Raw genomic sequence first — 113138 nt, 5'->3', positions numbered from 1 at the left:
ATGCTGGCGGGCCAGCTGATCAATGACGACACCGTCTGCAAGCAGCGCTATGTGCACGCCGTGCCCCGCTTTGCCATCGAAAGCGAAGATTTGCAGTACCGCAACCTGAGTTCGGACGGCAATTCCGTGAACGTGCCGATCCGCTGCAAGAAGTGAGCGCCCACAAAAAAGCCCGCACGATCGCTCGTGCGGGCTTTAGCGCAAGGATTCCAAGCGCCCGGCTGATCTAGATCAACCGACTACGCCTGCGCATGTAGCTGCGGCTTAACGCACCTTCCAGTTCCTGCTCCGTTTTATGCTGGTTCACCGTGTACAGGGCCCACAGGGCCGCCGGCGCCCAGCCGATCACAGTGCACTGCAAGATCAAGGCGGCGACACCGGCCAGCGGGCGCCCCAGCATGAAAAACGTGAGACACGGAAGTAGCAAGGCTATCAGCAATCGCATCACGACATACTCTCCTTCAATATAGAGCAGCGGACAAGGGCCGGTATCCGGTCCGTCCCCCGCCCGCTGCGTACTGCTCCTTAATAAAGTCTGGCAAAATCGTCGCGAGCGAATGCGAGTTGCAGCCGAGAAGCGCAGCTGTGCGAATGCACAGTGAGCATCACAGGCCGCAAATCGCGGCGCGCAGCAGATTTGGCCATACCTTTATAGATGCACGGAAATCTGGGGCATTAAGTCGTCAAACGTGCGACCGTTGCCGTTTTCTCCGATGGCGTGCATCTTCCATTCGCCGTTATGGCGGTACAGCTTGGCCATGATCTGCGCCGTGTGGGAACCTTGCACAGACAGGTTGAAACGCGCGACTTCCTGGTTATTGCTGGCATTCAAGATGCGGCAATAGGCGTTTTCCACCTGCGAGAAGTTCTGGCCAGTAAAGCTGTTGACGGTGAAGACCAGGCTTTTCACGTTCGCCGGCACTTTCGACAGATCGACATTGATCTGTTCGTCGTCGCCATCGCCCGCGCCCGTGCGGTTGTCGCCCGTGTGGACGATGCTGCCGTCCTTGCTTTTCAGCTGGCGGAACCAGACGATGTCGGACGTGCTCTTGTTCTCATCGAACATGACGCACGACGCGTCCAGGTCGACGGCTTCCGTCTTCGAACCGAAACCGAGGAAACCCTTGGTCTTGGCCGCATCCCAGCCCAGGCCCATGGTGATACGGGTCAGGGTGGTACCAGCTTCTTTATCCAGAGAAATCTTCTGGCCTTTGCTCAAATTGACAGACATACGCATTGCTCCTGTTTGGTTGGTTGCATCAACTGCTCTTACGCCGGCTTGCTTTGGGTCCAGGCGAGGAAGGCCGCGCGGTTGCGCGAGCACACGAGTATTTTTCCCGTGCCTGAAAACTTCAGTACCATGCCCTCGCCGCTGGTCTGGCTATTGATCAGGTTACCCAGAAAGCCGCCGCTGCTGCCGGTCGTCATGGAAATTTCGTATTGCAGGCGGTTGTCCCAGCACACGACGTGCGAGTTATCGATCACCACGTCCTTGCCAGGCGTCACTTCCAGTATCGACATCGCGCCAAAACCGGATACCGCCAACTGGCCGCTGCCTGCCGTCTCGGTGATGAAAAAACCACCGCTCTGGGCAAACAGCGCATTGCCAAGGCTTTGCGTGCGCACCTTCAATTCCACGCCAGACGTGGCCGCCACGAAAGCGCCGTCGCTGATCATGTATTGTTGGGCGCCAACCTCGAGCACCCGCATCGCGCCAGGCAAGGTGGGCGACAGCAAGCAATCGCCGTCGCCCCGCATAGCCTCGATATGCTGCTGAAAGAACGATTCCCCGTTGGCAAAGGTGCGCATCAGCGCGGCGCCTATGCCGCCGGTCATCTTGCCTTTCAGCTCAAGATTGGTTTCCATCATCACCATCGCGTTGGATTCGCAATAAATCTTCTCGCCCTTGGCAAGCGACACATGCAGGAACGGATCGACGTCCCCGGTAATACTAAAAACTGGCATCTGACTGTTCCTTCCTCAACGATGATGATGGTGTCGGGCTAAACCGCCCTTACTACAGAATAACGGTGCCGCACAAAACCGTAGCGAGCGGATGTGATTTGTGGCCGAGAAGCGCAACCGTACTTTAGTACGGGGGCGCCGAGCCGGTGAGCATCGCCGGCCGCAAAGCGCACCGCGCAGTAGGTTTGGTGTGGTTACCTTACACGCCGACGCCGAACGATGCTGCGAGTGGACCCAGACCGCCCTTGTAGCCCTGGCCGATGGCCTTGAATTTCCAATCGGCGCCATTACGGTAGATTTCACCGAAGACCATGGCCGTTTCCGCCGAACCGTCTTCCGACAGGTCGAAGCGGGCGATTTCCGTGTTGCCATTGGCATTCACGCAGCGTACATACGCCTTCGATACCATACCAAAGTTTTGCTTGCGCGCTTCGGCATCGTGAATCGTGACGCAGACGGCGATCTTGTCGATCTCGGCTGGCACCGTGGCCAGGTCGACGATGACGGTTTCATCATCGCCATCGCCGGCGCCGGTGGTGTTGTCGCCCGAGTGGGTGACGGAACCGTCGCTCGATTTCAGGTTGTTGTAGAAAATCATGTCGACGTCGGCGCGAACCTTGCCGTCGGCCTTCAACAGGAACACGGAACCGTCGATGTCGAACGCGGCGCCATCGGTGGCGCGGGCATCCCAGCCCAGGCCGATGATCATCTTCGAAATGCCAGGGGCTTCCTTGCTCAGGTTGACGTTGCCGCCTTTTTGCAGACTGATTGCCATGATGTATTTCTCCTATGTGGGTTGTATATGACCAAACACCTGGCGTCCTCCACCGGCCTGACTCCCCAGGCCGGCGGCGACGCTTGCTACAACTTGCCGACAAACCGGTGTAGTCGTTTGCCGCGCATTCTTTACACTGCTGCTGCCTTGGCCGGCTCCAGCGCTTCCGCCTGGCCTTCTTCGAGCGCCATCCTGCGCTTGTAGCGGATCGACGACCACAGCGAGGCGAGAATGAAGGCCACACCGATCAGACCCGTGAAGATCTCGGGAATGTGGAACTTCATGCTGACCAACATGATCACGGCCAGGATACCGATCGCATAGTGCGCGCCATGCTCCAGATAAACGAACTCGTCGAGCGTGCCCTTGCGGACCAGGAACACCGTCATCGAGCGCACGAACATCGCGCCAATCGCCAGGCCCAGCATGATGATCACGACATCCTTGGTGATGGCAAACGCGCCGATCACGCCGTCAAAGCTGAACGAAGCATCGAGCACTTCCAGGTACAGGAAGCCGCCAATACCGCCGCGCTTGACGATGTCGCCCACGTTGCCGTCACCGTTATCGCCTTCCAGCAAGCCGCTGACCACATCGACGCCCACGTAGGTCAAGATACCCCACAGGCCGGCCGTCAGCACCACCAGTTTCTGGCCTTCTTCGATCATCGACAGGCTGGCCATCAGGGTGCCCAGCGCGATCATCACGGAAATCGAGGAGATCTTGCCCAGCGCGCCCAGTTTTTCTTCAATACGGCCCAGCCAGTGCGTTTCTTTTTCCGAGTCCAGCAGGAAGTTCAGGAACACCAGCAGCAGGAAGATGCCGCCAAAGGCCGCCACTTCCGCATGGTGATTCGTCAGGTGCATCGAATACTGTTCAGGATTGCTCAGTGCCAGATTCCATACTTCCATCAAACCCAGGTCGGCCGCTTGCGCCACGATGACCAGCGGGAATACCAGACGCATGCCGAAGACGGCGATGATGATGCCGACGCCCAGAAACAGGCCCTGCCAGAACTTGTCCCAATTCTTCAGCACCGAAGCATTGACCACCGCGTTGTCGAACGACAGCGAGACTTCCATCACGCCCAGGATCACCGCGATACCGAGCGCCGCCAGCATCGTCTGCACGCCACCGTGCGTGTAACCCCACCAGGCGGAAATGCCCAGACAGATAAATGTCACTAGAAATGACACTCTGAAATGTTTCATCGATAGTTCCCCTTTATCCAAATTCAATGGAACGTAGTATAGGGACGTGTGACACATTTAAAAATAGAAGATAATAGAAGCATTACTTCGTAAAAACAGAAGATAGGACCACGCGATGAAAACCACGGGCTTCAATTACCGCCATTTGTACTTCTTTTGGGTGGTCGCCAAGGAAGGCGGCGTGACGCGCGCGGCCGAGCGGCTGGGACTGGCCGTGCAAACCATCAGCACGCAGCTGGCCTTGCTGGAAAAGGAACTGGGCAAGTCGCTGCTGCAGCCGCAGGGACGGCGCCTGGTGCCGACGGAAGCGGGCCGCCTGGCGCTCGGCTACGCGGACCAGATTTTCCTGCTGGGCGAACAGATGCAGGAAGCGCTGGCCGACACCGACGCGGAAAAGATGCGCCTGACGGTAGGCATTTCCGACTCGCTGCCGAAACTGATGGCGTATCGCATGCTCGATGCCACGCGCAGCCTGGACAAGCCCGTCAAGCTCGTGTGCCTGGAAGATGAATTCGAATCCCTGCTGGCCGACCTGGCCCTGCACAAGCTGGACTTGGTCTTGACGGATCGTGCCGTACCGGCCGGCGCCAGCCTGCGCGTGTCCAGCCACCTGTGGGGAGAGAGCGCCATGAAGCTGTTCGCCATCCCCGCGCTGGCCGAGCGCTACCGCGAAGACTTCCCGCACCGCCTGAGCGGCGCCCCCTTCCTGCTGCCGGCGCGCAATAACGCCCTGCGCGGGCGCATCGAAGAATGGATGGTGCAGCAGGGCGTGCGCCCCGATGTGGTCGGCGAATTCGAGGATAACGCCATGCTCAACGCGTTTGGCCGCAAGGGCCTGGGCCTGTTCTTCGCGTCCGCCAGCCTGGCCGCCGACATCGAGGAGCAATTTGGCGCCGTGCTGGTCGGCGACGCCTCGTCCCTGCGCGAGCAGTTTTACGTCATCTCGAACGAGCGCAAGATCATGCACCCGGCACTCGATGTCATTTTGGCAGCCGTGCCGAGCCGGCACTGATCAGTCGCCCAGATCGGCAGCGATGGCCGCCAGCCAGGCCGCCTGGTCCGGCTCGCAACTGTCCACATTCGCCAGCTGGATCACGGACAGGCCCGCCTCGGGCACGCGCAGCAGCAAGGCCCGGAAACCCCACAGTCCGCCATCGTGGTACACCACCGTGCGTCCGCCATGCTCAATTTGCTCCAGCCCGTAGCGGTAGGACCAGCTCAGGCCATCGGGGCCCGGCGTTTCCGCCAGTTGCGCGCGCACCAGGCTGGACGGATCGCGGTACTGGCGCTGCCAGTCGCGCTCCCACAGGGCCAGGTCGTGCAGCGAGGCATACACGCCGCCGTCACCGACCGTATTCGCATTGCCCAGGTGCTGGCGATAACCGCCCGCCTGCGCGGGATCAACGCTATAGCTGCGCACGCGCTGGGGCATGACAGCTTGCCGGTCGACATCGAAGGCCGTGGCGTGCATGCCCAGCGGCGCGAACAGGCGTTCGCGCGCCTGCGCCGCCAGCGGCTGGCCGGCGAGCGCTTCCACCAGCTTGGCCAGCAAGATGTAATTGCAATTGCTGTAGGCATGCGCGCTACCGGGCGGAAATGTCAGATCCTCCATCCGCGCGATCAGGCGCAGCAGCAGCGCATTGTCAAAATAATCGCTGTCGTGGCGGCCCAGCTGGCATGCCAGATAGTCGAAATAATCGGGAATGCCGCTGGTGTGATTCAACAATTGACGCACCGTGATGACGGCGCCGAACTGGCGCACTTCGGGCAGATGGGGCGCCACGTCGTCGTCGAGGCCGATGGCGCCCTGGCGCACCAGGTCGAGCACGCAGGCGGCCGTGAATTGCTTCGATTCCGACGCCAGGTAGTAGCGCGACTGCGCCGTCAGGGGCACGCCCAGTTCCAGACACGCCAGGCCATGATGCAGTTCCAATAAGGTCTCGCCGTCGCGCTGGATCAGCGCGCTGAAACCGGGACCGTGCGCCGGCAGGCTGGCTTGCAAGGCAAGAAAGTGGCTGAGCAGATTTTTCATGGCGCGATCTTAGCATGCAGGCAAGATTACTTTTGCGCCACATTCATTAGCTAATCCGATAAATCCATTCGAAAATAACGTTTGAATAATCAATCAAAAGCGATTGTAATAAAGCCTGAGACAAACACGCGCCCGTCCCTCGCCGGCAGGGCGCGATCACCATAAAAACAGGAGCGACACCATGTCCACGGCAGGCACGACGATCGATATTCCCGATCTCATCAATAACAACAAGATCGGCTCCTTCCAGATCGGCATGCTGATCCTGTGCGGGCTATGCGTCATCATGGATGGCTTCGACGTGCAGGCCATGGGCTATGTGGCGCCCGCCATCATTGCCGACTGGCATGTGAGCAAGGCCAACCTGGGCCCCGTGTTCGGCGCGGGTCTCCTGGGCATGCTGGTCGGCTCGCTCGTCTTCAGCATCACGGCCGACAAGTTCGGCCGCCGCCCCGTGCTGATCGGCTCGACCATCTTCTTTTCGCTGTGCATGCTGGTCACGCCGCTGGCCACCACCATCGAGCAATTGCAGCTGATCCGTTTCATCACGGGCCTGGGCCTGGGCGCCGTGATGCCGAACGCCATGGCGCTGGCCGGCGAATACAGCCCCCTGCGCAAGAAAGTCACCCTGATGATGCTGGTCTCGTGCGGCTTTACCCTGGGCGCCGTGCTGGGCGGTTTATTGTCCGCCGCGCTGATTCCCGCCTTCGGCTGGCAATCCGTGTTTTACGTGGGCGGCGTGGTGCCGCTCGCCATCGGCGTGCTGATGTTCTTCCTGCTGCCGGAATCGATGCAATTCCTGGTGCTCAAGAAACGCAAGCTGGATAAAGTCGCCAAGTGGCTGAAACGCATCGACCCGACGGTCACCATCACGGCCGACACGCAATACCTCGTGCACGAGAAAGAGCACAAGGGTGCGCCCGTGCTGCAATTGTTTACGGGCGGCCGCGCAAAGATGACGATCCTGCTGTGGGTCATCAATTTCATGAACTTGCTCAACTTGTATTTCCTGTCCAACTGGTTGCCGACGATTGCCAAGGAAGCGGGCTTGTCCACGGCCAACGCCGTGCTGGCCGGCACGGCCCTGCAAGTGGGCGGCACCATCGGCACCCTGGTCATGGGCCAGCTGATCGACCGCTCCAGCTTCCGCCGCATCCTGCTGCCATGCTTCCTCGTCGCCGCCGTGGCGATTGCCCTGATCGGCCGTCCGGACGTCTCGCTCGCTTTCCTGTTCATCACGATCTTCATCGCCGGTTTTTGCGTGGTGGGCGGCCAGCCGGCCGTCAATGCCCTGGCGGCCAGCTACTACCCGACCACCCTGCGTTCGACGGGCATCGGCTGGAGCCTGGGCATCGGGCGCATCGGCTCCATCATCGGCCCCGTGCTCGGTGGCGAGCTGATCCGCCTGAACTGGCCCAACAGCACGATTTTCCTCGTCGTCGCCATTCCCGCCATCGTCTCGGCCGTCATGGTGTTTGCCATGCGCGGCGGGCCGCAAACGGCGGCCAAAGGCTGAACAAGCGTGAAAAACCTGCCGCGCCCGCACGCCTGCACGGGCGGCGAGCGCGGCTAAATTAGGCTATGGCGCCCTTCGTCGTTTAAGATGTCGTTTTTACAGCCCATCTTCAGCGCCCCCATGCACAATGTCTTGCTAGTCCTGCTCGCCCTCTTCCTGGTCGCGCTGAACGGTTTTTTTGTTGCCGCCGAATTTGGCATCGTCACCTTGCGGCGCACACGCATCCGCGCCATCGCCAAGACACAGGGATTGCGAGGCCGCATCCTGGCCAAGGTGCATGGCCAGCTGGACGCCTACCTGTCCGCCTGCCAGCTGGGCATCACCCTCGCTTCTCTGGGCCTGGGCTGGGTCGGCGAACCGGCGTTTGCCGGCTTGCTCGAACCGCTGTTCGGCGCCATCGGCGTCACCTCGCAAGAGCTGATCCACGGCGTCTCGTTTGTCGTTGCCTTCAGCGTGATTTCCTTCCTGCATATCGTCGTGGGCGAACTGGCGCCCAAATCGATGGCCATCCGCAACCCGGAAGCCGTCGGCCTGTGGAGCGCGATTCCCCTGTACGGTTTTTACTGGGCCATGTATCCGGCCATCTACCTGCTCAACGCCAGCGCCAACTGGGTGCTGCGCATGGCGGGCCTGTCCGGCAAGGGCGGCCACGACGCCCATTATTCGTCCGAAGAGCTGAAACTGATCCTGCGCACCAGCCAGCCGGGCGAGAAATTCACGCGCGACGAGCGCAACATCCTGGCGCAATCGCTTGATTTCGAACAGATGACGGTGTCGGACCTGATGCGCCCGATCAATGAAGTGATCGCCCTGCACGCTTCAAACACCCTGGAAGAAAACCTCGACACGGTGCTGCGCAACCGCTTCAGCCGCTACCCGTATTTCGACATGAATGAAGACGACGTGCTGGGCGTGGTGCACTTGAAAGACCTGTTCTTCGCGCAGCAGGCGGGCAAACCAATCACCTCGCTCACGCCGTTTCTGCGTCCCGTCGACATCATTTCCGCGCGCACGCCGGCGCTGGAACTGTTCCGCCGCTTCCGCGACGGCGCGCCCCACTTCGCCCTGATCGGCGAAAAGGGCAAGCGCCCGCTGGGTTTCATCACCCTGGATAACTTGCTCGGCGCCATGGTCGGCGAAATCCGCGATGAATTCCGCCGCAATGAAAACGACTGGCTCAAGCAAAGCGACGGTACCCTGATCGGCAAGGCCAGCCTGCCCATCTTCTCGCTCGAACGCATCCTCGGCATCGATATCGAAAACGAGGAACTGGGGCTGGACGACGTGGAATCGGTGGGCGGCTTGATCATGGTCAAGCTGGGCGACATTCCGAAGCAGGGCCAGCGCATCACCTTTGTCGACTTCGACATCGTCGTCAAGAAGATGAACGGACCCCGCATCGTGCTGATCAAGGTGATCCCGAAGCAGGAACGGGACCTCGACGCGGACTTGCGCGACTGATTACTTCTTGCTCGTCAGGGTATCTTTTCCCTGCGGCACGGTGGTCTCGCCCACCGTCCACGTTTGCAGCAAGCTGTACAGTACCGCCAGCAGGGTCGGCCCGATGAAAATGCCGACGAAGCCGAAGGCCAGCACGCCGCCCAGCACGCCGAGCAGCACCAGCAGGAACGGCAGGCTGCTGCCGCGGCTGATCAGCATGGGCTTGACCACATTGTCCACGCCGCTGATCAGCAAACCGCCCCACACCAGCATGAAGATGCCCCAGCCCGTCTGGCCGTCATTGAACAGCCAGATGGCGGCGCCGCCCCAGATCAAGGGCGGGCCCACGGGAATCAGCGAAAAGATGAAGGTGGCCACGCCCAGCAGCGCCACGGCCGGCACGCCGGCGATCAGGAAACCCACCACGGCCACCAGGGCTTGCGCCAGCGCCGTGCCCAGCAAGCCGTACATGACGCCGCGCACGGTGCGGCTGATGGTCAGGCCCACGCCCGGCGCGCTGTCGCCGATGATGCGGCCGGCGCCCGTCATCAGGGCACGGCTCAGCTGCTGGCCATCGCGGTAGAGGAAGAAGCTGACGAACACGGCCAGGCTGGTCTGCGCCAGGCCCGTGCCCAGCAGGATGCCGCCGGAAGCGAGGAAATGGCGCGCCGGTTCCAGCATCGTCTTGCCCAAGTTCAGTAATTCCTCGCGGTCGGCGAGCAGGCGCTCCACGTAGCCAGCGATGGTTTCACCCACCACCGGAATGCTGGCCAGCCAGGCCGGCGGATGCAGGCCGCCCGACTCCAGCGCCGTGCGCAACTGTTCATAGATGCGCGACACATTGTCGGCCAGGTTGTAGGTGACGAGGGCCAGCGGCAGCACGATGACCAGGATCAAGGACAGGGTCATGATGGCGGCCGCCCAGTTGCGCCGGCCTTTCAGGCGCTCCAGCAGCAGCAGATACAGGGGCCAGCTGGAAATGCCCACGCAGGCGGCAAACAGCATGGCCGCGAGGAAGGGCCGCAAGACGAAAAAGCAGCCGATCAACAGGAAGATGATGGCTGCCAGGCGGGCGTGCGGCTCGAAACGTTTATCCATGTACTGCGTATCCTGAAGATGGCGCCCGGGGGGCGCGATCAGGTCAGGATAGCAGAAGTTTAAGATCGTGCGCGATGGCGGCAGGCTTTTCGCCGTGGCGCACGAACAGGCGGATCTTGCCTTCTCGGTCGAAGACATAGGTGCCGGCCGTGTGGTCGACCGTGTAGCTCTCGTCCGTCTCGCCCTCGACCTTGGCGTAATACACCTTGAATTCCTTGGCTACCTTGGCCGTCGCGGCTGCATCGCCATGCAGTCCCACGAAGCGCTTGTCGAAGGCCGGCACGTATTCGGCCAGCAAGGCTTGCGTGTCGCGCTCGGGGTCGACGGTGACGAACAGCACTTGCACCTGGTCCGCCTGTGGGCCCATTTCCTGCATCACCTGCGCCATGTCGGCCATGGTGGTGGGACATACGTCCGGGCATTGCGTGTAGCCGAAGAACATCAGCACCAGCTTGCCCTTGTAGTCGGCCAGGGTGCGCGGGTGGCCCGTGTGGTCCGTCAGCGCGAACTCGCGCGCATAGCCGAGGCCCGTCACGTCCGTGTTCTTGAAGGCCAGCTTCGGCGCGGCAGGCTTGCCGCAGCCGGCCAGGACGGCGACCAGCGCGGCCGCCAGCAACAGAGTCAGGTATTTTTTCATGTGCCGAGAGGAATGTAGTGGTCGACCAGCAAAGCCGCGAACAGCAAGGCCAGGTAGATGATGGAAAACGTAAAGGCCTTGCGCGCGATCAAGTCCGTGTAGTGGCGGTACATCTTCCACGCGTAGTACAGGAAGCCGGCGTTCAGCACCACGGCCGAAGCCAGGTAGATCAGGCCGCTCATGCGCACGGCATACGGCAGCAAGGTGGTGGCGGCCAGCGCGATCGAGTACAGCCAGACGTGGAATTGCGTAAACTTCAAGCCGTGCGTGACGGGCAGCATGGGCAAGCCCGAGCGCGCGTAATCGTCGCGGCGGTACATGGCCAGGGCCCAGAAATGCGGCGGCGTCCAGACAAAGATGATCAGGACCAGCAGCCACGCCTGCATCGGCACGTCGTTGGCGACGGCGGCCCAGCCCAGCGCGGGCGGCATGGCGCCGGACAGGCCGCCGATGACGATGTTTTGCGGCGTGGCCGGTTTCAGCACCATCGTATAGATCAGGGCGTAGCCGACAAAGGTGACAAAGGTCAGCCACATGGTCAGCGGATTGACGAGGTGATACAGGATCGCCATGCCCAGGCCGCCGATCACCAGCGCGAATACCACCGTCTGTTTCACCGTGATGTCGCCCATGGCCATCGGGCGGCGCGCCGTGCGGGCCATGCGCGCGTCGATTTCGCGCTCGGCCAGGCAGTTGACGGCAAACGCGGCGCCGGCCAGCAGCCAGATGCCGATGGTGCCGAACACCACCGCATGCCAGTCAGGCAACTCCTCGCTGGCCAGGAACATGCCGATGACGGCGCAAAATACGGCCAGTTGCGTCACGCGGGGCTTGGTCAGCGCCCAATACTGGGCGATGCGGGGGGATGGTTTACGGCTGATGGTCTGAGTAGTCATTTATGCGATACGGGAAGGACTGGCTGGTGCCGAGGGCACTGGCGCGGCGGCGGAAGCAGATTTCCGCGCTACATCGAGTTGGAATTTAGCCTTGTAGTTTAACATGGTCAGCAATAACACGAGCAGCGCCGCCCCGCCGTTATGCATGACGGCAATCGACAATGGCCAGCTCAGGTAGATGGTCGCCAGGCCCGTGGCCGCCTGCAGTGCCAGCACCAGCGCCACCCAGCGGGCCGTGCCGCGCAAGGACGGCAGCTTCCACGCGCGAAACACCGTGTAGCCGATGCCAGCGAGCACGATGAAGGCGAAATTGCGGTGCACCCAGTGGATGGCCGTCAGCGCGGAAAACGGCAAATAATGGCCGGCGGCCGTCTTGCCCAGTTCGCGCCACAGATGAAAACCATGCTCGAAATCCATTTCCGGAATCACCTTGCCGCCGCACAGGGGGAAATCCGTGCAGGCCAGCGTGGCGTAGTTGGTGCTCACCCAGCCGCCCAGCGCGATCTGCACGGTCAACAGCACCAGCGAGAAGATCGCCAGCGCGCGCACGGGGCGCAGCACGGCAGCGTCCGCATCGGCGCGCTTGATTGGCGCCACGGCATGGTCCTGACGTCCGCCCAGCCACGTCAGCATGGCCAGCAAGCCCATGCCCAACAGCAAGTGGATGGTGACGATCACCGGCTGCAGCTTCAGGGTGACGGTCCAGGCGCCGAACGCGCCCTGCAGGCAGACGAACAAAAACAGCGCCGTCGGCAGCGCGGGAGCGAATTCCTCGCGTTTGCTTTTCTTCCACTGGCGCCACGCCTGCACCATCATCGCCACGATCAAGACGCCGATGGCCATGGCCAGGTAGCGGTGCGTCATTTCAATCCAGGCCTTCACCACCGTGACGGGCCCCGTCGGCATCAGGGTTTCCGCCGCCACGATGTGCTCATGCGCGAGGAAAGGATTGGCCGAGCCATAGCAGCCTGGCCAGTCCGGGCAGCCCAGGCCGGAATCGGACAGGCGCGTAAAGCCGCCAAACATGATCAGGTCGACCGTCAGGAAGACGGCGATCCACACGAGCTTGCGGTATTTATTGGCGTCCGCGGACACCCAGACCATGGTCAGCGGCAGCAGCGCCACCAGCAGACCCGTCAAGCCCAGCTGGGCCAGCGCGGAGAGATGCATCGTCGGCATGCAGACTCCTCAACCGATCGCCGAAGCTTTGAGCAGCTTGGCGATGTCTTTCTTGATCTTGTTCGGGTCCGCGTCTTTCGGGAAGCGCATCATCAGATTGCCCAGCGGATCGATCAAATAAAAATGGTCGCTGGTCTTGCCGCCCGGCTCCACGGGCAGCCACGCTTTCAAGGCGTCGTTATTGACGCGCAGCATGCTGGTGCCGTCGAATTCGCGCATCACCAGGGTGTCGAGCGGCTGGGCATCCGTCACCAGCCAGACCCGTTCCAGGCGTTCGCGTTCCTTGCCCTGCATGAGGCGCAGTTGTTGCATGTCAAACAATTGCTTCTTGCATGCTTCCTGGCAATCGGATGGCCCCGTTTGCAGCAGCACCCACTTGCCCTTGAATTGCGCCAACGGTGCCGCCTTGCCGTCCAGTTCCGTCACCTGCAATTGCGCTTCCGGTATCGGGTGCAAGCGCGGGTCGATCAGGGCGCCGTAATTGTTGCGGCCCGTGGGCTTGATGATGTAATACGTGAAATACGAGGCGATGATGGGAAACGCGCACACGGCCACGACGGCCAGCAATTTCCACCGTCCCGTATTTTGTGCCTGTTTATTGCTGCTGTCTTGCGTTGTGTCAGGGCTGTTTGTTTGCACGTCGAAATCCTGTAAAGACAAAAAATAGAAAGGCCATCAGTGCCAGTGCATACCACTGGAATGCATAGCCGCGGTGCTTGTCGGCGCCCAGGTCGGGCGCCGGCCAGTCGCGCACGGGAAGCTGGCCTGATGCTGGCGCCATCGCTGAAGGATCCACTGAATCAGCCGTTTGTTCGAGAATAAATGGCTGCAAGGCCAGGCCGCTCGCCTGGGCCAGCTGGGCGATATCGGCATTTTGCACGATGGCGTGCGGCGCCAGGGCCGGTGCCGTGCCCAGTTCCATCACATGGCCCGCGTTCAGCCGCGCGATGCCGGAAATCGTCACCGTGCCGGCCGGCGTGGCGTAATCGGGAATGCGCGTGCGCTCGGCATTGTTGCGCGGCAACCAGCCCTGCGCCACCAGCACGTGCATGGCAGAACCGTCGATCTGGAATGGCTTGAGCACGTGAAAACCGGCCTGGCCCTTGTAGGGGCGGTTGTCCAGGTACACGGTCCAGGCGGGCACGAAATGGCCGGTGACGGTGATCCGGCGATATTCGATCGCTTGCGCATCGGCCGGCAGCATGGGCGCGGCCGTCAATGCCAGCGGTGCGGCCAGATTGCCCGCCTCGAGCCGGGCGGCGCGGGCGACTTTCTCGTCGCCACGGCGCTGCTGCCATTGCGCCAAAGAGCACCCCAGGGCCACCAGTAGCAGCATTACAACAAATGGAATCCATCTAAAATGGAAGCGGATACGCATTACAATGAAACCTCCTCAAGCCAGGCGCTACCATCCATGAAAATCCTCGTTGCCATTGCCTTCATCCTGATTCTGGGCAGCCTGGGCTCGGCCCTGTTCTTCCTCATGCGCGACAAGGGCAAGAGCAACCGCACCGTGCAAGCGCTGGCCCTGCGCGTGGGCTTGTCGATCACCCTGTTTTTGCTGATCCTGCTGGCGCACAAGCTCGGCTATATCCAGCCGACGGGCATACACTAAGCTTCTTGCCTGATTGGCAAATTCTTCAGACTAAGAAAAAAGCCGTACCCAGGATGTCCCGGTACGGCTTTTTTTATGGTGCCGGCGCGCCCTTCAACAACGCGCGCCCTGCCCCGCCATTATAACCAATACACGACCACGTACAGGCCCAGCCAGACGACGTCGACAAAGTGCCAGTACCAGGCGGCACCTTCGAAGCCGAAGTGGTGCTCGGGCGTAAAGTGGCCTTTCAGCACGCGGTACAGGATGACGGACAGCATGATGGCGCCCAGGGTCACGTGGAAGCCGTGGAAACCCGTCAGCATGAAGAAGGTGGCGCCGTAGATGCCCGACGTCAATTTCAAGTTCAGTTCGCTGTAAGCGTGGATGTATTCATACACCTGGAAGCCCATGAAGATGGCGCCCAGCAAGATCGTGGCGAACAGGAACAGGGCCGTCATGCCGCGGTGGCCGGCGCGCAGCGCATGGTGCGAAATGGTCAGGGTCACGCCCGACAGCAGCAGCAAGGCGGTGTTGATGGTCGGAATCCAGAACGGCGTCATGGTGGTGAATTCCTGCACCGTGCCAGCCGGGCCCGTATTGCCCCAGTGGGCGGCGAAATCGGGCCAGATCACCTTGTGGTCAAGGTCGGCCAGCCACGGCATGGAGATGCTGCGCGCGTAGAACAGGGCGCCGAAGAAGGCGGCGAAGAACATGACTTCCGAAAAGATGAACCAGCTCATGCTCCAGCGGAAGGAGTGGTCTATGCGCTCGCTGTACAGGCCCTGTTCCGATTCGCTGATGGCGTCGCCGAACCAGAAATACAGCACCAGCAGGATGCCGGCCAGGCCCAGGTAATTCAGGTACGGGCCCCAGGAAACGTCGTTGACCCAGGCCGAGGCGCCGATCATGGTCAGCAGCAGGCTGGCGCCGCCCAGCATGGGCCAGCGCGACGGGCCGGGCACGAAATAATAAGGTACGGCGGCGTGGTTGGAACTCATCATCATCTCCTCAAAAACTTATAGGGTGGTTTTTTATAATTTATAAAACGACGAATTTGACAATCGAAATCAATATGCCGATCAGGCAAGCCACCACCAGGAAACCGGCGATGACGATGTGCACGGGGTTGAGCTTGGCCGAATCCGTGTCGAAATCGCTCTTGCGGCGCAGTCCCGTGAATGACCACACGACGGCCCGCAGCGAATACAGGAACGACGCTTTTTCAGGCTGCTTGGATTCGCCCATGCCACTCTCCTATTGGACGGCCGGCGTCTGAGCCTGGCTCAGACCGGCTATCTCGAAAAACGTGTACGACAGGGTGATGGTTTTCACCTCTTTCGGCAGGGCCGGATCGAGGAAGAACACCACCGGCATCTGCCGCGCTTCCTTCGGTTTCAAGGTCTGCTGCTTGAAACAGAAGCACTCGACCTTCTTGAAATGCGGCGTGGCGCTCTGCGGCGCGTAGCTGGGGATGGCTTGCGCGTTGACGACGCGGTTTTGCGTGTTGACCACTTCATACATGACGGTCACCAGTTCGCCCGGATGCACCTGCATGCTCGACACGGTCGGGCGGAAGCGCCATGGCCCCTGTGCATTGCCGTCGAACTCGACGGTGATGCTGCGCGTCGTGTCGACCTGCGTATTGTTGTCATAGGCCACCGTGCCATCTTTTTGCGTCAGCACGTTGATGCCCATCACTTCGCAAATCTGCTTGTAGACGGGAATCAGGGCATAGCCAAAGCCGAACATCAGCACGGCAATGACGAGCAGCTTGCCCAGCATCTTGCGGTTCAGGCCGCGTGTTTCCTGTTGGTCGGGCGTCGTCACGTCAGAGCCACATGCGCTTGACGAATACGGACAGGAAGAAGAAGGCCGCCAGAGCCCCCAGTATCAGCCCGGTACGCAGGTTGTTCGGTTTTTTACGTTCGGTCATGACAGGCACTTTATTCAAGACGGGCCGCGGAACACGCCGGCCCGGGATACCTTATTTCACTGTCGGCGGCGTTTCAAACGTGTGGAAAGGCGCCGGGCTCGGCACGGTCCATTCCAGGCCTTCCGCGCCTTCCCATGGTTTCGCTGGCGCAGCCTTGCCGCCGCGGATGGTCGGCAAGACCACGAAGAACAGGAAGTACACCTGCATCAGGCCAAAACCGAAGCCGCCGATCGAGGCGATCATGTTGAAGTCGGTGAACTGCGCCGGATAGTCGGCGTAGCGGCGCGGCATGCCGGCCAGGCCCAGGAAGTGCATCGGGAAGAAGGTCACGTTGAACGTGATCAGGGACAGCCAGAAGTGGATCTTGCCGCGCGTCTCGTTGTACATGTGGCCCGTCCATTTCGGCGACCAGTAGTAGAAGCCGGCGAACAGGGCAAACAGCGAACCGGCCACCAGCACGTAGTGGAAATGCGCCACCACATAATAGGTATCCTGCAGCTGGATGTCGATCGGCGTGACGGCCAGGATCAGGCCCGTGAAGCCGCCCATGGTAAACACGAAGATGAAGCCGACCGAGAACAGCATCGGCGTTTCGAACGTCATGGAACCTTTCCACATCGTGGCGATCCAGTTGAACACTTTCACGCCCGTCGGCACGGCGATCAGCATGGTCGCGTACATGAAGAACAGCTGGCTGGTCACCGGCATGCCGGTGGTAAACATGTGGTGCGCCCAGACGATGAAGGACAGGATCGCGATGGAAGCGGTAGCGTAGACCATCGACGCGTAGCCGAACAGGGGCTTGCGGGCAAACGCCGGCAGGATCTGCGAGACGATGCCGAAGGCCGGCAGAATCATGATGTAGACCTCGGGATGGCCGAAGAACCAGAAGATGTGCTGGTACATGACGGGGTCGCCGCCGCCTGCCGCGTTAAAGAAGGAGGTGCCGAAATGGCGGTCCGTCAGGGTCATGGTGATGGCGCCGGCCAGCACGGGCATGACGGCGATCAACAGATAGGCGGTAATCAGCCAGGTCCAGCAGAACATCGGCATTTTCATCAGGGTCATGCCCGGTGCGCGCATGTTCAGGATGGTGACGATGATGTTGATCGAACCCATGATGGACGAGGCGCCCATCAGGTGCATGGCAAAAATGGCCATGTCCATGCCGGGGCCCATCTGCGTCGACAGCGGCGCATACAGGGTCCAGCCGGCAGCCGTGGCGCCGCCCGGCACGAGGAAGGACGTGGCCAGCAGGATGGCGGCCGGTGGCAGCAGCCAGAACGAGAAGTTGTTCATGCGGGCAAAGGCCATGTCGGACGCGCCCACTTGCAGCGGGATCATCCAGTTGGCGTAGCCGACGAAGGCTGGCATGATGGCGCCAAACACCATCACCAGGCCGTGCATGGTGGTCAGTTGATTGAAAAATTCCGGGTGAAAGAATTGCAAGCCTGGGTGAAACAGTTCCGTCCTGATCATCAGGGCCAGCACGCCGCCCGACAGCAGCATGATGAACGAGAACCACAGGTACAAAGTACCGATATCCTTGTGGTTGGTGGCAAACAGCCAGCGACGGTAGCCAGTGGGATGATCGTGGGCATGGTCGTGATCGTGACCGGCGTGGTCCAAGGTGCTAGTGCTCGTGCTAGTACTCATATGCGACTCCTAATTACTTGCGTGCAGCCACGATTTCGGCTGGTTGAACGATGTTCTCTTCGGCCTTGTTCGACCAGGTATTGCGCGTGTAAGTGATCACTGCGGCAATTTCCGTGTCGGACAGCTGTTTCCAGGCTGGCATTTCCGCCGGATACTTGCCGCTCTTTTGCCCGTTCAGCAAGACATGGATCTGTTCCGCTTTCGGACCGTTCACCACGGCCGAGCCGTCCAGCGGCGCGAATGCACCTGGCACGCCCTTGCCTGTCGCCTGGTGGCAGACCACGCAGTTGGCCGCATACACTTTCTCGCCCTTGACCTTCAATTCGTCGATGGTCCACACCTTGCTTGGATCATCAGCCAATGCCGCCATTTCCTTTTGTTTTACATCAACCCAGGCCTTGTAGTCGTCGGCGGAGACCACCTTGACGACGATGGGCATGAACGCGTGTTCCTTGCCGCACAGCTCGGCGCAATTGCCGCGGAAGGTGCCGATATGGTCGGCCTTGAACCAGGTGTCGCGCACGAAGCCGGGAATCGCATCCTGCTTGACGCCGAAGGCGGGCACGGACCAGGCGTGGATGACGTCGTTGGCCGTCAGCACCACGCGGATCTTCTTGTTGACCGGCACGACAACTTCGTTATCGACCTCGATCAGGTAGTTTTCGCCCCGCTTTTCCGTCGGCGGCACGCCTGGCGCGCCTACTTGCGAGCGCGGCGTGGCCAGGTTGGAGAGGAAGGAAATGCCTTCGCCCTCGCCTTTCAGGTAGTCATAGCCCCATTTCCACTGCATCCCGGTGGCCTTGATGGTGATGTCGGCGTTCGAAGTGTCCTTCATGCCGACGACGGTGCGCGTGGCAGGCAGGGCCATGCCGATGACGATCAGGAAAGGCACGACGGTCCAGGCGATCTCGACGGTGGTGCTTTCGTGGAAAGTGGCCGGCTTGTGGCCCAGGGACTTGCGGTGCTTGAAGATGGAATAAAACATGACGCCGAACACGGCCACGAAGATCACCAGGCAGATGATCATCATCAGGGTGTGCAAATCGTAGATTTCATGGGCGATCTGTGTCGCCGGCGGTTGCAGATTCATTTCGAACGGCACGGGACCGCCGGTGCCGGGATAGGTGCCGGCAGCCGGTGCCGCCGTGGCCCATCGCCCGATGCCAAACGCTGTCAAAGACAGCCCGAGCAGCAACGATTGAAGTCGCTTTGCATGTGTCATGTTTTCCCCAACCACCCAAAAATAATGATATTTTAAACGGCTGCGGACTTCTCCGTACTGGACCGCTGCCGCTCCTCCATGAAAGCAACACGGCCAGAATACGGCCATGTGCGTCAAGCACCAGCGAATTCCATGCTGGCTGCCGCAGCAAAAACGGCGGCGCACAACCATGCTGGAACCCTGTTTTTCTTCCCCACACTGAAATGGCCTTGTGTGGAAGATGGTTACTATACTAATGCAGTAACTTCGAATTAGTCTTGCTTTGTTTTTTTTATTTTGTATGCAGCCCTTGTTTTTTCTACTTAGCAAGCTGACAAACAATCAACGATTATAATCAAGTAAACTTGAATCCATCAAGCAATAATCGGCTTTGTGCGCGCCCTTCTCCTGGCCGCCGCGCGCTTTGCAACGCTTGCTGCTGCATCCATGCGCGAATGCGACCAAGTGTCGGTTTCTTTAGCCTTTTATTTGGGCTTTCTCGGCAAATCAAAGCGGATGATCGCCTCGCCATTGCGCGTCACGCGCGGCGCGGGACGGAAGGCGTGGCCATAGATCACCTCGAAACTCAGGCCCAGCTTGCCGTCGGGACGGCGCATCTTTTCCAGCGCGGCCAGCATGCGCTGCCAGGCCGCCTTGCCCATCAGGCCGCGCCGGCGCGTGGTCAGCGGATTGCCGCCGAAGGCGCGCACGTCCGCCAGCAGTTTTTCCGCCGTATCGTAGGTGACGGTGATGATTTCCATATCCAGCACGGGCGTGGAAAAACCCGTCTCGACCAGCATGTCGCCAAAGTCGTGCATGTCGACAAAGGGCAAGGCGTGCGGATATAAATCGGCCTCGGCAAAGGCGTCGCGCACTTCGCGGAAGGTGTCGGGACCGAAACAGGAAAACATCAGCAAGCCATCGAGGCGCAGCGCGCGCCGCCATTCGGCAAACACGCGGTCGGGCTGGGCATGCCAGTGCAGCGCCAGGTTCGACCACACGAGGTCGATGCTGCCCTGCGCCAGCGGCAGGTCGCCGAGGTCGCCGCACAGCAGATCCACGCCCGCCTTGGCCGGCAGCAGTTTGCTGAGGAACTGGTTCAGGCTGGCCAGTTTCGACGCGGGCGCGCGCGCCGCCTGCATCATCGCTTGCGCTGCATCGAGACCGATAATCTGCGCGGCGGGATAATCCTTTTGCAGCTGCGCCAGGTCCGCACCGGGGCCGCAGCCGGCGTCAAGCACACGGTGCGGCGTGATTTTCACCAACTCCAGGCGCTCGTGCATGCGTGCCGACACTTCGCGGCGCAGAAAGTCCGACGGCGCGATGCGCGCCGGACGGGAAAAGAAATCGCGTACTTGCACCGCATCGATGGGCGCACTCATTTTGGGCGGACTGGTGGGAACTGGCATGTTGAATCGGGTGAGGTGAGATAATGTCGGCAGTGTACATGGAACGACGCCATCGCGATGCGGACCGCCACCCAGCACCGCCTTGATGCCGCGTGGCAGGCGCTGCGCCTGTGGCTGGGCGCCACGGTGCTGCCGGCCCAGTGCGCGCTGTGCGGCATGGGCTGCCCGGACGTGCTGTGTTCGCCCTGCCGCGCCCAATATCTGACGCAAGGACGTCCCCGCTGCCGCCAGTGCGCCAATCCGCTCGACGATGTGGCAACGCTGTGCGGACGCTGCTTGCGCCTGCGGCCCGCGTATGACGCCACCGTCACGGCGTTTGATTATGCGGCGCCCGTCGACCAGTTGCTGCTGCAGCTGAAATTCGGCGCGCGCCTGGCGCTGGCGCCCCTGTTGGCAGAATTGCTGCATGTTGCCATTCAGCAACAACCAGATTGGGAGGCGCCGCAGTTGCTGTGCCCGGTACCGCTGGGCCCGGCCCGGCTGGCCGAACGGGGCTTTAACCAGGCGCTGGAAATTGCCCGCCCGCTGGCGCGCCTGCTGCACGTGCATTTACAGCCCCGCCTGGCGCTGCGGGTGCGCGAAACCCGGGCGCAAAGCGGCGTGGCGCCGCAGGAACGGCAAGCCAACCTGGCGCACGCGTTCGCCATCGCGCCGGAACACGCGCCATTATTGCAAGGATGCCATGTCGGCATCGTCGACGACGTGATGAGCAGCGGCCACACCGTCAACGCGCTGGCCGCCGCCTGCAAGAGCGAAGGCGCGGCCAGGGTCAGCATACTGGTGGTGGCGCGCACGCCGCCGCATTGAATTCGCTATATATTAGATACAGACAGACCCAAGGAGAGCATTTTGTTTCACGTTGTTTTGGTAGAACCTGAAATCCCGCCCAATACGGGCAACGTCATCCGCCTGTGCGCCAACACGGGCGCGCAGCTGCACTTGGTCGAACCGCTGGGTTTTCCGCTCGACGATGCCAAGATGAAGCGCGCCGGCCTCGATTACCACGATTACGCCAAGATGAAGGTGCACAAGAACTGGGCAGCATTCCTGGCCGACACCCAGCCCGACCCGGCCCGCATGTTCGCCATGACGACGCGCGGCTCGCGCCCGTTCGGCGACGTGGCCTTCCTGCCGGGCGACGTGTTCGTGTTCGGCTCGGAAACAAAAGGCCTGGATCCGGCCCTGCGCGACGGCTTTCCGGCCGAACAACGCATCCGCCTGCCGATGCGCCCGGACAACCGCAGCTTGAATCTGTCGAATACGGTGGCCGTCGTCGTCTACGAAGCCTGGCGCCAGCATGGCTACCAGGGCGGTGCGTAGGTCGGATCAGGCCCAAGGGGCCGTAATCCGACAACATTGTTGGCGTTAGTGGCGTTGTCGGACTACGCGGGGCTTTACCCCGCTAATCCGACCTACGCGTTTGCATACGGCAATCAGCGCAGCGCCAGCTGCGCGTCAACGCCCGTATCCACGTCCAGCATCACCAGCTGCGTGCGCAGGTCGCGCGTGGCGGCCAGCTTGCCGTTCACGTACAGATTCGTCTTGACGCCATACACGCCCTGCGACACGCCGGCCGGCAAGGTCAGCTCGAACGAGTTTTCAAAGCGCCCGCCCGACTTGTTGTTGCTGGCCAGGGCTTTCGAGCCGGACTTGAATGGCTGGCCTTGCGGGTCGAGCACCACCAGCTCTTCGCGCACGTCGTTGACGCTTTGCGCGCTGCCGTTGACCAGCTCCACCACCGAATTAACCTTGAACGGCTGGCCGCGCTTGACGGTCGATGCGCTCAGCTGCGGCGTGTACGACACCACCTGCGGTTCGCGCGGCAGCGCGCCGCGTGTGCGGATGTAGTCGCGGTCCGCCTGCGCCGCCGTCTTGGTCTGGCGCGAATTGACATTGATGGCCAGGCAACCGGCCGCCGCCAGGCCGCCGCCGATGGCCGCGCCCTTCAGCGCGCTATTCTTGCCGCCCGCCAGCGCACCCAGCAGCGCACCCACGGCCGCGCCGGCAGCCGCCGTCGCGCCCATGCTGCACGGGTCCTCATCCGTGGCCGCCTGGCTTCCACCCTGCGGATAGGAACTGTCCTGGCGCACGCCGTTCGGGTTCATCGGCGCCGTGGCGCAGCCGGCCAGCATGGCCGCAATGGTCAGCGCAGCGGCTGCGCGCAAGGTGGTGTGGTTCAGCATGGTGATTCCCCAGATAGCTAATTGATCGTTGTTTCCGTCTGCAGCACTTGCCGTTCGCGCTCGCGGATGCGGCGCGACAGATTGTCGATGCGCGCATTGCCCGGATCGACGCGGCGCGCGCTTTCCAGATACGTCTTGGCCGCATCGAACTTCCCTTCCAGCAAAGAACGCTCGGCATCGCGCAAGAACGATTGCGCCATCTCGTTGCGCATGGCTGCGCCGCTATCGACGGGCGACGTTTCCGGCGGACGGCGTTCGGCCACCGCTGAACGTTCGACCGCGCGCGCGGGCGCAGGTTCCTGCGCTGCTGGCATCGGCGCTGGCACCGGGACTGAAACGGGCGCCGGGGCAGGCTCCGCGGCCGCCGACAGCGCCTGCACGTCGGCCTTCAACTGCGGCAATTCCAGCACTTCGCGGTCGATCGCTTCCAGCCTGGCGATGCCATTCCTTGCCGCCGTCGCATCCTTGCCGTCCAGCGCCTGGCGCACTCCCACCAGCACGGACGCGGCTGCCGCCTGCTGGCGCGCCAGCTGTTTGCGCAGGGAATCCACGCTGGCAGCGCCCGCGCAATCGGCGTCGAGCGCGGCAATGCCCTTGGCTGCGCTTTGCAATTGACGGCCATCAATGTTGCGCTCGATGCCGCGCACGCCCCGCTGGCAACTGCCCGATGCGGCGCCCGCCTTGCCGATGGCCGCCTGCAAGTCGTCCGCCTTGGCGCTGGACTTGCCCGTACACACACTCTTCGCCGTCGCCAGCTTTTGGCGGGCGCCGTCCAGGCTGCCATTCGCCACCAGTTGCAAGCCACTGTCGATGGCGTCATTGCAGGCCGACTCATTCTTTCCGCCCGGCTTGCCATTCATGTAGACGATGACGGCTGCCAGCACGGCAATACCGCCCAGCCAGCGCAGCCACTTGCGTGGCGGTGGCGGTGCTTCGGTTGATGCAGGTGGAGCTGCCGGCACGGGCTTCGGCACGGCTTTCGGCTGGGCCGGCTTCGGCGGCGCTGGCGGCGGCACGGCAGCCGGCGCGGACACCGGCACCGGCGGCGGTTTCGGCGTCGGCACAGGCGCCACAGGCACGGGCACGGGCGGCGGCTTGGGCACTACCGGCGGGGGCGCTGGTACCGGCGCTGGCCCAGGCAGCGGCGGCGGCACGGCCGCAGTTGCCCGGACAGCGCCAGCCACCGCGTGACCACAGTACGGGCAATGGCTGACAACGGTCCACAGGCCCGTCTTGCATTTGTTGCAGATATCCAAAACTAATCCTTCATTCCAACGTCATTCCAGCGTTCACAGAGGCGGCGGCATCAACGGTGGCGGCGCGCCGAGGAACAAAGGCGCCAGTTCGGGGAACTGGGCCAGGTCGGCCCAGGCCGGCAAGCCGGCGCGCCACACCTTGGTGGTGCTTGGTGCGACTTGCCCTGCCTGCACGTACTGCACGATCTGCTGGGCCGTGAACGGTCCCTGCTGCTGGCCGTTGATACCCAGGAAATACTGGTATTCCACCAGCGGCGGCGGCATGCCGCCCAGCGGTGGTGGCATGCCGAACGCGGTTGCCGCAGGGGCAGCGGCCGCACCTGCCGGGCGCAGCAATTGCTCGAGGCGCCCCGCTTCCAGCATTTCCCCCTTGATCGCATATTTCAGGCGGGGCTGGCCGTCCGCTTCCGGCTCGCGCACTTCCCAGTCGTAGGCATCGCTGTCGGAGTCGCCGATGACGTTCGCCCACTCCTTCAGCCGTCCCAGCAAGGCTTGCACCGTGTGGTCGAGCTCGTCGCTGGCCATGCCCTTGCGGCGCGCCGACTCGCGCAGGCGCGCGCCCACTTCGGCGGAAATGGCGCTGCCAAAACCGATGTACGGCAGCTGCGAGCCATCGGCTTGCGCCACCAGCTTGGGCGCATACACGCCCCGCTCGTAGTATTTTGCCAGCGCGGCCATGGCCGCCGTCTGCACGGCATCAAGCGCCGTCAATTTTTCTTCGATGCGCAGGGCGATATTTTTCTCGTACGAGGCAGGCATGCCATTCTGGCGGATGGCCCGTTCATTGCCGATGCGGCGCAAGTCGCCCGGTTCGACGGCAAACTGGTACTGGCCCGGCGGCACGACCCGGCCCGTGTGGCGTGTCAGCACGCCCAGCATGATCGCTTGCAGGAATTCGCCGAAGTCTTCCGCCAGACGCTTCATCTCGTCCGTGTTCGGCGCGATCGGGTGCGTGAATTGCGTCGGATCGATGTGCGTATGGGTCGGCGCCTTGTCGTTGTCGCCTTCCTTGCGGTAACTGGTGCGCCAGCCTTCCAGGCCGCGCAGCACCGTCATCGGCACGCCGGCCAGTTCGCAATAGCAGACAGCACGCCCGCGGATGCCCGTCTCGACGATTTCCAGCTGGCTCACCGTGATGCCCACCTGGGTCGGCACGCACGATTCGAGCTCGGCGCCGAACTTCGCCTTGAAGGCGGCCGCGTTGGCCACGCCGATCACGCACTTGAACTGGTCCGACACGACCGTGAAATCGCCCGCCATGTTGGCGTCGATCCACGGCATGGAGCAGGCCAGCAGCTTGCGGAAACGGTCCAGGCGTTCGGACACATCCATCTGTTCCAGCGCTTCGAACAGCGGGTCGGGCGTGCTCGTCGCCCCTTCGGCCAGGCCAGCCGTGGCGATCATGTTTTCCGCCATGCGCGTGACCTTGGCCAGGATCAAGCCCCGCTGCGCCGGTTCGCCCAGCATGGGGAACAGCGCTTTCGAGCCGCCCATGTCCTTGAACGCTTCATCGGCCCACTGGCGCAAGGTGGCCGCCGATGGCAGCGCAATGTCTTTTTCCGTGACGGGAATGACGATCAGGGTCGCGTGTTCCTTGTCCAGGTCCTTTTGCAGGATGGTATTGGCCGTCTTCAATTCCGCCAGCATGGCCAGCACGCCTTCGCGGCCCGTTTGCAGCTCGCCCACGAGGCCATTCCACTGCGCGCGGCCTTGTGCGTCGACGCCGATACGGTTGCCCAGCCAGCGCGACAGTTCGCCCAGCAGCAGCACGGACTCGTCCGCCGCCTTGGCGCGCAAATGGAATTTCAGGGCATTCGCCATTTCCGTGCGCAGATGGTCCATCACCACGCCCGCCTGCTTTTCGCCATTGCTGAGGAAGCCGAAGGCGCTGCGCGTCTGCTCCAGGTTGTTCAGCAGGCGCTCGTATTCGCGCGAGCGCACGGCTTCCTTGATTTCACGGTAACGCTCGGCATTGTTGCCGATCTGCGCCGTCAAGCCGCTGCCCGGCGCCTCGATACGGTCCTTGATCTGTTCCACCAGCGACAGCACGTATTCGAGGCCGCCGAATTCCTTGTTGTCCAGGTAGCCATACAGCTGGTCGCGCACGACCTTCTTGACGTCTTCCAGCACTTCGCGGCGGCGCTTGCTGATGCGGTCTTCCGTCGTGTCGGCCGTGGAATCCTGGTCGCGCACGGCGTCGCGTTCCAGGTGCTTCATGGCGTCGCGCACCTGCGCCGGCCATTCGCTGCGGTCAAAGCCCGTGCGGATATCGTTGATGCGCGTATTGACGCGGTTTTCCACGCCGGCCAGCAAGTGGCCATGGCGGTCTTCCAGCAATTCGTCGACGACGCGGAAATCGATGAAGTCGCCGCTGGAACGCTTCAGTTCAATGCTCTTGTCGGAAAACTCGGGGAAATCGCTGAACGGCGTGCCCTTCAGGAACATATTGGCAGCGAGGAAATTATCGCGCTGCGTATCCGTGGCACGGTTGGCGCCCGCATCCGTGCCGCCCACGCCAAAGAATGCTTGCAGCATGGCGCCGGCCCAGCGGTGGGCCCGCTCGTCGCGCGCCGCTTCCTGGCGCGTATCGAGCACGGCCATGCCGAACGAGGAAAAGCGCTTCGAGAAATACAGCCGCATGTCGCCGAAGCGGTCTTGCGGCACGGGCGCGTTGTACAGCGAGTTCTTGTGCTGCGCCTGGTTGACGGCGATCGAACGCTTGGCGCGCGCGAAGTCGGCCGAGGCGAAATCCTCGAACAGCGAATCGGCCACCATATGGTAGACGTCGCTGACATCCTTGGTGTGCTGCTGGGCAAGGTTGCCCGAATCGATCAGGTAAACCTCGCTGTATGGCTCGCGCGTCAGTTCCGGGCGGTCATACGCATCCCAGCGGCCCACATAGCCCTTGTTGCCCATCATGGCCGATTCCAGTTCCATCAGCGCCGCGTAGCCGTTGGCTTCGACCCGGTCCTTGTTGGCCTTGGTGTAGCCGGTCGGCAAGAACAGCATCAGCTCGACGTCGGCCGCGCCCACTTCGCTGCGCGCCAGCCAGCGCGCCAGCAAGCCCATGTCCAGGAAGGAACCGGAACCCGTGCCGCCCGCCACGGAACCGACGATGACGATGCGGAAACGGTTCGTTTCCATGCGCAAACCCAGTTCGGCCAGCTGGCGCTCGTGCGACAGGCCCGCTTTCAGGGCTTTCAGTTTCAAGCGGATCTTGTCGCGGATCTTGGCATACTTGTCGAAGAAATACAGGCGCGAGACGGCGCGGATCTGGCCGGCGCCGCTGCTCATGTCGAAGCGCAGTTCGCGGATGCGCTGCGGCGTCAGCGGCAGCCATTCCTTAATGTGCGGATACTTCTCCAGGGAATCTTCATCGCGGCTGTACTTGTCCATGTCGAACGATTCGACCACCTTGTCGTCGTCCGTGAACTTCACCTGGTCGAACTGCAAGTCCTTCGCCTGCGACTCGCCGCTTTCGATCACGGCGCCATTGTCGAGGTCGAAATGGATGAATTGCGCGATGGGAAAGTCGGCCAGGCCCTCGATGCGCGTGCGGTTGCCCGCGCCGCCCCACAAGGTGTTGAGGATGCGCCGGCGCACGCGCATCAGCACCTGCATGCCCGTGCCGCCGATGCCGATGAACAGGGTCGGGCGCAGTTCGATGATCTTGTCCTGCTTGCGCTCGCTGGCGCCGCCGGTGATGGTTTGGTTCAGGTTCTCTGCCATGGTGATTCCTTCGATGATGCGTGCAACGGCGTGTTCTTAGCGGCGGCTGGAGGTAAATGTCAGCAACAGGGCAACCAGGCCCACCAGCACCAGCGGTCCCATGAACAGTGGCGCAAGGAATTTATGCGCGTTCACGGCGGCCAGCACGACACCGGTCGCCAGGCTGGCCAGGAAGATGAACAGCCACCAGCCCGAGGCATTGGCCTTGTTCGGCGGCACGCGCTTGGCCACCAGGCCATTCGCGTAGGCATTCTTGGCAAAGAAAAAGGCGATAAACAGCAGCAACAGCACCACGCCGCCGACCAGGGTGTCGCGCGACGAGGTATCGGTCGTCCCGGCCGCATCGAACGCGGGCGCCGGTTCCGTGGTGGCAGTGGCGGTGGCGGCGCTGGCCGCGGATGCGTCGGCGGCCGGTGGTGCGGATGCCGGAGCCGTTACCGGGGCCGGCAAGGTAAAACCTGCGTTGTCTTTTGGAGTGTCTTGCGCCATGGTATGCCTCTATTAAATGGAAGGAATTTTTAAGGAATCTGTGTTCAGGCCAGGGTCAAGGTATGGCCTTCGGCCACGCGCACGACGGCCGGCTTGCCCAGGCCACGCTTGAGTTCGCCAATGTCGCGGCCGTCATCGTCGCGGATCTGCACGCTTTTAAATGGTTTTAATAACACTTGCCGCTGCACGCCGTCGGTCATCACCTTGTAGCGCGTGGCGCGCGTGCCGACCAGGCCCAGCGCCAGCAAGCCCAGCACGAGCGCCAGCACGCCGCCCAGTATCACCAGCACGGGCAGCAGCGGATACTGTATGCGCACCAGCAACGGTATCGTTGCCTGCGAGGCGCGCACGCTGTCGGGCGGCGTAAACATGCTGGATATCGGGTCGCCAGGGAACAATTCCTGCAAATCCTTGCCAAAGCTGGACGCCAGCGCCAGCCGCTGTTCCGACAGGCCCACCTGGGCCTGCATGGGCAGCATCACCTGCTTGCCCATGGCGGCGATCGCCTGCGCCGACCACGGCGACGGAATTTGCGCCATCGGCAGCGCAAACTGTACCTGCACGGACTGGCTGGCGCCCGGCTGCAGCTGGCGGATTTGATCTGGCGCAACGTGCAAGGGCGCGTTCTGCCCGGCCAGGCTGGCGTGCACCCTGGCGCTGTCGATCACGTACGGGAAAAACATGTTTTGCAAGGACGCCTGCAGCACCACTTGCGGCACCAGGTTCGCCGCATCGACGTCGAGCACGATGGTGCGGCCGTCGCGGCCCAGGCTGGCGTGCACGTTGGCGCTGTTCTTGACGGACTGGGGCACGATGCGCACGGCATCCTGGTCCACCGGTTTCAGGCGCGCGGGCGGGCGCGTCAACACTTGCGACAGCCGCCCTTCGGCCAGGATGCGGGTCAACGCCTCGGACGCCGGCTGGCCATACGCCAGTGCATACACCATCAAGCCCCTGGCGCTGTACAGCTTGCCCTGCACGGGCATGCGCAGTGGAAACACCACCGTCTTGGTGATCGACGGCTCCAGATGCAGCAAGCGGTAAAAGTCGCGGTTGCGCTCGGCCGTCTGGCTGTCGTTGTTCGGGCTGTTCTTGTTATTCGTAAAGATCCACACGATGCCGGACGCGGACTGGAACGGCCCCGTGATGGTCTTCGTGACGGCTTCCTGGAAATCCGTGTCGGCCAGCGCGCCGCCGGCGCTCTTGCGCGCCAGGCCGAGATTGGCCAGCTGTCCCGCCACGCCCGCGCCGCCCTGCCCTTGCCCCAGCAGCGACGGCGACACGTGCGCGCCGCTGCTCTGGCTGAAGGCCAGCGTATAGACCTTGTCGGACGGGCTCGTCGCGGCCTGCGCCACGGCGCCCACCAGGGCTTTCAGTTGCGAATGTTCATCCGTGTAAAACGGCTCCATCCAGCCCGAGTTTTGCACGAGGAACGCTTGCTGGATGCCGGCCGCCTGCACGCTGGCGCTGGCGAAGGAGAGGAAGGCGGCGCCGGCCGCGATCAGGACGCGCGCCTTCATGCCTGCAAGGCCCAGCCATCGATGCGCGACAGCAGCGGGTGATACGCCCACAAGGTGCCTTCATGGACAAACAGGCGCACGCGCCACGGCTCGCTGACGGCAAAGGTATGAAACACGGTTTCGCGCAACTCATCGTCCTGTACCAGCTGGGCCGCCAGGCGCTCGTTCGAACGCAGCACGCTCGACAAGCCGGCGCTGGTGGCAAACTTCACGCCAAAGACGCTGCTGCCGGCACCCGATTCCAGCAAGGGCATGACAGCCTGGTTCTTGCCGCCATCGTCGCCATGTTCCGGCTCTTCCCACGGCGCTGTTTTCAGCTTGGTGGCGAAGCGGTAATTGAAGCTGCCCGAACACAGGCGCGGCGCCAGCGCGTCGGCCCGTTCGGACTGCGCGCCCAGTTTCACGTAGACATAGGTGCCGCGGCCACGCTCGAAGCACAGCTGCCACAGGCCGCCATCGCGCGACACGTACGGGCTGCCGAATTCGAAATGCGGCACCAGCCCTTCGGGCCAAGGCGTAAACGAAGCGGCCACGTTGCCGTCCGGCTGCAATTGCAGGCGCAGCTGACCATTGGCGCAGGGCCACACGGCCATGCGGTTGTAGGCCACGGGCGCGCTGACGGTACCCAGCTCAACCATGCTGTCGAGCAGCACATCGCTGCCCGGCTTCTGTTGCGCGTCAAGGTTGACGAAGCGGATGCGGCCATCGTCGTCGCGCAGCGGCGCCCACAAACGGTTCTGGAACCAGACGGGCGCGGCCGCGCACGGCGCGCCGCCCACATGCTCGACCACGTAGGTGAGCGAAGGCACGTCGGGGCGGATGCAGGCGAGGCCATGGCTGGTCGGCAAGACCAGCACGCTGTTGAACTCCGGCACCAGCTCGGCGCGCCAGGCGCCGTGGGCCAGGTCCGATTCGGCCAGCAAGCTACCATAGTCGGGGTCCAGCGCCAGCCAGCGTTTCGAGGCGGGCAGCCAGGCGTGCAGGACGGCCTTGCGCGGGTCGAGCGCCAGCAGCGCAGGTGCGCTGGTGCCGAACTGCGCGGAAAAGAATTCGTATTCGCCGGGCGGCGGCATGGGCAGCGAAGCATCGGCTTGCGCATGCTCTTCGCGGGCGCGCTGGTCGGCCAGTTTCAGGGGCACGCTGGCCTGGCGCAAGCCGGCCGGGCCCGCTGGCGGCACGTCGCTGACGGGATATGCGCCGTAGGGCGGCACCCAGGGCGGCGTGGCGGCCGTGTCGGGCGGCACTTGCAAGGCCGCGCCCGAGGCGGGGTCGAACGAAAATTCGGGCGGAAATTGCCGCACGGGCGCGCCGGCGGCTGCGGGCAGGCGCCGCGCGAGCATCAGCTTGCCGATATCGGCATGGCTCACCAAGGGCGAGACGTTCTGGCCGTCCGCGCTGCGCTGCATGCTCCACGCGCCATCGTCATCCACGTGCCAGGCGCCGGAGGGCAGTGGCCAATCCCCAGAAGTTTTATGATCCATTTATTTTCTATGACAAGCAATGCATTCAGACGGTGGAACGTGCTGGGGCTGACGAAACGAGGTCGCAGCCCTGGCAGTTCTCATAGTAACGTCTTTTTATCTGTATGGAAACATTGACGAGCTTCCTCAGCCCTGCTGCGTCCGCACTTTCGTCAACAGCTTGGTGGTCGAACGGTCGTGCTCGAAATCGATGGCCACGGCCTGGCCGCCATACGCCAGCACGGCCTTGCCTTCCGGAATGGCCGCCATGTCGTAGTCGCCGCCCTTGGCATAGATTTCCGGTTCGACCTCCTGCACCACTTCCAGGGCGCTGTCTTCCGAGAACGGCACGACCAGGCTCACCGCTTCCAGCGCAGCCAGCACGGCCATGCGGTCTTCGCAGCTGTTCAGGGGGCGGTCATCGCCCTTCCCCAGGCGTTTCACTGAAGCATCGGTATTCACGGCAACGATCAGCGAGGCGCCCAGCGCGCGCGCCTGCGCCAGATACGTTACGTGGCCACGGTGCAAAATGTCGAACACGCCGTTCGTCACCACCATCGGTTTCGGCAGGGCCGCGGCGCGGGCGCGCAATTCGTCACGGCCGCACAGTTTGTTTTCAAAATCAGGCATGGATATCTCTTGTTGGGTTAAATAGGGTGACGTACGGTCACGCTCAGGCGTGACTATCGCCTTGGATGCCGCCGGCATCCCGGCGCCAGGCATCGATCAAGGCCACGACTGCCGGGTCCAGCCCTTCTTCGGCGATGCGATCTTGCCGGTAGTAAATCATCAGCGCATACACGCCGGCCAGGCGGCTGACGGACGGCGACAGCGCATATTCATTGCCGCGCGCCGGTTGCCTGGCACGCCAGTAATTAATTGCCGCTTCCAGCGCCTGCAGGTGCAATTCCATCGCCATCTCCCTTCGCTGCCCGGTCCCGCATTATAGGGGGCGATCCGCTACAATACGCCATCGGCGCCACAGTTTCACGTTTGCGCCACCTTTCATTCATTGCAAGTAAGCACTTCCTGTGTTTCAATCAACCTATGACACTGACTGAACTGAAATATATCGTTGCAGTCGCGCGAGCGAAGCACTTCGGCCATGCCGCCGAAGCTTGCTTCGTTGCCCAGCCCACCCTGTCAGTGGCCATCAAGAAACTCGAAGACGAATTGGGCGTGGTCCTGTTCGAACGGGGCGGCGCGGAAATCTCCGTCACGCCACTGGGCGCGCAGATCATTGCGCAAGCCGAGCGCGTGCTGGAACAGACGGCCGCCATCAAGGAACTCGCCAAGCAAAACAAGGATCCGCTGGCCGGCCCCCTGCGCCTGGGCGTGATCTACACGATCGGCCCCTACCTGCTGCCGCCGCTGGTCAAGGCCATGATAGACCAGGTACCGCAGATGCCCTTGATCTTGCAGGAAAACTTCACGGTTCGCCTGCTCGAATTGCTGCGCCAGGGCGAACTGGACGTGGCCATCATGGCCCTGCCCCTGCCCGACCACGGCATGGCCATGCAGGAACTGTATGACGAACCGTTCGTTGTCGCCATGCCGCGCCAGCATCCATGGACGGCGCGCGAGAAAATCGCCGCGCAAGACTTGAAATCGGAAACCATGCTGCTGCTGGGCAATGGCCACTGTTTCCGCGACCAGGTACTGGAAGTGTGCCCCGAAATGGCGCGTTTTTCCTCGCCCGGCAATGGCATGCAGCGCACGTTTGAGGGTTCCTCGCTGGAAACCATCCGCCACATGGTGGCCAGCGGCATCGGCCTGACGGTCTTGCCGCGCGCCTCCGTTGCGAATATGCACGCCACCGACGGCATGCTCGAATACCGGCCCTTCGCCGCCCCCGTGCCATCGCGCCGCGTGGTGATGCTGTGGCGCAAGAGCTTTACGCGCAAGGCCGCCATCGACGCCCTGTGCGCAGCCATCGCCAGCTGCAACTTGCCGGGCATTACGCCGCTCTGCGAGGACGAAGACTAGCGCCCCAGGCGCAAAATAGTACATTTACATACTATTTGCGATAATCGACCTTTCTCTTCAACAAGATCGAGTCTTCCATGAACAAGCTGGCGCTGTATTTCCGCCTGATACGGCTGGACAAGCCTATCGGTACCGTATTGCTGCTGTGGCCTACCCTGTGTGCGCTGTGGCTGGCGCAGCAGGGCGTGCCGGACTGGCGGCTGCTGCTCATCTTTACTCTTGGCACTTTCCTGATGCGCTCGGCAGGCTGCGCCATCAATGACTACGCCGACCAGGATATCGACAAATTCGTCAAGCGCACGGCCGAGCGTCCCATCACCAGCGGACGCATCAGCGGCAAGGAAGCGCTGGCCGTGGCTGGCGTGCTCACCGTCTTGGCCTTTTGCCTGATCCTGCCCCTCAACGCGCTGACCAAGCAGTTGTCGGTGGCCGCCGTCATCATCGCCGGCACCTATCCCTATTTCAAGCGTTTCTTTGCCATCCCGCAAGCGTATCTGGGCATCGCCTTCGGCTTCGGCATCCCCATGGGCTTTGCCGCCATCACGGATGCCGTGCCCGCCGTCGCCTGGTTGCTGCTGCTGGGCAATGTCTTCTGGGCCGTGGCCTACGATACGGAATACGCGATGGTCGACCGCGACGACGATCTGAAGATCGGCATCAAGACCTCAGCCATCACCTTTGGCCGCTACGACGTGGCCATCGTCATGGCCTGCTATGCCGTTTTCCTGCTGCTGTGGCTGGCATGCGGCTGGTACCTGGGCTTGCGTTACTGGTTCGTGGCGGGCTTGCTGGTGGCGGCCGGCTGCGCCGTTTACCACTACACCCTGATACGCGCACGCGAGCGTATGCCGTGTTTTGCGGCATTCCGGCATAATAACTGGCTAGGAGCGGCGGTGTTTGCGGGCGTGGTACTGGACTTTGCTTTCCGCTAAGCAAAAACCCTTGCGCCGCGGCAGCCCTTGAGGCGGCGCAAGACAGGCTTGGCCGCAGCTGCCTACACTGGTATTTCACTGTGCAGTTTCACTTCCATGAGGTAATACATGAGCTCGATACATACCGGAAAATCCAGCAGCGACAGCATCCTCGCCGACGCCGACAAGGCCCGCGACAAACTGGTCGGCGACCTGAAAACCGTCATCAATGAAGCGGAAGGCTGGCTCGATGGCGCCAAGGATCAGACGGGCGAGAACGTCAAAGCCGTCAAGGACAAGTTCATCGCCACCCTGGAAACGGCCAAGAAAGACTTGATCAAGCTGGAAGAAGATTTGCTCGAACGTACCAAGCAGGCGGCCAAGGCCACCGATGAATACGTGCAGGACAATCCATGGAAAGCCGTGGGCGCGGGCGCCGTCATCGGCGTGCTGTTCGGCCTGCTGCTTTCCTCGTCACGCCGCTAGATAGTAACGGCGCAGTACCGACGCAGCACCGACGGCGCAGGCCGTCTCCTGACGCGAAAGGCAGCATATGGCTATCTTGCACCATGTCGCCCAAGTCGCAGCGACCCTCGCCGCCATCGTCCAGACTCGTCTGGCCCTGGCGGCCGTGGAAATGGAAGAAGAGTCGCTGCGCTTCCTGTCCTATCTGGCGCTGGCCATGCTGGCACTGCTGTGCCTGTTTGTCGGCCTGGTCTTGATCGTGTTCCTCGTCATCGTGCTGTTCTGGGATACGCACCGCATCGCCGCCATCGCCATCACGGCCGCCGTCTTCATCGGCGCCGCCATCGCCACCCTGCTGGGCGTGCGCGCCAGTTTCCGCAGCAAGCCGAAACTGCTGTCCTTCACACTTTCCGAACTGAACAAAGACCTGGACGAGCTGCAACTGCTGGCGCGCCGGGGATCGGAGCGGCCATGACCACGCATCCCACCAAGTTATCGCATGTGCACACGGCCGCCAGCCTGGCGCAGCGACGCGACGCGCTGCTGGCCGAATGTGCGCTGCAGCGCCTGGCCCTGGGCGTGCAGACGCGCCAATTGCTGGAGCCTTTAACGGGCGGCAATCTGCGCCACACCCTGGCCACGCGCTTTAAAATTCCCCTGATGATAGGGGGCGCCGTGCTGGGTTTGCTGCTCGTGCGCCCGCGCCGTTTCCTGCCGCTGCTGCGGGCCAGCGGCGCGCTGCTCAAGCACGCCACCACCGCCATGCCCGTCGTGCTGGCCCTGGCGCGGCGTTTCAGCAAGAAAGAAACGCCGCCTTAGAATATTTTTCTCTGGCTGCATCCAAATGGCCAGCCCATGCGTAGTAATGGTATCAACCAGCCGGTTGAGCCAACTACCAGGAGTTCGCCATGCTTGCCACCATCGCCCCACGCCATACCGCCCCTTCGCTCACCGTGCTGTGCGCCGCCCTGCTCGTGGCCGCCTGTGCCCCCATGAGTGCCCGCTATTCGCAGGAACAATTACCGAATGCCGTCAAGGTGCCCGATGGCCACCAGGTAGCCATGCAAACGGTGGGCGTGGGCAAGATCGCCTACGAATGCAAGGCCAAGAAAGACATGACGGGCCATGAATGGGTCTTCGTGGGCCCGGACGCGGCCCTGAACGACCGCAGCGGGATGCAGGTCGGCACGTATGTCGGCCCACCCGCCACCTGGGCCAACCTGGATGGCTCGAAAGTGACGGCGACGCAAGTGGCCGTGGCGCCGGCCGGCGCCGGCAACATCCCGTATCAGCTGGTGAAAGCCAACCCGGCCACGGGCAGCGGCGCCATGCAGGGCGTCAGCTACATCCAGCGCGTGGCCACCAGCGGTGGCGTGGCGCCAAGCAGCCCCTGCGGCATGGAATCCGTCGGCACCAAGCAATGGGTGCCCTATCAAGCCGACTACATTTTCTGGAAGGCCGCATAAATCAGTGAAAGCGACGGTTGGCAAGCGGGTTTCTGGCCTATACTCGGCCTTGAAAACTTGCTAACCGTTTACTCTTGACGATTGCGCCAACCTTGCCAACGCTAGCCGCCCCTTACGATTACGATGCCGCCCTGCGCGCCTGCGCCCGGGGCGAGCAGCAGGCATTGCACGGTCTGTACCAGCAGGAAAGCCGCTACCTTCTGGGCGTGGCTCTGCGCATCGTGCGCCAGCGGGCCCTGGCCGAAGACGTGCTGCACGACGCCTTCCTGAATATCTGGCGCCGCGCCGGCAGCTTCGACGCCACGCGCGGCAGCGGCAAGGGCTGGATCTATGTGGTGGTGCGGCACCAGGCGCTGGACATGGCGCGCGCCCGCGCCCATGAACTGTCAGCCGACGAGGATACCGTGGAAACCCTGCTGCACCAACGCCAAGGCCACGACGCGGGCGAGGCCTATGCCGACCAGGCTGACCTGGGCAAGCTGCACGATTGCCTCGGCCACCTGGATGAAGCCAAGCGCAATAGCATCCTGTACGCCTACGTCGATGGCTGTTCCCACAGCGAAATCGCGCAGCGCCTGCAAGCGCCGCTGGGGACCGTCAAAGCCTGGGTCAAGCGGGGCCTGGCAGCCTTGCGGGAGTGCATGGGATGATCAACAGCGACGAGGAATTGCACAGGCTGGCCAGCGAATATGTGCTGGGCACATTGGCGCTGGCCGAACGCGCGGAAGTGGAACAGCGCTTGCCGCGCGATGCCGCCTTGCGCGACGCCGTCGATGCCTGGGAACAGCGCTTGCTGCCATTGACCAACCTGGCGCCGCCCGAAACGCCCTCGGCGCAACTGTGGCCGCGCATCAGCGCCAGCCTGTTCACGCCGAAAGCCGTGCAGCAGGCAGGCGGCTGGCAAGCGTGGTGGAACAGCCTGGCCTTCTGGAGACTGCTGGCCGGCGGCGGCCTGGTGGCGACAGCTGTGCTGGCCGTGCTGGTCAGCGTGCAACTGCAAGCGCCGGGAGGACCCGGTTATCTGGTGGTGCTGGTGGCGCCGCAGGATAAATCGCCGGGCTGGATCGTGCAGGCTGGCGGACGCGGCGGCAAGAACCGCGACCTGAGCCTGATCCCGCTGGGCCCGACAAACGTGCCGCAGCAAAAAGCCCTGCAATTCTGGACCAAGGGCAAGGATTGGGGCGCGCCTGTCTCGCTGGGCCTCGTCAAGCCGGGGCAAAGCCTCAAGTTGACCCTGGATAAGCTGCCGCCGCTGCAATCCGATCAACTGTTTGAAATCACCCTGGAGCCGGAAGCGGGCTCGCCAACGGGGCGGCCGACAGGACCGATTTTATACATAGGCCGCGCCGTCAAGGTGATCTAATTACTTCGACAGCTCGTCACCCATCTCGCGCCCCCGTTGCGCGGCCGCCTTGATGCCCTTGACGATGGCCGCTTTCACGCCGCTCTCTTCCATGCTGGTGAGTGCCGCATACGTCGTGCCGCCTTTCGACGTGACCCGCTCGCGCAGCAAGGACACGGGTTCGCTGGAATTGGCCGCCAGTTGCGCGGCGCCCGTAAAGGTGGCAATCGCCAGCTGCGTGCCCTGCTCGGGCGTCAAGCCCAGTTCGGCGGCTGCCTGCTGCATCGCCTCGATAAAGTAAAACACATAGGCGGGACCGCTGCCCGACACGGCCGTGACGGGGTCGATCTTGGCTTCGTCATCGAGCCAGACGGTCTGGCCGACGGCGCGCAGGATGGCGTCCGCCATCTTCTTCTGTTCCTCGCTCACGCCACTGCTGGCCACCATGCCCGTGATGCCCATGCCGATCAGGGCCGGCGTATTCGGCATGCAGCGCACGATGGCGGGGTAGTCGCCGAGCCAGCGCGACAGGTCTTGCGCGCGGATGCCGGCCGCGATCGACAGGATCAATGGCGCCCTATCCCCGTCGAGGAAAGGCAGCAACTGGGCCGCCACTTCGCGCATGCTTTGCGGTTTCACGGCCAGCACGATCACATCCACGCCCCGCAATGCCTCGCCCGCGGAAGCCGCCGTCGTGACGCCGAATTGCGCCTGCAGTTTTTCCAGCGCCGGCGCGTGCGGGTCGATCACGTGGATATTGCCGCCCAGGGTCAATTTGCCCGCCAGGCCCGCGATCAGGGCCGCCGCCATGTTGCCGCCGCCTACAAAGGCGATATTCAATTCTGTCGTCATGGTTATGCTTTCTGTCAATCAGTTAGGAATAGTTGCGGGAGCCGAAGATGGCGCTGCCCACGCGCACGATGGTGGCGCCCTCGAGCACGGCGGCGCGCAAGTCGGCCGACATGCCCATCGACAAGGTATCGAGCGCCAGCCCTTCGGCATTCAATTGTTCGTACAGCGCGCGCAATTGCGCAAAGGCAGCGCGCTGAAGCTGGAGCTCCGTTTCCGGCTCGGGGATGGCCATCAGGCCGCGCAAACGCAAGCGCGGCAGCTGCGCCACGGCGCGCGCCAGGGCCGGCAATTCGGCCGGCGTCACGCCGCTCTTGCTGGCCTCGCCGCTGATATTAACTTGCAGGCAGATATTCAGGTCCGGCAAGCCGGCCGGGCGCTGTTCGGACAGGCGCGCGGCGATCTTTTCCCGTTCCACCGTGTGCACCCAGTCGAAATGCTCGGCGATGGGGCGCGTCTTGTTGCTCTGGATGGGGCCGATGAAATGCCAGGCCGGGGCTTGCTGCGGTGCGGCTTCCTTCACAAAGGCAATCTTGACGAGCGCTTCCTGCAGATAGTTTTCGCCAAACGCCGCCTGGCCCGCGCGCATGGCTGCCAGCACGGCATCCGCGCCGAAGGTCTTCGAGACGGCCAGCAGGGTCACGTCGGCCGGCGCGCGCTGCGCGTCAGCGGCGGCCTGCGCAATACTGTCGCGCACGGCTTGCAAGTTCTGTTCGATTGTGGACATAATCATTTTCTAGTGTATAGGGGCGGCGGCACAGTGCGCCAGCCCATCAATGCAGGCACAGGGATTATAAATGGACATCTCCGAACTACTCGCTTTCTCCGTCAGCAACAAGGCTTCCGACTTGCACCTGTCTTCCGGCCTGCCGCCGATGATACGGGTCAACGGCGACGTGCGCCGCCTGAACGTGGCGCCGCTCGAGCACAAGGAAGTGCACAGCATGATCTACGACATCATGAACGACAGCCAGCGCAAGGCGTATGAAGAAGCGCTGGAATGCGATTTCTCGTTCGAGATTCCCGGCCTGGCCCGCTTCCGCGTCAACGCCTACAACCAGGAACGGGGTGCCTCGGCCGTGCTGCGCACGATTCCGTCGAAGGTGCTGACCCTGGAAGAACTCAACGCCCCGCGCATCTTCGGCGAACTGGCCATGCGTCCGCGGGGCCTCGTGCTGGTGACGGGACCGACGGGCTCCGGCAAGTCGACCACCCTGGCGGCCATGGTGAACCACGTCAACGAGCGCCTGAACCACCATATATTGACCATCGAAGACCCGATCGAATTCGTGCATGAACCGAAGAAATGCCTGATCAACCAGCGCGAAGTGGGCTCGCACACGCATTCGTTCAGCAATGCGCTGCGCTCGGCCCTGCGCGAAGACCCCGACGTGATTTTGGTGGGCGAATTGCGCGACCTGGAAACCATCCGCCTGGCGCTGACGGCGGCCGAGACGGGCCACCTCGTGTTCGGCACCCTGCATACCTCGTCGGCGGCGAAATCCATCGACCGCATCATCGACGTCTTCCCCGCCGAGGAAAAGGAAATGGTGCGCGCCATGCTGTCCGAATCCTTGCAAGCCGTCATTTCGCAGAACTTGCTGAAAACCAAGGATGGCGCGGGCCGCGTGGCCGCGCATGAAATCATGCTGGCCACGCCGGCCGTGCGCAACCTGATCCGCGAAGCGAAAGTAGCGCAAATGTATTCGGCCATCCAGACGGGCAGCAATGTGGGCATGCAGACCCTGGACCAGTGCCTCACCGACCTGGTGCGGCGCGGCACGATCTCGGCGGAAACGGCCCGCTCGGCCGCCAAGGCGCCTGAAAACTTCCCCGGATAAGCCATGCAGACGACGCACGAACACTATGGCGCCATGCACGCGCTGCTGGCGCAGATGCGCGCACGGGGCGGCTCGGACCTGTTCATCACGGCCGGCTTTCCGCCCGCCATCAAGCTCGACGGCAAGCTGACGCCGCTGGCTGGCGGCGCGCTCGACGCGCAGCAATCGGCCGGCTACGTGCGCGCCGTCATGAACGAACGCCAGGCGGCCGAATTCGCGTCCAGCCGCGAAGCCAATTTCGCCATCAGCCCGGAGGGGCTCGGACGTTTCCGCGTATCCGCCTTCGTGCAGATGGGCCAGGCAGGCATGGTCTTGCGCTTGATCAATACCGCCATCCCCACGCTCGATGGACTGGGTTTGCCCCCCATCCTGCAAGACATCGTGATGAGCAAGCGGGGCCTCGTCATCATGGTGGGCGCCACGGGCTGCGGCAAGTCGACCACACTGGCGGCCATGGTGGGCCACCGCAACGCGCACAGCCACGGCCACATCATCACCATCGAAGACCCCGTGGAATTCATCCATCCGCACGGCAACTGCATCGTCACCCAGCGCGAAGTGGGCGTCGATACGGACGACTGGGCCATAGCCCTGAAAAACACCCTGCGCCAGGCGCCCGACGTGATACAGATCGGCGAAATACGCGACCGCGACACCATGGACCACGCCATCGCGTTTGCCGAAACGGGCCATCTGTGCCTGGCGACCTTGCACGCGAACAACGCCAACCAGGCGCTGGACCGCATCATCAATTTCTTCCCCGAAGAGCGGCGCCAGCAATTGCTGATGGACCTGTCGCTGAATTTGAAGGGCATGATTTCGCAGCGATTGATTCCCAGCAAGGATGGCGGCGGACGCAAGGCGGCGCTGGAAATCCTGCTCAATTCGCCGCTGATGAGCGACCTGATCTTCAAGGGCCAGGTGCACGAGATCAAGGAACTGATGAAAAAATCGCGCGAGCATGGCATGCAAACCTTCGACCAGGCCCTGTTCGACCTGCACGAAGGGGGCGCCATCAGCTATGAAGACGCGCTGCGCAATGCGGACTCCGTCAACGACCTGCGCCTGACGATCAAACTCAAGGGCGCAACGGCGCCGGAACCGCCCCCGCAAACGGGCGCCACCAAACTGGGACTCCTCTGACATGACCAGCATCCACGATTTCCAGGCCGAGGCGCTCGACGGCACGCCGATCGACCTGGCGCAATACAAGGGCAAGGTGCTGCTGATCGTCAATACGGCCAGCGCCTGCGGCTTCACGCCGCAGTACCAGGGGCTCGAAGCGCTGTACCGCGAATTTCACGACCAGGGCCTGGTCGTGCTGGGTTTTCCCTGCAATCAATTCCGCCAGCAGGAACCGGGCTCGAATGCGGAGATCGGCGCCTTTTGCGAGAAAAACTTCGGCGTCACCTTCCCCCTGTTTGGCAAGGTCGACGTGAATGGCCCGCATACCCATCCCCTGTTTGCGCAATTAAAACAGGCGGCGCCCGGCATATTGGGCACGCAGTCGATCAAATGGAATTTCACCAAGTTTTTGGTGCGCAAGGATGGCAGCGTCTTTCGCCGCTATGCGACGGCCAGCAAACCGGCCAGTCTGGCAGCCGACATAAGGCAATTGCTACAGGAGTGAAAAATGCAATACTTTGATTTAAGACAACAATCATGCGAAATCTATAAAACTGCATTTATTTCATGCCTGATATCAATATTGTGTTTCAAATAGCAAATATCGGTGATAATGTTTACATAATTATTCGCAGATATCGATCATAAAACGATGCCAGTCTTTGGGAAAATATTATCTTCATGGATGCGGATGGGTAGTTATTCCCGCCTCTTCATCCCTATTACCTTCCTGATACTCGCCGTTTCCGCTGTTCGCTATCACGCCCTGCTGGGTACGGAAACGGCGCTGGCCAATGCGCGCTACCAGAGCGACGCCCGGCAACTCGACCTGTTCCTGGCCAATAGCGTGCTGCCGCTGGCCGTGCATACGGACCGGCATGCGATGCACGACAGCGTGCAGCAAGCGCTGCGCAGCGCCCTGCCACTGAACCGCAGCCTCGCCTCCGTGCGCTGGGATACGGCTGGCGCGCATGTCGAAGTGCTGGCTGACAACAAGCTGAGCGATACGCTGGCCGACGGCGTGCCGGCGTGGTTTGCGCGCCTGGCGGGCATGGCGGCCATCCGCAGCCGCCTGACGGTGGCGCTGCCGGACGGCGGCGACGGCATCCTCGACCTGCACTACACGCCCGGCCGGCCCCTGGCCCAGGTGTGGCAAAGGGTGCGCGAGCAGGCCGTACTCAGCACCATCAATATCGTCCTCGTCTTCCTCCTGCTGGGCTTGATCCTGGCCTCGCACCGCAAGCTGCTGGCGCGGCTCGTGCAAGCGACGGACCGCTTTCGCGATGGCAACTTCGCCGTGCGCCTGGCGGCTGGCGCCACACCCGAGGCGCAAGCCGTGTCGCAGTCGTTCAACGGCATGGCCGGCGATATCGAAGAACTGCTGACTTCGCTGAAAACCAGCCAGCGCCAGCTGGGCGAACAGCTGAACGAAACCGTGCACATGCAGCAGGCGCTGCAAAAGCTGTCCTGGCAAAACTACAATGACGTGCTGACGGGTCTACCCAACCGTGCCGCGCTGGCCGCCCGCTTCGAGCAGGAACTGTTCCTGGCGCGCGAACGCCAGCGCCTGCTGGCCGTCTGCCTGTTCGACCTCGACCATTTCCAGGCCATCAACGACCGCTACGGCGCAGAAGCGGGCGATGAAATCCTCAAGCAGGTGGCCGGCCGCCTGCACGCCTTTACGGGCCAGATCCATTACGCGGCGCGCCTGGGCGGCGATGAATTCGTCCTGCTGCTGTGCGGCCAGGCCAGCATCGCCAGCATCGAACAGAACATCACCCAATTGATGCAGGAACTGAGCCGCCCCTATCATTGCGACCAGCAGGCGCTGCACATGACGGCCAGCGTCGGCATCGCCGTCTACGCGGGCAAGGACCTGAATACGGAAAGCCTGCTGCGCCACGCCGACCACGCCGTCTACCAGGCCAAGCTGACGGGGCGCAACCAGTATCACTTCTTCGATACCAATCTCGATGAGGAAGTGCGCACCCACCACAACCAGCGCACGGAAGTGCGCCAGGCCCTGATCAATGGCGAACTGCGGCTGTACTACCAGCCCAAGGTGAATATGCGCGCCGGCACGGTGGTGGGCATGGAAGCGCTGCTGCGCTGGCAGCATCCACGCCGCGGCTTGCTGGCACCCGCGCAATTCCTGCCGCTGGTGGAACAGACGGATCTGATCATCGACATCGGCGAATGGGTGCTGCGCCAGGCCCTGTGGCAGATGCAGCGCTGGGTCGCTTGCGGCAAGCACTGGGTGGTCAGCGTGAATATCGCGGCGCGCCACTTCCAGCAACCGGACTTCGTCTCGCGCCTGGAAACCATCCTCGGCGAATTTCCCGGCGTGCGCGCCAGCATGCTGGAACTGGAAATCCTCGAATCGTCGGCCCTGCACGACATCGAAGACGTGCGCCGCATCATCCGCGCCTGCCAGGCGCTGGGCATCACGTTCGCGCTCGACGATTTTGGCACCGGCTACTCGTCGATGTCATACCTGAAACGCCTGCCGGCGAATATCGTCAAGATCGACCAGAGCTTCGTGCGCAACATGCTCAACGACCGCGACGACCTGCATCTGGTGCGCGCCGTCATCGGCCTGGCCCGGTCATTCAGCTTGACGGTGATCGCCGAAGGCGTGGAAAGCGTCGAGCATGGCGCGCGCCTGATCCAGCTGGGCTGCGACCTGGCCCAAGGCTACGGCATCGCCCGCCCCATGCCGGCCGACGCCGTGCTGGAGTGGGCCAACAATTTCATCCCTGCGCCGCAATGGCGCATCGCGCAATACAACGAAGTGCCTATTTGACCGGGGTCAAGGCGGAGTCGATCAATTCGATCCAGTGCCGCACGGGGGTCTCCGTGCCCGACTGCAGGTGGCTCAGGCAGCCGATATTCGCCGACACGATCATCTCCGGCTCGCACGCTTCCAGGTTCGCCACCTTGTTGTCGCGCAGCTGCTGCGACAGTGCCGGCTGCAGGATCGAATACGTGCCAGCCGAACCGCAGCACAGATGGCTGTCCGCGCACAGGCGCACGTCGACGCCGACGGCGCGCAAGACCTGCTCCACCTTGCCGCGCACCTGCTGGCCATGCTGCAGGGTGCATGGCGGGTGGTACGCCACTTTTTTGCCGATGCGCCCTTTCAGCAGCGCCGCCAGTTCCGCTTCGAAGGCGGGCATGATCTCGGACAAATCGCGCGTCAGTGCGGCGATGCGCCGCGCCTTCTCCGCATACTGCGCATCGTGCGCCAGCAGGTGGCCATATTCCTTCACCGTGGCGCCGCAGCCGGACGCCGTCATGACGATGGCTTCCGCGCTGTCCACGCAGTCTACGTAGGGCCACCAGGCGTCGATATTGCGGCGCATGTCGTCCAGCGCCGCTTCCTGGTCGTTCAGGTGATGGCGCAGCGCACCGCAGCAGCCCGCCTTCGGCGCGACGATCAGCTGCACGCCGAGCGCGTCGAGCACGCGCGCCGTGGCCGCGTTGATGTTCGGCGACATGGCCGGCTGCACGCAGCCGTCGAGCAGCAGCATGGTGCGCGCGTGCCGGCGCGCCGGCCATGCGCCAGCGGCGGCGCCGGGTCGCAATTTATCCTGCAAGCTTTTCGACAGCAGCGGCCGCAGCGCCTGCCCCGCCTTGTACACGGGCGTAAACAGCCAGCGGCGCGGCAAGGCTTCCTTCAGGGCGAAGCGCAAGGCCCGTTCGCGCAAGGGGCGCTGCACGCGCTGCTCGACGACGCTGCGCCCGATGTCGACCAGGCGACCGTACTGCACCCCGGACGGACAGGTGGACTCGCAGTTGCGGCAGGTCAGGCAGCGGTCCAGGTGCGTCTGCGTCTTGGCGGTGACGGGCGCGCCTTCGAGCACTTGCTTGATCAGATAGATGCGCCCGCGCGGGCCATCGAGTTCGTCGCCCAGCAGCTGGTAGGTGGGACAGGTGGCCGTGCAAAAGCCGCAATGCACGCAGGCGCGCAAAATGGCTTCGGCTTCGTCGCCTGCCGGCGTATTCTTGATGAAATCGGCGAGATTGGTTTGCATGCGCGCTCAATACATTCTGTGCGGGTTGAAGATGCCGGCCGGGTCGAAAGCCTGCCGCAGGCGCTGGTGGATGGTGGCCACGGCCGGCGCCAGCGGGTGGAACACGCCCACGGCCTTGTCGCCGCCGCGGAACAGGGTGGCGTGGCCGCCGGCGGCCGCTACGGCCTGGCGGATGTGCCGTGCGCCATCGGCATCGGCGCCGCCATCGAGCTTCAGCCAGCGCTGCGCCCCGCCCCACTCGATCAGCTGGCGCCCCTTCAAAATCATGGCGCTGGCGTGCGGCGGCAACGACAAGCGCCACAGGCTGCCCGCGCCAGTAAAGAAATCGTGCGTTTGCTCGCGCACGGACAGCCAGAAGGCGGCCGCGTCATCGGCTGCCAGCAGCTCGCCTTTCAAGGATTGCAGGGCCGCCGACACGGCCGCCTCGGCGCCGGACAGGCGCACCGTCAACACGCCGTCATGCCAGCAGCTAGCCGATATCGGCAGCGGCTTGCCAGCCCATTCATTGAGCATGCGCAAGGCGGCGATTTCCGCACAGGCCACGCGAAACGTCGCTTCGCGCAGCGGCAAGGGCAGCACTTTCAGCGACACTTCCAGGATCAGGCCCAGGGTGCCCAAGGACCCCGCCAGCAGGCGCGAGACATCGTAGCCGGCCACGTTCTTCATGACTTGCCCGCCAAACGCCAGGCGCTCGCCATGGCCATCCATCAGCACGGCGCCCAGCACAAAGTCACGCAAGGCTCCTGCGCTGGCCCGGCGCGGGCCGGACAAGGCGCTGGCGACGACGCCGCCCACCGTGGCGCCCTGGCCGAAGTGCGGCGGCTCGAATGCCAGCATCTGGTTGCGCGCGGCCAGCGCCGCCTCGATTTCCGCCAGCGGCGTGCCGCAGCGGGCCGTGATCACCAGCTCCGTCGGTTCATAGTCGATGATGCCCGCATACGCGCGCGTATCGAGCACCTCGCCTTCGAGCTGCTGGCCATACCAGTCTTTCGTGCCGCCGCCACGCAGGCGCAAGGGACTGCCCGCCGCGCTGGCCGCCAGGATCCGCTGCCTGAATTGTTCCGCTATCGCTTGCAAAGGAGTCTCCGGAAAATTAAAAACGGGGCAGGTTGGCGAACGGCAGCCGCCCCGCCGTCACATGCATCTTGCCGAATTCGGCGCAGCGGTTCAAGGTGGGAATCGCCTTGTCCGGGTTCAGCAAGGTATGGGGATCGAAGGCGCGCTTGACGGCAAAGAAGGCATCGAGTTCGGCGCGCGTAAACTGCACGCACATGGAATTGATCTTTTCCATGCCCACGCCATGTTCGCCCGTGATGGTGCCGCCCACGGCCACGCACAGGGCCAGGATGTCCGCGCCAAACGCTTCGGCGCGTTCGAATTCGCCGGGCATGTTGGCGTCGAACAGGATCAGGGGATGCAGATTGCCGTCGCCCGCGTGGAACACGTTCGCGCAGCGCAAGCCATGCGTCGTTTCCATGCCGGCGATACCCGTCAGCACTTCCGCCAGGCGCTTGCGCGGAATGGTGCCGTCCATGCAATAGTAGTCGGGCGAGATGCGCCCGGCGGCGGGAAAGGCGTTCTTGCGGCCGGACCAGAATTTCATGCGCTCCGCTTCCGACTGCGAGACGGCGATGGCGCTGGCGCCCGCCCCTTCCAGCACGGCCGTCATGCGGGCGATTTCCTCTTCCACTTCCTCGTGCGTGCCATCCGCTTCGCACAGCAAAATGGCGGCCGCGTCGATGTCGTAGCCGGCCTTGACGAATGGTTCGACCATGCGCGAGGAAGTCCGGTCCATCATTTCCAGCCCGGCCGGGATAATGCCGGCCGCGATCACGTTGGCAACCGCGTTGCCGCCCGTGACGACGTCGTCGAACGATGCCATGATGACCCTGGCCGTGGCCGGTTTCGGTATCAGTTTCACGGTCACTTCCGTGACGATGCCCAGCATGCCTTCGGAGCCGATGAAGACGGCCAGCAGGTCGAGGCCGGGAGCGTCCAGGCATTCGCCGCCCAGTTCCAGCACGTCGCCATCGATGGTGACGATGCGTACGCGCAGCACATTGTGCACGGTCAAGCCGTATTTGAGGCAATGCACGCCGCCCGAGTTTTCCGCCACGTTGCCGCCGATGCTGCAGGCGATCTGCGAGGAAGGATCGGGCGCGTAATACAGCGCGTGGGGCGCCGCCGCTTCGGAAATGGCCAGGTTGCGCACCCCCGGCTGCACCACGGCCGTGCGCGCATACGCATCGACGCGCACGATGCGGTTCAAACGCGCCGTCGACAGCACCACGCCATCGGCGATCGGCAAGGCACCGCCCGACAAACCCGTGCCGGCGCCGCGCGGCACGATCGGCACTTTCAATGCACGGCAGACGCCGAGGATGGCGATGACCTGTTCTTCCGTGTCCGGCAAGGTGACCACCATCGGCAGCTGGCGGTAGGCGGCCAGGCCATCGCATTCATACGGGCGCGTATCTTCCGCGTCGGACAGCACGCAGCGGGCCGGCAGCACGGCCAGCAGGGCCGCGACGACGGCTTGCTGGCGCGCGGCGGTCAATCCGGATTCAGGGGCAGCATTGAGCATAAGATGGAGGGCAAATGGGCATGGGCGTGCAACGATTGTAAGCACAAAAGTGGCGCGCGCCGCATTTTTTGTCCGATTTGCCCGCAAATCCGGGGCCAGGCGGCGCGCGGTGTCGTATGCTGCCCCCATTCTTCTTTACAGGATCGACATCATGGGCAACCGACTTTCGAAAATCGCCACGCGCACGGGCGACAATGGCAGCACCGGCCTGGGCGACGGCAGCCGCACCAGCAAGGACAGCGCCCGCATCCACGCCATGGGCGACGTGGACGAACTCAATTCGAACCTGGGACTGCTGCTGTGCGAAGCCATGCCCGACGCCTTGCGCGACGAGCTGGTGGCCATCCAGCACGATCTGTTCGACCTGGGCGGAGAAATCTGCATCCCCGGCTACCAGCTGATCAAGGAAGAGCACGTGCTGCGCCTCGACGACCTGCTGGCGAAATACAACGCGGACTTGCCGGCCCTCTCCGAATTCATCCTGCCGGCCGGCTCGCGCGCCGCTTCGCTGGCGCATGTGTGCCGCACCGTGTGCCGCCGCGCCGAACGCAGCATCGTCGCGCTGGCCAATGCGGAACCCCTCCACGAACATCCGCGCCAGTACGTGAACCGTCTGTCGGACCTGCTGTTCGTGCTGTCGCGCGTACTCAACCGCTTTGCCGGCGGCAGCGACGTGCTGTGGCGGCATGACCGCACGCGGGGATGACATAAAAAACGGCGATGCCTGTCAAACCGCATCGCCGTGCTTTACCAGCTGGCAGGGTGTTACTCAGCCGCAGGCCTGAAGACACACTTTATTGGCGCGGACGCATGAAGGAACACTGAACTCCATGACACAGGCATCGAGCGCCATATAGCACTCGGACTGGCATTCGGAAATGTCGGCGGTACTACTGGCCATCGCATACGAGGCGCTCACGCCCATGGCAAACAAAAAGAAACCCAGTTTTTTAAACATTGGTACTCCTTTGTGGAAATATCAGACGATGAGCAACATCCATGGCGCGCCGTCCCTTACGCGTCATCCATAAGTGCCTCCGCGCGTCAGTTATGCGGCGGACGCAGGCATTCCTTCTGGCAAGCCTGATAATTTTCCATGCAGGCCGGCTGGCCGAATTCCACGCAATCGAGCAGGTTGCGTTCGCAGACAAAGGTGCAGTCAGGGCCACCGGCATGGACACTGAAGGACAGCGCAGCGCCGGCGGCAAACAGGAAAGCGGCAATCTTTTTGAACATGGTGAGCCTTTCAAGTTGACAAGTTGAAACGTCAGATTTTCTTCAGCGCCGCTTCCAGCGCGCCGGTATTGAAACCCTGGATCTTGCGGTTGCCGATCAAGACCACGGGTACGCCGCCGCCGCCGAGTTCTTCATGGGCTTTTCTCGCTTCCGGTGATTTCTCGATATCGAGATCGACGAATTCGATCTTGTTTTCCTTGAAATACGCGCGCGTCTTGGCGCAATAGCCGCACCAATCCGTACCGTACAACACCACCTTCGCCTGGGCATTCGGGAAATATGCGGCGTAATTACCCTCGGTGTAATTCGGCTTGAGCAAACCGGGCAACAAGGACAGGCCATACCCGCTGCCCAGGCCGGCGGCCAGGATCAAGCCATACATGGCGATGGTTTTAATTTTTTTCTGCATCATAAGTATTGTCAGAGGCGTCAATGATCGAGGGCGGCCGGCCTAGCGTGCGCTTGCCGGCCGCCTCGCAATGCAACATGGATATCAGGCGCCGATTTGGCAGACTTTCAGGCAGGCTTTGTAACTGCCTATGCAAAAGGGGGATCTGTCGCCATTCATCATCGTGCATTCCCGCAATTCCTCTTCGCAGCTGGAGCAGCCGATATCCGAAGCAATGGCATAGGAAGCACTCAATCCCACGGTAAAAATAAATGCGGCAATCTTTTTCATTTACTACTCTCCATGTGAGCTATTGCACCAGGCAATCGCGTCAGACCAGTCGTAAGAAATTTCATCTTTGCTTGCTACAAAATCGAATATAGACCGCACTTATTTTAGAGTCAACGTTTCCTTTCGATAAATTTCCAGTTTGGGAAATATATCGGGACAGCCCATGAAATGTGGAATTTGGAGAGATTGGGAGGCGCCAAACGTCTATACAATATCGGCGCCGCAATCAGTAAAGGCCGGTTGCGGGCGCAGCCGGCCGAGCGGCTACACGACGCCGAAAAAACGCGTCAGCACGATGACGTCACCGCGCGCCGCCAGCCAGCGCCTGCACATGCTCGCGCAGCAAGCCGCGCAGCAGCTGCACCTGGGCCACGGCATCGGCCTGCAGGGCCGTCAATCCCTCGGCAATGCACGGAGCAGGCGCGCCGGCATCGGCTTCACCACGCAGCAAGGCATCGATTTCCCCGCTGACGGCGGCAATCCACCGTTGCAATTCGGGCGGCGCCGGCTCGGCCTGGGGACTCAGACTGATGCGCGCCGTGCTGCCCGCCACGCGGCGCAGCAGCGGCAGGGTGCGCAGCGCCGCCAGACCCACGCCGCTGCTGCGGTCCAGGCGGCGCTCGATGCGCAAGCGCTGCAAGACCTGTTCCGCGTTATTGCTGGCCAGTCCCGCCTCGCGGCGCAGGCGCGCGATGGCGCTATCCCAGCGCCCACCCGCCGCCAGCACGGCCAGCAGGTATTTCAGGTTGGCCGACACGGCTTTCGCCAGGCGCTGGTCCAGGTCGTCCGCCTCGCGGTCCGGCCACAGGAAAAACGTGGCCAGCAGGGCCAGCACGCAGCCCAGCACATTGTTGCCCAGGCGGCTCATCGCATACACCATCTCGCTGGCGGGCGCCGCATAATCGGCCACCAGCACGAAGGCCGGCGTCATGAACAGCACGTGCAGGCTGTAGCTGACACGGCGCAAGGCCATGGTGGCGACGATCAGGGGGAACACCACCAGCGAAATACCCAGCGGCGTGTAAATGACCAGACCGATCAGCACGGCCAGCACGGCGCCCAGCACGCTGCCCGCGACCCGCTCGATGCCGCGCGGCCAGGTGGTCGACACGGACGGCTGCAGTATCAGCAAGGTCGCCATGGTGGCCCAGTAGCCGAACGGAATATGCAAGGCCTCGACCAGCAGGAAGCCGGCCGTCGTCGCCAGCGACACGCGCGCCGCATGGCGCCAGCTCAGCGACTGCGGCGTGGCGTTGACTTTTGCCGTCTGCCACGCCTGCCCCAGCGCTAGGAAGGCCGCCTCGCGCCACGGCAGCTGCGCCGCGCGCGGCAAGCCCAGCTCCATGAAGTCCACGTTCAGGCGCAGCGGCAGCAAGGCGCCCAGCGCCGCTTCCAGGCGCCGTCCGCAGCCGGCCAGGCGGCGCTGCAAGGCCAGCGGCGGCGTTTCCGGCTGGCGCTGCACGGCTTGCCCCAGGCGGCGCAGCAGCACGGCCATCACTTCCAGGCTGCGCCGCGCGCGCGGGTCCTGGCGCAGGCGCTGCTGCTCGCGCTCGCACGTATGCGTGACGGCGATCAGATAGGCGAAGATGCGCTCGGCGTCGCTGAGCGCCAGCAGCAGGTTGTCGTACAGGGCGCTGCGGCCCGCGCGCGCGGGCGGCACGGCAGCCAGCGCCACCCGCGCCGCTTCCAGCGCGGCGCGCGCCTGCGAACGGTAGCTGGCGCCATGCGCGGCCGCGTCCGCCTGCGCGGCATCATGTGCGAGAAAGCGCGCATTGTCGCGCGCGATGCCGGCCAGGCGCGAATACGCGGCGCGAATGGCGCGCCTGGCAGGGCTGAACGGGTGGATGCGCCAGATGGTAAAACTGAGCACGGTGGCGAACAGGCAGCCGAACATGTACAGGCCCAGGAAAGGCGCCGTCTGCGTCATCGATTCCAGCGGATGCGTGACCATCACCACGCACGCCGTGGCGGCCAGGATGGCCACCTGCGCCGTGGCCGCGCCCCAGATGCGCGCCAGCGCGCCGGCCCAGGAAAACAGCAGCACGGCAACGGCCGCCGCCGCCACGCCATGGCCGGCCGCCAGCGCCGTCAGGCCGCCGGCCACGGTCGACAGCAAGCCGAAGCCCACCATCGAGACGAAGCGCATGCGCCGCGTGCCCGCCGCATCGGCCAGGCAAGTCCAGAAGGCGCCGATGGCGGCCCAGGAAAAATCGGGGTGGTCGAACAGCAGGCCCAGCAGCAGCATGGCGCTCGAAGCGCAGGCGGCCCGCAAGCCCTCGGACAGGTTCGTTTCGTCGATGGCCAGGCTGACCATCCACAGGGGGCGGCGCTGCGCCAGGGTATCGGTATAGGCGTGCATACCCGTCAGCCAGCGGCTGGCCAGCGCGCGCGAACGGCGGTGAAGTTTCCTGAAATGCAAGATCGGCTTTGAAAGGTATCAAAGCGTCATCGTAGCATTCCCAAGCGAAAAATGTTGCAGTGCAGCGTAAATGGACTGCAGACGAAGCGACACCGCGATGTCGCTTTTCCGTATGCAAGCCAGCTTAGCTGACAGCTGCCAGGCGCGGCGGCTGCGTGCCGCCAAAGCGCTGCTCGATCGAGGCGGCGATGCCGACAGCGTCCAGGCCCACGCTTTTCAGCAGCTGCACGGGGTCGCCATGGTCGATGAAGGTGTCGGGCAAGCCCAGCATCAGGATCGGCTTGACGATGCCCTCGGCGGCCAGCGCCTCGGCCACGGCCGAACCGGCGCCGCCCATGATGCAGCCCTCTTCCACCGTCACCAGGTAATCGTGCTCGGCGGCAAGCTGTTTCACCAATGCCACGTCGAGCGGCTTGACGAAGCGCATGTTCGCCACCGTCGCGTCGAGCTTCTCGCCCGCCGCCACGCTAGGCGCCACCATGGAACCGAAGGCCAGGATGGCGATGCGCTTGCCCTGGCGCTTGATCTCGCCCTTGCCAATTTCAATGCTCGTCAGTTCCGGCACGATGGCCACGCCAGCACCGGCGCCGCGCGGATAGCGGATCGCGGCCGGGCCCGGATAATGGTAGCCCGTCGTCAGCATTTTCCGGCATTCGTTTTCATCGGACGCGGCCATGATGACCATGTTCGGGATGCAGCGCAGGAATGCCATGTCGTAATTGCCCGCGTGCGTGGCGCCATCGGCGCCCACCAGGCCGGCGCGGTCCAGCGCGAACGTCACGTCCAGGTTTTGCAGGGCCACGTCGTGGATCAGCTGGTCGTAGGCGCGCTGCAGGAAGGTCGAATAGATGGCCACGACGGGTTTGAGGCCTTCGCAGGCCAGGCCCGCGCCAAACGTCACGGAATGCTGCTCGGCAATGCCGACGTCAAAGTAACGGTTCGGATATTGCTGTTCGAACTTGACCATGCCCGAGCCTTCGCGCATGGCTGGCGTGATGCCCACCAGGCGCTTGTCGTGGGCGGCCATGTCGCACAGCCAGTTGCCGAACACTTCCGTGTACGTCATCTTGCCCGGCGCCGTAGCCGGCTTGATGCCTTCCAGCGGATTGAACTTCGGCGTGCCGTGATACAGGATCGGCTCCGCCTCGGCCAGCTTGTAGCCTTGCCCCTTCTTGGTGACCACGTGCAGGAATTGCGGGCCCTTCAATTGCTTGATATTTTGCAAGGTCGGGATCAGCGAATCGAGGTCGTGGCCGTCGATGGGACCGATATAGTTAAAACCAAACTCTTCGAACATGGTGGCGGGCACGACCATGCCTTTGGCGTGCTCTTCAAAGCGCTTCGCCAGTTCCAGCACAGGGCCGGGCAAGACGGACTTGCCGACATTTTTCGCTGCCGCATAGAACTGGCCCGACATCAGGCGCGCCAGGTGGCGGTTCAGGGCGCCCACGGGCGGCGAGATCGACATGTCGTTGTCGTTCAGGATCACCAGCAAGTTGACGTCTTCCTGCACGCCCGCATTGTTCATCGCCTCGAAAGCCATGCCGGCCGTCATCGAGCCGTCGCCGATCACGGCGATCGCATGCAGCGGGTCGCCCTTGATCTTGGCGGCCTGCGCCATGCCCAGCGCGGCCGAGATCGACGTCGACGAGTGCGCCGTGCCGAAGGTGTCGTATTCGCTTTCGTCGCGCTTCGGGAAGCCGGAAATGCCATCCTTCTGGCGCAGCGTATGCATGCGCTCGCGGCGGCCCGTGAGGATCTTGTGCGAATAGGTCTGGTGGCCCACGTCCCACACGATGCGGTCGTGCGGCGTGTTGAACACGTAATGCAGCGCGACAGTCAGCTCGACCGTGCCCAGGTTGGACGACAAGTGGCCCCCCGTCTTGGAAACGGAGTCGAGCAGGAAGCTGCGCAGTTCCTGGGCCAGCGGCACCAGTTGCGAGCGGGCCAGCTTGCGCACTTGCGCTGGTTCATTGATGGTTTCTAACAGTTTCATTTATGCCTTCCGCTGCACGACCAGGTCCGCCAGCTCGCGCAAACGGCGTGCCTTGTCCCCGAATGGCGCCAGCGCCGCATGGGCGTCGCACCGCAATTGTTCTGCCAGGGCTCGCGATGGTTCCAGCCCCAGTATCGATACGTAAGTGGGCTTGTTGGCGGCCGCATCCTTGCCTGCCGTCTTGCCCAGGGTGGCCGAATCAGCCGTTGCGTCGAGCACATCGTCGACCACCTGGAACGCCAGTCCGACGGCGCGCGCATACGCGTTCAGCGCCGTCATCTCGTCCGCCGTCAAGTCCTTGCCGGCCAGCGCGCCGAGAATCACGGCCGCGCGCAGCAAGGCGCCCGTTTTCAGTTGATGCATCTGTTCCAGCTGCGGCAAGGTCAAGGCCAGGCCGACGCTGTCGAGGTCGATCGCCTGGCCGCCGCACATGCCGGCCGAACCGGAGGCGTGCGCCAGCAGCTTGATCATCGCCATTTGCCGCGCCGGAGGAATGGCAGCGCCATCGGCCAGCAGCATGAACGCTTGCGATTGCAGCGCGTCGCCGACCAGCAGGGCTGTCGCTTCATCGTAGGCGATGTGCACGGTGGGCTTGCCACGGCGCAAGGCATCGTCATCCATGCACGGCATGTCGTCATGCACGAGCGAATACACGTGAATCATTTCCAGCGCGCAAGCAGCACGGGCGAGGGTATCTTGATCGGCATCAAACAATTCGCCAGCCGCCATCACCAGCAACGGACGCACGCGCTTGCCGCCGCCCAGCAACGCATAGCGCATGGCAGCGTGCAGCTTATGCGGCACGGTATCGGTCGCCGGCAGGAACTGGTCGAGCCGGGCTTCCACGCCGGACTGGGTGGCTTGCATCCAGTCGCCGAAGGTCACGCCATCTTGTTGCATGCTGGCCATCATTGGGCGGCCTCGCCGGCATCCACGAACGGTTTCAACATGTCGCCTTCGAGTACTTTCACCTGCGCTTCGACGCTGTCGAGCTGGCTTGCGCAATACTTGACCAGTTCCGAGCCGCGCTGATACGCCGCGACCGATGCTTCCAGCGGCAACTGGCCCGCTTCCATTTGCGTTACCAGCTGCGCCAGTTCCGCCATTGCCTCTTCAAACGAGGCCGGCGCTGCGGCAGCGGCAGTTAATTTCTTCGACATAGACTCAGATCTCTTCGTGGCACGAGGGGCTTGTAGGGAGACGCCGGGGATTCCCGGCCAGCATAGAAGCGTTATTTTAGAACAAACCACACTATTAAGTGAAAACTAAAGCGCAATCGGCGCGCTCAAAGTCAATAGCGTTGCCAGCTTGTCAGTGAATTTTAGCCGAATCCCCCCTCTCTGCCTAAAATTGCGCGCCAAATGACAATGTTTCTCATTAATAGGCTATTTCGCGGGGGAGTTTGATAATGCCGAGGCCGATCCGCGCTATAATCGCCGGTTCTGTCCGAAATACCGTTTCAACAAATTTGAATTCAGGTCTTTGCGGATTCTTTCTCTCTGTAGCGGTTGCCCAGGGAATGGCCTGGGGCACTGCTGACCGTTGTACATTTATGGGGGGTTGGGATGTCCGATCTGGCTACTCACGCCAAGCTGGCGCGTTCAAACGCGCAACTTCCGGTCCACGTCTATTTTGACGAAACGCTGTTGCAGCGTGAAATGCAGCAATTGTTCCAAGCCGGCCCGCGCTATGTCGGGCATGAGCTGATGGTGCCGGAAACCGGCGATTTTGCGACCCTGGCGTCTGAGAACGAAGGGCGCATGCTCGTGCGCAACGCCAATGGCATCGAAGTGCTGTCCAACGTGTGCCGTCACCGGCAGGCGCTGATGTTCAATGGCCGCGGCAATGCGAATCATATCGTCTGCCCGCTGCACCGCTGGACCTACGACCTCAAGGGTGAATTGATCGGCGCGCCGCATTTCCCCGAGACGCCGTGCCTGAACCTGTCGAAAACGCCGCTGCAAAGCTGGAATGGCTTGCTGTTCGAGCAAAACGGCTACAACGTGATGGAAAAATTGAAAGATTTGTCCGTCTCGAAAGACCTCGATTTTTCCGGCTATATGTTCGACCACGTGGAAATCCACGAGTGCGACTACAACTGGAAGACCTTCATCGAAGTCTATCTGGAAGACTATCACGTGGAACCGTTCCACCCGGGCCTGGGCAGCTTCGTCAGCTGCGACGACCTGCGCTGGGAATTCGGCAAGGATTACAGCGTGCAAACGGTGGGCGTGCACCGCGGCTTGCAGCAAGCCGGCTCGCCTGCCTACAAGAAATGGCAGGAGCAGGTGCTGCAATTCCGCGGCGGCGAAGCGCCGCCGTATGGCGCCATCTGGCTGACCCTGTATCCGAACATCATGGTCGAATGGTATCCGCACGTGCTGGTCGTCTCGACCCTGTGGCCCGACGGCCCGCAAAAGACGCGCAACGTGGTGGAGTTTTATTACCCGGAAGAAATTGTGTTGTTCGAGCGTGACTTCGTCGAAGCGGAACGGGCTGCCTACATGGAAACCTGTGTCGAGGACGATGAAATCGCCCAACGCATGGACGCGGGCCGCAAGGTCCTGATGGCGCGCGGCGTCAGCGAAGTGGGCCCTTACCAGTCGCCGATGGAAGATGGCATGCAGCATTTCCACGAGTGGTACCGCAACAATATCGAACTGTAGTCCCTCAAGGGCCGCCTCGTGCGGCCTTTTTTTATCCCCGCGTTTTTCAGGAATCAGATGCAATCTCTTTGGATGCTGTTTGCAAGTTTCATGTTCGCCATCATGGGCGTGTGCGTCAAGCTGGCGTCGGATATGTATTCGACGTCCGAAATCGTCATGTACCGCGGCATCATCGGCATGACCGTCATGAGCTGCACCATCCTCTATCAGGGTGGCAGCTTTAAAACCACGATGCCGGGCCAGCATCTGTGGCGCGGCGTGGTAGGCGTGATCGCCCTGTGGCTGTGGTTTTATGCCATCGCCATCCTGCCGCTGGCCACCGCCATGACCCTGAACTATATGGCGCCCATCTGGATCGCCGTGATCCTGCTGGCCGGCGGCTGGTGGAAAGCAACGAAGCAAGTCGAGTGGCCGCTGGTGGCGGCCATTGCCATGAGCTTTGTCGGCGTGACCCTGCTGCTGCAGCCCGTGTTCGAGACGGACCAGGCGGCTGGCGCCATCACGGCCTTGATTTCCGGCATGCTGTCGGCCCTCGCCTACCTGCAGGTGCGCAAACTGGGCCTGCTGGGCGAACCCGAATACCGGGTCGTATTTTATTTCTCGGTCGTCAATTTCCTCGCTGGCGTGATCGGCCACGTGGCCAGCGCCGGCGGCGGCCCCGTCGTCTGGCACGCGCACACGAGCGGCTACGGCATCGGCTTGCTGGCCGCCATCGGCCTGTGCGCCACCATGGCGCAGATGGCCATGACGCGCGCCTATCGCCTGGGCAAGACCCTCGTGGTGGCAAACCTGCAATACACGGGCATCGTCTTTTCCAGCTTCTGGGGCGTGGTGATCTTTGGCGACCTGTTCGACTGGCATGGCTGGGCCGGCATCGGCATCATTCTCGCTTCCGGCATCGCGGCAACCTATTACAATACCCGCAACACGGCCCGTGGCGCGGCGATCGCGCGCACGGATCCCATCGCCAGCGAAGTGTAAGGAGTCATGACCTTGTATACGACCTTGATCAACAGCAATGATTTGTCCAGCCACCTGAATGACAGCAACTGGGTCATCCTCGATTGCCGCCACGACTTGCTCAACCCGAGGGCCGGCAGCGATGCGTTTGCCGCCGGCCACATCCAGAACGCCCAGTTCGCCGATATCGACACGGCCCTGTCCGGCCCCAAGACGGCACGCGGCGCGGACTTTACCGGACGCCATCCGCTGCCCGACCGCAACGCCCTGCTGGCCACCCTGCGCGGCTGGGGCATCAATGACGACACGCAAGTGGTCGCCTACGACGGCCAGGGCGGCATGTTCGCCGCCCGTTTGTGGTGGCTGCTGCGCTGGGTTGGCCATCCAGCCGTGGCTGTGCTCGACGGTGGCCTGGCCGGCTGGCAGGCGCAAGGCTTGCCGCTGGTCACACCGGTGGCGCCCCGCCCTATTGGCAACCTGACGGAAAAAGCCAGCCTGACGCGCACGGCCAGCGTGCAGGACGTCGTTGCCAACCTGGAAACCCAGGCGTTGACGGTGATCGACGCGCGCGCGCCCGACCGTTATCGCGGCGAAAACGAAACCATCGACCCCGTGGGCGGCCATATCCCCGGCGCGAAAAACCGTTTCTTCAAGGACAACCTGCTGCCAGATGGCCGTTTTAAAAGCGCGCAAGAACTCAGGCAGGACTTCAGTGCCTTGGTCGCCTCGCCGCAAGCAGCCATCCTGCAGTGCGGCTCCGGCGTGACGGCTTGCCACAACCTGCTGGCGATGGAAGTGGCCGGCTTGCCGGGCGCTGCCCTGTACCCGGGCTCGTGGAGCGAATGGTGCGCCGATCCGGCACGGCCCGTGGCGACGGGGAGTTAAAAAAATGGCGGACCAGCTGGTCCGCCATCTCACCTGTGGGTAACTACGACGTTATCCCCAGCGCTTGATTCAAGCGCTCCAGTTCCGCCAGCCACGCTTGCTGGCTGGCCGGCTTCTGGTGGCGCGGCTTCCTTGCCAGGTCTTCCGCCAGCAATTGCTCCAGTTCGCACAAGCGCTCCAGCTGCACGTCGATGTCCGTCAGTACCGCAGACGCATGCTCCACGCGCCGCGCAGGCGTCGACGCTTGCCCATCCTCAAGACTCAGCCGTGCATACGCGCTGGCCGCGTCAAGCCACTCTTCCAGCCCGCCATCGGCCACCACCCAAAACCGGTTGCAGGCCGTCTCGATCAGGTCGCGGTCGTGCGACACCAGCAGGCAGCCACCCGCAAAGCTGAGCAGCGCTTGCCCCAGTTCCGCCTTGCCCTGCATGTCCAGGTGATTGCTGGGCTCGTCCAGCAGCAACAAGTGGTAGCTGGCCAGCGACAGCCCCAGGAACAGCAGCCGCGCCCGCTCACCGCCGCTCAGGGTCGCCACCGTCTGGCCATGGCGCGCATACGGGAAACCAGCCGAGATCAACGCCTGCTTGCGCGCCACCTGGCTGCGGGCAGCCTCGTTTTGCACGGCGAACGGGTACAGGGCGTCGGACAGGTCGGCCGTATCGGCCAGTTGTTTGAGCGACTGGTCGTAATAGCCGATGTTCGCCGCCTTGTGATAGCGCAAGTCGCTGCGCTCCTCCTGTGCCTGGATCGCTTGCCAGCACAGGCGCAGCAGCGACGACTTGCCGCTGCCGTTGGCGCCCAGCAAGGCGACCCGGTCACCCGGTTTCAGCCACAGCTGGCCGACCTGGAACAGCCGTGGCGAGGCAGGCACGGCGCGCACATCCAGCCCGTCGAGCGCCAGCAGCTGGTCGGCCGCCAGCGCCTTGCCGCGCAGACTCAAGCGCCAGGGCGCGCCGTCGCTGACGAACGATTGCACATCCTTCAGCTTGTCGATGCGCCGCTGCATGGTCTTGGCCTTGCGCGCCAGGTCTTCATTGTCATAGGTGCGTCCCCACAAGGCCAGGCGGGCGCTGCTGGCCGACAGGCGGTCGATTTCCTTCTGTTCGGCCGCATGCCGGGCGGCAGCGGCTACGTCCGCCTCGGCCAGCGCCGCCAGCGCGGGGCCGCACGGCAAATCGAAATCGTACAGGCGGCTATCGCGCAAGATCCAGCTGCGCGTGGCCACGTTGTCGAGCAGGCGCTGGTCGTGCGAGACGAGGATGAAGGCGCCGCGCCAGGCCAGCAGGAATTGCTCCAGCCACAGCAGCGATGGCAAGTCCAAGTGATTGCTCGGTTCGTCGAGCAGCAGCACGTTCGGCTCCTGCAGCAGGGCACGCCCCAGCAATAGCCTCGTGTGCTGGCCGCCGGACAGCGAATGCACGGGCACTTGCGCCGTTTCTTGGTCAAAACCCAGTTCGGCCAGCAGGCTGTCGACCCGCCAATGCAATTCCGGCTGCTCCAGAACGGGCGCCAGCAAGGCGTCGTACAGGCTCAGCTTGGCAAGTTCTGGCGGCAAGTGCTGCTCCACGTGCTGCAAGCGGCAGGCACGAGCATAGTGGATGGTGCCGGCAGTGGCTTCTCGCGTGCCGCTGAGCAATCCCAGCAAGGTGGATTTGCCGCAGCCATTGTGGCCGATCAGGCCGATGCGGTCGCCCTGGCGCAAGGTAAAGGCGAGTTCGTTGAAGAGGAAACCGTCGTGGGTATCCAGTTGTAAAGCTTGTGTCGAGATAAGGGTAGTCATGGCTCTTGTCTTTGTTCGGGATGCAAGCATCCGCGTTAACAGGAGCGCTAACGACAACGGAGTACCAGGAAAGGACTCGTCTGAGAGGGTGACTTTGCTCTGGCCAGGTTATCGCAGCGCGATAGAACGTGGGCAAGAGCTGGCAAATGCGCTTAAAGAGCGTGCGCGCCACAAGGCGAGCAACAAGTTTTCTTCCATTATATTTTCCTCCTTTCTGTGCAAGTTGGTCAGAAAGGCAATATAGCATAGGTAGCACTGCGCCGACAGCGCCAGGCATCAACCACCGTGACGCTTATGCGTCAGGAACAGCACGATGCACACGCCCAGTGCGATCAACAGCACTTGCGGAATGGTTTCGCGCAAGGTGGCGCGGCGCTGCATCTGCGGCATCAGGTCGCTCAAGGCAATATAGATGAAGCCGGACGAGGCGAACACGAGCACGTAAGGAATCAGATTGCTGGCGCGGTCCAGGGTGAAATAGCCGAGCAAGCCGCCCGCCACCGCCATCAGGCTGCACAGCAGGTTGAAGATATACGCGCGCAGGCGCGAGAAGCCGGCATTGAGCAGCACGATGAAGTCGCCGATTTCCTGCGGGATTTCATGCGCGATGATGGCCAGGCCCGTCACCAGGCCCAGTTTCGGGTCGGCCAGGAAAGCGGCGGCGATCAGGATGCCGTCGGTAAAGTTGTGCATGCCGTCGCCCACTAAAATCATCCAGCCGGCCTTGCCCGCCTCGTGCTTGTCGTGGCCGTGCGCATGGTGGTGGCCATCGCCTTCGTGGTGGTGCGAATGGCGCAAAATCGCGAATTTTTCCAGCATGAAAAAGGCCAGCAAGCCCGCCAGCAGGGTGGCGAACAGGCTGCGCGGATCCGCCTGCGATTCGAACGCTTCGGGCAAGGCGTGCAGCAGGGACGTCGACAACATGATGCCGACGGACAAGCTGACCATGCGTTCGACCACTTTGGACAAGAATGCAAACGAAAAGATCGCCGCCGCGGTAATGCTGAACACGCCCGCGATCGTGGTCGCGAGCAAAATGGATATAAGGACGGGATCGATGATTTTCTTACCTCAAAATGGCGCCGGGTCACTGGCGCCCGCGATGCTGGCGTCTGGCCTGATGAATGCGTTGTTATCTATTATCTAATTTTTTGCGCGTTTGGCGGCAGCGTCGCGCGATGAAGATGCAATTGTACTGCATTGGCGCGCACCGGGCATTTTACAGCCCGGTGCGTCTTTCGCGTCAATTTCTGGAAGATGCGGTATGTTTCTGTTGCAGATCACGCCACGCCGTGGCTTTTGAACCAGGCCAGGCAGCGCGCATAACCGTCTTTCGCATCGGCCGCCACATAGCTGGGGCGGTAATCGGCATTGAAGGCGTGGCCCGCATCGGGATACACGACAAACTCGGATGGGTTGCCGCCCTTGGCCAGCGCATCCTTCATCTTGCCGATCGATTCCTGGCTGATGCCCGTATCCTTGCCGCCATACAAGCCCAGTACGGGAACCTTCAAGGTAGCGGCGATATCGATGGGATTGCTCGGCTGCAAGGCAGTCGGTTCGCCGACGAGGCGGCCATACCAGGCCACGCCCGCCTTGACGGCCGGATTGTGCGCCGCGTACAGCCAGGTGATGCGCCCGCCCCAGCAAAAGCCCGTGATGCCCAAACGGCTCGTGTCGCCGCCATTCTGTTTCGCCCATGCCACCACCGCATCGAGGTCCGTCATCACTTGCGCGTCCGGCGTCTTGGCGATGATGCCTTTCATCAACTCCGGGATGCTGGCCACCTTGGTGGGATCGCCCTGGCGCACGAACAAATCGGGCGCCAGCGCCAGATAACCCTGCTTGGCGAAACGGCGCGCCATGTCGGCGATATGTTCATGCACGCCAAATATTTCCGAAATGACCAGTACCACGGGCAAACCCGTCTTGCCCTCCGGCTGCGCCGCGTACACGGGCACGGCCTGGCCATCGACCATCACCGACATGTGGCCCGTGACGAGCCCGGCGGAATCCGTCTTGATGACGTTTTGCGCCGCCACGGGCAAGACGGCCACGGCAAAGCCAGTGCCCAGCGCCACCTTCAGGAAACCACGCCGGCCATCCGGCCCGGACAAGCTGCTCTGGCCCAGCAAACTTTCACAATCGGTGATCATGTCGCTCATGCGTTTCTCCTGAAGGTATTGCGTTTGGAAATGTCGGCTTACGCTGGGCTAAGCCGACCTACGGTCATTGCTCAAGTAAACATGTAGGCCGGCTTAGCGGGGCATACCCCGCGTAAGCCGACGCAGCCATCAATGCGCTTCGTCCCAGTTCCTGCCGACGCCCACCTCCGCCGTCAGCGGCACTTTCAGCGCGGCCACGCCCGCCATCAGTTCCGGCAGCTTGCGCTTGACCAATTCCAGCTCCGCGTCCGGCACTTCCAGCACCAGTTCATCGTGCACTTGCATGATCATCTTCGTTTGCAAGTTGTCCGCTTCCAGCCAACCTTGCACGGCGATCATGGCCAGCTTGATCAGGTCGGCGGCCGTGCCCTGCATCGGCGCGTTGATCGCCGCCCGTTCCGCGCCCTGGCGGCGCGGGCCGTTCGGCGAATTGATTTCCGGCAGCCACAAACGGCGGCCGAACACGGTTTCCACGTAGCCGCGCGCCTTGGCTTGCTGGCGCGTGTCTTCCATATACTGTTTCACGCCGGAGAAGCGGGCAAAGTAGCGGTCGATATAGCTTTGCGCGGCCGTGCGGTCCACGCCCAGGTTACCGGCCAGGCCGAACGCGCTCATGCCGTAGATCAAACCAAAGTTGATGACCTTGGCGTAGCGGCGCTGCTCGCTTTGTACTTCCGCGGCCGGCACGCCGAAGATTTCAGCGGCCGTGGCGCGGTGAATGTCGATGCCGTCGGCAAACGCGCGCAGCATGGCTTCGTCGCCAGAGATATGCGCCATGATGCGCAATTCGATCTGCGAATAGTCGGCCGAGACGATGTGGCTGCCGGGCGGCGCAATAAACGCTTCGCGGATGCGCCGGCCTTCCGCGCTGCGGATGGGGATATTCTGCAAGTTCGGGTCGTTCGACGCCAATCGTCCCGTCACGGCCACGGCTTGCGCATAGTTCGTATGCACCCTGCCCGTGGTGACGTTGATCATCTTCGGCAATTTATCCGTGTACGTCGACTTCAGCTTGGCCATGCCGCGGTATTCCAGCAACACTTTGGGCAATGGATAATCCTCGGCCAGCTTTTGCAGCACTTCTTCATCCGTCGATGGCGCGCCCGTCGGGGTTTTCTTGACTACCGGCAGTTTCAATTTCTCAAAGAAAATCTCGCCGATCTGCTTGGGCGAACCCAGGTTGAATGGCTGCTCGGCCAGTTCATACGCCTTCTTTTCCAGTTCGAGAATTTTCACGGCCAGCTCGGCCGACTGGATGTTGAGCAATTCGTCATCGATCAGCACGCCGTTGCGCTCGATCTTTTGCAAGACCACGGCCGTCGGCATCTCGATCTTTTCATAGATGAAGGTCAGCTTGTCATCATTCGCCACGTTGCCCCACATGGCATTGTGCAAGCGCAAGGTGACGTCGGCATCCTCGGCTGCATATTTCGCCGCCTGCTCTACCTCTACTTGATTGAACGTGATCTGCTTGGCGCCCTTGCCGCACACGTCCTCGAACGGGATCGTCGTGTAGTTCAGGTGGCGCAGGGCCAGGCTGTCCATGTCGTGCTTCTTGTGCGATTCAAACACATACGATTCAAGCAGGGTATCGTGAGCGATGCCGCGCAACGTCACGCCGTGGTTGGCGAAGATGTGGCTGTCGTATTTCAGGTTCTGCCCCAGCTTGGGCTTGTTCGCATCTTCCAGCCACGGGCGCAATTTCGCCAGCACGTGTTCACGCGTTAATTGCTCGGGCGCGCCCGCGTAGTCGTGGGCCAGCGGGATGTAGCAGGCAGCGTGCTCGGCCACGGAGAGGGAAATGCCGACCATTTGGGCCGTCATCGGCTCCAGCGAGGTGGTTTCCGTGTCAACAGCCGTCAGCGGGGCCGCATCGATCAGGGCAATCCACTTGTCCAGCTGCTCGTCCGTCAGCACGGTTTCATACACGGCTTCCACGGCCGGGGCTGCATCGGCGAACATGTCGCCCGTCGTGTTGGCAGCAGCGGCACCGGCAGTTGCCGGTGCACCAACAGGCGACATCGGCGGCGGCACCGCGCCCAGTTCGCGCAGCAGGGCCTTGAAGCCGTAGCGCTGGAAGAAGGCCAGCAGCGCTTCCTTGTCTTCGTGTTTCGCCACCAGCGAGTCGGCGATGGTCGTCATGTGTTCGGACAAGTCGCAATCGGTCTTGACGGTGATCAAGGCGCGCGCCTGCGGCAGCCATGGCAAGGCCGTGCGCAGGTTTTCACCCACGGCGCCGCCCACCTTGGCCGCGTTTTCCATGACGCCTTCCAGGCTGTCGTACAAGGTCAGCCATTTGACGGCCGTCTTCGGGCCGCATTTCGATACGCCCGGCACGTTGTCCACGGTATCGCCGATCAGCGACAGATAATCGATGATGCGGTTCGGCGGCACGCCGAATTTGACCAGCACGGCCGCTTCATCGAGCTTTTCGTTGCTCATGGTATTGATCAGGGTCACCTGGCTGTTGACCAGCTGCGCCAGGTCCTTGTCGCCAGTCGACACCACCACGTTCATGCCGGCGGCGGCCGCCTGCACGGCCAGCGTGCCGATCACGTCGTCCGCCTCCACGCCGTCGACCATCAATATCGGCCAGCCCATGGCGCGCACGGCTTCGTGGATCGGCTCGATCTGCAGGCGCAGGTCGTCCGGCATCGAGGCGCGCGTGGCCTTGTATTCCGGATACATGTCGTCACGGAACGTTTTACCTTTGGCATCGAACACGCAGGCGATGTAGGCGGCCGGGTAATCGGCGCGCAGGCGGCGCAGCATGTTGACCATGCCGTGCATGGCGCCCGTGGGATAGCCATCCGGGCTGCGCAGGTCGGGCAGCGCATGGAAGGCACGATAAAGGTAACTGGAACCGTCGACTAACAGCAGGGTGTTTTGCATAATGCCAATAAAATAAGGTGAGCCGCGCCAGCCGGGAAGAAACAGCGGCGGACGGGCGGAATATCGCACAATTATCGCAGAGTTTAGGGCCACGCCACCGGCCGCAACGCGTGCCGTTCCTGGCGTTTTTATCACCCCGGCAGCCCCGTGCGGGCGCGCGGGCGGCCGCTGCGAGCCATTTCGGCGCATTAATCAGCCGTATTAAGCAGCATTGCCTACCAGTTTGTTACAATGCCTTATAGATAAATTGACGGCACTACACCACTGCACGCGCTGCAGTCCCTCACATGGAAGCGAACCCATCATGATGCGTACATCGACACTCTGGACATTCCTCGCCCTGCCCCTGCTGGCATGTTCGGCCATCGCCAGCGCCCAGACGCCGGCCAAACCGAGCGACGCGCCGCCACAGCTCGAACGTATCGAGGAAATGGGCGAAGCGCCCATCACCGTGGCACCGGCCGCGGCCAAGCAGCAGATTACCGAGAAACGCGAAGCGGGCGTGACGTCCGAAGTGAAAGTGACGAGCGGCGGCAGCACCTATTACATGAAGCCGGCCGCCGGCGGCGACCAGGCCCACAGCGGCGCCCTGCGCGGCCCGCAATGGAAAGTACTGGAATTTGATCTGGGCAAGAAGAAACAGAAACAACGCGATGAAGAGGCAGCGGACGCGCCAGCACCGCCCGCACCAGCGAAGTAAGCAGCCACTCTCTTCTGCCCTGCCCCGGCCACCTGCGGGGCAGCCGGCTTTTTTTGACCTTTTAGACCAATCCTCTCTTTCCCATGGCAGTTTTTACCGCGCTACACCTGGACGATATCGGCCAGTGGATCACGCAGTTTCCACTCGGCAAACCTCTGGCGCTCAAGGGCATCGCGTCCGGCATCGAAAACAGCAATTTCTTCCTGAGCACGGAGCGCGGTGAGTACGTGCTGACGATCTTTGAAAACCTCAGCTTCGAGCAATTGCCGTTTTATCTGCAACTGATGCGCCATTTGGCGGACCGGGGCGTACTGGTGCCGGCGCCGATCGCCAATGCGGACGGCGAACTGGTGACGGCCCTGCAAGGCAAGCCGGCCGCCATCGTCAGCAAACTCGACGGCAGCTCGCAGATGGCGCCGCAAGCCGTGCATTGCGCGGCCGTGGGGGCCATGCTGGCGAAGATGCATCTGGCGGCGCAGGACTTCCCCCTGCAACAGCCGAATCTACGGGGACTGGACTGGTGGAACACCACCACGCCCCTCGTCCTGCACCACCTCGACGATGCCAAGGCGCACCTGCTGCGCGCGGAAATCCATTTCCAGGACGCGTTTGCTGCCTGCGATACGTATAAGGCCATCCCGCGCGGTCCCGTGCATGCCGACTTGTTCCGCAACAATGTCATGTTTGACGGCGAACAACTGACGGGCTTTTTCGACTTTTACTTTGCCGGCTGCGACACCTGGCTGTTCGACGTGGCCGTCACCGTCAACGACTGGTGCGTGGACCTGGACACGGGCGTGCTCGACACGGTGCGCGTGCGCGCCCTGCTCGACGCCTACCAGGCCGTGCGCCCGTTTACGCACGAAGAACAAACGGCATGGCAACCGATGCTGCGCGCCGCCGCGCTGCGCTTCTGGCTGTCGCGCCTGTACGATTATTACCAGCCGCGCGAAGCGGAAATGCTGACCCCGCACGATCCCACGCATTTCGAACGCATTCTGCGCGAACGTATCGCCACACCTGCTCCGGAACTGTTTTAAACATGGAAAAATTACCTGCAAGTACAGGTTGGCAATGGGTGAAACAAGGCTTCGCCCTGTTTCGCAAGCAACCTGGCGGCATGTCGATGCTGTTTCTCGGCTATATGTTCTGCATGCTGGCCGTCAGCATCGTGCCCGTGCTCGGCCAGATGCTACCCGTCATCCTCGTGCCCGTGTTTTCCGTCGCCTTCGTGCAAGGCTGCCTGAACATCGACCAGGGCAAGCGCGTATTGCCCAGCCTCTTGATCTCGGGCTTCCGCAAACCCGCGTTTCCTTCCCTGTTCGGCCTGGGCGTGCTGTACATCCTGATGGCCATCGTGGCCATCGGCGCCTCGACTTTGGTGGATGACGGCTTGCTGTGGCAACTGGTCACCGGGCAATTGACGGAAGAAGCGGCGCGCACCGCCATCCCCGAATCGCGCCTGGGCCTCGGCATCCTGCTGGCCATCGTGCTGTACGTGCCGGCCGCCATGGCCTTCTGCTTTGCCGCACCGCTGATCTACTGGAAACAAACCGGGCTGGGCAAGGCGCTGTTCTTCAGCTTTTTCGCCGTCTGGCGTTCGCTGTCGGCCTTCATCGTCTTCGCCGCCACCTGGTTCGCCATCAGCGTCGTCACCAGCCAGTTGCTGGCCGTCATCTTTGGCCGCACGCCGCTGATGATGCAGCTGATGATGCCGCTGTCGATGATCTTGACCATCATCATGCATTGCTCGTTCTACGCCGCCTACCGCCAGATCTTCGGCTTGCCCGTCGATGAGAGCAAGACGGTGTCGCTGGATAAGCCGAACGACTGATTGCTACGCCGCATAAGAAAAGGGCAGCCTGCGCAGGCTGCCCTTTTCTTTATTTGCCGAATGCCTTGCAATGCCACACACAGGTCGGATTAGCCGAAGGCGTCATCCGACACCATTGCTGGCCTCGCAGCGTCGGATTACGCGGCGTTTCGCCGCTAATCCGACCTACGCCCATTACCGCCCCAGGCGTTCCAGTTTCGCGATACCCAGGTCCAGCACCTTCATGCCGTGCTGGCCGAAGTTGATTTGCGCGCGCGCATTGCCGCCGCCGCCTTCGATATTGACGATCACGCCTTCGCCGAACTTGGCGTGCGCCACGGATTCGCCGATGCGCCAGCCGCCGCCCGTGGCTTTTTGCGCGATCTTTTGCGCAATCGCATTGTCCGAACCCAGGCTGGCCACCTTGGGCGCCTCGTCCCAGGCCGACTTGCGGTTGCCGAACCAGTTCGCCTGCACCTTCGGCGACAGCCATTTCAAGGATTCTTCCGGCAATTCGTCGAAGAAGCGCGATTTCATGTTGTAGCGCGTCTGGCCATGCAGCATGCGCGTCTGCGAAAAGCTCATGTACAACCGCTTGCGCGCGCGCGTGATCGCCACGTACATCAGCCGGCGTTCCTCTTCCACGCCGTTGTCTTCCTTCGAGCTGCTTTCGTGCGGGAACAGGCCCTCTTCCAGGCCCGTGATGAAGACATTGTCGAATTCCAGGCCCTTGGCCGAGTGCACGGTCATCATCTGCAGCGCATCCTGGCCCGCCTGCGCCTGGTTGTCGCCCGCTTCCAGCGACGCGTGCGACAGGAAGGCGGACAGCGGCGACATCACGGCCGGCAGCGGCGCGTCGGCGTCCAGGATTTCGATGCCATCCTGGTTGACGACGGGTGCGCCCGATTGCGCCTGGGCGGCAGGGCCCAGGTGGGCCGGTGCGCCCTGGCCGAAACCTTCCTCGGAAATGAACTGGCTGGCCGCGCTGACCATCTGCTCCAAGTTCTCGATGCGGTCGGCGCCCTCTTTTTCATTTTGATAATGTTGCAGCAAGGTACTCGCTTCCAGCACCACTCTGACCATTTCCGGCAAGGACAATTGCTGCGTTTCGAAACGCACGCCCTCGATCAGCTTGACGAAACCGGCCAGCACGCTGCCCGCCTTGCTCGCCACATACGGCACGGCCGCATACAGCGAAATGCCGTACTGCTCCGACGCGGCCTGCAATTGCTCGATCGAGCGCATGCCGATGCCCCGCGTGGGGAAATTGACCACGCGCAAGAAGGCCGAATCGTTGTGCGGATTGTCCATCAATTGCAAATAGGCAATCGCGTGCTTGACCTCGGCACGCTGGAAATAGCGCTGACCGCCATACACATGATACGGAATCGCGGCCGAGAACAGCGCATGCTCGATCACGCGCGACTGCGCGTTAGAGCGGTACAGAATCGCGATTTCGCTGCGCGACGCGCCATCGGCGATCAGGCTTTTCGCCTCTTCGATGATCCATTGCGCTTCCTGCAGGTCGGAACTGGCTTCGTACACGCGCACCTGCTCGCCATGGCCCGCGTCCGTGCGCAGATTCTTGCCCAGGCGCTTGCTGTTGTTCGCAATCAGCACGTTGGCGCTATCGAGAATGTGGCCGTGCGAGCGGTAGTTCTGCTCCAGCTTGATCAAGTTCTTCACCTGGAACTCGTGCTCGAAGGCGCTCATGTTGCCCACGTTGGCGCCGCGGAACGCATAGATGCTCTGGTCATCGTCGCCGACGGCAAACAGGGCGCCGCCATCGCGGCTACCGTGACCGGCCAGCAATTTGAGCCAGTTGTATTGCAGGTTATTCGTATCCTGGAACTCGTCCACGAGGATGTGGCGGAAACGGGCCTGGTAGTGTTCACGCAGAGGCTGGTTACGGCTCAGCAATTCATACGTGCGCAACAGCAATTCCGCGAAATCGACGACGCCTTCACGCTGGCACTGGTCGTCGTACAGCTGATACAGCTCGACCATCTTGCGCTCGTGCGCGTCGTACGCTTCCACGTCCGTGGCGCGCAAGCCCTGGTCCTTGGCATTGTTGATGAAATACATCACCGTCTTCGGCGGGAATTTTTCATCATCGATATTGTTTGCCTTCAACAAACGCTTGATCACCGACAATTGATCCTGGGAATCGAGGATCTGGAACGTCTGCGGCAAGGCCGCGTCGCGGTAGTGCGTGCGCAGCAAGCGGTTGCACAGGCCGTGGAAGGTGCCGATCCACATGCCGCGCGTGTTGATCGGCAGCATGGCCGACAGGCGCGTGAGCATTTCCTTGGCGGCTTTATTGGTAAACGTCACGGCCAGGATGCCGGGCGGCGATACCTGCTGGGTCTGGATCAGCCACGCGATGCGGGTGGTCAGCACGCGGGTCTTGCCCGAACCGGCGCCTGCCAGGATCAGCGCATGCTGCGCCGGCAAGGTGACGGCAGCCAATTGTTCGGGATTGAGGTTGTGAAGAAGATTTTGCATGCCGTGATTATACCGGCATGGCTAAAAATACTGTGCATTTGTCCAGCGGTCGCGCCGTATTCGCCGCGTGCGCGCTACAATCGGCATCACTGCACAGCTGACGAAAACATGCCCATGACACCTCCCAGCCACCTCGATGGCGCCCGCGTACTGGCCTGGGCCTGGTCCGGCCTGCCCTTCGGCCACGTCACCAGTGAAGACGGCGCCGCCTCCATCGCCATCCACGGCCTGGCCGTGTGCCGCTACGGGGACGAGACGCAAGTCTACCGTTTCAGCTGCGACGCGCACTGGGAAACGGTACAGGATGAGGTGTATGCCAGCGAGCACGACGCCAGGGAGCAGCTGCCGGCGCAATACCGCGCCGTGGCCGCCGTATGGAACACACCATGAGTTACGCCATCCGCGCAGCCACCGGCGCCGACCTGCCCCTGCTGGCCCAGGTCGAGCGCAGCGCCGCAACCCTGTTTGCCCAGGCCGGCCCCGAACTGGCGTGGCTGGCGCAGGGAGAACCCTTGCCACTGAGCACCTTGCAGATGCTGCAGCAGCATGGCGGCGTATGGGTGGCCGCCGATGGCCAGGACCGGCCATCGGGTTTCCTGGCCGCCCAGCCGCTCGACGGCCAGTGGTTCATCGTGGAATTGTCCGTTGCCCTGCCGCATCAACGGCAAGGCCTGGGGGCGCGCCTGCTCGACGCGGCGGCAGCCCATGCCCAGACGCTGGGCTGCGCATGCCTGACACTGAGCACGTATCGCCACCTGCCATGGAACGCGCCCTACTATGCGCGCCACGGTTTCAGCGCAATCGAGGCCGCGGCGCTGGGCGCGGGTCACGCGCTCAAGCTGGCGCGCGAAGCGCAGGACGGGCACGACCCGGCGCTGCGCTGCCTGATGCGCAAGCCACTGGCCCGCTGATTCAGCACAACATTCAGCGCACCAGCTTTGCCTTGCCTTCGCTGAGCGCCTGGGCGATCACCTGGCGCGTGGTCTTGTCGGCGATCTTGACGACTTTTTCCTGCTGGCGGCCCAGGTCGTCCATTTGCTTGCCCAGCGCTTCCATCGGCTTGCTGCGCTGCTCCATCTGGCGCGACATCTGCTCCATTTTCTCGGCCTCGCGCTCGTGCACGTCGGCGATGCGGTCGTTGATCTCTTCCATTTCTTCCTGCGCATCTTCCATCTGCTGCTGCAGGCGTTCCACGTCGCGCTCGGCCGCGCGGCGCGCCGTGCCGCTCGTTGCCAGCGCCTGGCGGCGCGAGGCGTCGCCGAGCTTGCGGCCCAGCTCCTGCTGCTGGCGGCCCAGCGCGCGCAGCTGTTCCGACTCGCGCGCGCTGCCCTTTTCCAGGCTGCGGGCGCCCATCTTGCGGCCCATGTCACCCATGGCCTTGCCGTGCGCGCCCATTTGATCGCCAAGCGCGCTCATCTCCTTGCCCAGCTGTTTCGAGGGCAGCCATGCCGTACGCACCTTGCCCAGCAAGGCCGTATCCTGCAGCACGTAGGCCTGTCCCTGGTCGCGGAACCACAGGAACGGCCCCTTGATCGAGCGCTTGAGTTTTTCCACCTGCTGCGAATGAATATCGCTGTCGACAACGATGACGCCCTCGCCATCCCTCGTGCCATCGACCAGCGCATAGCTTTCGCCCTTGTCGAGCGAGCGGCTGACCTGCACGCTGGGCGCGGCTGGTGCGGCCGGTGGCGCGGGCGGTTGCGGCGGCTGCACGGCCAGCGCGCTGCCGCCAAGCAGGATACCGGCCAGACTGAGGATCAAACGGTGGGAAGTGGACATGGCTGCCTCGTCGCAAAAGTAGTGGAGCGTTGACTGTAGCGGCAACCGAATCTGGCCTCCAGCGCGCTGCGACAGGCTGCAAAAAGACCTGACTGAATGGCAAACACCGGCGATGGATGGCATCCGGGCAAAAAAACGGAGGCCGCAGCCTCCGCAAAAACGCCGTGGTACGGCGTATTTCAATTAATACAGCACGACGGAGCGGATCGATTCACCGCTCTTCATCAGGTCGAAACCCTGGTTGATATCTTCCAGTTTCAAACGGTGCGTGATCAAATCGTCGATATTGAGCTTGCCTTCCATATACCAGTCGACAATCTTCGGCACGTCCGTGCGTCCGCGCGCGCCGCCGAAGGCGGAACCTTTCCACACGCGTCCGGTCACCAGCTGGAATGGACGGGTGGAAATTTCCTGGCCGGCCGCCGCCACGCCGATGATGATGGACTGGCCCCAGCCCTTGTGGCAGCACTCGAGCGACTGGCGCATGGTGGTGGTGTTGCCGATGCATTCAAACGAATAGTCGGCGCCGCCGTCCGTCAGCTGCACGATGGTGTCGACAACGTTTTCCACCTCGTTGGCGTTGACGAAATGCGTCATGCCGAACTTGCGCGCGATGGCCTGGCGCGCCGGGTTGATGTCCACGCCGATGATCTTGTCGGCGCCAACCATCTTGGCCGCCTGGATCACGTTCAGGCCGATGCCGCCCAGGCCGAAAACGACCACATTGGCGCCCGCTTCCACCTTGGCCGTAAACAGCACGGCGCCCACGCCCGTCGTCACGCCGCAGCCGATGTAGCAGACTTTGTCGAATGGCGCATCTTCGCGGATCTTCGCCAGGGCGATTTCCGGCACGACGATATAGTTCGAGAAGGTGGATGTGCCCATGTAGTGGAAGATGGGCTTGCCGTCGATGGAAAAGCGCGAAGTCGCGTCCGGCATCAGGCCGCGGCCCTGGGTCGAGCGGATCGACTGGCACAGGTTGGTTTTTTGCGACAGGCAGAATTTGCACTGGCGGCATTCCGGCGTGTACAGGGGAATGACGTGGTCATCCTTCTTCAGGCTTTTCACGCCCGGGCCCACGTCGACGACGATGCCGGCGCCTTCATGGCCGAGGATGGACGGGAAGATGCCTTCCGGATCAGCGCCCGACAGGGTGTAGTAATCGGTATGGCAAATGCCCGTGGCCTTGATTTCGACCAGTACTTCGCCCTCGCGCGGGCCGGCCAGGTCGACTTCTTCGATCGTCAGCGGGGCGCCCGCCTTCCATGCAATCGCTGCTTTGGTTTTCATGTGTGTCCTGTCTATGGTTGAACCAGGCGCGCCAGCGCGCCGTATCGCCACATCATAACAAGGCAGGCGCCGACATGCCACGCCGGCGCCGGTGCAACGCTTACTTGAAACACTTACTTGGTTTTCGCCCGGTTCAAAAAGGCGCCGTGCAGGCCGTTCAGGGTTTCTTCGGCCAGCAGCAGCTGGCTGGCGATTTCATTGATCTTGCGGCGGCTGGAACGGGCGTGGTCGCGCAGCACTTCGAACGCCGTGTTGCGGTCCGTCTGGAACTTGCCCATCAGCAAACCGACAGCCAGGCTGGTTTCGCGGCCGGCGGCCAGCGCCGCATTCAGGTTCAGCTCGGTGCGCCGGAGCTGGCGGATTTCATCGGCGCGCGCCAGACCCGCTTCAAACGCGGGCATCAAGCGGCCTTCGTCGACGGGTTTGACGACATAGCCGACGGCGCCATAGGCGGCCGCCTGCTTGCCCGATTCGCTGTCGCCGCTGCCGGACAGGAACATGAACGGCACGGCCGTTTCGCCATGCAGGCGCTTGGCCAGCTCCAGGCCGGACATGCCCGGCATATGGATGTCGAGCAAGGCCAGGTCGGGCTCGCGCTGGGCGATCAGCTGCAGCGCCACTTCGGCCGAATGGGCCAGGGCCGTCTCGTAGCCGGCATGGCGCAGGACTTCGCCGAGGAATTCCAACAGGAGTTGGTCATCGTCAACGATCAGGATAAGGCGTTTCGCGGCGGCTGGCTGACTCATGGGCAAAGGGACCTCGGTAATGAATGATGCTCTTATTATATGCCGATTATCCGCCCAAACCAGCCCTGCACCCGCATGCTCATGCCGCAAACAAGTGATTGAATTGCTGCACCGCAATATTCACATCGTCCGCCTGGTATTCTTTGCCAAAGACGCTGCTGATGGCCGCCACCATGTCGGCGCCGCGCGCCACCAGCGGCGCGGCGTTCTCCGGCGTCATGCCGCCGATCACCACGCAGGGCAAGGCGATCTCGCGCTTGGCCTGCAGCACGATATCCAATGGTGTCGTGACCGGATACTTTTTCACCAGCGAGGGATAGAAGCCGCCGAAGGCCACGTAGCTGGCGCCACCCGCCTCTGCCGTCCGCGCCAGGGCCATGTCGCCATAGCACGAGGCGCCGACGAGCTTGTCCTTGCCCAGGCGCGCGCGCACCTGCGCGACGGACGCATCCGTGCCGCCCACGTGCACGCCGTCCGCGTCGAGCTCTTCGCACAGCTCGATAAAATCGTTGATGATGAAAGGCACGCCATATTTGCGGGCCAGTGCCAGCAAGGCGCCCGCCTGCTCGCGCCGCTGTTCCGCCTCGGCGCTCTTGTGGCGGTATTGCAGCAGGGCCACGCCACCGTGCAAAGCCTGTTCCGTGATATCGAGCAGGCGGTCGGTGTCATCCCAGTTCGGGGTAACTAGATACAGTCCACGCATGATGTTTTCCTTATTGAATGAATCGTTGCGGCATCAGCTGGCCTGGCGCAACCGCATACGCGCCGGCCAGGGTCGCATGGCAATAGGCTTGCGCGCCATCAAGCGCTTCGGGCAATGCCTGGCCCAGTGCCAGGCGCGCCGCGATGGCGGACGCCAGGGTACAGCCGCTGCCGTGGAATTCGCCGGGCAGGCGCGGCCAGCGCCACTCGCGCGCCCTGTCCTCGCCATCGTGCCAGCGGTTGACGATCACCTCGCCTTCGCCATGGCCGCCCGTCACCAGCACGTTCTTGCAGCCTTGCGCGCGCAGGTTTTTCTCGCCGCCGAGGGCCGCCGCTTCCGGCCCGTTCGGTACGATGACGGTAGTCACCGGCAGCAAGGGCGCCAGCGCCAGCACGGCGTCGTCCCGGCTGAGCACGTCGCCATGGCCGCTGGCCAGCACGGGATCGAGCACGACAGGCAAATCCGGCCAGACCAGCCGCAATTGCGCGATCAGTTGCGCAATGACGGCCGCATTCGCGGCGCTGCCGGGAATGCCGATCTTCACGGCATCGATGGCGATCCTGTCGATCAGCGCCTGCGCCTGTCGGCGCAGCAATTCCGGGGCCACAGGCTCGACAGCAAACACGCGGTCGTTGTCCTGCACCGTCAGCGCCGTGATGACAGGCAAGGCATGCGCGCCCTGCGCGGCAATCGCCACGATATCGGCGGCGATGCCGGCGCCGCCCGACGGATCGGCGCCGGCAAACACGAGCACGGTGGGACGCCGTCGCGCCATCACGCCAGCCGGCCCGCCATCGGCGACGATGGCGAAGCAGCGAATTTACGCGGCATGCGCCCCGCCAGGAATGCTTCGCGCCCGGCCCGCACGGCCAGCTTCATGGCATGCGCCATGCGCACGGGGTCGCGCGCACCGGCGATGGCTGTATTCATCAGCACGCCATCGCAGCCGAGTTCCATGGCAATGGCCGCATCCGACGCCGTGCCCACGCCTGCGTCCACCAGCACGGGTACTTTCGCCTGATCGATGATCAGCGACAAGTTCCACGGATTCAGGATGCCCATGCCCGAGCCGATCAGCGACGCCAGCGGCATGACGGCCACGCAGCCGATGTCCTCCAGAATCTTCGCCTGGATGGGGTCGTCGCTGCAGTAGACCATCACGTCGAAGCCATCCTTGACCAGCGCTTCGGCCGCGACCAGGGTTTCCGGCATGTGCGGAAACAAGGTTTTTTCGTCGCCCAGCACTTCCAGCTTCACCAGATTGCGCCCGCCCAGGAGCTCGCGTGCCAGTTGCAAGGTGTAGACGGCATCTTTTGCGTTGTAGCAGCCGGCCGTGTTCGGCAAGATCGTGTACTGGTCCGGTGGCACGAAATCGAGCAGGCTGGGCGCGTTCGGGTCCTGGCCAATGTTGACCCTGCGGATCGCCACCGTGATGATCTGCGCTTCCGCCGCATCCGTCGCTTCGCGCGTCTGCGGCAAATCCTTGTACTTGCCGCTGCCCACCAGCAGGCGCGATGGGTACTGTTTTCCTGCGATGGTCAGCAGGTCGTTATTTGTTGCGGTGTTCATGTGCGTTTCCTTGTCTATTCTCAATTTAACCGCCGCCAATCGCGCGTACGATTTCCACGTGATCCTGAGTTTCCAGGACCCGGTCCTGCCACGCCTTGCGCGGCACGACGTTGCGGTTGACAGCCAGCGCCAGCGCCTGGTTTTCCAGCGACAGGGCGGCGATCAATTGATCGAGGGTTTGCCCCGGCGGCACCTGGTGCGGTGCGCCGTTGAGCGTGATGGATATCAATGCAGGCATCACGCTCTCCTTCAGACCTTGCGGTACAGCTCGGCGCCGTTCTTGATGAATTCGATGGCCTTGATTTCCATGCCCTGCTTGAGCGCCTTATCTTCCGCGATACCCATGCCGGCCGCGTATTCGCGCACTTCCTGCGTGATCTTCATCGAGCAGAAATGGGGGCCGCACATGGAGCAGAAATGCGCCACCTTGGCCGAATCCTTGGGCAGGGTTTCATCGTGGAATTCGCGCGCTTTGTCCGGGTCCAGGCCGATGTTGAACTGGTCGTCCCAGCGGAATTCGAAGCGGGCTTTCGACAGCGCGTTGTCGCGGATTTGCGCGCCCGGATGGCCCTTGGCCAGGTCGGCCGCATGCGCCGCGATCTTGTACGTGATGATGCCATCCTTGACGTCCGCCTTGTTGGGCAGGCCCAGGTGTTCCTTCGGCGTCACATAGCACAGCATGGCCGTTCCATACCAGCCGATCATGGCCGCGCCGATGCCCGAGGTGATGTGATCGTAGCCGGGCGCGATATCCGTCGTCAACGGTCCCAGGGTGTAGAACGGCGCTTCGCCGCACTGCTCCAGCTGCAAGTCCATGTTTTCCTTGATGAGCTGCATCGGTACGTGGCCCGGACCTTCGATCATCACTTGCACGTCGTGCTTCCACGCAACCTGCGTCAGTTCGCCCAGGGTTTTCAGTTCGCCCAGCTGCGCCTCGTCGTTGGCGTCGTAGATGGAACCGGGACGCAAGCCGTCGCCCAGCGAGAACGACACGTCATACGCCTTCATGATTTCGCAGATCTCTTCGAAATGCGTGTACAGGAATGATTCCTGATGGTGCGCCAGACACCATTTCGCCATGATGGAGCCGCCGCGCGAGACGATGCCCGTCAAGCGCTTGGCCGTCATCGGCACATAGCGCAGCAGCACGCCCGCGTGGATGGTGAAGTAGTCGACGCCCTGCTCGGCCTGCTCGATCAGGGTGTCGCGGAAAATTTCCCAAGTTAAATCTTCGGCCTTGCCATTGACCTTTTCCAGCGCCTGGTAGATGGGCACGGTGCCGATTGGGACGGGGCTGTTGCGCACGATCCATTCGCGCGTCTCGTGGATATGTTTACCTGTGGACAGATCCATCACATTGTCGCCGCCCCAGCGAATGGCCCAGGTCATCTTTTCCACTTCCTCACCGATGGAAGACGTTACGGCGGAATTGCCGATATTCGCATTGATCTTCACGAGGAAATTGCGGCCGATAATCATCGGTTCCACTTCCGGGTGGTTGATGTTGGCGGGAATGATGGCGCGGCCGCGGGCGATTTCCTCGCGCACGAATTCCGGCGTGATTTCCGCCGGGATGCTGGCGCCGAACGACTGGCCAGGATGCTGGCGGCCCATCAGGTCGGCCAGGCGTTCTCCCATGGGGCCGGAAGCCTTGAGTTCGCGCAAATACTCCTGTCGGCGCATGTTTTCGCGGATGGCAACGAATTCCATTTCCGGCGTGATGATGCCTTGGCGCGCGTAATGCATTTGCGTCACGTTCTTGCCGGCAATAGCGCGGCGCGGCTTGCGGTGCAAGTTGAAACGCAGCTCGGCCAGTTTCGGGTCCGCCAGGCGGGCGATGCCGTAATCGGAGGTCGGACCGGGCAATTCTTCCGTATCGGCCCGTTCCATGATCCACGGCAGGCGCGGCGTATCGAGGCCAGAGCGGATGTCGATCTGCACGTCCGGGTCCGTGTAGGGGCCGGAGGTGTCGTAGACGTAGATCGGCGGATTCTTTTCGCCGCCAAACGACGCTTCCGTATCGGACTGGCTGATCTCGCGCATGGGCACGCGGATGTCGGGCCGGCTGCCTTGCACGTAAATCTTGCGCGAATTGGGCAGCGGCGCGATGGCGGCTTCGTCGACCGTGGCGGTGGCGGAGAGGAATTTCGGGTTGGCGTTCATTTTGGCTCCTTGGCTAGACTGTTTTTAAGCCTGGAGCCAGCTAAGGAGGTTCGGCTGCGCGCACGCGGAAAAGCGGGGTGCGTTCATCCTAAAGCTTCCCTTCGCTGGCATTATCCAGATCAGGTTCGGAGGGTATTTCTCACCCGCGCTTGCACCGTGTTTCCACAGCGAAAGGCAGGACCCCTAGCGTTTGCCGCCTTGCGGCAGCGAGCCAATTATACGCGGTTCACGCCGCGTGGCCAGATGATTTCTTGCAGGTGTCGTCTTTGCGCATCTGCTGCATTGCAACAGACGCTATCGCGCTTATTTCTTCTTGCCCCAGCGCCAGCTGGTCGGTTCGCCCTTCAGCTGGCAGATGAAAATGAGCACGGCAACGATGGCCACTTCATAGACGATATAGCCGACCAGCATGGTTTGCGGCGGAAACAGGAAGGCGCCGCAGGCGAACAGCGCCAGCGCGGCCAGGAACACCAGCCAGCCTTGCCAGGTGATGGGCAGGCCCCAGCCCCAGCCATAGGTCTTGGCGGGGAACCAATAGGAGGGAGATTTGTCAGCCATGATGCTTTCCTTGTGGATGTGGATGGCACCAAGTATAAATCAGGCGATGCGCAAGCGCTCCGTGACATCGAGGCCGATGCCGCGGTAGCCGATGAAGCGGCTGCCATTGTCGAACATCGGTTCGCCGCTCACTTGCAGGTACTGCGTGCTGCCGTCGAGGTTGGCACGGCTGTAGATGAAATCAAGGAACGGTTCGCGTGCGGCAATTTTTGCGTCGAGCAGCGCGCGTTCGGTGGCATTCCAGCGCTGTGGCTCTTCCTCGCTGCCAATGCCCAGCATTTCGGCCACGGGACCGGAAAAGCGCGTCAGATTGCCTTGCGCATCCTGTTCCCAGTACCAGTCGGACGACAGTTCCGTGAAGCGCTGGAAGCGCGCTTCGCTTTCGCGCAGCTCCGCCGTGCGCGCTTCCACCATCTGTTCCAGCGACTTGTTGTATTCGGCCAGCTTCTGGTACAGCAAGCGCACTTCCAGCATGTTGTGGATGCGCGTTTTCACTTCCACCAGGTCGAAGGGCTTGCTGACGAAATCCTTGGCGCCCGCTTGCAGCGCGCGCAGCTTGTGGCCGGGCTGGGCCGTGATCACCAGCACGGGCAGATAGCTGCCCGCCTCGATGTCGCGCAAGCCTTCCATCACCTCGAAGCCATCCATTTCCGGCATCTGCAAGTCGAGCAGGATCAGGTCGTAACGGTGCTGCTGGTGCAGCGCATGCACGGCTTGCGGATCCATGGTGGAGGTGATGCGCGTATAGCCGGCATTGCGCAGCACCTGTTCCAGCAGCATGACGTTGGCCTCCTGGTCATCAACGATGAGGATGCTGGCGTTCAGGATCTCGGTGGCTTGAAGCATGGCGGTATTCCTAAAATTAAGTGCTGAATTAGCGTACTGCGTGAGTGTCGTCGGCCAGGCCGTGCGCGGCCGCATGGTGCAGGGCCACGTCGAGCGCATCCATGAACTCGACGACCTTGATCGGCTTGGTCAAATAGCGGAAGAAACCCGCTTCCAGGCCTTTCTCGATGTCGCGTGGCACGGCGTTGGCCGACAGGGCCATCACGGGAATGTGGCTGGTGAGCGGGTCGTCGTGCAGGATATGCAGTGCGCCGAAGCCGCTGATGCCGGGCAGGTTGATATCCATCAAGATCACGTCCGGCTGATACGTGCGCGCCAGGTCGATACCCAGGTGCGCATCGATGGCTGTGAGCAACTTCAAATCGCTGCGGCGGGCGATCAGTTGCTCCACCAGCGCCAGGTTGGCGGGATTGTCTTCCACGTACAGCAAGGTGCGCTGGCTTTCCTGCGGCACCTGCACCTGCGGCAGCGCGTCGCCATCGCCCAGCACCAATGCCGGCGCGCTGCTCGAAGCGAGCTCGAACCAGAACGTGGTGCCCACGCCCACCGTGCTGTCGACGCCGATGGTGCCGCCCATCAATTCGATCAATTGTTTGGTGACGACGAGACCGATGCCCGTGCCCTCTTCCGTGCTGTTTTCCTGTCCCAGGCGGTTGAAGGGCTGGAACAACTGTGCCACCTGGCCCGCATCGAGGCCGACGCCACTGTCGCGCACGCTGACCCGCACCTTGGCGCCGCGCTGGCTGCAATCGACGGTAACGGTGCCGCCGCCCTGGTTGTACTTGATGGCGTTCGACAACAGGTTGACCATCACCTGTTTCACGCGCGTGCGGTCCGCATGCACATAGAAGGCCTGGCCGCAGCGGGGGAAGTGCATGCGGATGCCGCGCTTTTCCGCCTGCGGCGCGATCATCGCCTGGCAATCCTGCAGCACGTCGAGCAGGGACATGGCTTCCTGTGACAAGGTGACCTTGCCCGATTCGATCATGGCCAGGTCGAGGATCTCGTTAATCAGGCGTAACAGATACCAGCCGCCCTTGAGGATTTGTTCGATCGAGCGCTGCTGCGGCGGGCTCGGTGGCGGCACGTCGGACGCCATCAGCTGCGCAAAGCCCAGCACGGCATTCAGGGGCGTGCGCAATTCGTGGCTCATGCTCGACAGGAATTCGGACTTGGCGCGGTTGGCCTTTTCCGCCACCAGGCGCGCCTTCTTCAACTCCGCATTGTTGGTCTCTACCAGCGAGCGCGTATACGCCTGCTGTTCGCGCAGGCGCTGGTCCAGCAGCGCCTGTTCCGCCTCGACCTGCTTGCGTGCCGTATTGTCCGTGCCGATCAGCAAGTAACCGATGACCTTGTTCTGCACGTCGCGCAAGGCCGTCACGGAGACGATGGCCGGGAAGCGGCTGCCATCCTTGCGGATGTAGGTCAGTTCATAAATGTCTTCGATGCCGCGCGTGGCCTTGAACACGAGCGCTTCCACGCCGGGCGTGATGACCCTGTCGAGTTCGGCACTGAGGGCGGCCGCGCGCGCGACGATTTCTTGCGCATCGGAAATACCGGCCGGCGTCAGCTTGTCCACCACGTCGCTCGCTTCATAGCCCAGCATGCGTTCGGCGCCCACGTTGAAGATCTGGATCACGCCCTGCGCATCGGTGGCGATGCACGAGAAATTGGCGCTGTTGAAAATCGCATCCTGCAAGGCGCCCGCCTTGAGCAGCTGGCGCGGCAGGCTGGCCGCCAAGGTGCGCCGGTACAGCGCGACAAGCAGCATCAGCAGCAAGAAGACCAGCGCGTCGATGACGCATGCCGTCTCGAACGGCGCGCGCCAGGCCAGCAGGCCGATGGCCAGCAGCACGATGGCGCTGAACGAAAACGCCAGCGCCATGGGCCAGCGCGACGGTGCGCGCGGGGGAATGTTTTCAACAGATTGCATGGGGTAGCCTGAGCTGTAACAACGATAAAAAAAAGATGCGGTGTTCAGTGCGCCTGGCGCTGGCGCACATCCGACAACAGGCGCGTGAATTCCTTTTTGACCACGCCATAGCATTCGCACACATGGCCTTCGAGGCCGGCACGGTCCAGCACGGAGATATGGCCGCGCCGGTAGCTGATGAAGCCGCGCGCCTGCAGGCGCCCGGCCGCCTCCGTCACGCCTTCGCGGCGTACGCCCAGCATGTTGGCAATCAACTCCTGCGTCATCGTCAGCTCGCGGTTCGGCAGGCGGTCCATGGTCAGCAGCAGCCAGCGGCACAGCTGCTGCTCCACCGTATGGTGGCGGTTGCAGACGGCCGTTTGCGACATTTGCGTGATCAGCGCTTGCGTATAGCGCAGCAGCAAGCGCATGACGGGACCGGCGCGGTCGAACTCTTCCATCAACAAATGCGCCTTCAGCCGGTAGCCGACGCCGCCTGTCTGCACGACGGCGCGGCTCGGCGTCGAATTGCCGCCCATGAACAGCGACACGCCCACGACGCCTTCATTGCCGACGCCGGCAATTTCCGACGAGCCGCCGTTTTCCAGCAGGTAGTGAATGGAAACGATGGCCGTGGTGGGGAAGTACACATGCTGCAGCTTGTCGCCCGAATCGTAGATCACGTCACCGAGCAGCATGGATACTTGCTCCAGGTGGGGGGCCAGGCGCGCGAAATCGGCGTCGAGCATGGCGGCGAGCAAATGGTTTTGATTCGGGTTGTGTAACTGGGCATGCGGACTCGACATGGGCAGGTTTCCTGTTTTCCAGTCGTCAGCTAGGGGATAGTTGAAAGGCGTCCGAACGAGGGTCGCCATGTAGTGCAGCGTAACACAGCGCTTGCACAGTGACCCGACTATATTTCTTGTCGGCATGCCCGTCCGTTCGGTAGCGAACGGACGACATTTCGCCGCCCGCCCTACAGTCAGTCACTGCCCGGCCTGCCTGATCATGGATCGGCACCGGCGCTGCCACGGGGCCACCATGCAATCATTCTTCAAGCGCATCTCCATTTCTGTTTCTACCTCGGCCCTGCTCACCCTGGCGTTCGGGCTGTGCCTGACGGCCCTGTGCTACGTCTCGGCACGCCAGATCGAAGCGGAAAGTGCCCGGCTGCTGCTGCAGTACCATGCCAGCGGGCACACGCTGGGCGCCGCCCTGCTGCCGGCCAAAGGCATGGGCCTGGACGCCAGCCATCGCGGCTCGCTGTATGTGCTGCTCGGTGGTGTGCTGTCGAGCCTGCTGGCGGCCGCGTATGTGTATCAGCTGGTCTCGCGCAATTCCGTGATTGCCCGCATCACGGGCGAGCGCACGGCGGCGCTGCAGTTTGCCAATTTGCGCCTGTCCGAAGACATCGCCGCGCGCATGCACAATGAAAAGTCGCTGCGGCTGCGCGAACGCATCATCGAAGTGTCGGCCAATGCCATCATCCTGTGCAGCGCCGACGCACCGGGCTATCTGATCGAATACGTCAACCCTGCCTTCGAGCGCATCACCGGCTATACGGCGGGCGAAGTCATCGGCCAGCGCCTGGAAGACTTGCAGGGTCCCGAGCAGGGGCGGCAAGACATGCACGCCATTACGGCGGCCCTGCGCGAACAGCGCGAAGGCAAGGCCATCGTGCGCAATTTCCGCAAGGATGGCAGCAGCTACTGGAGCGAGCTGTTCGTCGCGCCCGTGCGCGACGATGGCGATGGCGCGCTCAGTCACTTTGTCGTGGCGCAATACGACATCAGCACCGTCATGCGTTTCGAACAGGAAATGGAATTCCAGGCCAGGCACGATATCCTGACGGGCCTGGCCAACCGGGCACTGCTGCGCGAACGGCTGGAGCAGGCGATGGCCGTGACGCGGCGCAGCGGCCTTCCCCTGTGGGTGGTTTTCATCGACCTCGACCGCTTTAAATTCGTCAACGATACCCTGGGCCATGATGCAGGCGACCTGGTGCTGAAAAGCGTGGCCGAACGCCTGCGCGACGCCACGCGCGAAGTCGACACGGTGGCACGCCTGGGCGGCGACGAATTCGTGCTGCTGCTGCCCCAGCATGGCAATGGCGAACCGGGCGCGGCCATTCTGCAGCGCATCCAGGACGCCGTGGCGCAACCGCTGCAACTGGGCGAATATGAATTTTTTCTCAGCTGTTGCATGGGCGTGGCCGTGTATCCCGATGATGGACAGAATGCCGACACCCTGATCAAGCACGCCGACATCGCCATGTACCGCGCCAAGGAACAGGGACGGGGCAACTGGCAATTCTATGCCTCGGGCATGAATGCGGGCACCCTGGAGCGCCTGGGGCTGGAGAGCGAGTTGCGCCACGCCCTGGAACGCGGGCAATTCCACCTCGAATACCAGCCCCAGCTGGACTTGGCCAGCGGCGCCGTGGTGGGCATGGAAGCGCTGCTGCGCTGGCAACATCCGCAACTGGGGCGTATTCCACCTGCCAGCTTCATCGGCCTGGCCGAGGAAATGGGCTTGATCACCCCCATTGGCGACTGGGTGCTGCGCACGGCGTGCGCCCAGACGCGCGCCTGGCAACTGGCCGGCCATGGCCCGCTGCGCCTGGCCGTCAATCTGTCGGCGCGACAATTCAAGCAAAGGAATCTGCTGCACGCGGTGGCGCAGGCACTGGCCGAGACAGGCCTCGATGCGGCCCATCTGGAACTGGAATTGACGGAAAGCATGGTCATGCATAACGTGGAGCAAGCCACGGCCATCATGGCCAACTTGAAGGCGCTGGGCGTGCAATTGTCCATCGACGACTTCGGCACCGGCTATTCCAGCCTGGCCTACTTGCGCCACTTCCCTATCGACGTGCTGAAAATCGACAAGACCTTCGTCAGCGACATCACGCACAGCGACGACGACGCCGCCATCGTGCGCGCCATCATTTCACTGGCGCACAGCTTGCGCCTGAAAGTCATCGCCGAAGGTGTGGAAACGGAACAGCAGCTGGCCTTCCTGCGCCAGCAAGGCTGCGACCAGATGCAGGGCTATTTGTTCAGCCGCCCCCTGGCCGCCCCCGCCTTCGAAGCGCTGCTGCACGAAGGCAGCATGCTGCCCGCCTAGCGTGACGGTTTAAAACGCGTGGCGCAGGCCGACGTTGAAGGCGCGGTTGCCGCTGCCCACTTCGGTGGCATTGCCCACCATGTAGGCGGCATCGTTGCGGTTACGGATGTGCGCGTAGGCAACATACACCTTGCTGCGCTTGGACAAGGCATACGTGGCGCCGATGGCCAGCTGCTGCGCATCGCGGTTGGCAGCGTCGCGGTCATCCTTGCGCACATACGAGGCCAGCAGGGTAGTCGCGCCGAGCGGCACGGATACACCGACGATGGCGTCGCGGCTGTCGGTGGACTGGGCCGGCGCCTGCGCCGCGCCGTACGGATTTTCCGCAAAGAACATGCTGCTGCCATCGCCCGTATTGCGGCCATAGCCGGCAAACGCCGTGGCCACGCCGAAGTTGTAGTTACCGGCCAATATCGTGTTGTTCACGTCGGCTTTGCCCGGCTCGCCGGCACGGCTCTGGCGCGCCAGGCGCAAGGTCAATGGACCGTTGACATAGCCGAGGGCCAGGCCCAGCGAACGCTGGTCCGCCGCAATCCCCGTGTGTTCGCCAAAGCCGACCATGACCGTAGCCGTGACGCCGCGCAGCTCGGGCGAGGTGTAGCGCACGGTATTGTCGATGCGCGTGGCCGAATAGCCGGCCAGGTTGGTCGACGCGCCCGCCATGCCGCCCTCGAACGGATCGGCCACGTCGGTCAGCGCCTGGCTCTGCAGGTTGTACTGGCGGCCCACGGTCAGCATGCCCAGCGGACTGTCGATGCCGACAAACGCCTGGCGGCCAAACAACTGGCCTGCCTGGTCCGAGCGGCCCGTGTCGCTCAGGACACCCGCTTCCAGCGTGAACACGGCTTGCAAGCCATTGCCCAGGGATTCCGTGCCGCGCAAGCCCAGACGCGAACCGGCCGACACGCCGCTGGTGAGCTTGCTGACGCCGCCTTCCTGCACCAGGCCCGCATCCATCAAGCCATACACGTTGACGGAGGACTGGGCATGGGCGGCAGGCAAGGCGCCCAGGGTGGCGATGGTCGAAACGAGGCCGACACTGATCGAGAGTTTTTTCATGCTGGTTTCCTTATGCAGGCAAAACCGGGAAAGCGCGCGGCCATGGCATCGCCACAGCGGCCAGGCGCTGTGGAACATGCCGTATCGAAAGACGACGGGCCAGATAACAACATTCCTGGCTAAGCTGTGGCGGCAGCGGCGTGCAATGACGAGCCGCCTTGATTCCGCCGTGAATGGTGCACCGCTGGCGGTGCGCGTGGCTCAGGCGCCCAGCCCGCAGGGGACGCTCTGAAAGTGGCTGGCATCGCAGATGCGCTGGCCTTGAGACGCGGACGCGTGTTGGATATGAAACGTTGATACAACCGCGTCTGCTGGCGCCGTCCGCAAGGATGAGGCAGGAGGCGCCGAGGCCGATATTATAGCATCGGCAGCGCCGTGATCCCCGTTCTGTTGCAGTAAAACGACTCGCCAGGCCGCCAAAACACGGGCTTACGGCCCCCTCCCGATGCCGGGACAGCCACCATGCCCAGGCGACGGCCGCGCTTACTTCACCTTGTCGTACGACAGCATTTGCCCATCGCGATTCCAGGCCAGTTTGCCATCCTCGATGCCGATGACAGCGTGGAAATCGCGCATGCCCGAGCGCGGCGGATACAGCGCAAAACGCAGCAGGCCTTGCCGGGCCGGCAGCGCCACCGTGGCTACGCCCGCTTCCGGATGGGACAGCACCAGATGCCGTAGCGGCCCGGCAAACGGCACCTGCCACGGCTGCTTGCCGCTGACGCCTTTGGCAAACGCGGGCGCATCGCCCAGCGCCGCCAGGCCGATATCGGCTACGGCCTCGTCGCGATATTCGACGATGATGCGGGCCGGGCCGGTGGTGGCGTCGCCCGGGCGCGGCGGCAACAACGCAAAGGGCGCATCGGGCGATGCCCCATCGCCCTGCAGCAGCAGCTCGCCGTCCAGCACCGACCAGCGCCCCTGCGCAGCTTGCTCATCGGCGCCGTACACCATCTGGTAACGGAAACGCCCGTCCGCGCGCAGGACGATCTGCGACGCGGCCTCGGTCTTGCGCCCCAGCGCATAGCGTCCCGTCAAACGCCGTTGCAGCGCCAGGTCGGCAGCCTTGTCCTTGTGTACGGGCGCGGCCGCAACCGCGGCGGGCGGCACCTGCCAGCCGCCGGCCGCCAGGATGGCCAGCATGTCGTCGCGCCCTGCGGCGCGCAGCGCGCTCCAGTCCTGCGGCGCGAGTTGCCGCAGGCCGCCGGCCAAGCGCGGCAGGCGCGCGGCAAGGCGCTGGCCCAGCCAGCCGGCCAGTATGCCCCCCGGTTCGTCGGCAAAGGCGGTGATCAGGCGCGGCGCCATGGCGTGCTCGCACCGCTGCGGCGCGGCAGCAAAACCCTGCTGGAGCAGCAAGTTCCAATACGCGTCGGACGCATTCATGACGATGTTGACCAGGTTCGACGTGTCCGGCAGGCACACCTTGTCCAGCGGCAGCGTCGAGCCGCCCGCGACGAGGGCCAGGATATCGGCGTCGAGGCTGGCGGTAGCCAGGTCCAGCGCACCACCCCATGCGTGCTCCGTGCTGTCATCGATCCGCGCGCCGCGCGCGATGAACAGGCGCACGGCCTCGGTCTCGCCGCTGACGATGGCTTGCTCCAGCGCACTCTTCTGATTCGCGCCGCGCCAGTTCGGGTCCAGCCCCAGGTCCAGCAGACGCGGCAGCAGATCGCCGCGCCGCGCCCGCAGTGCCTGGCGCAGCACCGCTGCATCGCCCGGCGCGCGCCGCACGCCGTCGGCGCGCCGCAACATGCCGTGTTCCAGCAACAGCGGCGCCAGCGCGCGCTGCGGCGACGCCACGGCCAGCATGGCGGCGTTATTGCTCAACTGGCTGGCCGGCAAGCCGGCCGCCAGCATCAGGCGTACCCGTTCGACGCCGGCCGCATCGCGCACGGAACGCAGCGCCTCGTCCAGCGGCGACCACTTGATGTCTGCTGGCGGCTGGCGCGCCGTGACAGCGGCCAGCAGCAAGGTCAGCACGGTATTGTTTTCCAGCGTCGGCTTCAGTTTCAGCGCCGTCCTCAAGACGGGGAATTCCCCGCCCAGCGGATCGGCGCCCAGGTCCAGCAGCAGCTTGACCATCGCCGCATCGCCATTTTCGACTGCCGCGAGCAAGGGGGGACGATAGCCGTCGCTGACGACGGGCGCGCCCATCGCTGCCAGGCGGGCGACCCAGTCGGGCCGCTGGCTGCGCACGGCATGCCACAGCAGCGTCTCCGTTTCCAGGTGCAGCGTATCGAGCGTCGTCAGTTTTCTCACGTGCAACCCTTCGGCTGCGGGGCCGACTTGCGCCCACGGCATGCCGGGCATCACCAGCTGGCGCAGCACGTCCTCGGACGCCGGCTGGTGCTGGTACATGGCGCGCATCGCGGCATCGAGCCAGCGGTCATTGCCTTTCGCATCATGCCGGGGCACGCGCTGCTTGAGCCAGTCCAGCGCGCCGGCGTTGCCCGCTTCGGCGGCGTAGGCGTACAGCGACTTGCCCTTGTCGTCGATCTCGGGCGTGGTGCCCGTGGCCAGCATTTTATCGAGCACTTCGGTGCCACGCGTCAGGCCCAGCAAGCGGCTCCACAGCACGTCATCGGCCTGCGGCCGTTCGGCTGGCCGCACCGCGCCGTCTTTCGCCTTCTGTGCCTGGCGCAACTCTGCCATGCGCTGGTCGCCCACCAGATAGGGCAGGCCAGAGCCAGCGTCCAACAAGGCGATCATGTTCGCCGTACGTTCATCCACGTCGAGCAATTCCGGCACAATGCCCGCAGCTTCCTGCTGCAGCGCGTATTCCAGCGGCGCCAGCGTATCGTTTCCGGCGCCGTAGTGCCGGACATCGGCGCCATGGGCCAGCAACAGGCGCACCATCGCGGCATTGCCATACATGGCCGCCAGATGCAGGGGCGCGACGCTCCTGCCCCCGGTGCCTTCATCGACCGGCACGCCGCGCTGCAACAGCAGCGTCATCATGCGCAGCCTGGCCGGCAGCAGCGCGGCGTGCCGCTCGCGTTGCGCTTCGCGGTGCGCCCGCCGCTGCATCTGTTGCAGCAATTCATCGTCCAGACGCGGTTGCGCCTTCTGCCACGCCTGTTCCGCTTCGACCAAGCTGTACGCGGGCAAGATCAAGACGTGCAGCAAGGTATACTCGCCGCTCCGGTAGGCGCCCGGCGAAGCGACGCTGGCGAGCAGCTTGCCGAAGGCTGCTTCATCGCCCTCGCTGGCGGCGTCGAACAGCGCTTGCACCTCGGGCGTCGGCGGCAGCTTGTCGCGCGCCTCGCGCACATAATGGATCACGCGTTCCATGCCGTGCACGGTAAGCTGCGGCAGCGGCATGCCCACTTTCCAAGCCCGCGCCAGCTGATTCGCCTCGGCGTTTTGCGCCGCGTTCATCGCCTTTGCCCAGCCGGCCACGGCGGCAGCAGCCCCCGCTTCCCCACCCGCCGCCGCCAGCTGGCTCAGCATGGAAGCGAGCACATAGTCCTGTGGCACGCCCCGATCCAGGCCGTACACCGTGGCCAGCTTCAGCTGGGCCTTGGCGTTGCCGCTTTCGGCCGCCTTGCGCAGCCAGCGGGCGGCCTCCTTTTCATCCAGGCCGTCTGCCCCGTTGCAGCACCGCATGCCCAGCTGGTAGGCGGCGTCCATGTCGCCGCCCTCGGCGGCGCGGCGGTACCAGTCCTGCGGCGAGCGCCGTCCCGTCAGCGACGTCGCCGGCAGGGGCGCGCCGCGCTTCCAGCGGCCGGCCAGGCGCACGGCTTCATCTACCTGGTCCGGCGACATCGCGCGGCGGCGCGCCGGCAGATACGTCTCCAGCTCGGCCGCGCCCTTCCATTCCTTGTCTTGCAGCGCCAGCAGTCTGAGCGCATGCGACACCACCGTGTCGGCCGGCGCGCCTTCGCCCTGTTCATACATTTGCGCCAGTTGCGCCATCGGTTCTCCGGCGCCCTGCGACGCCAGACTGCGCAGCCAGGGCAGCGCGCGCGCTGGATTGCGCAGGCTGCCCGACCGGCTCGCATACAGGGAAACCAGTTTCTCCTGCGCAACGCGATCGCCGCCCTTGGCAGCCAGCAGATACCAGCGCCCGGCTTCGGCATCGCTGCGCGCCACGTCCGCACATCGCTCCTCGCCCAGATAGATATCGCCGAGAACCTTTTGCGCCTTGATATTGCCGCCCTGTGCCGGTCCCCGCAATTGCGCCACGGCCTCGATGCAGCGCCCGCGCTGGAAAGCCGCCATTCCCTCAAGAACGCCAGCGCATGCGTCACCGGCAGCCAATCCAGCGCCGAGCACGGCCAATTGCCACAATGTCTTCATGATCTTCTGGACTTTCAAATAATGTTACAAAGATGATAGCTTGAAAAAAATACAATGAAGCAATATTGCTCAATCGTGCGCGGCTTTTCGGCCCATCCAAGGCCGCTATTTGCTGCGCATGCTTTATGCACCCCTTATAATGGTTCCTTTTGCCAATCACACGCCAAATCATGGAATTAGCCAAGTCTTTCGAGCCCGCCGACATTGAACAATTCTGGCGCACCGAGTGGGAACAGCGCGGTTACTTCACCGCCACCCTCGATGCGGGAAAACCTTCCTTCAGCATCCAGTTGCCGCCGCCGAACGTCACCGGCACCCTGCACATGGGCCATGCGTTCAACCAGACCATCATGGATGGCCTGACCCGCTACCACCGCATGCTGGGCCACAACACGGCCTGGATACCCGGCACCGACCATGCGGGCATCGCCACGCAGATCGTCGTGCAACGCCAGCTGGACGCGCAAAAGATTTCGCGCCATGACCTGGGCCGCGAGAAATTCGTGGAAAAAGTGTGGGAATGGAAAGAAAAATCCGGTTCCATCATCACCGGCCAGATGCGCCGCCTGGGCGCCTCGGCCGACTGGCAGCGCGAATACTTCACGATGGACGAGCCGCGCTCGAAAGTCGTCACCGACGTCTTCGTGCGCCTGTTCGAGCAAGGCCTGATCTACCGCGGCAAGCGCCTGGTCAACTGGGACCCCGTGCTGGGCACGGCTGTGTCCGACCTGGAAGTGGTGTCCGAGGAAGAAGACGGTTCCATGTGGTACATCAAGTACCCGCTGGCCGACGGCAGCGGTTTCCTGACGGTGGCCACGACCCGTCCTGAAACCATGCTGGGCGACGTGGCCGTGGCCGTCGATCCGACGGACGAGCGCTACACGACGCTGGTGGGCAAGATGCTGAAACTGCCGCTGACGGACCGCGAAATCCCCATCATCGCCGACGAATACGTCGACAAGGAATTCGGCACCGGCTGCGTGAAGATCACCCCGGCGCACGATATGAACGATTACGCCGTGGGCCAACGCCACAAGCTGGCGCAGATCGTCATTTTGACCCTGGACGCGAAGATCACCGACGACGCGCCGGCAGCCTACCGCGGCATGGACCGCTTCGCCGCGCGCAAGCAGATCGTCGCCGACCTCGACGCGCAAGGCTTGCTGGAACAAGTCAAGCCGCACAAGCTGATGGTGCCGCGCGGCGACCGCACGGGCGTCGTCATCGAGCCGATGCTGACGGACCAGTGGTTTGTCGCCATGAGCAAACCGGCCCCGGAAGGCACCTTCTTCCCAGGAAAATCGATCGCGGAAACGGCGCTGGACAAGGTCGCCAATGGCGAAATCAAGTTTGTGCCGGAAAACTGGAGCACCACCTACAACCAGTGGCTCAACAACATCCAGGACTGGTGCATCTCGCGCCAGCTGTGGTGGGGCCATCAAATCCCGGCGTGGTACGACGATGCCGGCAATATCTTCGTTGCCAAGACGGAAGCGGAAGCCATCGCCAAGGCGCAGGCGGCCGGCAGCACGGGCCCCTTGAAGCGCGACGATGACGTGCTCGACACGTGGTTCTCGTCGGCGCTCGTACCGTTCTCGACCATGGGCTGGCCGGAAGAAACACCGGACATGAAGGCTTTCCTGCCATCGTCCGTGCTGGTGACGGGTTTCGACATCATCTTCTTCTGGGTCGCGCGCATGGTCATGATGACGGCGCACTTCACGGGCAAGGTACCGTTTGAAACCGTCTACGTGCACGGCCTCGTGCGCGATTCGACGGGCCAGAAGATGTCCAAGTCGAAGGGCAACACCCTGGACCCGATCGACTTGATCGACGGCATCGACCTGGAAGGCTTGATCGTCAAGCGCACCACGGGCTTGATGAACCCGCGCGACGCGGAAAAAATCACCAAGGCAACGCGCAAGGAATTCCCGGAAGGCATTTCCGCCTACGGCACGGACGCCGTGCGCTTCACCATGGCCAGCTATGCATCGCTGGGCCGCAACATCAATTTCGACCTGGGCCGCTGCGAAGGCTACCGCAACTTCTGCAACAAGATGTGGAACGCCACCCGTTTCGTCATGATGAATACGGAAGGCAAGGACTGCACGCCGAATGACGCCGACCTGTCGCAAGCGGACAAGTGGATCATCTCGCTGCTGCAAAAAGCGGAACTGGACGTGGCCAAGGGCTTTGAAGACTTCCGTTTCGACAATATCGCCGCCACCATCTACAAATTCGTGTGGGACGAGTATTGCGACTGGTACCTGGAAGTCGCGAAAGTCCAAGTGCAACAGGGCACGGAAGGCCAGCAGCGCGCCACCCGCCACACCCTGCTGCGCGTGCTGGAAGTCGTGCTGCGCCTGGCCCATCCAATCATCCCGTTCGTCACGGAAGCGTTGTGGCAAACGGTGGCGCCTTTGGCCGGCAAGACGCTCAAGCCAGAGGGCGATTCGATCATGATGCAGCCGTATCCGATCGCCAACACCGAGAAGATCGATGAAAGCGCGGAAGCGTGGATGCAGCAGCTGAAAGCCTTGACGGACGCAACGCGCAACCTGCGCGGCGAAATGCAGATCTCGCCTTCCGTGCGCGTGCCGCTGATCGTCGAAGCGGGCAATGCCACGGAAAAAGCCGCGCTGGCGTCGTACGCACCGTACATCCAGTCGCTTGGCAAGCTGGCCGAAGTGCAGATCGTCGATGCGCTGCCGGACTCGCCAGCGGCCGTCGCCATCGTCGGCACCACCAAGCTGATGCTGAAAGTGGAAATCGACGTGGCTGCCGAACGCGAGCGCCTGGGCAAGGAAATCGCCCGTATCGAAGCGGAAATTGCCAAGGTCAACAGCAAGTTGGGCAATGAAAGCTTTGTTGCGCGCGCCCCTGCCGCCATCGTTGCACAAGAAAACGAGCGTTTGCTCAGTTTTTCGGCGACAATTGAAAAACTGCGCGAACAGTTTGCTAAACTAGCCAGCGCATAAGGCAAGTTTGGAAGGATTGCGTGGCGTCATCTCCTGACGCCGCGCAGCACTGCTGGTCTTGCCTTGGTATCTATACTGTTTCGTAACAGATCAAAAAAACCACAGGAGACTAGCGATGCATAAACTATTCAAAGCAAGCGTACTGGTGGCCGCCCTGGCCATCGCCGGCAGCGCCACCGCGCGCGACGGCAACTACACCCCCGTCGGCACGTGGAAAACAATCGATGACGCCAGCGGCAAGCCGAAATCCCTCGTTGTCATCACGGAAAACAATGGTGTCTTGCAAGGCAAGATCGAAAAGCTGTTCCGTGGCCCGAATGAAGATCAAAATCCCAAGTGCGACAAGTGCACGGGCGCCAACAAGGACCAGCCCATCATCGGCCTGGTGATCCTGTCCGGCCTGAAATATGACGGCAAGGAATGGACAGGCGGCGAAATCACGGACCCGGCCAGCGGCAAGGTCTACAAGAGCAAGGCAGAACTGACGGAAGGCGGCACCAAGCTGCAAGTGCGCGGCTATGTCGGCGTGCCGATGTTTGGGCGCTCGCAAACGTGGGTGCGCGAAGAGTAAGCAACCTCCCCGCCCTGTCGAAGCCGGCCATGCGCCGGCTTTTTTGTGCCTGCTTTCCGCACACGGCCGTTGTTTTTCAGGCCGAATCGTTCCCTTTTGAACCCATTCCCCGTCAAAGACAAGCTAAGCGCGCCAGCGCACATACCTTCAGTTTCCTAAATGAAATAGTGCATGCCTGTGACGCCATCGCCCTGTAGCGAAAGGCGGCATGGCTCTGCCGGATGACCTCATCCGCGGATGCCCGGCAGTGACTGCCATGCACAAAGGAATTATATGAATCTCTTCAAGCGATATCTGAACCCGCTGCTCGTCTCGGCAGGTCTGCTGGCCATGGCTGCCCTGGCCGGCTGTGGCGGCGGCGACCAGGGACGCGATCCCATCCTCGGCTTGCCGGCTGCCACCTTGTCCAGCCTGGCCGTCACGCCGGCCACGGCCACGGTCGCCATCGGCGCGGGCCAGCAATTCACGGCCATCGCCACGTATAGCGACGGCTCTTCGCAAGACGTCAGCGCCAAGTCGGCCTGGACGTCGGCCACGCCAGCCAGTGCGACAGTCAATGGCGCCACAGGCTTGAGCACCGGCATCGCTGCCGGCGGCGGCAGCATCAGCGCCGCGTTCGGCGGCAAGAGCGCGGCGGCCCAGCTGACCGTCTCGCCGGCCACCTTGACGGCGATCGCCATCACGCCGCTCGCGCCATCCATCGCCATCGCCGCAACACAGCAATTCACGGTGAGCGGCAGCTTCAGCGACGGCGCCACGCGCGACGTCACGGCCGTGTCGACCTTTGCTTCGGCCAGCCCTACCACGGCCAGCATCGCCGCTGGCGGCTTGGCGCTGGGTAAGGTTGCCGGCACGACACAGATCACGGCCACCACGGGCACCTTGACAGCCAGCACCGTGCTGACCGTCACGCCAGCGACCCTGCTGGCTATCGCCGTCACGCCGCAAAACCCCGTCATCCCGGCCGCCGCGACGCGCCAGCTGGCCGTCCTTGCCACGTATTCGGATGGCAGCAGCGTGGACGTCACGACCGGCAGCACCTTCGTTTCAGTCACGCCCGCCTCGGCCACCGTCGCCAGCGGCGGCCTCGTCACCGGCGTTGCCTTTGGTACCAGCGTCATGAATGCCAGCTTCAACGGCAAGACGGCCAGCACCACCGTGACCGTACCTGCCCTCACCCTGGTCAGCATCGCCGTCACGCCAGCCACAGCCAGCATCGCTGTTGGTGCCCAACAGCAATTCATTGCCACCGCAACGTATTCGGACAGCTCGAACGCCATCGTCACCAACAGCGCCGCCTGGACGTCGGGCACCGTTGCCAACGCCAGCGTACTGAACACGGGCGTCGCCACCGGCATCGCCGCCGGCACCAGCAGCATCACGGCCACGGCCGGCGGCCAGTCGGGCAGCGCGTTGCTGACGGTCACGGCCGTCGCCATCCCGCCCGTCCTCAATCCGATCATCCTGGGCCGCGCGGCGCCGTTCGGCGTACTGGCCGGCACCTCGATCACGAACAACTCGGGCGGCACCACCCTGATCACGGGCGACGTCGGTGCGCCTTCGCAGACCACCGATCCGACCCAGGCGGCCGGCTTTACCAACTACAAGTCGGGCGCCATCCTGGCCGGCGCCATGACGGATTTGCAAGCGGCGATCACGGACGGCAATAGCCGGACTTGCGACGTCACCTTTGCCGGCGGCATCGACCTCGGCGGCCAGACCTTCGGCCCCGGCGTGTATTGCTATGCCGGTGCCATCAGCATTACCGGTACGCTGACACTGAACGGTCCCGGCGTGTACATCTTCCGCACGGCGCTGACCCTGGACTCGACCGTCAATTCGGTAGTTGCCCTGAATAACGGCGCCACGGCCGACAACGTCAGCTGGCTGCCCGTCGGCCCCACCACCCTGGCCGCGAACAGCGTCTTCAAGGGCAATATCCTGGGCCAGTCGGCTGCCATCACGGTGGGCGACAACACGACCCTGCTCAATGGCCGCGTGCTGACGGCTGCCGCCGTTACCCTGCGCAACAACCAGATCACCAAATAATCGGGACATGACGATGACTATCGCACACACACTGGGCGCCCTGAGCGTCATGGCCGGCGCCTTGCTGGCGGCGCAATCGGCGCAGGCGCAGGACAACACTTTCATCAACCCGGACTGGGCCAACAGCGCCTGGTACATCGGCGCGGGCGTGGGCCAGTCGCGCGCCACCATCGACGAACCGCGCCTGCGCGCCAGCCTGGCCGCCAACGGCGAAACCGTCACCGGCTTCAGCAAGGACCAGCGCGACACCGGCTATAAGCTGTTTGTCGGCCGCCAACTGAACCAGTATGTCGCCGTGGAAGCGGGCTACTTTGACCTGGGCAAGTTCGATTTCAAGTCGACCACCAGCGGCAACGGCGTGCTGAACGGACAAGCGGCGTTTCGCGGCATGAACCTGGACCTGCTGGGCCAGCTGCCGCTGTCGCAGCGCCTGTCATTACTGGGCCGTGTCGGCATGCACTACACCAAGACCAACACGGAGTTCAGCGGCAACCGCCTGCTCGGTTCGACCAATACCCATGCCAGCGAGCGCAAGCTCAATGCCAAGCTGGGCCTGGGCCTCGAATACAAGTTCAGCGAAGCGCTGGCCCTGCGCGGCGAAGTCGAGCGTTATCGCTTGAACGATGCCGTGGGCAACCGTGGCGATGCGGACCTGTATTCCGTCAGCCTCGTGTATAAACTGGGCCGCCCGGCCAGCGCCACGCCCGCCTACCAGCCGGCGCCCGAAGTCGCGCCTGTCGTCGCCATGCCGGCACCTGTCATCGTGGCCGCACCGGCGCCTGTCCCCGTAGCGGAAAAAGTGTCGTTTGCCTCCGAAGCGCTGTTTGATTTCGATCAATCGACACTCAAGCCGCAAGGCAAGGCGGCGCTGGACCAGCTGCTCGGACAATTGACGGGCATGGACCTGGAAGTCATCGTCACGGTCGGCCATACGGATGCCGTCGGTTCCGATGCCTACAACCAGAAACTGTCGCAGCGCCGCGCCGAAGCCGTCAAGGCCTATCTGGTGGCCCAAGGCGTGGAAACGAGCCGCGTCTACACGGAAGGCAAGGGAGAAACGCAACCGGTGGCCGACAACACGAGTGCCGCCGGGCGCGCCAAGAACCGCCGCGTGACGGTGGAAGTGGTGGGCACGCGCAAAGTTGCACGCTAAGTTACATGCACATAAAAAAACCGGCTTGCGCCGGTTTTTTTTCATCCACGTTTTTTTCGTCCACCGCTTACTGCGCCGGGGCCGGCTTGCGGTGATGCTTGCTCAAATGTCGGTCCAGGCTATTGGCAAACTGTTGCCGGTCGGACTGGCTGAAGGCGGCAGGACCGCCCGTGTCGACACCGCCGCTGCGCAATTCTTCCATGAAAGCGCGCATCGTCAGTTGCTGGGCGATATTGTCCTTCGTGTAAAACTCGCCGCGCGGGTTCAGCGCAAAACCGCCCTTGGTCAGCACGTCGGCGGCCAGCGGGATGTCGCCCGTGATGACGAGGTCGCCGGGATTCAACAGGCGCACGATTTCCTGGTCGGCCACGTCCGCGCCGGACGGCACTTGCACGGTGCGGATAAAACGCGAGGGCGGCACGCGCAAGCCCTGGTTGGCGACCAGGGTGAGCGGCAATTCCAGGCGGTCGGCCACGCGATACAAGATTTCCTTGATGACGACGGGACAAGCATCGGCGTCGATCCATATCTGCATGCCCGGCGCGGTCTGCCGGCTGCCTTCCGCCATCACAGTTCCCACGCTTCGCCGCCCGGGCCCATGCGCGGGGCGCTGACGCCAAAGTGCAGGTAGGCGGCCGGCGTGGCGACACGGCCACGGGGCGTTCGCTGCAGGAAACCTTGCTGTATCAGATACGGTTCCAGCACATCTTCGATGGTATCGGCAGCTTCGCCGATGGCCGCAGCCAGGTTCCCGATGCCGACGGGGCCGCCGCCGAACTTGAACAGCACGGCTTCAAGCAGCTTGCGGTCCATCACGTCGAAACCGGCGGAATCGACGTCGAGCATGGCCAGCGCGCGGTCGGCCACCACCTTGGTGATCTCGCCATTGCTTTTGACTTCCGCGAAATCGCGCACGCGGCGCAGCAGGCGGTTGGCGATGCGGGGCGTGCCGCGCGCGCGCTGGGCGATCTCGTGCGCGCCTTCCGGGTCGATCGGTGCTTTCAGCAAGGCCGCGCTGCGCGTAACGATCTTCGTCAATTCGCCCGTGTTATAAAACTCCAGGCGCGCGACGATGCCGAAGCGGTCGCGCAGCGGGTTGGTCAGCATGCCGGCGCGCGTGGTGGCACCGACCAATGTAAACGGTTGCAGGTCGAGTTTCACGGAACGGGCGGCCGGGCCTTCGCCGATCATGATATCGATCTGATAATCCTCAAGCGCCGGATACAAAATCTCTTCCACGACGGGCGACAGCCGGTGGATTTCATCGATGAACAGGACGTCGTTCGCTTCCAGGTTGGTCAGGATCGCGGCCAGGTCGCCCGGGCGCTCCAGCACGGGGCCGGAAGTCTGGCGCAGATTGACGCCCATTTCGCGCGCGATGATGTGCGCGAGGGTCGTCTTGCCCAGGCCCGGCGGGCCGAACAGCAAGGTGTGGTCGAGCGCTTCCTTGCGCTGGCGCGCAGCCGTGATGAAAATCTCGAGCTGGTCGCGGATCTTTTCCTGTCCCACATACTCGTCGAGCTGCTTGGGGCGCAAGGCCCGTTCGATGGCCTCTTCGTTGTGCGAAATGGGCGCCGCATCGATGATGCGCTGTTCCGTGAAGCTGTCGGTCTGGATGCTCATGCCTTATCAGCCTTTCGACAGCGCTTTCAGCGCCAGTTTGATGCCGTCCGACACGCTGCTGCCGGCCGGCACGTTTTTCACGGCCGCCAGCGCTTCCTTGTCCGAATAGCCGAGCGCGACCAGCGCGTTGAGGATGTCCGACTGGGCGTCCGGCGCCGCATGCGCGCCGCCGGCGCCGATATCGGCACCCAGCTTGCCCTTCAATTCCAGCAACAGGCGCTCGGCCGTTTTCTTGCCGATGCCCGGCACTTTCACGAGGCGGCCGGAATCCTGCAGGGTGATGGCTTGCGCCAGGTCGGCTATCGTCATGCCCGAAAGGATCGACAAGGCCATGCGCGCGCCCACGCCCGTGATCTTGATCAACTGGCGGAACACGGCCCGCTCGGCCGCATTGCCGAAGCCAAACAACAGGTGCGCATCTTCGCGGATGGCCTGGTGCGTGAACAGCACGACTTTTTCGCCCACGTGGGGCAGGTTGTAAAAGGTGCTCATCGGCACGTCGACTTCATAGCCGACGCCCTGGCAATCGACCAGCAATTGTGGTGGATTCTTTTCAAGCAAAATACCGGAGAGACGGCCTATCATCGCGTGTTCCTAATGTTGTGTATATATATGAGGGCCATGCAGCTATCCCACTAAACGGCCGCGCTTCATGCGCAGCCCCTGCAGCTGGGGCGCCAGCGCGCCGAGCATGGCCAGCGCATCGATGCTGTTGGCGTGGCAAATGGCCACGCCCAGGGCATCGGCCGCATCCGTGCCGGGCAAGCCGGGCAAGGACAGCAGCCGCGACACCATTTCCTGCACCTGCTCCTTGGCCGCCTTGCCGTGGCCCGTGACAGCCTGTTTCACTTGCAGCGCCGTGTACTCGGCCACCGACAGGTCGGCATGGACGAGCGCGCAAATGGCCGCGCCGCGCGCCTGGCCCAGCAGCAAGGTCGATTGGGGATTGACGTTGACAAACACTTTCTCGATGGCCGCGCAATCGGGCTGGTAGGTGCCGACGATTTCGCTCACGCCCTGCAGGATGACCTTCAGGCGCGGCGGCAATTCCCCTTCGGAACCTGTCTTGACGGTACCCGACGCGATATAGCGCAGCTTGTTGCCGTGTTTTTCAATGACCCCAAAGCCGGTCGTGCGCAGGCCAGGATCGATGCCAAGAATAATCATCGCCAGATTCTATAATGAATACGGCAGGCACCGGTGAATAACCGGTGCCTGCCGTATTGTGTCGCAGCAACCCAAACCAACATCTGGGGTCGGACCCTTAGGGTCCGACCCCGGTCATTGCCGTTGGGTTCAATTATCAATGACGGAAGTGACGCGTGCCCGTGTAAAGCATCACGACGCCGCGCTCGTCCGCCGCATCGATCACTTCCTGGTCGCGCATGGAGCCGCCCGGGTGGATGACGCAGGTTGCGCCCGCATCGACGACGACATCGAGGCCGTCGCGGAACGGGAAGAAAGCGTCCGACGCTACGACGGAACCCGTCAGCGACAGGCCGGCGTTGTGCGCCTTGATGGAAGCGATGCGGGCCGAGTCGATACGGCTCATCTGGCCAGCGCCCACGCCCAGGGTCATGTTATTGCCGCAGAAGACGATGGCGTTCGACTTGACGAATTTCGCCACTTTCCAGGCGAACATCAGGTCGGCCAGTTGCTGCGGCGTAGGCTGCAGCTTGCTGACCACGCGCAAGTCGCCGATACCGACGTTTTTCGCGTCCGGCGATTGCACCAGCAAACCGCCACCGACGCGCTTAAAGTCCATGGCGTGCACGCCGCTACCCAGCGGGATTTCCAGCATGCGCACGTTTTGCTTGCTCGACAGAATCTGTTTCGCTTCCGCGGAGAACGACGGGGCGATCAGCACTTCGACGAACAGCTTGGCGATTTCGCCGGCCGTGGCGCCATCCAGTTCGGTATTAAACGCGATGATGCCGCCGAATGCCGAGGTCGGGTCCGTCTGCAGGGCGCGCGCATACGCTTCCGCCGCATTCTTGCCCAGGGCGACGCCGCATGGATTCGCGTGCTTGACGATGACGCAGGCGGCGCTTTGCTCGAAACCGCCCATGCTCTTCACACATTCCCAGGCAGCATCGGCGTCGGCGATGTTGTTATACGACAATTCCTTGCCTTGCAGCTGGCGGTAGTTGGCCAGCGCGCCATCGGTGGTGACCAGGTCGCGGTAGAAGGCGGCGCTCTGGTGCGGGTTTTCACCGTAGCGCATGTCTTGCACTTTTTCAAAGGCAACGTTCAAGATTTGCGGATAGGCGCCGCGCTCGGCGTGCACTTTCGTCGGACCCAGGCTGGTCAGGTAGTTGGTGATGGCGCCATCGTATTGCGCCGTGTGCGCAAAGACTTTTTTCGCCAGCATGAACTTGGTATCGTAGCTGACGTCGCCTGCCTTGCCGTCGGCCGAGCGCATTTCCGCCAGCACGGCGTCGTAGTCGGTCGGGTCGCAGATGACAACCACGTCCTTGTGGTTCTTGGCCGCCGAACGCAGCATGGTCGGGCCGCCGATATCGATGTTCTCGATCGCGTCTTCCAGGGTGCAATCGGCCTTGGCGACCGTGCCCTGGAATGGGTACAGGTTGACCACCACCATGTCGATGGTCGGCATGTCGTGCTCGACCAGTTTCGACATGTGCTCAGGGAAATCGCGGCGCGCCAGGATACCGCCGTGCACTTTCGGGTGCAGGGTCTTCACACGGCCATCGAGCATCTCCGGGAAACCCGTGTAATCGGCAACTTCCGTGACGGGAACGCCGTTGTCAGCCAGCAATTTTGCGGTGCCGCCCGTGGACAGGAGGTTGACGCCGAGGGCGGACAGGGCGCGGGCGAATTCGAGAACGCCGGTCTTGTCGGAAACGGAGAGGAGAGCTTGTTTGATCATGGCTGTGGCTAGGTGGTTAAGTGTTCTTGGCGAATGGCGCAGGCCCGGTGCCGGGCTGCGGCGGATTCAAATCTTGGCGTCACTTGCATGCCGGCATTACAGCAAACCGTGCTCCTGCAATTTCTTGCGCAGGGTATTGCGGTTGATGCCCAGCATCTGCGCGGCGTGCGACTGGTTGCCATCGGCGCGTGTCATCACGACTTCCAGGATGGGCTTTTCCACGGTCAGCACGACCATGTCATAGATATTCGATGCTTGCTGTTCGCCCAGGTCATTGAAGTAATCTTCTAGACTTTTCTGTACGACTTCCTGAATGCTTTCTTTGCTCATTTTTATGCTTCAACCGGCTGAACACCTGGCAATCCGGCGCCGCGCCGCCCATGCGGTCCGCGTGCTGCCCCCTTGCCTCGGTGTTGTAATTAATATTGCATGACGCTCTGTATAGGCGCTCGCCCTTGTACTGCTGATCACTCTTGCTTGTCACTATTGCTTATAACTTATATCACTGCCTTGCTATCTGCTCATGCTGCCGTGGCCACAGATTTGATCACATCGATCAGGCCACTTTCACTGGATTCGGAGAGGCGGTATTGTAACCGTTCGCCAAATTTCCATTGCGACTCAAAAAATTGATCGACGGCCAGCAATTGCGCGTCCGTCGATTCCAGCAAGTTCATTTGCTGGCGGAACGCTTCGCCGCCTTCCAGATCCTTGACATACCAGCCGATGTGCTTGCGTGCCGTGCGCACGCCGAGAAATTCGCCATAAAACGCGTAATGGGCGCGCAAATGCTCGTCCATCAAGGTACGCACTTCATCCACGTACGGCGCCGGCAGCAAGGTGCCGGTGCACAGGAAATGGTCGATTTCACGGCAAATCCACGGCCGGCCCTGCGCCGCGCGGCCGATCATGACGGCATCGGCCCCCGTTTGATCCAGCACAAAGCGGGCCTTTTCAGGACTGGTAATGTCGCCGTTGGCCACCACGGGGATGCCCACCGATGCTTTCACGGCGGCAATCGTTTCATATTCGGCATCGCCCTTGTAGCCATCGGCGCGCGTGCGGCCGTGCAAAGTCAGCATCTGGATGCCGGCTTGCTCGGCGATGCGGGCGATGGTCAGGGCATTTTTGTTGGAACGGTTCCAGCCCGTGCGGAATTTCAGGGTGACGGGCACGTCGACGGCATTGACGACGGCGTGCAAGATCTTTTCGACCAGGCTTTCATCTTGCAACAGGGCCGAACCGCACCAGCTGTTGCACACTTTTTTGACGGGGCAACCCATGTTGATGTCGATGATCTGCGCGCCCCGGTCCACATTGAACTTGGCGCAGTCGGCCAGGTCTTGCGGATCGGCGCCGGCGATCTGCACGGCCTTCGGCTCCATTTCGCCTTCGTGGTCCGTGCGGCGCGAGCTTTTTTCCGTCGCCCACAGGCGCGGATTCGACGCCGCCATTTCCGACACGGCGTAGCCGGCACCCAACTGCTTGCACAACTGGCGGAAAGGCCGATCCGTCACACCCGCCATGGGAGCGACGAAAACGTTGTTGCGCAGAATGTGAGGGCCGATTTGCACTGAAGAACCTGGAATGGACGGAGGAACCTGCTATTTTAACCGATTCCCTGCCTAATTAATAAGCACTATTTTTTTGCCTCAGTGCGCTTGGGCGGGCGCCGCGCTTGTGCAGTACAGCAAAACAGGGGCTCGGCGAGCCCGTCCGCCGGTTCGCCCGGCTCTTAGCCCAGCTCGTCCATCGCGGGCGCGCTCAAGTGTTCGATATTTCCCCAATGCACCAAATGCAGCTTGCCGTCCGCGTAAGAAAAGCGGTTGACGCTGGCATTTTTGACCTGGAAGTCGCGCGGACTGTCGAGCGTCATGCCGACCGCCTCGCGGTAGGCGCATTCGAGCACGCCGCCGTGGGCGACGATGGCGATCGTCTGGCCGTCATATTTCCCGGCCCAGCGGGCGATGGCACCGTTCGCGCGCGCATAGAACTGGCGGAAACTTTCCGCCTGGCGCTCGCCCGACGGCATCACGGCATCGATCTGGCGCGATTGCCATTGCGCATATTCGTGCGGATAGCGCGCGGCAATGTCCGCATACAGCAAGCCTTCGAAGGCGCCATAGCAGCGCTCGCGCAGCAAGGAATCCGTTTGCACGGGCAAATCTTTCACATCGGCCACGGCTTGCGCCGTCTGCTGCGCGCGCTGCAGATCGCTGGCGATAATGGCGGCCAGCGGTTCGTCCGCCAGCGCCTGCCCCAGCGCCCCCGCTTGCGCCAGGCCCGCCTCGTTCAGGGCGATGTCGATATGGCCCTGCAGGCGGCGGCCCGCATTCCAGGCCGTCTCGCCATGGCGTATCAGTAAAATCGTGGTGCTCATGCGTTATTTCTTCAGGGTAAGTGCCAATTCGGGGTTAAGCGAATAGGCGACGACGAGCTGGGCTTCGTCGAGGATGTGACCGTACAGGGCTGCATGGGCTTGCTGCCCCGTGAAACGCTCGGGCAGCGCCAGGCGCGGCACGTCGAGCGCGTACAGGCGAAAAATATAATGGTGGATGCGCTCGTCATTCCACGGCGGGCACGGGCCATCATAGCCGTAATAGTCCCCGGCCATGGCGGCATCTCCGGCAAACCAGGCCGTATAGTCGTTGAGGCCCTGGCGCAGTGGCAACGCACCGCCGCTGGCGGCAGGCTTGCCGCGCGGCGTGATGCCGCTGGAAAACTCACCGGCGGCAATAACCCGCATGGCCAGGGGAATATCAAGCAAGCTCCAGTGATAAAAGTCGCCGCGCGGCGCCGTCAGCGGCAGCGATTGGTCATCGCGGTTGGCCAGGCTGGCGTCTTGCGGCGCATCGGGGTCGATGCAGAACAGGGCCAGCGACTCGGTGCCGTTGGGCACCTCGTCCCAGGCCAGATGAGGATTGCGGTTGCCGGCGAGGCGCACGCGGCTGGCCGGATCGATCTCGGCAAAGGCATGGTCGGCCGGCATCAGGCCGCCATCACGAAACGTCTCGCTCCACAATTTCATCGCTTGCTCCTCTTTATATTTTTTAGTTATTGCTTTGCGTTTACTTGCAGCCAGAAGGTGACTGGCCCGTCGTTCGTCAGCGACACCTGCATGTCGGCGCCGAACTGTCCCGTTTGCACGGTCGCGTGGCGGCTGCGCGCCTGGTCCACGAAATGCGTGAACAGGCGCAAGCCGTCCTGCGGCGCGGCCGCCGGCGTAAATGACGGGCGCGTGCCGGACTTGGTGTCGGCAGCCAGCGTAAACTGCGGCACCAGCAGCAAGCCGCCGGCCACGTCCGTCACGCTGCGGTTCATCTTGCCCGCCTCGTCGGCAAACACGCGATAGCCCAGCAGTTTTATAAGCAGGGCGTCCGCTTCCTTCTCCGTATCGCCCCGCTCCGCGCACACGAGCACCATCAGGCCGGCATCGATGGCGCCGATGGTGGCGCCGGCCACGTCGACCTTGGCCTGCGTAACGCGCTGCAGCAGCGCGATCATGCCGTCAAGGTGACGCGCGCAAAGCTGCGCTTGCCAACTTGCAACACAAACTGGCCAGCCGCCACTTGCAAGCCCTTGTCGCTGATGACGGTGCCGTCGATGCGCACGCCGCCCTGGTCAATCTTGCGCATGGCTTCCGACGCCGAGGGGCACAGGCCCGCTTGCTTGAGCAGTTGCGGGATGCCCAGCGGTGCGCCGGCCAGCGTCACTTCCGGAATATCGTCGGGGATGCCGCCCTTCGAGCGGTTGACGAAGTCGGCCAGCGCCTCTTCCGCCGCCTGCTGCGAGTGGAAGCGGGCAACGATCTCTTGCGCCAACGCAACTTTGGCATCGCGCGGATTGCGGCCTTCCTCGACTTCGCGCTTCAGCTGGGCCAGTTCGGCGATCGAGCGCCACGACAGCAGCTCGTAGTAGCGCCACATCATGACGTCGGAAATGCTCATCAGCTTGGCGAACATGGTGTTGCCCGGTTCCGTGATGCCGATGTAGTTATTCTTCGACTTGGACATTTTTTCCACGCCGTCCAAACCTTCCAGCAGAGGCATGGTCAAAATACACTGCTGCTCCTGTCCGTACTGCTTTTGCAGTTCGCGGCCCACCAGCAGGTTGAACTTCTGGTCCGTGCCGCCCAGTTCCAGGTCCGACTTCAGGGCCACCGAATCGTAGCCCTGCATCAGCGGGTACAGGAATTCATGCACGGAAATAGGAATGCCACCCTGGAAGCGCTTGGTGAAGTCGTCGCGCTCGATCATGCGCGCCACCGTGTAGTGGGAAGCGAGCTGGATGATGCCGCGCGCGCCCAGCGGATCGCACCACTCGGAGTTATAGCGGATTTCGGTCTTGCTGGCGTCCAGCACCAAAGATGCTTGCGCGAAATACGTCATCGCGTTAATCTCGATCTGTTCCTTGGTCAACGGCGGGCGCGTGACGTTGCGGCCTGAAGGATCGCCGATCATGGACGTGAAGTCGCCGATGAGGAAAATGACTTGATGGCCGAGGTTTTGCAGCTGGCGCATCTTGTTCAGCACGACAGTGTGGCCCAGATGCAAGTCGGGTGCAGTCGGGTCCAGGCCCAGTTTGATGCGCAGCGGAACACCGGTTTTCTCGGAGCGGGCTAATTTTTGCGCAAATTCGCTTTCGATCAAGAGTTCGTCGACGCCACGCTTGGTAATCGCGAGGGCTTCTTGTACTCTGTCCGACAGCGGAAGCGCGGTCTGAGCGGCGTTAGCCTTTGTAGGCGATGCGGTGGTGTTGATTTCCATAAAATTTGACTGTAGATCTCAAAATGGTAGTAGGTTTGCGGAGTTTGCTATAATGCTCGATCCCATCAATCTTGCCGTATGAAAACGAACCAAAATAACAATAACAAAGAGCATTAGTTCAGGTCACGTTCAAGGGCAAATTTTAACTGATTGCATGAACCCTATACATAAAATCACAGGCTCACGCTTGTACACACAGCTGACGACGACACGCAAGGCACGCATTATCGGTGCCTCCGCAGTGCTGCTCGCCGTGGCCGCCTTCGGCGCGGTCGCTGTGTCGCCCATGGCGCCCGACGCATCGGACTTGCCGGTCACGTCCATCGCCCAGAACCTGGAAATGCCTGATCTCGCCTCGCAAATTTCCGCGATGGAACAGGTAGACCAGAATTTCACCCACGAAGAAAAAGTCCGCGCTGGCGATACCCTCGCCACCCTGCTGACCCGTCTCGGCGTGGATGATGCGGCGGCCGCCAATTTCATTAAAACCGACAAGATCGCGCGCGGCGTGATGTTGCTGAAATCGGGCAAGCGCGTGCAAGCGCAAACGTCCGAAAACGGCGACCTCAACTGGATGCGCGCCACGCTCGTCGACGGCACGGACAAATCGGTCAAGAACATCCTGATCACCCGCAAGGGCGACAAGTTCGTGGCCACGGAAGTAGCTGCCCAGCTGGAACGCCGCGTTGAAATGCACGCGCGCAAGATTACTTCCACCCTGTTCGCCGCGACCGACTCCAGCCTGGACGGCACCCGCCTGCCAGATTCGATTTCCGCGCAAATCGTGGAAATGTTCTCCACCAATATCGACTTCCGCTCCGACCTGAAGCGCGGTGACTCGTTTAATGTTGTCTACGAAACATTCTGGCAAGATGGCGAATTTGTCCGAGCGGGCCGCATCCTGGCCGGTGAATTCACCAACCGCGGCACGACTTACCAGTCCGTTTGGTTCGAAGACCCAGCAAGCAAGCAAGGCGGCGGTTACTACAGTTTCGACGGCAAGTCCCTCAAAAAAGCCTTCCTGAAATCCCCCCTCGAATTCTCCCGCATCTCGTCCGGCTTCTCCATGCGCGTGCACCCGATTTCCGGCAACTGGAAAGCGCACAAGGGCATCGATTTCGCTGCAGCAACGGGCACCCCTATCCGCGCTTCGGGCGATGGCGTGGTCGATTCCGTCGGCAGCCAAAACGGCTATGGCAATGTTGTTGTCCTGAAACACTGGGCCAACTATTCCACCGCCTACGCACACATGAGCCGCTTTGCTTCGGGCCTGAAAAAAGGTCAAAAAGTCAGCCAGGGCGATGTGATTGGCTACGTCGGCACCACCGGCTGGTCGACGGGCGCCCATTTGCACTATGAATTCCGCGTCGGCGGCGTGGCACAGGATCCAAGCAAACTGAACGTACAAGCCCAGGCCCCGTTGACGGCCGCCGAGCTGAGCCGTTTCCGCATGGTGTCGGCTGACATGATGCACCGCTTCACGCTGCTGCGTCCGAACGACACGGCACTGGCTGCGCGCTAAGCAACACTGCCTTCGGGCAACATATAAAGAAAGGCACCGCCCATGCAAATGGCCGGTGCCTTTGTTTTTCCCCGTGCGCTTCTGCGGCCGGCACAAATGCGGCACAATGCACCTCACCACTTACGCATTCAAGGAATACCCCATGCTGTATATCGGTTTAATGTCAGGCACCAGTCTCGATGGCGTCGACGGTGCGCTGGTCGACTTTTCCGACGAGGGCACGCGCAGCCTGGGCGACGCGTACATTCCCTTTCCCGCCAGCCTGCGCGCCGACCTGATGGCGCTGCAAAGTGCGGGCCAGAATGAAATCGAACGCGAAGCACTGGCGGCAAACCGACTCGTGCGCCATTACGCCGATTGCGTCGCCATGCTTCTGAGCAACGCGGGTATCGGCCCGGACGCCATCGCTGCCATCGGCGCGCATGGCCAGACCATCCGCCACCGCCCGGAGCTGGGCTTTACACGCCAGCTGAACAACCCGGCCCTGCTGGCCGAACTGACGGGCATCGATGTCATCGCCGACTTGCGCAGCCGCGACGTGGCGGCCGGCGGCCAAGGCGCGCCGCTGGTGCCCGCCTTCCACCAGGCCATCTTCAATCTGCCGGGCCACACGCGCGTGCTGGCCAATATCGGCGGCATCGGCAATATCAGCGTGCTGCACGCGGACGGCACGGTGACGGGCTACGACACGGGTCCCGGCAATGCATTGATGGATGGCTGGGTCTTGCAGCACCTGGGCCAGCCCTACGACGCCGACGGCGCCTGGGCCGCCACGGGCCAAGTCTTGCCCGCCCTGCTGGCGGATTTGCTCAACGATCCCTATTTTGACTTGCCTGCGCCGAAAAGCACGGGACGCGACCTGTTCCATGCCGACTGGCTGGGCGCCAAGCTGGCCAGCTATCCGCAAGCCAGGCCAGCCGACGTGCAGGCGACCCTGACCCAGCTGACGGCCGCCAGCCTGGCGCACGCCATCGGGCGCGACGGCGCACGGGCGGAAACCGTGTATGTGTGTGGCGGCGGCGCGCAGAACGCCAGCCTGATGGCGGCGCTGGCCCGTGAATTGCCGGGCATGGCGGTGGAATCGACGGCAGCATTGGGCGTGGCGCCCAGCCAGGTCGAGGCCTTGGCGTTCGCCTGGCTGGCCTGGCGTTTTAACCAGCGCAAGCCGGGCAACTTGCCGGCCGTGACGGGTGCGCAGGGCTTACGCGTACTGGGCGCGCTGTATCCGCGCTGAGCCGGCGTAGAAACACAAATAGCGGATCGAAGATCCGCTATTGTCTTGCTTGCCCAGTTTAGTGCTTAAACGGAGAAAGACGAACCGCAACCGCAGGTGGACGTCGCTGTCGGATTCTTGATCACGAACTGCGCGCCTTCCAGGTCATCCTTGTAGTCGATTTCCGCGCCGACCAGGTACTGGTAGCTCATGGAATCGATCAACAGCTGGACGCCGTTCTTGACCATGGTGGTGTCATCTTCGTTGACGATTTCATCGAAGGTGAAGCCATACTGGAAACCGGAGCAGCCGCCACCCTGCACGAACACGCGCAATTTCAGGTCGGGATTGCCTTCTTCTTCGATCAGCTGCGCGACTTTTTCGGCGGCGCTATCGGTAAAGATAATAGGGGAAGGGATCACATCTTGCATTTCAGCGACGGCATTCATATCAGGCACTCCTACTAGAAAACATTAAGTCATTATAGACTGTTGGCGCAACTCGCGCTGCGGCCGCCGCTGATGCGGCTGGACGGTGTTGTTCCTGCTCACATTTCCGATACGGCCAGGTGCAGCACGGGGTCGGCGCTGTCGTGGCGACTCAGCTTGCCTTGCACCAATGCGCCGCTGTGCATTTCCAGCACTTTGTAATAGACCTCTCCTACAATGCGGGCTTTTGGCTGGATTTCAAGCATTTCCGACACATACACGGGGCCATTGATCTCGCCGCTGACGACCAGGCTCGAACAGCGCACTTCACCATCGATACGGCCCGCCTCGCCCAGCACCACATACGTGGGCTCGCCCGGCTCGCCCGTGACGTTGCCGCGCACATGGCCATCGATGCGCAAGCCGCCGCAAAACAGCAGGTCACCCTCGATCCGCGTGGATGCGCCGATCAGGGTGTCGATGGGGTTTTTCGCATTGCGCTCGAACATGAACGTCATCCTGTCGGGGTACGTGGCAGTCCAATTTATCACAGGTCCGGCAAAAAGGCGCCGGACCCGCGCAAGCAGCGGCGCCGATAATTACGGCAACAGGGCGATATGTTGCAAACCGGCCGTTTCTTTCAAGCCAAACATCAAGTTCATGCACTGCACGGCCTGACCCGACGCGCCCTTGACCAAATTGTCCTGCACCACCAGCACGATGACGGTATTGCCGCCTTCGGGACGGTGCAAGGCCAGGCGCAGCATGTTCGAGCCGCGCGTGGAGCGGGTTTCCGGGTGCGCGCCGAACGGCATCACGTCGACGAAAGGCTCATCCTTGTATTGCTCTTCAAACAAGGATTGCAATTCTTCATTGCTGACATCCTTGTTCAGCTGCGCGTACAGGGTCGAATGCATGCCGCGGATCATCGGCACCAGGTGCGGCGTGAAGGTCAGCGCCACTTTCTCATCCGTGAAACGCTGCAATTGCGCCGTCGTTTCCGGCAGGTGGCGGTGGCCGGCCACGCCATAGGCCTTGAAGCTGTCGCTGCTTTCCGAGAACAGGATGCCGATTTCCGCCTTGCGGCCGGCGCCCGACACGCCCGACTTGCAGTCGGCGATCAAGCCGCCCGCGTTGACCAGGCCAGCCTTGAGCAGCGGGTAAAAGCCCAGCTGCATGGTGGTCGGGTAGCAACCGGGGTTGGCGATCAGCTTGGCTTGCTTGATGTCTTCGCGGTTCAGTTCCGGCAAGCCATATACGGCCTGTTCGATCAGCTCGGGAGCCGTATGGGGAATCTTGTACCACTGTTCGAACTTGGCCTGGTCTTTCAGGCGGAAATCGGCAGCCAGGTCGATGACTTTCACGCCGGCGGCCAGCAAGGCTGGTGCCTGCGCCATGGCAACGCCATGCGGGGTGGCAAAGAAGACCACGTCGCACTGTTCCAGATTCGCCTTGTCCGGCGAGGAAAACGCCAGTTTCACATGGCCGCGCAGGGAAGGATACATGTCAGCAACGGGCAAGCCATCTTCCTTGCGCGAAGTAATCGCCGTCAACTCGACATCTGGATGGGTAGCGAGCAAGCGCAGCAACTCCACGCCCGTGTATCCAGTGCCGCCGACGATGCCAACTTTGATCATGTTCTTTCCTTGTGTATAGATTGCATAAGATTGCATAAAGAAGAGGGGAAACGCTCCCCCTGCGGGTTTTCGCGTATTTTACAGCGCAACGGCGCATCCCGCTGAAATGCAAAAAAGCCGCGGGACCGAAGTCCAGCGGCTTTTCGACCAGCACCCCGGAAGGTGCTGTAGCGTAGAAATTAACGCTTCGAGAATTGCTTTGCGCGACGTGCTTTGCGCAGACCAACTTTTTTACGCTCGACTTCACGTGCATCGCGGGTAACGAAGCCGGCTTTAGCCAGTTCCGGTTTCAACGCTGCATCGTAGTCGATCAGAGCGCGGGTGATGCCGTGACGAACTGCACCAGCCTGGCCCGACTCACCGCCGCCATGGACGTTGACTTTGATGTCGAAACGCTCGACATTGCCGGTCAGTTCCAGTGGTTGACGGATGACCATCAGACCCGTTTCGCGCGAAAAGTATTCGTTTGCTGGTTTGCCGTTAACAACGATCAAGCCTGTGCCAACTTTGATAAAAACCCGAGCCACTGCACTTTTGCGACGGCCGGTTCCATAATTGTAATTACCGATCATGTCAGTTCCTTAGAGAACAAGTGCTTTAGGTTGCTGAGCAGCGTGCGGATGGGAACCTTCCGCGTACACTTTCAGCTTCTTGATCATTGCGTAGCCGAGTGGGCCTTTAGGCAGCATGCCTTTGACCGCTTTCTCAAGCGCGCGACCTGGAAAACGCTGTTGCATTTTCTGGAAGTTGGTTTCGTAGATGCCGCCTGGATAGCCAGAGTGACGGTAGTAAATTTTCTCAGTAGCTTTGGTACCGGTCACACGCAGTTTGCCTGCGTTGATGACGACGATGAAGTCGCCGGTATCGACGTGAGGAGTAAATTCTGGTTTGTGTTTGCCGCGCAGTCGGAGTGCCACTTCGCTGGCAACACGTCCGAGGACTTTGTCCGTCGCGTCAACCACGAACCAATCGCGCTGGACTTCATGTCCTTTAGCGGAAAATGTTTTCATGTTGACTTCCTAATAGATTACACGCTCAAATGGTGGTTCCGCCGATGCTGCCGTGCGGACTCTGCCTTATTTACTTTTCCTGAGCGAACGGAAAGCCGACAAGTATAAGCGGCTTTGCCTTGCCGCGTCAAGCCGCAATCGAGGCCGGCTGCGGGCCGGCGGGCGGCACATGGACAGGCATTCCTCTATTACAATACAAAACGCTTACAATTTTCGGAGAGTACGATGGAATGCAAAGTCAGCTGGAATGGCCCGTCGGGCATGAGTTTTCGGGCAGAAACGGGTTCCGGCCACCTGGTGACCATGGATGGCGCGCCCGATGGCGGCGGCCACAACCTGGCGCCACGCCCCATGGAAATGGTCTTGCTGGGCACGGGCGGCTGCACCGCCTATGACGTGGTGCTGATCCTGAAACGCGGGCGCGAAGCCGTCAGCGGCTGTGAAGTGACCCTGAAGGCCGACCGCGCCGACACCGACCCGAAAGTATTTACCAAGATCCACTTCCACTTCACCGTGCGGGGCAAGGCCCTGAAACCGACGGCCGTGGAACGGGCCGTGGCCTTGTCACATGACAAATACTGCTCGGCGTCGATCATGCTGGCGAAGACGGCAGAGATTACCCATTCCTTCGAGATTATCGAAGAGTAGATACTGTTATCCCCGTCAAGCGGCGTGCAAGGTCGGATCAAATATTTTCCCCGACCTGAGCACGCCGAATGCCACGTGCACCAGCTTGCGCATCATGGCGCCAATGATCAGTTTGGGTG

Annotated in this window: 111 protein-coding genes, 3 pseudogenes and 1 riboswitch (1 of these 115 running past the window's edge); of the genes and pseudogenes, 37 read left to right on the top strand and 77 right to left on the bottom strand. The window is 62.6% G+C overall.

The genetic code is table 11. From position 1 onward, the window contains the following. Nucleotides 1-156, top strand: partial view of a patatin-like phospholipase family protein gene (locus O3297_RS27635; RefSeq protein WP_305051097.1) — the 3' end only. The gene continues 1497 nt to the left of window position 1, outside the view; the window shows 156 of its 1653 coding nt (coding positions 1498-1653); its start codon lies beyond the left edge, outside the window; it ends in the stop codon at nucleotides 154-156. Nucleotides 157-226: 70 nt separating this feature from the next. On the opposite strand, the gene O3297_RS27630 is transcribed toward O3297_RS27635, so the two are convergent. The 5 genes from O3297_RS27630 to O3297_RS27610 form a co-directional block, all read right to left on the bottom strand. Beyond that, nucleotides 227-445: a YqaE/Pmp3 family membrane protein gene (locus O3297_RS27630; protein ID WP_289906915.1), complete on the bottom strand. Its 219-nt coding sequence runs from the start codon at nucleotides 443-445 to the stop codon at nucleotides 227-229. Nucleotides 446-649: 204 nt separating this feature from the next. Further along, the gene (locus O3297_RS27625) at nucleotides 650-1231 is read right to left on the bottom strand and encodes a TerD family protein (RefSeq protein ID WP_034784902.1); all 582 of its coding nucleotides are present in this window, start codon (nucleotides 1229-1231) and stop codon (nucleotides 650-652) included. Between the two features lie 38 nt (nucleotides 1232-1269). Further along, nucleotides 1270-1965 (bottom strand): TIGR00266 family protein, encoded by a 696-nt coding sequence (locus O3297_RS27620; protein ID WP_070258816.1) that lies wholly within the window; start codon nucleotides 1963-1965, stop codon nucleotides 1270-1272. Nucleotides 1966-2164: 199 nt separating this feature from the next. Next, nucleotides 2165-2740: a TerD family protein gene (locus tag O3297_RS27615; RefSeq protein ID WP_034784897.1), complete on the bottom strand. Its 576-nt coding sequence runs from the start codon at nucleotides 2738-2740 to the stop codon at nucleotides 2165-2167. Between the two features lie 131 nt (nucleotides 2741-2871). Continuing rightward, a complete protein-coding gene (locus tag O3297_RS27610; RefSeq protein ID WP_092612920.1) occupies nucleotides 2872-3951 on the bottom strand; it encodes a DUF475 domain-containing protein in 1080 nt (359 codons plus the stop codon). 115 nt (nucleotides 3952-4066) lie between these two features. Here O3297_RS27610 and nhaR point away from each other — a divergent pair, with 115 nt between their 5' ends. Beyond that, nucleotides 4067-4963: a transcriptional activator NhaR gene (nhaR, locus tag O3297_RS27605; RefSeq protein ID WP_305051094.1), complete on the top strand. Its 897-nt coding sequence runs from the start codon at nucleotides 4067-4069 to the stop codon at nucleotides 4961-4963. On the opposite strand, the gene O3297_RS27600 is transcribed toward nhaR, so the two are convergent. Next, a complete protein-coding gene (locus O3297_RS27600; protein WP_305051092.1) occupies nucleotides 4964-5983 on the bottom strand; it encodes a serine hydrolase in 1020 nt (339 codons plus the stop codon). Nucleotides 5984-6164: 181 nt separating this feature from the next. Here O3297_RS27600 and O3297_RS27595 point away from each other — a divergent pair, with 181 nt between their 5' ends. Continuing rightward, a complete protein-coding gene (locus O3297_RS27595; RefSeq protein WP_034784889.1) occupies nucleotides 6165-7499 on the top strand; it encodes an MFS transporter in 1335 nt (444 codons plus the stop codon). Nucleotides 7500-7619: 120 nt separating this feature from the next. Further along, nucleotides 7620-8960: a hemolysin family protein gene (locus tag O3297_RS27590; RefSeq protein ID WP_034785374.1), complete on the top strand. Its 1341-nt coding sequence runs from the start codon at nucleotides 7620-7622 to the stop codon at nucleotides 8958-8960. Here O3297_RS27590 and O3297_RS27585 read toward each other — a convergent pair whose 3' ends face one another. The 6 genes from O3297_RS27585 to O3297_RS27560 are packed head-to-tail and all read right to left on the bottom strand — an operon-like array spanning nucleotide 8961 to nucleotide 14127. After that, the gene (locus O3297_RS27585; protein ID WP_034784887.1) at nucleotides 8961-10037 is read right to left on the bottom strand and encodes an AI-2E family transporter; all 1077 of its coding nucleotides are present in this window, start codon (nucleotides 10035-10037) and stop codon (nucleotides 8961-8963) included. A 43-nt stretch (nucleotides 10038-10080) separates the two neighbouring features. Then, nucleotides 10081-10674 (bottom strand): SCO family protein, encoded by a 594-nt coding sequence (locus tag O3297_RS27580; RefSeq protein ID WP_305051090.1) that lies wholly within the window; start codon nucleotides 10672-10674, stop codon nucleotides 10081-10083. Further along, the gene (gene cyoE, locus O3297_RS27575) at nucleotides 10671-11570 is read right to left on the bottom strand and encodes a heme o synthase (RefSeq protein ID WP_070258805.1); all 900 of its coding nucleotides are present in this window, start codon (nucleotides 11568-11570) and stop codon (nucleotides 10671-10673) included. The genes O3297_RS27580 and cyoE overlap by 4 nt, the downstream gene beginning before the upstream one ends. Continuing rightward, nucleotides 11571-12740: a heme A synthase gene (locus O3297_RS27570; protein ID WP_034785373.1), complete on the bottom strand. Its 1170-nt coding sequence runs from the start codon at nucleotides 12738-12740 to the stop codon at nucleotides 11571-11573. Nucleotides 12741-12758: 18 nt separating this feature from the next. Continuing rightward, the gene (locus O3297_RS27565; RefSeq protein WP_305051089.1) at nucleotides 12759-13388 is read right to left on the bottom strand and encodes a cytochrome C oxidase subunit I; all 630 of its coding nucleotides are present in this window, start codon (nucleotides 13386-13388) and stop codon (nucleotides 12759-12761) included. Beyond that, a complete protein-coding gene (locus tag O3297_RS27560) occupies nucleotides 13369-14127 on the bottom strand; it encodes an SURF1 family protein (protein WP_305051087.1) in 759 nt (252 codons plus the stop codon). The genes O3297_RS27565 and O3297_RS27560 overlap by 20 nt, the downstream gene beginning before the upstream one ends. Before the next feature lie 36 nt (nucleotides 14128-14163). Here O3297_RS27560 and O3297_RS27555 point away from each other — a divergent pair, with 36 nt between their 5' ends. After that, entirely contained in the window at nucleotides 14164-14364 is a 201-nt protein-coding gene (locus tag O3297_RS27555; RefSeq protein ID WP_034748996.1) for a twin transmembrane helix small protein, read from the top strand. A 119-nt stretch (nucleotides 14365-14483) separates the two neighbouring features. Here O3297_RS27555 and O3297_RS27550 read toward each other — a convergent pair whose 3' ends face one another. The 7 genes from O3297_RS27550 to O3297_RS27520 all read right to left on the bottom strand — a co-directional run bounded on the left by O3297_RS27550 (nucleotide 14484) and on the right by O3297_RS27520 (nucleotide 20518). After that, nucleotides 14484-15344 (bottom strand): cytochrome c oxidase subunit 3, encoded by an 861-nt coding sequence (locus tag O3297_RS27550; RefSeq protein WP_034784877.1) that lies wholly within the window; start codon nucleotides 15342-15344, stop codon nucleotides 14484-14486. Between the two features lie 40 nt (nucleotides 15345-15384). Continuing rightward, entirely contained in the window at nucleotides 15385-15591 is a 207-nt protein-coding gene (locus tag O3297_RS27545; RefSeq protein WP_034749002.1) for a DUF2970 domain-containing protein, read from the bottom strand. 9 nt (nucleotides 15592-15600) lie between these two features. Then, the gene (locus tag O3297_RS27540; protein ID WP_034784875.1) at nucleotides 15601-16173 is read right to left on the bottom strand and encodes a cytochrome c oxidase assembly protein; all 573 of its coding nucleotides are present in this window, start codon (nucleotides 16171-16173) and stop codon (nucleotides 15601-15603) included. 1 nt (nucleotide 16174) lies between these two features. Continuing rightward, a complete protein-coding gene (locus O3297_RS27535; RefSeq protein ID WP_211551746.1) occupies nucleotides 16175-16279 on the bottom strand; it encodes a cytochrome oxidase small assembly protein in 105 nt (34 codons plus the stop codon). Nucleotides 16280-16330: 51 nt separating this feature from the next. Continuing rightward, nucleotides 16331-17935, bottom strand: a complete 1605-nt coding sequence (gene ctaD, locus O3297_RS27530) for a cytochrome c oxidase subunit I (protein ID WP_034784874.1) — start codon at nucleotides 17933-17935, stop codon at nucleotides 16331-16333. Nucleotides 17936-17948: 13 nt separating this feature from the next. Further along, nucleotides 17949-19157, bottom strand: coding sequence for a cytochrome c oxidase subunit II (gene coxB / locus O3297_RS27525; RefSeq protein WP_034784872.1), 1209 nt, complete (start codon nucleotides 19155-19157; stop codon nucleotides 17949-17951). 464 nt (nucleotides 19158-19621) lie between these two features. After that, nucleotides 19622-20518: a methyltransferase domain-containing protein gene (locus tag O3297_RS27520; protein ID WP_052140371.1), complete on the bottom strand. Its 897-nt coding sequence runs from the start codon at nucleotides 20516-20518 to the stop codon at nucleotides 19622-19624. An 84-nt stretch (nucleotides 20519-20602) separates the two neighbouring features. On the opposite strand from O3297_RS27520, the gene O3297_RS27515 reads away from it, so the two are divergent. Then, nucleotides 20603-21352: a ComF family protein gene (locus O3297_RS27515; RefSeq protein ID WP_305051086.1), complete on the top strand. Its 750-nt coding sequence runs from the start codon at nucleotides 20603-20605 to the stop codon at nucleotides 21350-21352. Nucleotides 21353-21394: 42 nt separating this feature from the next. Continuing rightward, nucleotides 21395-21865, top strand: a complete 471-nt coding sequence (gene trmL / locus O3297_RS27510) for a tRNA (uridine(34)/cytosine(34)/5-carboxymethylaminomethyluridine(34)-2'-O)-methyltransferase TrmL (protein WP_034784868.1) — start codon at nucleotides 21395-21397, stop codon at nucleotides 21863-21865. Between the two features lie 113 nt (nucleotides 21866-21978). On the opposite strand, the gene O3297_RS27505 is transcribed toward trmL, so the two are convergent. From O3297_RS27505 to O3297_RS27470, 8 genes are all read right to left on the bottom strand, one after another. Next, nucleotides 21979-22728 carry a hypothetical protein gene (locus O3297_RS27505; RefSeq protein ID WP_092612900.1) on the bottom strand — a complete coding sequence of 250 codons (750 nt, stop codon included), beginning with the start codon at nucleotides 22726-22728 and terminating at the stop codon, nucleotides 21979-21981. A 17-nt stretch (nucleotides 22729-22745) separates the two neighbouring features. Continuing rightward, nucleotides 22746-23813 carry a hypothetical protein gene (locus O3297_RS27500; RefSeq protein WP_305051084.1) on the bottom strand — a complete coding sequence of 356 codons (1068 nt, stop codon included), beginning with the start codon at nucleotides 23811-23813 and terminating at the stop codon, nucleotides 22746-22748. 204 nt (nucleotides 23814-24017) lie between these two features. Beyond that, the gene (locus O3297_RS27495) at nucleotides 24018-27713 is read right to left on the bottom strand and encodes a tubulin-like doman-containing protein (protein WP_305051083.1); all 3696 of its coding nucleotides are present in this window, start codon (nucleotides 27711-27713) and stop codon (nucleotides 24018-24020) included. Nucleotides 27714-27749: 36 nt separating this feature from the next. Then, nucleotides 27750-28202 (bottom strand): hypothetical protein, encoded by a 453-nt coding sequence (locus O3297_RS27490; RefSeq protein ID WP_099390023.1) that lies wholly within the window; start codon nucleotides 28200-28202, stop codon nucleotides 27750-27752. A gap of 44 nt (nucleotides 28203-28246) precedes the next feature. Next, nucleotides 28247-29722 (bottom strand): hypothetical protein, encoded by a 1476-nt coding sequence (locus O3297_RS27485; protein WP_305051080.1) that lies wholly within the window; start codon nucleotides 29720-29722, stop codon nucleotides 28247-28249. Next, the gene (locus O3297_RS27480; RefSeq protein ID WP_305051078.1) at nucleotides 29719-31203 is read right to left on the bottom strand and encodes a hypothetical protein; all 1485 of its coding nucleotides are present in this window, start codon (nucleotides 31201-31203) and stop codon (nucleotides 29719-29721) included. Before O3297_RS27480 ends, O3297_RS27485 begins: the two co-directional genes overlap by 4 nt. A 126-nt stretch (nucleotides 31204-31329) precedes the next feature. Next, a complete protein-coding gene (rfaE2, locus tag O3297_RS27475; RefSeq protein ID WP_305051076.1) occupies nucleotides 31330-31812 on the bottom strand; it encodes a D-glycero-beta-D-manno-heptose 1-phosphate adenylyltransferase in 483 nt (160 codons plus the stop codon). Nucleotides 31813-31855: 43 nt separating this feature from the next. Further along, the gene (locus O3297_RS27470; RefSeq protein ID WP_034785368.1) at nucleotides 31856-32095 is read right to left on the bottom strand and encodes a DUF3717 domain-containing protein; all 240 of its coding nucleotides are present in this window, start codon (nucleotides 32093-32095) and stop codon (nucleotides 31856-31858) included. 134 nt (nucleotides 32096-32229) lie between these two features. Between O3297_RS27470 and O3297_RS27465 the strand changes: the two genes are divergently transcribed. The 8 genes from O3297_RS27465 to O3297_RS27430 all read left to right on the top strand — a co-directional run bounded on the left by O3297_RS27465 (nucleotide 32230) and on the right by O3297_RS27430 (nucleotide 37373). Then, the gene (locus O3297_RS27465; RefSeq protein ID WP_305051075.1) at nucleotides 32230-33168 is read left to right on the top strand and encodes a hydrogen peroxide-inducible genes activator; all 939 of its coding nucleotides are present in this window, start codon (nucleotides 32230-32232) and stop codon (nucleotides 33166-33168) included. A 77-nt stretch (nucleotides 33169-33245) separates the two neighbouring features. After that, complete coding sequence (ubiA, locus tag O3297_RS27460) at nucleotides 33246-34100, top strand: 4-hydroxybenzoate octaprenyltransferase (RefSeq protein ID WP_034784859.1); 855 nt, start codon at nucleotides 33246-33248, stop codon at nucleotides 34098-34100. A 108-nt stretch (nucleotides 34101-34208) separates the two neighbouring features. Further along, nucleotides 34209-34565: a YqjD family protein gene (locus O3297_RS27455; protein WP_034784857.1), complete on the top strand. Its 357-nt coding sequence runs from the start codon at nucleotides 34209-34211 to the stop codon at nucleotides 34563-34565. A gap of 67 nt (nucleotides 34566-34632) precedes the next feature. Next, nucleotides 34633-35019: a phage holin family protein gene (locus tag O3297_RS27450; protein ID WP_034784855.1), complete on the top strand. Its 387-nt coding sequence runs from the start codon at nucleotides 34633-34635 to the stop codon at nucleotides 35017-35019. Then, nucleotides 35016-35363 carry a hypothetical protein gene (locus O3297_RS27445; RefSeq protein WP_034784854.1) on the top strand — a complete coding sequence of 116 codons (348 nt, stop codon included), beginning with the start codon at nucleotides 35016-35018 and terminating at the stop codon, nucleotides 35361-35363. Before O3297_RS27450 ends, O3297_RS27445 begins: the two co-directional genes overlap by 4 nt. Nucleotides 35364-35452: 89 nt before the next feature. Beyond that, nucleotides 35453-36010: a DUF3455 domain-containing protein gene (locus tag O3297_RS27440; RefSeq protein WP_092612870.1), complete on the top strand. Its 558-nt coding sequence runs from the start codon at nucleotides 35453-35455 to the stop codon at nucleotides 36008-36010. Nucleotides 36011-36102: 92 nt separating this feature from the next. Continuing rightward, nucleotides 36103-36660 (top strand): sigma-70 family RNA polymerase sigma factor, encoded by a 558-nt coding sequence (locus O3297_RS27435; RefSeq protein ID WP_092613087.1) that lies wholly within the window; start codon nucleotides 36103-36105, stop codon nucleotides 36658-36660. Continuing rightward, nucleotides 36657-37373, top strand: coding sequence for an anti-sigma factor domain-containing protein (locus O3297_RS27430; protein ID WP_305051072.1), 717 nt, complete (start codon nucleotides 36657-36659; stop codon nucleotides 37371-37373). Before O3297_RS27435 ends, O3297_RS27430 begins: the two co-directional genes overlap by 4 nt. On the opposite strand, the gene proC is transcribed toward O3297_RS27430, so the two are convergent. Together proC and O3297_RS27420 are read right to left on the bottom strand one after the other, a co-directional pair. After that, nucleotides 37374-38204: a pyrroline-5-carboxylate reductase gene (gene proC / locus O3297_RS27425; RefSeq protein WP_034784843.1), complete on the bottom strand. Its 831-nt coding sequence runs from the start codon at nucleotides 38202-38204 to the stop codon at nucleotides 37374-37376. A 22-nt stretch (nucleotides 38205-38226) separates the two neighbouring features. After that, nucleotides 38227-38928: a YggS family pyridoxal phosphate-dependent enzyme gene (locus tag O3297_RS27420; protein ID WP_305051069.1), complete on the bottom strand. Its 702-nt coding sequence runs from the start codon at nucleotides 38926-38928 to the stop codon at nucleotides 38227-38229. A gap of 70 nt (nucleotides 38929-38998) precedes the next feature. Between O3297_RS27420 and O3297_RS27415 the strand changes: the two genes are divergently transcribed. The 4 genes from O3297_RS27415 to O3297_RS27400 all read left to right on the top strand — a co-directional run bounded on the left by O3297_RS27415 (nucleotide 38999) and on the right by O3297_RS27400 (nucleotide 43970). Then, complete coding sequence (locus O3297_RS27415; RefSeq protein ID WP_070258779.1) at nucleotides 38999-40042, top strand: type IV pilus twitching motility protein PilT; 1044 nt, start codon at nucleotides 38999-39001, stop codon at nucleotides 40040-40042. Between the two features lie 3 nt (nucleotides 40043-40045). Beyond that, nucleotides 40046-41185: a PilT/PilU family type 4a pilus ATPase gene (locus O3297_RS27410; RefSeq protein WP_305051067.1), complete on the top strand. Its 1140-nt coding sequence runs from the start codon at nucleotides 40046-40048 to the stop codon at nucleotides 41183-41185. A gap of 1 nt (nucleotide 41186) precedes the next feature. Then, on the top strand, nucleotides 41187-41672 hold the full coding sequence (locus tag O3297_RS27405; RefSeq protein WP_092612859.1) for a glutathione peroxidase: 486 nt from the start codon (nucleotides 41187-41189) through the stop codon (nucleotides 41670-41672). 186 nt (nucleotides 41673-41858) lie between these two features. Continuing rightward, nucleotides 41859-43970, top strand: a complete 2112-nt coding sequence (locus O3297_RS27400; RefSeq protein ID WP_305051064.1) for a bifunctional diguanylate cyclase/phosphodiesterase — start codon at nucleotides 41859-41861, stop codon at nucleotides 43968-43970. On the opposite strand, the gene glcF is transcribed toward O3297_RS27400, so the two are convergent. Genes glcF through O3297_RS27385 form a run of 3 tightly spaced genes read right to left on the bottom strand, consistent with a single transcriptional unit; the run spans nucleotide 43963 to nucleotide 47785 of the window. Beyond that, nucleotides 43963-45201, bottom strand: a complete 1239-nt coding sequence (gene glcF, locus O3297_RS27395) for a glycolate oxidase subunit GlcF (RefSeq protein ID WP_305051063.1) — start codon at nucleotides 45199-45201, stop codon at nucleotides 43963-43965. The two genes, O3297_RS27400 and glcF, sit on opposite strands and share 8 nt — an antisense overlap. A gap of 6 nt (nucleotides 45202-45207) precedes the next feature. After that, entirely contained in the window at nucleotides 45208-46278 is a 1071-nt protein-coding gene (glcE, locus tag O3297_RS27390) for a glycolate oxidase subunit GlcE (protein WP_305051062.1), read from the bottom strand. 16 nt (nucleotides 46279-46294) lie between these two features. Continuing rightward, complete coding sequence (locus tag O3297_RS27385) at nucleotides 46295-47785, bottom strand: FAD-linked oxidase C-terminal domain-containing protein (RefSeq protein ID WP_176374703.1); 1491 nt, start codon at nucleotides 47783-47785, stop codon at nucleotides 46295-46297. A 151-nt stretch (nucleotides 47786-47936) separates the two neighbouring features. Here O3297_RS27385 and O3297_RS27380 point away from each other — a divergent pair, with 151 nt between their 5' ends. Next, nucleotides 47937-48491, top strand: coding sequence for a cob(I)yrinic acid a,c-diamide adenosyltransferase (locus O3297_RS27380; protein WP_034784827.1), 555 nt, complete (start codon nucleotides 47937-47939; stop codon nucleotides 48489-48491). A gap of 63 nt (nucleotides 48492-48554) precedes the next feature. Here O3297_RS27380 and O3297_RS27375 read toward each other — a convergent pair whose 3' ends face one another. From O3297_RS27375 to O3297_RS27340, 8 genes are all read right to left on the bottom strand, one after another. After that, entirely contained in the window at nucleotides 48555-48743 is a 189-nt protein-coding gene (locus O3297_RS27375) for a hypothetical protein (RefSeq protein ID WP_034749095.1), read from the bottom strand. A gap of 86 nt (nucleotides 48744-48829) precedes the next feature. Continuing rightward, nucleotides 48830-49021: a hypothetical protein gene (locus O3297_RS27370; protein WP_070278226.1), complete on the bottom strand. Its 192-nt coding sequence runs from the start codon at nucleotides 49019-49021 to the stop codon at nucleotides 48830-48832. Nucleotides 49022-49052: 31 nt separating this feature from the next. Beyond that, the gene (locus O3297_RS27365) at nucleotides 49053-49433 is read right to left on the bottom strand and encodes a glutaredoxin family protein (protein WP_034784825.1); all 381 of its coding nucleotides are present in this window, start codon (nucleotides 49431-49433) and stop codon (nucleotides 49053-49055) included. 81 nt (nucleotides 49434-49514) lie between these two features. Beyond that, nucleotides 49515-49700, bottom strand: coding sequence for a hypothetical protein (locus O3297_RS27360; protein WP_034784824.1), 186 nt, complete (start codon nucleotides 49698-49700; stop codon nucleotides 49515-49517). Nucleotides 49701-50001: 301 nt separating this feature from the next. Continuing rightward, nucleotides 50002-52059, bottom strand: a complete 2058-nt coding sequence (locus tag O3297_RS27355; RefSeq protein ID WP_151094029.1) for an FUSC family protein — start codon at nucleotides 52057-52059, stop codon at nucleotides 50002-50004. A gap of 184 nt (nucleotides 52060-52243) precedes the next feature. Beyond that, nucleotides 52244-54115: a 1-deoxy-D-xylulose-5-phosphate synthase gene (dxs, locus tag O3297_RS27350; RefSeq protein ID WP_305051058.1), complete on the bottom strand. Its 1872-nt coding sequence runs from the start codon at nucleotides 54113-54115 to the stop codon at nucleotides 52244-52246. Next, nucleotides 54116-55015 (bottom strand): polyprenyl synthetase family protein, encoded by a 900-nt coding sequence (locus tag O3297_RS27345; RefSeq protein WP_305051057.1) that lies wholly within the window; start codon nucleotides 55013-55015, stop codon nucleotides 54116-54118. Nucleotides 55016-55023: 8 nt separating this feature from the next. Continuing rightward, nucleotides 55024-55275 carry an exodeoxyribonuclease VII small subunit gene (locus O3297_RS27340; protein WP_034784821.1) on the bottom strand — a complete coding sequence of 84 codons (252 nt, stop codon included), beginning with the start codon at nucleotides 55273-55275 and terminating at the stop codon, nucleotides 55024-55026. A 405-nt stretch (nucleotides 55276-55680) separates the two neighbouring features. Here O3297_RS27340 and O3297_RS27335 point away from each other — a divergent pair, with 405 nt between their 5' ends. Both O3297_RS27335 and O3297_RS28790 read left to right on the top strand, forming a co-directional pair. Then, nucleotides 55681-56781 (top strand): aromatic ring-hydroxylating dioxygenase subunit alpha, encoded by a 1101-nt coding sequence (locus O3297_RS27335; RefSeq protein ID WP_305051054.1) that lies wholly within the window; start codon nucleotides 55681-55683, stop codon nucleotides 56779-56781. A 57-nt stretch (nucleotides 56782-56838) separates the two neighbouring features. Continuing rightward, a pseudogene (locus O3297_RS28790) lies at nucleotides 56839-57231 on the top strand (EamA family transporter); the annotation flags it as partial. Here O3297_RS28790 and O3297_RS28785 read toward each other — a convergent pair. Then, nucleotides 57186-57281 (bottom strand): annotated as a pseudogene (locus O3297_RS28785) (hypothetical protein); the annotation flags it as partial. The pseudogenes O3297_RS28790 and O3297_RS28785 sit on opposite strands and share 46 nt — an antisense overlap. 493 nt (nucleotides 57282-57774) lie before the next feature. Here O3297_RS28785 and O3297_RS27325 point away from each other — a divergent pair. Continuing rightward, nucleotides 57775-58626: a sulfurtransferase gene (locus tag O3297_RS27325; RefSeq protein ID WP_305051170.1), complete on the top strand. Its 852-nt coding sequence runs from the start codon at nucleotides 57775-57777 to the stop codon at nucleotides 58624-58626. Between the two features lie 43 nt (nucleotides 58627-58669). Here O3297_RS27325 and O3297_RS27320 read toward each other — a convergent pair whose 3' ends face one another. Beyond that, on the bottom strand, nucleotides 58670-60406 hold the full coding sequence (locus O3297_RS27320; RefSeq protein ID WP_305051051.1) for an ABC-F family ATP-binding cassette domain-containing protein: 1737 nt from the start codon (nucleotides 60404-60406) through the stop codon (nucleotides 58670-58672). A gap of 276 nt (nucleotides 60407-60682) precedes the next feature. Further along, a complete protein-coding gene (locus O3297_RS27315) occupies nucleotides 60683-61441 on the bottom strand; it encodes a ZIP family metal transporter (RefSeq protein WP_052140365.1) in 759 nt (252 codons plus the stop codon). Here O3297_RS27315 and O3297_RS27310 point away from each other — a divergent pair. Further along, the gene (locus O3297_RS27310; protein WP_305051178.1) at nucleotides 61353-61553 is read left to right on the top strand and encodes a hypothetical protein; all 201 of its coding nucleotides are present in this window, start codon (nucleotides 61353-61355) and stop codon (nucleotides 61551-61553) included. The two genes, O3297_RS27315 and O3297_RS27310, sit on opposite strands and share 89 nt — an antisense overlap. 133 nt (nucleotides 61554-61686) lie before the next feature. Here O3297_RS27310 and O3297_RS27305 read toward each other — a convergent pair whose 3' ends face one another. Then, entirely contained in the window at nucleotides 61687-62571 is an 885-nt protein-coding gene (locus O3297_RS27305; protein WP_305051050.1) for a dienelactone hydrolase family protein, read from the bottom strand. A 129-nt stretch (nucleotides 62572-62700) separates the two neighbouring features. Next, nucleotides 62701-65463 carry a DNA polymerase I gene (gene polA / locus O3297_RS27300; protein WP_305051049.1) on the bottom strand — a complete coding sequence of 921 codons (2763 nt, stop codon included), beginning with the start codon at nucleotides 65461-65463 and terminating at the stop codon, nucleotides 62701-62703. Nucleotides 65464-65767: 304 nt separating this feature from the next. Here polA and O3297_RS27295 point away from each other — a divergent pair, with 304 nt between their 5' ends. The 3 genes from O3297_RS27295 to O3297_RS27285 all read left to right on the top strand — a co-directional run bounded on the left by O3297_RS27295 (nucleotide 65768) and on the right by O3297_RS27285 (nucleotide 67997). Beyond that, nucleotides 65768-66163 carry a hypothetical protein gene (locus tag O3297_RS27295; protein WP_070278239.1) on the top strand — a complete coding sequence of 132 codons (396 nt, stop codon included), beginning with the start codon at nucleotides 65768-65770 and terminating at the stop codon, nucleotides 66161-66163. A gap of 83 nt (nucleotides 66164-66246) precedes the next feature. After that, entirely contained in the window at nucleotides 66247-67203 is a 957-nt protein-coding gene (locus O3297_RS27290) for a homoserine kinase (protein ID WP_070278248.1), read from the top strand. A gap of 2 nt (nucleotides 67204-67205) precedes the next feature. Then, nucleotides 67206-67997 carry a BPSS1780 family membrane protein gene (locus O3297_RS27285; protein ID WP_034784808.1) on the top strand — a complete coding sequence of 264 codons (792 nt, stop codon included), beginning with the start codon at nucleotides 67206-67208 and terminating at the stop codon, nucleotides 67995-67997. Nucleotides 67998-68171: 174 nt separating this feature from the next. On the opposite strand, the gene O3297_RS27280 is transcribed toward O3297_RS27285, so the two are convergent. Then, the gene (locus tag O3297_RS27280; RefSeq protein WP_305051048.1) at nucleotides 68172-70481 is read right to left on the bottom strand and encodes a UvrD-helicase domain-containing protein; all 2310 of its coding nucleotides are present in this window, start codon (nucleotides 70479-70481) and stop codon (nucleotides 68172-68174) included. A gap of 114 nt (nucleotides 70482-70595) precedes the next feature. Here O3297_RS27280 and O3297_RS27275 point away from each other — a divergent pair, with 114 nt between their 5' ends. Continuing rightward, nucleotides 70596-70871 carry a hypothetical protein gene (locus O3297_RS27275; RefSeq protein ID WP_305051047.1) on the top strand — a complete coding sequence of 92 codons (276 nt, stop codon included), beginning with the start codon at nucleotides 70596-70598 and terminating at the stop codon, nucleotides 70869-70871. Next, complete coding sequence (locus O3297_RS27270; RefSeq protein ID WP_305051046.1) at nucleotides 70868-71392, top strand: GNAT family N-acetyltransferase; 525 nt, start codon at nucleotides 70868-70870, stop codon at nucleotides 71390-71392. The genes O3297_RS27275 and O3297_RS27270 overlap by 4 nt, the downstream gene beginning before the upstream one ends. A 13-nt stretch (nucleotides 71393-71405) precedes the next feature. Here O3297_RS27270 and O3297_RS27265 read toward each other — a convergent pair whose 3' ends face one another. From O3297_RS27265 to O3297_RS27210, 12 genes are all read right to left on the bottom strand, one after another. Next, nucleotides 71406-72260 (bottom strand): hypothetical protein, encoded by an 855-nt coding sequence (locus tag O3297_RS27265; RefSeq protein WP_143450428.1) that lies wholly within the window; start codon nucleotides 72258-72260, stop codon nucleotides 71406-71408. Nucleotides 72261-72443: 183 nt separating this feature from the next. Next, nucleotides 72444-73550: an S-(hydroxymethyl)glutathione dehydrogenase/class III alcohol dehydrogenase gene (locus tag O3297_RS27260; protein WP_070253806.1), complete on the bottom strand. Its 1107-nt coding sequence runs from the start codon at nucleotides 73548-73550 to the stop codon at nucleotides 72444-72446. 113 nt (nucleotides 73551-73663) lie between these two features. Continuing rightward, a complete protein-coding gene (locus O3297_RS27255; protein ID WP_034749164.1) occupies nucleotides 73664-74296 on the bottom strand; it encodes an ANTAR domain-containing response regulator in 633 nt (210 codons plus the stop codon). A 79-nt stretch (nucleotides 74297-74375) separates the two neighbouring features. Continuing rightward, nucleotides 74376-74999 (bottom strand): thiamine phosphate synthase, encoded by a 624-nt coding sequence (gene thiE, locus O3297_RS27250; RefSeq protein ID WP_305051045.1) that lies wholly within the window; start codon nucleotides 74997-74999, stop codon nucleotides 74376-74378. Between the two features lie 10 nt (nucleotides 75000-75009). Beyond that, complete coding sequence (locus O3297_RS27245) at nucleotides 75010-75774, bottom strand: hydroxymethylpyrimidine/phosphomethylpyrimidine kinase (RefSeq protein WP_305051043.1); 765 nt, start codon at nucleotides 75772-75774, stop codon at nucleotides 75010-75012. Then, on the bottom strand, nucleotides 75774-76568 hold the full coding sequence (locus tag O3297_RS27240; protein ID WP_099390046.1) for a thiazole synthase: 795 nt from the start codon (nucleotides 76566-76568) through the stop codon (nucleotides 75774-75776). Before O3297_RS27240 ends, O3297_RS27245 begins: the two co-directional genes overlap by 1 nt. 25 nt (nucleotides 76569-76593) lie before the next feature. After that, nucleotides 76594-76797 carry a sulfur carrier protein ThiS gene (gene thiS, locus O3297_RS27235; RefSeq protein WP_099395723.1) on the bottom strand — a complete coding sequence of 68 codons (204 nt, stop codon included), beginning with the start codon at nucleotides 76795-76797 and terminating at the stop codon, nucleotides 76594-76596. Nucleotides 76798-76817: 20 nt separating this feature from the next. Further along, a complete protein-coding gene (thiC, locus tag O3297_RS27230) occupies nucleotides 76818-78731 on the bottom strand; it encodes a phosphomethylpyrimidine synthase ThiC (RefSeq protein WP_034784795.1) in 1914 nt (637 codons plus the stop codon). Between the two features lie 79 nt (nucleotides 78732-78810). Then, nucleotides 78811-78926, bottom strand: a riboswitch (TPP riboswitch). 108 nt (nucleotides 78927-79034) lie between these two features. Next, nucleotides 79035-79289: a hypothetical protein gene (locus O3297_RS27225; protein WP_034784794.1), complete on the bottom strand. Its 255-nt coding sequence runs from the start codon at nucleotides 79287-79289 to the stop codon at nucleotides 79035-79037. A gap of 39 nt (nucleotides 79290-79328) precedes the next feature. After that, nucleotides 79329-80135, bottom strand: coding sequence for a response regulator (locus O3297_RS27220; RefSeq protein WP_034784792.1), 807 nt, complete (start codon nucleotides 80133-80135; stop codon nucleotides 79329-79331). Nucleotides 80136-80163: 28 nt separating this feature from the next. Further along, nucleotides 80164-82068, bottom strand: coding sequence for an ATP-binding protein (locus tag O3297_RS27215; RefSeq protein ID WP_240317681.1), 1905 nt, complete (start codon nucleotides 82066-82068; stop codon nucleotides 80164-80166). A 44-nt stretch (nucleotides 82069-82112) separates the two neighbouring features. Beyond that, complete coding sequence (locus O3297_RS27210; protein ID WP_092612804.1) at nucleotides 82113-82853, bottom strand: Crp/Fnr family transcriptional regulator; 741 nt, start codon at nucleotides 82851-82853, stop codon at nucleotides 82113-82115. Nucleotides 82854-83088: 235 nt separating this feature from the next. Here O3297_RS27210 and O3297_RS27205 point away from each other — a divergent pair, with 235 nt between their 5' ends. After that, a complete protein-coding gene (locus O3297_RS27205) occupies nucleotides 83089-85173 on the top strand; it encodes a bifunctional diguanylate cyclase/phosphodiesterase (protein WP_305051039.1) in 2085 nt (694 codons plus the stop codon). A gap of 9 nt (nucleotides 85174-85182) precedes the next feature. On the opposite strand, the gene O3297_RS27200 is transcribed toward O3297_RS27205, so the two are convergent. Further along, a complete protein-coding gene (locus tag O3297_RS27200) occupies nucleotides 85183-86232 on the bottom strand; it encodes a porin (protein ID WP_099395679.1) in 1050 nt (349 codons plus the stop codon). A gap of 483 nt (nucleotides 86233-86715) precedes the next feature. Next, entirely contained in the window at nucleotides 86716-90453 is a 3738-nt protein-coding gene (locus tag O3297_RS27195) for an ankyrin repeat domain-containing protein (protein WP_305051038.1), read from the bottom strand. Nucleotides 90454-90701: 248 nt separating this feature from the next. Between O3297_RS27195 and O3297_RS27190 the strand changes: the two genes are divergently transcribed. The 4 genes from O3297_RS27190 (at nucleotide 90702) to O3297_RS27175 (ending at nucleotide 97282) form a co-directional block, all read left to right on the top strand. Then, nucleotides 90702-93509, top strand: a complete 2808-nt coding sequence (locus O3297_RS27190; protein WP_305051036.1) for a valine--tRNA ligase — start codon at nucleotides 90702-90704, stop codon at nucleotides 93507-93509. 115 nt (nucleotides 93510-93624) lie between these two features. Next, nucleotides 93625-94080 carry a DUF2147 domain-containing protein gene (locus tag O3297_RS27185; protein WP_034784781.1) on the top strand — a complete coding sequence of 152 codons (456 nt, stop codon included), beginning with the start codon at nucleotides 93625-93627 and terminating at the stop codon, nucleotides 94078-94080. Nucleotides 94081-94353: 273 nt separating this feature from the next. Then, on the top strand, nucleotides 94354-96129 hold the full coding sequence (locus O3297_RS27180; protein WP_305051034.1) for an ice-binding family protein: 1776 nt from the start codon (nucleotides 94354-94356) through the stop codon (nucleotides 96127-96129). A 13-nt stretch (nucleotides 96130-96142) separates the two neighbouring features. Further along, nucleotides 96143-97282 carry an OmpA family protein gene (locus O3297_RS27175; protein ID WP_305051033.1) on the top strand — a complete coding sequence of 380 codons (1140 nt, stop codon included), beginning with the start codon at nucleotides 96143-96145 and terminating at the stop codon, nucleotides 97280-97282. A gap of 67 nt (nucleotides 97283-97349) precedes the next feature. Here O3297_RS27175 and O3297_RS27170 read toward each other — a convergent pair whose 3' ends face one another. From O3297_RS27170 to tyrS, 11 genes are all read right to left on the bottom strand, one after another. Further along, nucleotides 97350-97817, bottom strand: coding sequence for a YaiI/YqxD family protein (locus O3297_RS27170; RefSeq protein ID WP_092613064.1), 468 nt, complete (start codon nucleotides 97815-97817; stop codon nucleotides 97350-97352). A 32-nt stretch (nucleotides 97818-97849) separates the two neighbouring features. Then, on the bottom strand, nucleotides 97850-98905 hold the full coding sequence (gene ruvB, locus O3297_RS27165) for a Holliday junction branch migration DNA helicase RuvB (RefSeq protein ID WP_034749202.1): 1056 nt from the start codon (nucleotides 98903-98905) through the stop codon (nucleotides 97850-97852). 6 nt (nucleotides 98906-98911) lie between these two features. Next, on the bottom strand, nucleotides 98912-99490 hold the full coding sequence (gene ruvA / locus O3297_RS27160) for a Holliday junction branch migration protein RuvA (protein WP_305051032.1): 579 nt from the start codon (nucleotides 99488-99490) through the stop codon (nucleotides 98912-98914). A gap of 42 nt (nucleotides 99491-99532) precedes the next feature. Further along, nucleotides 99533-100072: a crossover junction endodeoxyribonuclease RuvC gene (gene ruvC / locus O3297_RS27155; RefSeq protein WP_099390050.1), complete on the bottom strand. Its 540-nt coding sequence runs from the start codon at nucleotides 100070-100072 to the stop codon at nucleotides 99533-99535. Between the two features lie 136 nt (nucleotides 100073-100208). Beyond that, on the bottom strand, nucleotides 100209-101795 hold the full coding sequence (purH, locus tag O3297_RS27150; RefSeq protein ID WP_305051029.1) for a bifunctional phosphoribosylaminoimidazolecarboxamide formyltransferase/IMP cyclohydrolase: 1587 nt from the start codon (nucleotides 101793-101795) through the stop codon (nucleotides 100209-100211). Between the two features lie 96 nt (nucleotides 101796-101891). Beyond that, nucleotides 101892-102125 carry a helix-turn-helix domain-containing protein gene (locus O3297_RS27145; protein ID WP_008445162.1) on the bottom strand — a complete coding sequence of 78 codons (234 nt, stop codon included), beginning with the start codon at nucleotides 102123-102125 and terminating at the stop codon, nucleotides 101892-101894. 191 nt (nucleotides 102126-102316) lie between these two features. Further along, the gene (gene dusB / locus O3297_RS27140) at nucleotides 102317-103369 is read right to left on the bottom strand and encodes a tRNA dihydrouridine synthase DusB (RefSeq protein WP_305051028.1); all 1053 of its coding nucleotides are present in this window, start codon (nucleotides 103367-103369) and stop codon (nucleotides 102317-102319) included. 161 nt (nucleotides 103370-103530) lie between these two features. Continuing rightward, the gene (locus O3297_RS27135; protein WP_034784771.1) at nucleotides 103531-104175 is read right to left on the bottom strand and encodes a histidine phosphatase family protein; all 645 of its coding nucleotides are present in this window, start codon (nucleotides 104173-104175) and stop codon (nucleotides 103531-103533) included. Between the two features lie 3 nt (nucleotides 104176-104178). After that, nucleotides 104179-104823 carry a YbhB/YbcL family Raf kinase inhibitor-like protein gene (locus O3297_RS27130; RefSeq protein WP_034784769.1) on the bottom strand — a complete coding sequence of 215 codons (645 nt, stop codon included), beginning with the start codon at nucleotides 104821-104823 and terminating at the stop codon, nucleotides 104179-104181. A gap of 26 nt (nucleotides 104824-104849) precedes the next feature. After that, on the bottom strand, nucleotides 104850-105299 hold the full coding sequence (dtd, locus tag O3297_RS27125) for a D-aminoacyl-tRNA deacylase (protein WP_070253822.1): 450 nt from the start codon (nucleotides 105297-105299) through the stop codon (nucleotides 104850-104852). Beyond that, the gene (gene tyrS, locus O3297_RS27120; RefSeq protein ID WP_070253823.1) at nucleotides 105296-106561 is read right to left on the bottom strand and encodes a tyrosine--tRNA ligase; all 1266 of its coding nucleotides are present in this window, start codon (nucleotides 106559-106561) and stop codon (nucleotides 105296-105298) included. The genes dtd and tyrS overlap by 4 nt, the downstream gene beginning before the upstream one ends. Before the next feature lie 154 nt (nucleotides 106562-106715). Between tyrS and O3297_RS27115 the strand changes: the two genes are divergently transcribed. Further along, nucleotides 106716-108083, top strand: a complete 1368-nt coding sequence (locus O3297_RS27115; RefSeq protein WP_034784764.1) for a M23 family metallopeptidase — start codon at nucleotides 106716-106718, stop codon at nucleotides 108081-108083. Nucleotides 108084-108225: 142 nt separating this feature from the next. Further along, nucleotides 108226-109317: an anhydro-N-acetylmuramic acid kinase gene (locus O3297_RS27110; protein ID WP_305051026.1), complete on the top strand. Its 1092-nt coding sequence runs from the start codon at nucleotides 108226-108228 to the stop codon at nucleotides 109315-109317. A gap of 65 nt (nucleotides 109318-109382) precedes the next feature. Here the strand turns inward: O3297_RS27110 and erpA are convergent, their stop codons facing one another. The 5 genes from erpA to rplM all read right to left on the bottom strand — a co-directional run bounded on the left by erpA (nucleotide 109383) and on the right by rplM (nucleotide 112371). Further along, nucleotides 109383-109745 carry an iron-sulfur cluster insertion protein ErpA gene (gene erpA / locus O3297_RS27105; RefSeq protein WP_029496047.1) on the bottom strand — a complete coding sequence of 121 codons (363 nt, stop codon included), beginning with the start codon at nucleotides 109743-109745 and terminating at the stop codon, nucleotides 109383-109385. A 98-nt stretch (nucleotides 109746-109843) separates the two neighbouring features. Next, complete coding sequence (locus tag O3297_RS27100) at nucleotides 109844-110233, bottom strand: polymer-forming cytoskeletal protein (RefSeq protein WP_034785332.1); 390 nt, start codon at nucleotides 110231-110233, stop codon at nucleotides 109844-109846. Nucleotides 110234-110323: 90 nt separating this feature from the next. After that, the gene (argC, locus tag O3297_RS27095) at nucleotides 110324-111361 is read right to left on the bottom strand and encodes an N-acetyl-gamma-glutamyl-phosphate reductase (RefSeq protein WP_034784759.1); all 1038 of its coding nucleotides are present in this window, start codon (nucleotides 111359-111361) and stop codon (nucleotides 110324-110326) included. A gap of 179 nt (nucleotides 111362-111540) precedes the next feature. Further along, the gene (gene rpsI, locus O3297_RS27090; protein ID WP_010393285.1) at nucleotides 111541-111933 is read right to left on the bottom strand and encodes a 30S ribosomal protein S9; all 393 of its coding nucleotides are present in this window, start codon (nucleotides 111931-111933) and stop codon (nucleotides 111541-111543) included. 9 nt (nucleotides 111934-111942) lie between these two features. Next, on the bottom strand, nucleotides 111943-112371 hold the full coding sequence (gene rplM, locus O3297_RS27085; RefSeq protein ID WP_010393282.1) for a 50S ribosomal protein L13: 429 nt from the start codon (nucleotides 112369-112371) through the stop codon (nucleotides 111943-111945). Between the two features lie 225 nt (nucleotides 112372-112596). Here rplM and O3297_RS27080 point away from each other — a divergent pair, with 225 nt between their 5' ends. Then, nucleotides 112597-113019: an OsmC family protein gene (locus O3297_RS27080; protein WP_034749235.1), complete on the top strand. Its 423-nt coding sequence runs from the start codon at nucleotides 112597-112599 to the stop codon at nucleotides 113017-113019. A 15-nt stretch (nucleotides 113020-113034) separates the two neighbouring features. Here O3297_RS27080 and O3297_RS27075 read toward each other — a convergent pair. After that, a pseudogene (locus O3297_RS27075) lies at nucleotides 113035-113138 on the bottom strand (IS110 family transposase); the annotation flags it as partial.

Source organism: Janthinobacterium sp. SUN128, from assembly GCF_030587275.1.
Lineage (GTDB): Bacteria > Pseudomonadota > Gammaproteobacteria > Burkholderiales > Burkholderiaceae_D > Janthinobacterium > Janthinobacterium lividum.
This window is presented reverse-complemented; position numbering and strand designations above follow the sequence as displayed.

Coding starts and splice junctions, on each gene's coding strand:
- O3297_RS27625 (WP_034784902.1), bottom strand. CDS start 1,231: ATGTCTGTCAATTTGAGCAAAGGCCAGAAGATTTCTCTGGATAAAGAA.
- O3297_RS27175 (WP_305051033.1), top strand. CDS start 96,143: ATGACTATCGCACACACACTGGGCGCCCTGAGCGTCATGGCCGGCGCC.
- O3297_RS27280 (WP_305051048.1), bottom strand. CDS start 70,481: ATGCAAAATCTTCTTCACAACCTCAATCCCGAACAATTGGCTGCCGTC.
- O3297_RS27290 (WP_070278248.1), top strand. CDS start 66,247: ATGGCAGTTTTTACCGCGCTACACCTGGACGATATCGGCCAGTGGATC.
- O3297_RS27215 (WP_240317681.1), bottom strand. CDS start 82,068: ATGCAATCTGTTGAAAACATTCCCCCGCGCGCACCGTCGCGCTGGCCC.
- O3297_RS27260 (WP_070253806.1), bottom strand. CDS start 73,550: ATGAAAACCAAAGCAGCGATTGCATGGAAGGCGGGCGCCCCGCTGACG.
- cyoE (WP_070258805.1), bottom strand. CDS start 11,570: ATGACTACTCAGACCATCAGCCGTAAACCATCCCCCCGCATCGCCCAG.
- O3297_RS27180 (WP_305051034.1), top strand. CDS start 94,354: ATGAATCTCTTCAAGCGATATCTGAACCCGCTGCTCGTCTCGGCAGGT.
- O3297_RS27345 (WP_305051057.1), bottom strand. CDS start 55,015: ATGCAACAAGATGGCGTGACCTTCGGCGACTGGATGCAAGCCACCCAG.
- glcF (WP_305051063.1), bottom strand. CDS start 45,201: ATGCAAACCAATCTCGCCGATTTCATCAAGAATACGCCGGCAGGCGAC.
- O3297_RS27445 (WP_034784854.1), top strand. CDS start 35,016: ATGACCACGCATCCCACCAAGTTATCGCATGTGCACACGGCCGCCAGC.
- O3297_RS27495 (WP_305051083.1), bottom strand. CDS start 27,713: ATGGCAGAGAACCTGAACCAAACCATCACCGGCGGCGCCAGCGAGCGC.
- O3297_RS27620 (WP_070258816.1), bottom strand. CDS start 1,965: ATGCCAGTTTTTAGTATTACCGGGGACGTCGATCCGTTCCTGCATGTG.
- thiE (WP_305051045.1), bottom strand. CDS start 74,999: ATGCGTGGACTGTATCTAGTTACCCCGAACTGGGATGACACCGACCGC.
- O3297_RS27080 (WP_034749235.1), top strand. CDS start 112,597: ATGGAATGCAAAGTCAGCTGGAATGGCCCGTCGGGCATGAGTTTTCGG.
- O3297_RS27195 (WP_305051038.1), bottom strand. CDS start 90,453: ATGGCGGCTTTCCAGCGCGGGCGCTGCATCGAGGCCGTGGCGCAATTG.
- O3297_RS27130 (WP_034784769.1), bottom strand. CDS start 104,823: ATGAAATTGTGGAGCGAGACGTTTCGTGATGGCGGCCTGATGCCGGCC.
- O3297_RS27415 (WP_070258779.1), top strand. CDS start 38,999: ATGGACATCTCCGAACTACTCGCTTTCTCCGTCAGCAACAAGGCTTCC.
- O3297_RS27615 (WP_034784897.1), bottom strand. CDS start 2,740: ATGGCAATCAGTCTGCAAAAAGGCGGCAACGTCAACCTGAGCAAGGAA.
- O3297_RS27360 (WP_034784824.1), bottom strand. CDS start 49,700: ATGAAAAAGATTGCCGCATTTATTTTTACCGTGGGATTGAGTGCTTCC.
- O3297_RS27560 (WP_305051087.1), bottom strand. CDS start 14,127: ATGCGTATCCGCTTCCATTTTAGATGGATTCCATTTGTTGTAATGCTG.
- O3297_RS27480 (WP_305051078.1), bottom strand. CDS start 31,203: ATGGATCATAAAACTTCTGGGGATTGGCCACTGCCCTCCGGCGCCTGG.
- O3297_RS27380 (WP_034784827.1), top strand. CDS start 47,937: ATGGGCAACCGACTTTCGAAAATCGCCACGCGCACGGGCGACAATGGC.
- O3297_RS27585 (WP_034784887.1), bottom strand. CDS start 10,037: ATGGATAAACGTTTCGAGCCGCACGCCCGCCTGGCAGCCATCATCTTC.
- tyrS (WP_070253823.1), bottom strand. CDS start 106,561: ATGGAAATCAACACCACCGCATCGCCTACAAAGGCTAACGCCGCTCAG.
- O3297_RS27305 (WP_305051050.1), bottom strand. CDS start 62,571: ATGAGCGACATGATCACCGATTGTGAAAGTTTGCTGGGCCAGAGCAGC.
- O3297_RS27485 (WP_305051080.1), bottom strand. CDS start 29,722: ATGAAGGCGCGCGTCCTGATCGCGGCCGGCGCCGCCTTCCTCTCCTTC.
- O3297_RS27220 (WP_034784792.1), bottom strand. CDS start 80,135: ATGCTTCAAGCCACCGAGATCCTGAACGCCAGCATCCTCATCGTTGAT.
- O3297_RS27185 (WP_034784781.1), top strand. CDS start 93,625: ATGCATAAACTATTCAAAGCAAGCGTACTGGTGGCCGCCCTGGCCATC.
- O3297_RS27440 (WP_092612870.1), top strand. CDS start 35,453: ATGCTTGCCACCATCGCCCCACGCCATACCGCCCCTTCGCTCACCGTG.
- O3297_RS27370 (WP_070278226.1), bottom strand. CDS start 49,021: ATGTTCAAAAAGATTGCCGCTTTCCTGTTTGCCGCCGGCGCTGCGCTG.
- O3297_RS27405 (WP_092612859.1), top strand. CDS start 41,187: ATGACCAGCATCCACGATTTCCAGGCCGAGGCGCTCGACGGCACGCCG.
- proC (WP_034784843.1), bottom strand. CDS start 38,204: ATGACGACAGAATTGAATATCGCCTTTGTAGGCGGCGGCAACATGGCG.
- O3297_RS27285 (WP_034784808.1), top strand. CDS start 67,206: ATGGAAAAATTACCTGCAAGTACAGGTTGGCAATGGGTGAAACAAGGC.
- O3297_RS27245 (WP_305051043.1), bottom strand. CDS start 75,774: ATGGCGCGACGGCGTCCCACCGTGCTCGTGTTTGCCGGCGCCGATCCG.
- O3297_RS27590 (WP_034785374.1), top strand. CDS start 7,620: ATGCACAATGTCTTGCTAGTCCTGCTCGCCCTCTTCCTGGTCGCGCTG.
- O3297_RS27240 (WP_099390046.1), bottom strand. CDS start 76,568: ATGAACACCGCAACAAATAACGACCTGCTGACCATCGCAGGAAAACAG.
- O3297_RS27100 (WP_034785332.1), bottom strand. CDS start 110,233: ATGTTCGAGCGCAATGCGAAAAACCCCATCGACACCCTGATCGGCGCA.
- purH (WP_305051029.1), bottom strand. CDS start 101,795: ATGATCAAACAAGCTCTCCTCTCCGTTTCCGACAAGACCGGCGTTCTC.
- argC (WP_034784759.1), bottom strand. CDS start 111,361: ATGATCAAAGTTGGCATCGTCGGCGGCACTGGATACACGGGCGTGGAG.
- thiC (WP_034784795.1), bottom strand. CDS start 78,731: ATGAACGCCAACCCGAAATTCCTCTCCGCCACCGCCACGGTCGACGAA.
- O3297_RS27270 (WP_305051046.1), top strand. CDS start 70,868: ATGAGTTACGCCATCCGCGCAGCCACCGGCGCCGACCTGCCCCTGCTG.
- rplM (WP_010393282.1), bottom strand. CDS start 112,371: ATGAAAACATTTTCCGCTAAAGGACATGAAGTCCAGCGCGATTGGTTC.
- O3297_RS27375 (WP_034749095.1), bottom strand. CDS start 48,743: ATGTTTAAAAAACTGGGTTTCTTTTTGTTTGCCATGGGCGTGAGCGCC.
- O3297_RS27265 (WP_143450428.1), bottom strand. CDS start 72,260: ATGTCCACTTCCCACCGTTTGATCCTCAGTCTGGCCGGTATCCTGCTT.
- O3297_RS27340 (WP_034784821.1), bottom strand. CDS start 55,275: ATGTCGAAGAAATTAACTGCCGCTGCCGCAGCGCCGGCCTCGTTTGAA.
- nhaR (WP_305051094.1), top strand. CDS start 4,067: ATGAAAACCACGGGCTTCAATTACCGCCATTTGTACTTCTTTTGGGTG.
- O3297_RS27255 (WP_034749164.1), bottom strand. CDS start 74,296: ATGAGTCAGCCAGCCGCCGCGAAACGCCTTATCCTGATCGTTGACGAT.
- ubiA (WP_034784859.1), top strand. CDS start 33,246: ATGAACAAGCTGGCGCTGTATTTCCGCCTGATACGGCTGGACAAGCCT.
- O3297_RS27505 (WP_092612900.1), bottom strand. CDS start 22,728: ATGCTGAACCACACCACCTTGCGCGCAGCCGCTGCGCTGACCATTGCG.
- O3297_RS27275 (WP_305051047.1), top strand. CDS start 70,596: ATGACACCTCCCAGCCACCTCGATGGCGCCCGCGTACTGGCCTGGGCC.
- O3297_RS27190 (WP_305051036.1), top strand. CDS start 90,702: ATGGAATTAGCCAAGTCTTTCGAGCCCGCCGACATTGAACAATTCTGG.
- O3297_RS27430 (WP_305051072.1), top strand. CDS start 36,657: ATGATCAACAGCGACGAGGAATTGCACAGGCTGGCCAGCGAATATGTG.
- ctaD (WP_034784874.1), bottom strand. CDS start 17,935: ATGAGTACTAGCACGAGCACTAGCACCTTGGACCACGCCGGTCACGAT.
- ruvA (WP_305051032.1), bottom strand. CDS start 99,490: ATGATAGGCCGTCTCTCCGGTATTTTGCTTGAAAAGAATCCACCACAA.
- rpsI (WP_010393285.1), bottom strand. CDS start 111,933: ATGATCGGTAATTACAATTATGGAACCGGCCGTCGCAAAAGTGCAGTG.
- O3297_RS27470 (WP_034785368.1), bottom strand. CDS start 32,095: ATGGAATTGCACCTGCAGGCGCTGGAAGCGGCAATTAATTACTGGCGT.
- O3297_RS27580 (WP_305051090.1), bottom strand. CDS start 10,674: ATGAAAAAATACCTGACTCTGTTGCTGGCGGCCGCGCTGGTCGCCGTC.
- O3297_RS27450 (WP_034784855.1), top strand. CDS start 34,633: ATGGCTATCTTGCACCATGTCGCCCAAGTCGCAGCGACCCTCGCCGCC.
- O3297_RS27550 (WP_034784877.1), bottom strand. CDS start 15,344: ATGAGTTCCAACCACGCCGCCGTACCTTATTATTTCGTGCCCGGCCCG.
- O3297_RS27115 (WP_034784764.1), top strand. CDS start 106,716: ATGAACCCTATACATAAAATCACAGGCTCACGCTTGTACACACAGCTG.
- O3297_RS27210 (WP_092612804.1), bottom strand. CDS start 82,853: ATGTCGAGTCCGCATGCCCAGTTACACAACCCGAATCAAAACCATTTG.
- O3297_RS27420 (WP_305051069.1), bottom strand. CDS start 38,928: ATGTCCACAATCGAACAGAACTTGCAAGCCGTGCGCGACAGTATTGCG.
- O3297_RS27400 (WP_305051064.1), top strand. CDS start 41,859: ATGGGTAGTTATTCCCGCCTCTTCATCCCTATTACCTTCCTGATACTC.
- O3297_RS27610 (WP_092612920.1), bottom strand. CDS start 3,951: ATGAAACATTTCAGAGTGTCATTTCTAGTGACATTTATCTGTCTGGGC.
- erpA (WP_029496047.1), bottom strand. CDS start 109,745: ATGAATGCCGTCGCTGAAATGCAAGATGTGATCCCTTCCCCTATTATC.
- O3297_RS27110 (WP_305051026.1), top strand. CDS start 108,226: ATGCTGTATATCGGTTTAATGTCAGGCACCAGTCTCGATGGCGTCGAC.
- O3297_RS27545 (WP_034749002.1), bottom strand. CDS start 15,591: ATGGGCGAATCCAAGCAGCCTGAAAAAGCGTCGTTCCTGTATTCGCTG.
- dtd (WP_070253822.1), bottom strand. CDS start 105,299: ATGATCGCGCTGCTGCAGCGCGTTACGCAGGCCAAGGTCGACGTGGCC.
- O3297_RS27555 (WP_034748996.1), top strand. CDS start 14,164: ATGAAAATCCTCGTTGCCATTGCCTTCATCCTGATTCTGGGCAGCCTG.
- O3297_RS27225 (WP_034784794.1), bottom strand. CDS start 79,289: ATGGCTGACAAATCTCCCTCCTATTGGTTCCCCGCCAAGACCTATGGC.
- O3297_RS27595 (WP_034784889.1), top strand. CDS start 6,165: ATGTCCACGGCAGGCACGACGATCGATATTCCCGATCTCATCAATAAC.
- O3297_RS27515 (WP_305051086.1), top strand. CDS start 20,603: ATGCGGACCGCCACCCAGCACCGCCTTGATGCCGCGTGGCAGGCGCTG.
- O3297_RS27145 (WP_008445162.1), bottom strand. CDS start 102,125: ATGAGCAAAGAAAGCATTCAGGAAGTCGTACAGAAAAGTCTAGAAGAT.
- O3297_RS27600 (WP_305051092.1), bottom strand. CDS start 5,983: ATGAAAAATCTGCTCAGCCACTTTCTTGCCTTGCAAGCCAGCCTGCCG.
- O3297_RS27410 (WP_305051067.1), top strand. CDS start 40,046: ATGCAGACGACGCACGAACACTATGGCGCCATGCACGCGCTGCTGGCG.
- O3297_RS27630 (WP_289906915.1), bottom strand. CDS start 445: ATGCGATTGCTGATAGCCTTGCTACTTCCGTGTCTCACGTTTTTCATG.
- polA (WP_305051049.1), bottom strand. CDS start 65,463: ATGCAAAACACCCTGCTGTTAGTCGACGGTTCCAGTTACCTTTATCGT.
- O3297_RS27570 (WP_034785373.1), bottom strand. CDS start 12,740: ATGCATCTCTCCGCGCTGGCCCAGCTGGGCTTGACGGGTCTGCTGGTG.
- dxs (WP_305051058.1), bottom strand. CDS start 54,115: ATGAAACTGTTAGAAACCATCAATGAACCAGCGCAAGTGCGCAAGCTG.
- O3297_RS27170 (WP_092613064.1), bottom strand. CDS start 97,817: ATGCAGATATGGATCGACGCCGATGCTTGTCCCGTCGTCATCAAGGAA.
- rfaE2 (WP_305051076.1), bottom strand. CDS start 31,812: ATGCCTGATTTTGAAAACAAACTGTGCGGCCGTGACGAATTGCGCGCC.
- O3297_RS27385 (WP_176374703.1), bottom strand. CDS start 47,785: ATGCTCAATGCTGCCCCTGAATCCGGATTGACCGCCGCGCGCCAGCAA.
- O3297_RS27520 (WP_052140371.1), bottom strand. CDS start 20,518: ATGAGTGCGCCCATCGATGCGGTGCAAGTACGCGATTTCTTTTCCCGT.
- O3297_RS27200 (WP_099395679.1), bottom strand. CDS start 86,232: ATGAAAAAACTCTCGATCAGTGTCGGCCTCGTTTCGACCATCGCCACC.
- O3297_RS27320 (WP_305051051.1), bottom strand. CDS start 60,406: ATGACTACCCTTATCTCGACACAAGCTTTACAACTGGATACCCACGAC.
- O3297_RS27335 (WP_305051054.1), top strand. CDS start 55,681: ATGTCCGATCTGGCTACTCACGCCAAGCTGGCGCGTTCAAACGCGCAA.
- O3297_RS27310 (WP_305051178.1), top strand. CDS start 61,353: ATGCGTTCGACCACTTTGGACAAGAATGCAAACGAAAAGATCGCCGCC.
- O3297_RS27295 (WP_070278239.1), top strand. CDS start 65,768: ATGATGCGTACATCGACACTCTGGACATTCCTCGCCCTGCCCCTGCTG.
- O3297_RS27365 (WP_034784825.1), bottom strand. CDS start 49,433: ATGATGCAGAAAAAAATTAAAACCATCGCCATGTATGGCTTGATCCTG.
- O3297_RS27455 (WP_034784857.1), top strand. CDS start 34,209: ATGAGCTCGATACATACCGGAAAATCCAGCAGCGACAGCATCCTCGCC.
- coxB (WP_034784872.1), bottom strand. CDS start 19,157: ATGACACATGCAAAGCGACTTCAATCGTTGCTGCTCGGGCTGTCTTTG.
- O3297_RS27135 (WP_034784771.1), bottom strand. CDS start 104,175: ATGAGCACCACGATTTTACTGATACGCCATGGCGAGACGGCCTGGAAT.
- O3297_RS27535 (WP_211551746.1), bottom strand. CDS start 16,279: ATGACCGAACGTAAAAAACCGAACAACCTGCGTACCGGGCTGATACTG.
- O3297_RS27465 (WP_305051075.1), top strand. CDS start 32,230: ATGACACTGACTGAACTGAAATATATCGTTGCAGTCGCGCGAGCGAAG.
- ruvC (WP_099390050.1), bottom strand. CDS start 100,072: ATGATTATTCTTGGCATCGATCCTGGCCTGCGCACGACCGGCTTTGGG.
- ruvB (WP_034749202.1), bottom strand. CDS start 98,905: ATGAGCATCCAGACCGACAGCTTCACGGAACAGCGCATCATCGATGCG.
- O3297_RS27205 (WP_305051039.1), top strand. CDS start 83,089: ATGCAATCATTCTTCAAGCGCATCTCCATTTCTGTTTCTACCTCGGCC.
- O3297_RS27355 (WP_151094029.1), bottom strand. CDS start 52,059: ATGCACGCCTATACCGATACCCTGGCGCAGCGCCGCCCCCTGTGGATG.
- O3297_RS27490 (WP_099390023.1), bottom strand. CDS start 28,202: ATGGCGCAAGACACTCCAAAAGACAACGCAGGTTTTACCTTGCCGGCC.